This window comes from Flavivirga jejuensis, from assembly GCF_030540765.1.
GTDB lineage: Bacteria > Bacteroidota > Bacteroidia > Flavobacteriales > Flavobacteriaceae > Flavivirga > Flavivirga jejuensis.
Map to the genome: position 1 here is coordinate 57,672 of NZ_JAUOEL010000001.1, position 115,343 is coordinate 173,014.

109 protein-coding genes and 2 tRNA genes (2 of these 111 cut by a window edge) are annotated in these 115,343 nt (G+C 31.9%); 62 read left to right on the forward strand and 49 right to left on the reverse strand.

Going from position 1 to position 115,343, the window contains the following annotated elements:
- On the forward strand, positions 1 to 1,186 hold the final stretch of the coding sequence (locus tag Q4Q40_RS00255; RefSeq protein ID WP_303299663.1) for a DEAD/DEAH box helicase family protein. The gene continues 1,451 nt to the left of window position 1, outside the view; 1,186 of the gene's 2,637 nt are visible here — the last part of the coding sequence; its start codon lies beyond the left edge, outside the window; its stop codon occupies positions 1,184 to 1,186.
- On the opposite strand, the gene Q4Q40_RS00260 is transcribed toward Q4Q40_RS00255, so the two are convergent.
- From Q4Q40_RS00260 to hemA, 9 genes are all read right to left on the reverse strand, one after another.
- On the reverse strand, positions 1,187 to 1,960 hold the full coding sequence (locus Q4Q40_RS00260) for a hypothetical protein (RefSeq protein ID WP_303299664.1): 774 nt from the start codon (positions 1,958 to 1,960) through the stop codon (positions 1,187 to 1,189).
- 1 nt (position 1,961) lies between these two features.
- The gene (gene hemF / locus Q4Q40_RS00265) at positions 1,962 to 2,864 is read right to left on the reverse strand and encodes an oxygen-dependent coproporphyrinogen oxidase (protein ID WP_303299665.1); all 903 of its coding nucleotides are present in this window, start codon (positions 2,862 to 2,864) and stop codon (positions 1,962 to 1,964) included.
- Between the two features lie 2 nt (positions 2,865 to 2,866).
- The gene (locus Q4Q40_RS00270; protein ID WP_303299666.1) at positions 2,867 to 3,214 is read right to left on the reverse strand and encodes a 5-carboxymethyl-2-hydroxymuconate Delta-isomerase; all 348 of its coding nucleotides are present in this window, start codon (positions 3,212 to 3,214) and stop codon (positions 2,867 to 2,869) included.
- Between the two features lies 1 nt (position 3,215).
- A complete protein-coding gene (locus Q4Q40_RS00275) occupies positions 3,216 to 3,758 on the reverse strand; it encodes a GNAT family N-acetyltransferase (protein ID WP_303299667.1) in 543 nt (180 codons plus the stop codon).
- Complete coding sequence (locus tag Q4Q40_RS00280) at positions 3,751 to 4,506, reverse strand: EI24 domain-containing protein (protein WP_303299668.1); 756 nt, start codon at positions 4,504 to 4,506, stop codon at positions 3,751 to 3,753. Before Q4Q40_RS00280 ends, Q4Q40_RS00275 begins: the two co-directional genes overlap by 8 nt.
- Positions 4,507 to 4,619: 113 nt before the next feature.
- Positions 4,620 to 5,648, reverse strand: coding sequence for a uroporphyrinogen decarboxylase (hemE, locus tag Q4Q40_RS00285; RefSeq protein WP_303299669.1), 1,029 nt, complete (start codon positions 5,646 to 5,648; stop codon positions 4,620 to 4,622).
- A gap of 18 nt (positions 5,649 to 5,666) precedes the next feature.
- Positions 5,667 to 6,371, reverse strand: a complete 705-nt coding sequence (locus tag Q4Q40_RS00290; RefSeq protein WP_303299670.1) for a cyclase family protein — start codon at positions 6,369 to 6,371, stop codon at positions 5,667 to 5,669.
- Between the two features lie 14 nt (positions 6,372 to 6,385).
- On the reverse strand, positions 6,386 to 7,963 hold the full coding sequence (hemC, locus tag Q4Q40_RS00295) for a hydroxymethylbilane synthase (protein WP_303299671.1): 1,578 nt from the start codon (positions 7,961 to 7,963) through the stop codon (positions 6,386 to 6,388).
- Positions 7,956 to 9,215: a glutamyl-tRNA reductase gene (gene hemA / locus Q4Q40_RS00300; RefSeq protein ID WP_303299672.1), complete on the reverse strand. Its 1,260-nt coding sequence runs from the start codon at positions 9,213 to 9,215 to the stop codon at positions 7,956 to 7,958. Before hemA ends, hemC begins: the two co-directional genes overlap by 8 nt.
- A 189-nt stretch (positions 9,216 to 9,404) precedes the next feature.
- Here hemA and Q4Q40_RS00305 point away from each other — a divergent pair, with 189 nt between their 5' ends.
- The 8 genes from Q4Q40_RS00305 to Q4Q40_RS00340 all read left to right on the forward strand — a co-directional run bounded on the left by Q4Q40_RS00305 (position 9,405) and on the right by Q4Q40_RS00340 (position 18,614).
- The gene (locus tag Q4Q40_RS00305) at positions 9,405 to 10,304 is read left to right on the forward strand and encodes a helix-turn-helix transcriptional regulator (RefSeq protein ID WP_303299673.1); all 900 of its coding nucleotides are present in this window, start codon (positions 9,405 to 9,407) and stop codon (positions 10,302 to 10,304) included.
- Positions 10,305 to 10,635: 331 nt separating this feature from the next.
- Entirely contained in the window at positions 10,636 to 12,525 is a 1,890-nt protein-coding gene (locus Q4Q40_RS00310) for a hypothetical protein (RefSeq protein ID WP_303299674.1), read from the forward strand.
- Positions 12,526 to 12,865: 340 nt separating this feature from the next.
- Entirely contained in the window at positions 12,866 to 13,900 is a 1,035-nt protein-coding gene (gene hemH / locus Q4Q40_RS00315; RefSeq protein ID WP_303299675.1) for a ferrochelatase, read from the forward strand.
- 3 nt (positions 13,901 to 13,903) lie between these two features.
- Entirely contained in the window at positions 13,904 to 14,452 is a 549-nt protein-coding gene (locus Q4Q40_RS00320; protein WP_303299676.1) for a CopD family protein, read from the forward strand.
- Positions 14,453 to 14,597: 145 nt separating this feature from the next.
- Positions 14,598 to 16,055 carry a sensor histidine kinase gene (locus Q4Q40_RS00325; RefSeq protein WP_303299677.1) on the forward strand — a complete coding sequence of 486 codons (1,458 nt, stop codon included), beginning with the start codon at positions 14,598 to 14,600 and terminating at the stop codon, positions 16,053 to 16,055.
- A gap of 21 nt (positions 16,056 to 16,076) precedes the next feature.
- Positions 16,077 to 16,517 (forward strand): protein-disulfide reductase DsbD domain-containing protein, encoded by a 441-nt coding sequence (locus tag Q4Q40_RS00330; protein WP_303299678.1) that lies wholly within the window; start codon positions 16,077 to 16,079, stop codon positions 16,515 to 16,517.
- Positions 16,518 to 16,656: 139 nt separating this feature from the next.
- On the forward strand, positions 16,657 to 17,439 hold the full coding sequence (locus Q4Q40_RS00335; protein WP_303299679.1) for an enoyl-CoA hydratase/isomerase family protein: 783 nt from the start codon (positions 16,657 to 16,659) through the stop codon (positions 17,437 to 17,439).
- A 101-nt stretch (positions 17,440 to 17,540) separates the two neighbouring features.
- Positions 17,541 to 18,614, forward strand: a complete 1,074-nt coding sequence (locus Q4Q40_RS00340) for a PA0069 family radical SAM protein (RefSeq protein ID WP_303299680.1) — start codon at positions 17,541 to 17,543, stop codon at positions 18,612 to 18,614.
- Positions 18,615 to 18,883: 269 nt separating this feature from the next.
- On the opposite strand, the gene Q4Q40_RS00345 is transcribed toward Q4Q40_RS00340, so the two are convergent.
- On the reverse strand, positions 18,884 to 19,480 hold the full coding sequence (locus Q4Q40_RS00345) for a hypothetical protein (protein WP_303299681.1): 597 nt from the start codon (positions 19,478 to 19,480) through the stop codon (positions 18,884 to 18,886).
- A 204-nt stretch (positions 19,481 to 19,684) separates the two neighbouring features.
- On the opposite strand from Q4Q40_RS00345, the gene Q4Q40_RS00350 reads away from it, so the two are divergent.
- A complete protein-coding gene (locus Q4Q40_RS00350) occupies positions 19,685 to 20,557 on the forward strand; it encodes an AraC family transcriptional regulator (RefSeq protein ID WP_303299682.1) in 873 nt (290 codons plus the stop codon).
- Between the two features lies 1 nt (position 20,558).
- On the opposite strand, the gene Q4Q40_RS00355 is transcribed toward Q4Q40_RS00350, so the two are convergent.
- The 6 genes from Q4Q40_RS00355 to Q4Q40_RS00380 all read right to left on the reverse strand — a co-directional run bounded on the left by Q4Q40_RS00355 (position 20,559) and on the right by Q4Q40_RS00380 (position 25,164).
- Positions 20,559 to 21,212, reverse strand: coding sequence for an HD domain-containing protein (locus Q4Q40_RS00355; RefSeq protein WP_303300704.1), 654 nt, complete (start codon positions 21,210 to 21,212; stop codon positions 20,559 to 20,561).
- A gap of 263 nt (positions 21,213 to 21,475) precedes the next feature.
- The gene (locus Q4Q40_RS00360; protein WP_303299683.1) at positions 21,476 to 22,396 is read right to left on the reverse strand and encodes an AraC family transcriptional regulator; all 921 of its coding nucleotides are present in this window, start codon (positions 22,394 to 22,396) and stop codon (positions 21,476 to 21,478) included.
- Positions 22,397 to 22,419: 23 nt separating this feature from the next.
- On the reverse strand, positions 22,420 to 23,412 hold the full coding sequence (locus tag Q4Q40_RS00365) for an acyl-ACP desaturase (protein WP_303299684.1): 993 nt from the start codon (positions 23,410 to 23,412) through the stop codon (positions 22,420 to 22,422).
- Complete coding sequence (locus Q4Q40_RS00370; protein ID WP_303299685.1) at positions 23,413 to 24,159, reverse strand: lysophospholipid acyltransferase family protein; 747 nt, start codon at positions 24,157 to 24,159, stop codon at positions 23,413 to 23,415. It lies immediately after the preceding gene.
- Between the two features lie 25 nt (positions 24,160 to 24,184).
- Positions 24,185 to 24,586 (reverse strand): hypothetical protein, encoded by a 402-nt coding sequence (locus Q4Q40_RS00375; protein ID WP_303299686.1) that lies wholly within the window; start codon positions 24,584 to 24,586, stop codon positions 24,185 to 24,187.
- Between the two features lie 167 nt (positions 24,587 to 24,753).
- Entirely contained in the window at positions 24,754 to 25,164 is a 411-nt protein-coding gene (locus Q4Q40_RS00380; protein WP_303299687.1) for a BrxA/BrxB family bacilliredoxin, read from the reverse strand.
- Between the two features lie 119 nt (positions 25,165 to 25,283).
- On the opposite strand from Q4Q40_RS00380, the gene Q4Q40_RS00385 reads away from it, so the two are divergent.
- The 3 genes from Q4Q40_RS00385 to Q4Q40_RS00395 all read left to right on the forward strand — a co-directional run bounded on the left by Q4Q40_RS00385 (position 25,284) and on the right by Q4Q40_RS00395 (position 27,776).
- Positions 25,284 to 26,063, forward strand: a complete 780-nt coding sequence (locus Q4Q40_RS00385) for a TerB family tellurite resistance protein (protein ID WP_303299688.1) — start codon at positions 25,284 to 25,286, stop codon at positions 26,061 to 26,063.
- Between the two features lie 210 nt (positions 26,064 to 26,273).
- Entirely contained in the window at positions 26,274 to 26,489 is a 216-nt protein-coding gene (locus tag Q4Q40_RS00390) for a hypothetical protein (protein ID WP_303299689.1), read from the forward strand.
- A 48-nt stretch (positions 26,490 to 26,537) separates the two neighbouring features.
- On the forward strand, positions 26,538 to 27,776 hold the full coding sequence (locus Q4Q40_RS00395; RefSeq protein ID WP_303299690.1) for an MFS transporter: 1,239 nt from the start codon (positions 26,538 to 26,540) through the stop codon (positions 27,774 to 27,776).
- A 17-nt stretch (positions 27,777 to 27,793) separates the two neighbouring features.
- Here the strand turns inward: Q4Q40_RS00395 and Q4Q40_RS00400 are convergent, their stop codons facing one another.
- Both Q4Q40_RS00400 and Q4Q40_RS00405 read right to left on the reverse strand, forming a co-directional pair.
- Positions 27,794 to 28,561 (reverse strand): HEAT repeat domain-containing protein, encoded by a 768-nt coding sequence (locus Q4Q40_RS00400; protein WP_303299691.1) that lies wholly within the window; start codon positions 28,559 to 28,561, stop codon positions 27,794 to 27,796.
- Between the two features lie 181 nt (positions 28,562 to 28,742).
- Positions 28,743 to 29,759, reverse strand: coding sequence for a S66 peptidase family protein (locus tag Q4Q40_RS00405; protein WP_303299692.1), 1,017 nt, complete (start codon positions 29,757 to 29,759; stop codon positions 28,743 to 28,745).
- A gap of 174 nt (positions 29,760 to 29,933) precedes the next feature.
- On the opposite strand from Q4Q40_RS00405, the gene metG reads away from it, so the two are divergent.
- Together metG and Q4Q40_RS00415 are read left to right on the forward strand one after the other, a co-directional pair.
- Positions 29,934 to 32,009: a methionine--tRNA ligase gene (gene metG / locus Q4Q40_RS00410; protein WP_303299693.1), complete on the forward strand. Its 2,076-nt coding sequence runs from the start codon at positions 29,934 to 29,936 to the stop codon at positions 32,007 to 32,009.
- 29 nt (positions 32,010 to 32,038) lie between these two features.
- Positions 32,039 to 32,557 carry a ferritin gene (locus tag Q4Q40_RS00415; RefSeq protein ID WP_303299694.1) on the forward strand — a complete coding sequence of 173 codons (519 nt, stop codon included), beginning with the start codon at positions 32,039 to 32,041 and terminating at the stop codon, positions 32,555 to 32,557.
- Between the two features lie 662 nt (positions 32,558 to 33,219).
- Here Q4Q40_RS00415 and Q4Q40_RS00420 read toward each other — a convergent pair.
- A complete protein-coding gene (locus Q4Q40_RS00420) occupies positions 33,220 to 33,555 on the reverse strand; it encodes a T9SS type A sorting domain-containing protein (RefSeq protein WP_303299695.1) in 336 nt (111 codons plus the stop codon).
- 272 nt (positions 33,556 to 33,827) lie between these two features.
- On the opposite strand from Q4Q40_RS00420, the gene Q4Q40_RS00425 reads away from it, so the two are divergent.
- The 3 genes from Q4Q40_RS00425 to Q4Q40_RS00435 all read left to right on the forward strand — a co-directional run bounded on the left by Q4Q40_RS00425 (position 33,828) and on the right by Q4Q40_RS00435 (position 37,214).
- Complete coding sequence (locus Q4Q40_RS00425; RefSeq protein ID WP_303299696.1) at positions 33,828 to 34,298, forward strand: lipocalin family protein; 471 nt, start codon at positions 33,828 to 33,830, stop codon at positions 34,296 to 34,298.
- Between the two features lie 4 nt (positions 34,299 to 34,302).
- Positions 34,303 to 35,007 carry a YiaD family glycine zipper/OmpA-like lipoprotein gene (locus Q4Q40_RS00430; protein ID WP_303299697.1) on the forward strand — a complete coding sequence of 235 codons (705 nt, stop codon included), beginning with the start codon at positions 34,303 to 34,305 and terminating at the stop codon, positions 35,005 to 35,007.
- Positions 35,008 to 35,087: 80 nt separating this feature from the next.
- Positions 35,088 to 37,214, forward strand: a complete 2,127-nt coding sequence (locus tag Q4Q40_RS00435; protein WP_303299698.1) for a Tex family protein — start codon at positions 35,088 to 35,090, stop codon at positions 37,212 to 37,214.
- A gap of 190 nt (positions 37,215 to 37,404) precedes the next feature.
- Here Q4Q40_RS00435 and Q4Q40_RS00440 read toward each other — a convergent pair whose 3' ends face one another.
- The 3 genes from Q4Q40_RS00440 to Q4Q40_RS00450 form a co-directional block, all read right to left on the reverse strand.
- Positions 37,405 to 37,944, reverse strand: a complete 540-nt coding sequence (locus Q4Q40_RS00440; RefSeq protein WP_303299699.1) for a dihydrofolate reductase family protein — start codon at positions 37,942 to 37,944, stop codon at positions 37,405 to 37,407.
- A gap of 66 nt (positions 37,945 to 38,010) precedes the next feature.
- Positions 38,011 to 38,766, reverse strand: coding sequence for a helix-turn-helix domain-containing protein (locus tag Q4Q40_RS00445; RefSeq protein ID WP_303299700.1), 756 nt, complete (start codon positions 38,764 to 38,766; stop codon positions 38,011 to 38,013).
- Between the two features lie 535 nt (positions 38,767 to 39,301).
- Complete coding sequence (locus tag Q4Q40_RS00450; protein ID WP_303299701.1) at positions 39,302 to 40,075, reverse strand: HAD-IIA family hydrolase; 774 nt, start codon at positions 40,073 to 40,075, stop codon at positions 39,302 to 39,304.
- A 287-nt stretch (positions 40,076 to 40,362) separates the two neighbouring features.
- Here Q4Q40_RS00450 and Q4Q40_RS00455 point away from each other — a divergent pair, with 287 nt between their 5' ends.
- Positions 40,363 to 40,821, forward strand: coding sequence for a VOC family protein (locus Q4Q40_RS00455; protein WP_303299702.1), 459 nt, complete (start codon positions 40,363 to 40,365; stop codon positions 40,819 to 40,821).
- Here Q4Q40_RS00455 and Q4Q40_RS00460 read toward each other — a convergent pair.
- The 10 genes from Q4Q40_RS00460 to Q4Q40_RS00510 all read right to left on the reverse strand — a co-directional run bounded on the left by Q4Q40_RS00460 (position 40,808) and on the right by Q4Q40_RS00510 (position 52,393).
- Complete coding sequence (locus tag Q4Q40_RS00460; protein ID WP_303299703.1) at positions 40,808 to 41,134, reverse strand: winged helix-turn-helix transcriptional regulator; 327 nt, start codon at positions 41,132 to 41,134, stop codon at positions 40,808 to 40,810. The genes Q4Q40_RS00455 and Q4Q40_RS00460 overlap by 14 nt on opposite strands.
- A gap of 250 nt (positions 41,135 to 41,384) precedes the next feature.
- On the reverse strand, positions 41,385 to 42,053 hold the full coding sequence (locus Q4Q40_RS00465; RefSeq protein WP_303299704.1) for a class I SAM-dependent methyltransferase: 669 nt from the start codon (positions 42,051 to 42,053) through the stop codon (positions 41,385 to 41,387).
- Positions 42,054 to 42,416: 363 nt separating this feature from the next.
- Complete coding sequence (locus Q4Q40_RS00470; RefSeq protein WP_303299705.1) at positions 42,417 to 43,208, reverse strand: DJ-1/PfpI family protein; 792 nt, start codon at positions 43,206 to 43,208, stop codon at positions 42,417 to 42,419.
- Between the two features lie 12 nt (positions 43,209 to 43,220).
- Positions 43,221 to 43,955, reverse strand: a complete 735-nt coding sequence (locus Q4Q40_RS00475) for an SDR family oxidoreductase (protein ID WP_303299706.1) — start codon at positions 43,953 to 43,955, stop codon at positions 43,221 to 43,223.
- A gap of 65 nt (positions 43,956 to 44,020) precedes the next feature.
- The gene (locus Q4Q40_RS00480) at positions 44,021 to 44,587 is read right to left on the reverse strand and encodes a Crp/Fnr family transcriptional regulator (protein ID WP_303299707.1); all 567 of its coding nucleotides are present in this window, start codon (positions 44,585 to 44,587) and stop codon (positions 44,021 to 44,023) included.
- A 322-nt stretch (positions 44,588 to 44,909) separates the two neighbouring features.
- The gene (locus Q4Q40_RS00485; protein WP_303299708.1) at positions 44,910 to 45,584 is read right to left on the reverse strand and encodes an SDR family NAD(P)-dependent oxidoreductase; all 675 of its coding nucleotides are present in this window, start codon (positions 45,582 to 45,584) and stop codon (positions 44,910 to 44,912) included.
- A gap of 400 nt (positions 45,585 to 45,984) precedes the next feature.
- Positions 45,985 to 46,467, reverse strand: coding sequence for a DUF6896 domain-containing protein (locus tag Q4Q40_RS00490; RefSeq protein WP_303299709.1), 483 nt, complete (start codon positions 46,465 to 46,467; stop codon positions 45,985 to 45,987).
- A 541-nt stretch (positions 46,468 to 47,008) separates the two neighbouring features.
- Entirely contained in the window at positions 47,009 to 47,452 is a 444-nt protein-coding gene (locus tag Q4Q40_RS00500; protein ID WP_303299710.1) for an SRPBCC family protein, read from the reverse strand.
- A 283-nt stretch (positions 47,453 to 47,735) separates the two neighbouring features.
- Positions 47,736 to 49,760 (reverse strand): carbohydrate-binding protein, encoded by a 2,025-nt coding sequence (locus Q4Q40_RS00505; protein ID WP_303299711.1) that lies wholly within the window; start codon positions 49,758 to 49,760, stop codon positions 47,736 to 47,738.
- Positions 49,761 to 49,960: 200 nt separating this feature from the next.
- On the reverse strand, positions 49,961 to 52,393 hold the full coding sequence (locus Q4Q40_RS00510; protein WP_303299712.1) for a carbohydrate-binding protein: 2,433 nt from the start codon (positions 52,391 to 52,393) through the stop codon (positions 49,961 to 49,963).
- A 611-nt stretch (positions 52,394 to 53,004) separates the two neighbouring features.
- Here Q4Q40_RS00510 and Q4Q40_RS00515 point away from each other — a divergent pair.
- From Q4Q40_RS00515 to Q4Q40_RS00550, 8 genes are all read left to right on the forward strand, one after another.
- Positions 53,005 to 53,853, forward strand: a complete 849-nt coding sequence (locus Q4Q40_RS00515) for a helix-turn-helix domain-containing protein (protein WP_303299713.1) — start codon at positions 53,005 to 53,007, stop codon at positions 53,851 to 53,853.
- 92 nt (positions 53,854 to 53,945) lie between these two features.
- Entirely contained in the window at positions 53,946 to 54,113 is a 168-nt protein-coding gene (locus Q4Q40_RS00520) for a hypothetical protein (protein ID WP_303299714.1), read from the forward strand.
- A gap of 132 nt (positions 54,114 to 54,245) precedes the next feature.
- Positions 54,246 to 54,797 (forward strand): carboxymuconolactone decarboxylase family protein, encoded by a 552-nt coding sequence (locus tag Q4Q40_RS00525; protein WP_303299715.1) that lies wholly within the window; start codon positions 54,246 to 54,248, stop codon positions 54,795 to 54,797.
- A gap of 94 nt (positions 54,798 to 54,891) precedes the next feature.
- Positions 54,892 to 55,278 carry a cupredoxin domain-containing protein gene (locus Q4Q40_RS00530; RefSeq protein WP_303299716.1) on the forward strand — a complete coding sequence of 129 codons (387 nt, stop codon included), beginning with the start codon at positions 54,892 to 54,894 and terminating at the stop codon, positions 55,276 to 55,278.
- A 304-nt stretch (positions 55,279 to 55,582) separates the two neighbouring features.
- On the forward strand, positions 55,583 to 56,176 hold the full coding sequence (locus Q4Q40_RS00535) for a TetR/AcrR family transcriptional regulator (RefSeq protein WP_303299717.1): 594 nt from the start codon (positions 55,583 to 55,585) through the stop codon (positions 56,174 to 56,176).
- 168 nt (positions 56,177 to 56,344) lie between these two features.
- Positions 56,345 to 58,723 (forward strand): efflux RND transporter permease subunit, encoded by a 2,379-nt coding sequence (locus Q4Q40_RS00540; protein ID WP_303299718.1) that lies wholly within the window; start codon positions 56,345 to 56,347, stop codon positions 58,721 to 58,723.
- Positions 58,724 to 58,830: 107 nt separating this feature from the next.
- Positions 58,831 to 59,601, forward strand: coding sequence for an outer membrane lipoprotein-sorting protein (locus Q4Q40_RS00545; protein ID WP_303299719.1), 771 nt, complete (start codon positions 58,831 to 58,833; stop codon positions 59,599 to 59,601).
- A 112-nt stretch (positions 59,602 to 59,713) separates the two neighbouring features.
- The gene (locus Q4Q40_RS00550; RefSeq protein WP_303299720.1) at positions 59,714 to 60,925 is read left to right on the forward strand and encodes a hypothetical protein; all 1,212 of its coding nucleotides are present in this window, start codon (positions 59,714 to 59,716) and stop codon (positions 60,923 to 60,925) included.
- A 376-nt stretch (positions 60,926 to 61,301) separates the two neighbouring features.
- Here the strand turns inward: Q4Q40_RS00550 and Q4Q40_RS00555 are convergent, their stop codons facing one another.
- Both Q4Q40_RS00555 and Q4Q40_RS00560 read right to left on the reverse strand, forming a co-directional pair.
- Complete coding sequence (locus tag Q4Q40_RS00555) at positions 61,302 to 61,568, reverse strand: sigma factor (RefSeq protein WP_303299721.1); 267 nt, start codon at positions 61,566 to 61,568, stop codon at positions 61,302 to 61,304.
- A gap of 1 nt (position 61,569) precedes the next feature.
- Complete coding sequence (locus tag Q4Q40_RS00560) at positions 61,570 to 61,905, reverse strand: hypothetical protein (RefSeq protein ID WP_303299722.1); 336 nt, start codon at positions 61,903 to 61,905, stop codon at positions 61,570 to 61,572.
- A 472-nt stretch (positions 61,906 to 62,377) separates the two neighbouring features.
- Here Q4Q40_RS00560 and Q4Q40_RS00565 point away from each other — a divergent pair, with 472 nt between their 5' ends.
- The 13 genes from Q4Q40_RS00565 to Q4Q40_RS00625 all read left to right on the forward strand — a co-directional run bounded on the left by Q4Q40_RS00565 (position 62,378) and on the right by Q4Q40_RS00625 (position 74,601).
- Entirely contained in the window at positions 62,378 to 62,692 is a 315-nt protein-coding gene (locus tag Q4Q40_RS00565; protein WP_303299723.1) for a hypothetical protein, read from the forward strand.
- Between the two features lie 349 nt (positions 62,693 to 63,041).
- On the forward strand, positions 63,042 to 63,620 hold the full coding sequence (locus tag Q4Q40_RS00570; protein ID WP_303299724.1) for a hypothetical protein: 579 nt from the start codon (positions 63,042 to 63,044) through the stop codon (positions 63,618 to 63,620).
- 402 nt (positions 63,621 to 64,022) lie between these two features.
- Positions 64,023 to 64,985: a hypothetical protein gene (locus Q4Q40_RS00575; RefSeq protein ID WP_303299725.1), complete on the forward strand. Its 963-nt coding sequence runs from the start codon at positions 64,023 to 64,025 to the stop codon at positions 64,983 to 64,985.
- 340 nt (positions 64,986 to 65,325) lie between these two features.
- Positions 65,326 to 66,351 (forward strand): hypothetical protein, encoded by a 1,026-nt coding sequence (locus tag Q4Q40_RS00580; protein ID WP_303299726.1) that lies wholly within the window; start codon positions 65,326 to 65,328, stop codon positions 66,349 to 66,351.
- A 901-nt stretch (positions 66,352 to 67,252) separates the two neighbouring features.
- Complete coding sequence (gene ltrA, locus Q4Q40_RS00585) at positions 67,253 to 68,623, forward strand: group II intron reverse transcriptase/maturase (protein ID WP_303299727.1); 1,371 nt, start codon at positions 67,253 to 67,255, stop codon at positions 68,621 to 68,623.
- A gap of 187 nt (positions 68,624 to 68,810) precedes the next feature.
- The gene (locus tag Q4Q40_RS00590) at positions 68,811 to 69,065 is read left to right on the forward strand and encodes a type II toxin-antitoxin system ParD family antitoxin (RefSeq protein WP_303299728.1); all 255 of its coding nucleotides are present in this window, start codon (positions 68,811 to 68,813) and stop codon (positions 69,063 to 69,065) included.
- Positions 69,052 to 69,351 (forward strand): type II toxin-antitoxin system RelE/ParE family toxin, encoded by a 300-nt coding sequence (locus tag Q4Q40_RS00595; RefSeq protein ID WP_303299729.1) that lies wholly within the window; start codon positions 69,052 to 69,054, stop codon positions 69,349 to 69,351. Before Q4Q40_RS00590 ends, Q4Q40_RS00595 begins: the two co-directional genes overlap by 14 nt.
- A 614-nt stretch (positions 69,352 to 69,965) precedes the next feature.
- Positions 69,966 to 70,301, forward strand: coding sequence for a winged helix-turn-helix transcriptional regulator (locus tag Q4Q40_RS00600; protein WP_303299730.1), 336 nt, complete (start codon positions 69,966 to 69,968; stop codon positions 70,299 to 70,301).
- Positions 70,294 to 71,199, forward strand: a complete 906-nt coding sequence (gene nudC / locus Q4Q40_RS00605) for an NAD(+) diphosphatase (protein WP_303299731.1) — start codon at positions 70,294 to 70,296, stop codon at positions 71,197 to 71,199. Before Q4Q40_RS00600 ends, nudC begins: the two co-directional genes overlap by 8 nt.
- 18 nt (positions 71,200 to 71,217) lie before the next feature.
- A complete protein-coding gene (locus Q4Q40_RS00610; protein ID WP_303299732.1) occupies positions 71,218 to 71,511 on the forward strand; it encodes a DUF1330 domain-containing protein in 294 nt (97 codons plus the stop codon).
- 679 nt (positions 71,512 to 72,190) lie between these two features.
- On the forward strand, positions 72,191 to 72,781 hold the full coding sequence (locus Q4Q40_RS00615) for an outer membrane beta-barrel protein (RefSeq protein WP_303299733.1): 591 nt from the start codon (positions 72,191 to 72,193) through the stop codon (positions 72,779 to 72,781).
- A 220-nt stretch (positions 72,782 to 73,001) separates the two neighbouring features.
- Positions 73,002 to 73,967, forward strand: a complete 966-nt coding sequence (locus Q4Q40_RS00620) for an ankyrin repeat domain-containing protein (protein WP_303299734.1) — start codon at positions 73,002 to 73,004, stop codon at positions 73,965 to 73,967.
- 4 nt (positions 73,968 to 73,971) lie between these two features.
- Positions 73,972 to 74,601, forward strand: a complete 630-nt coding sequence (locus Q4Q40_RS00625) for an ankyrin repeat domain-containing protein (protein WP_303299735.1) — start codon at positions 73,972 to 73,974, stop codon at positions 74,599 to 74,601.
- A 476-nt stretch (positions 74,602 to 75,077) separates the two neighbouring features.
- Here the strand turns inward: Q4Q40_RS00625 and Q4Q40_RS00630 are convergent, their stop codons facing one another.
- A complete protein-coding gene (locus Q4Q40_RS00630; protein WP_303299736.1) occupies positions 75,078 to 75,458 on the reverse strand; it encodes a Fur family transcriptional regulator in 381 nt (126 codons plus the stop codon).
- An 84-nt stretch (positions 75,459 to 75,542) separates the two neighbouring features.
- On the opposite strand from Q4Q40_RS00630, the gene Q4Q40_RS00635 reads away from it, so the two are divergent.
- From Q4Q40_RS00635 to Q4Q40_RS00655, 5 genes are all read left to right on the forward strand, one after another.
- Positions 75,543 to 76,244 carry an ABC transporter ATP-binding protein gene (locus Q4Q40_RS00635; RefSeq protein ID WP_303299737.1) on the forward strand — a complete coding sequence of 234 codons (702 nt, stop codon included), beginning with the start codon at positions 75,543 to 75,545 and terminating at the stop codon, positions 76,242 to 76,244.
- Between the two features lie 10 nt (positions 76,245 to 76,254).
- Complete coding sequence (locus Q4Q40_RS00640; protein ID WP_303299738.1) at positions 76,255 to 77,664, forward strand: ABC transporter permease; 1,410 nt, start codon at positions 76,255 to 76,257, stop codon at positions 77,662 to 77,664.
- Positions 77,661 to 78,974 carry a hypothetical protein gene (locus Q4Q40_RS00645; RefSeq protein ID WP_303299739.1) on the forward strand — a complete coding sequence of 438 codons (1,314 nt, stop codon included), beginning with the start codon at positions 77,661 to 77,663 and terminating at the stop codon, positions 78,972 to 78,974. Before Q4Q40_RS00640 ends, Q4Q40_RS00645 begins: the two co-directional genes overlap by 4 nt.
- A gap of 212 nt (positions 78,975 to 79,186) precedes the next feature.
- Entirely contained in the window at positions 79,187 to 79,879 is a 693-nt protein-coding gene (locus tag Q4Q40_RS00650) for a hypothetical protein (RefSeq protein WP_303299740.1), read from the forward strand.
- A 144-nt stretch (positions 79,880 to 80,023) separates the two neighbouring features.
- Positions 80,024 to 80,404: a hypothetical protein gene (locus Q4Q40_RS00655; protein ID WP_303299741.1), complete on the forward strand. Its 381-nt coding sequence runs from the start codon at positions 80,024 to 80,026 to the stop codon at positions 80,402 to 80,404.
- A 273-nt stretch (positions 80,405 to 80,677) separates the two neighbouring features.
- Here Q4Q40_RS00655 and Q4Q40_RS00660 read toward each other — a convergent pair whose 3' ends face one another.
- Positions 80,678 to 81,109: a tellurite resistance TerB family protein gene (locus Q4Q40_RS00660; RefSeq protein WP_303299742.1), complete on the reverse strand. Its 432-nt coding sequence runs from the start codon at positions 81,107 to 81,109 to the stop codon at positions 80,678 to 80,680.
- A 557-nt stretch (positions 81,110 to 81,666) separates the two neighbouring features.
- Here Q4Q40_RS00660 and mfd point away from each other — a divergent pair.
- The 3 genes from mfd to Q4Q40_RS00675 all read left to right on the forward strand — a co-directional run bounded on the left by mfd (position 81,667) and on the right by Q4Q40_RS00675 (position 86,974).
- On the forward strand, positions 81,667 to 85,005 hold the full coding sequence (gene mfd / locus Q4Q40_RS00665; RefSeq protein WP_425555838.1) for a transcription-repair coupling factor: 3,339 nt from the start codon (positions 81,667 to 81,669) through the stop codon (positions 85,003 to 85,005).
- Positions 85,006 to 85,043: 38 nt separating this feature from the next.
- Entirely contained in the window at positions 85,044 to 86,366 is a 1,323-nt protein-coding gene (locus Q4Q40_RS00670; protein ID WP_303299744.1) for a TlpA family protein disulfide reductase, read from the forward strand.
- 104 nt (positions 86,367 to 86,470) lie between these two features.
- A complete protein-coding gene (locus Q4Q40_RS00675; protein WP_303299745.1) occupies positions 86,471 to 86,974 on the forward strand; it encodes a hypothetical protein in 504 nt (167 codons plus the stop codon).
- A 96-nt stretch (positions 86,975 to 87,070) separates the two neighbouring features.
- Here the strand turns inward: Q4Q40_RS00675 and Q4Q40_RS00680 are convergent, their stop codons facing one another.
- The 6 genes from Q4Q40_RS00680 to Q4Q40_RS00705 all read right to left on the reverse strand — a co-directional run bounded on the left by Q4Q40_RS00680 (position 87,071) and on the right by Q4Q40_RS00705 (position 94,972).
- Positions 87,071 to 87,430, reverse strand: a complete 360-nt coding sequence (locus Q4Q40_RS00680; RefSeq protein ID WP_303299746.1) for a YraN family protein — start codon at positions 87,428 to 87,430, stop codon at positions 87,071 to 87,073.
- 793 nt (positions 87,431 to 88,223) lie between these two features.
- Entirely contained in the window at positions 88,224 to 89,384 is a 1,161-nt protein-coding gene (locus Q4Q40_RS00685) for a metal ABC transporter permease (protein ID WP_303299747.1), read from the reverse strand.
- Positions 89,377 to 90,504 carry a metal ABC transporter permease gene (locus Q4Q40_RS00690; RefSeq protein ID WP_303299748.1) on the reverse strand — a complete coding sequence of 376 codons (1,128 nt, stop codon included), beginning with the start codon at positions 90,502 to 90,504 and terminating at the stop codon, positions 89,377 to 89,379. Before Q4Q40_RS00690 ends, Q4Q40_RS00685 begins: the two co-directional genes overlap by 8 nt.
- Before the next feature lie 230 nt (positions 90,505 to 90,734).
- The gene (locus Q4Q40_RS00695; RefSeq protein WP_303299749.1) at positions 90,735 to 91,472 is read right to left on the reverse strand and encodes a metal ABC transporter ATP-binding protein; all 738 of its coding nucleotides are present in this window, start codon (positions 91,470 to 91,472) and stop codon (positions 90,735 to 90,737) included.
- 333 nt (positions 91,473 to 91,805) lie between these two features.
- Complete coding sequence (locus tag Q4Q40_RS00700) at positions 91,806 to 92,717, reverse strand: metal ABC transporter solute-binding protein, Zn/Mn family (protein WP_303299750.1); 912 nt, start codon at positions 92,715 to 92,717, stop codon at positions 91,806 to 91,808.
- A 38-nt stretch (positions 92,718 to 92,755) separates the two neighbouring features.
- Positions 92,756 to 94,972 carry a TonB-dependent receptor gene (locus Q4Q40_RS00705; RefSeq protein ID WP_303299751.1) on the reverse strand — a complete coding sequence of 739 codons (2,217 nt, stop codon included), beginning with the start codon at positions 94,970 to 94,972 and terminating at the stop codon, positions 92,756 to 92,758.
- Between the two features lie 100 nt (positions 94,973 to 95,072).
- Between Q4Q40_RS00705 and Q4Q40_RS00710 the strand changes: the two genes are divergently transcribed.
- Positions 95,073 to 95,729, forward strand: coding sequence for a metal-dependent transcriptional regulator (locus Q4Q40_RS00710; protein WP_303299752.1), 657 nt, complete (start codon positions 95,073 to 95,075; stop codon positions 95,727 to 95,729).
- A gap of 36 nt (positions 95,730 to 95,765) precedes the next feature.
- Here the strand turns inward: Q4Q40_RS00710 and Q4Q40_RS00715 are convergent, their stop codons facing one another.
- The 4 genes from Q4Q40_RS00715 to Q4Q40_RS00730 all read right to left on the reverse strand — a co-directional run bounded on the left by Q4Q40_RS00715 (position 95,766) and on the right by Q4Q40_RS00730 (position 99,070).
- The gene (locus tag Q4Q40_RS00715; RefSeq protein ID WP_303299753.1) at positions 95,766 to 95,903 is read right to left on the reverse strand and encodes a FeoB-associated Cys-rich membrane protein; all 138 of its coding nucleotides are present in this window, start codon (positions 95,901 to 95,903) and stop codon (positions 95,766 to 95,768) included.
- Positions 95,904 to 95,994: 91 nt separating this feature from the next.
- Positions 95,995 to 98,094, reverse strand: a complete 2,100-nt coding sequence (gene feoB, locus Q4Q40_RS00720; protein ID WP_303299754.1) for a ferrous iron transport protein B — start codon at positions 98,092 to 98,094, stop codon at positions 95,995 to 95,997.
- Entirely contained in the window at positions 98,087 to 98,323 is a 237-nt protein-coding gene (locus Q4Q40_RS00725; RefSeq protein ID WP_303299755.1) for a FeoA family protein, read from the reverse strand. Before Q4Q40_RS00725 ends, feoB begins: the two co-directional genes overlap by 8 nt.
- Positions 98,324 to 98,395: 72 nt before the next feature.
- Positions 98,396 to 99,070, reverse strand: coding sequence for an SCO family protein (locus tag Q4Q40_RS00730; RefSeq protein WP_303299756.1), 675 nt, complete (start codon positions 99,068 to 99,070; stop codon positions 98,396 to 98,398).
- A 464-nt stretch (positions 99,071 to 99,534) separates the two neighbouring features.
- Here Q4Q40_RS00730 and rseP point away from each other — a divergent pair, with 464 nt between their 5' ends.
- From rseP to Q4Q40_RS00785, 11 genes are all read left to right on the forward strand, one after another.
- Complete coding sequence (gene rseP / locus Q4Q40_RS00735; protein WP_303299757.1) at positions 99,535 to 100,881, forward strand: RIP metalloprotease RseP; 1,347 nt, start codon at positions 99,535 to 99,537, stop codon at positions 100,879 to 100,881.
- Between the two features lie 72 nt (positions 100,882 to 100,953).
- Positions 100,954 to 101,027: transfer RNA gene (locus Q4Q40_RS00740), tRNA-Asn, on the forward strand.
- A gap of 184 nt (positions 101,028 to 101,211) precedes the next feature.
- Complete coding sequence (locus tag Q4Q40_RS00745; RefSeq protein ID WP_303299758.1) at positions 101,212 to 102,405, forward strand: site-specific integrase; 1,194 nt, start codon at positions 101,212 to 101,214, stop codon at positions 102,403 to 102,405.
- A gap of 107 nt (positions 102,406 to 102,512) precedes the next feature.
- Positions 102,513 to 102,719, forward strand: a complete 207-nt coding sequence (locus tag Q4Q40_RS00750) for a DNA binding protein (RefSeq protein ID WP_303299759.1) — start codon at positions 102,513 to 102,515, stop codon at positions 102,717 to 102,719.
- A 342-nt stretch (positions 102,720 to 103,061) separates the two neighbouring features.
- Entirely contained in the window at positions 103,062 to 103,871 is an 810-nt protein-coding gene (locus Q4Q40_RS00755; RefSeq protein ID WP_303299760.1) for a membrane lipoprotein lipid attachment site-containing protein, read from the forward strand.
- Positions 103,872 to 103,983: 112 nt separating this feature from the next.
- On the forward strand, positions 103,984 to 104,250 hold the full coding sequence (locus tag Q4Q40_RS00760; RefSeq protein ID WP_303299761.1) for a hypothetical protein: 267 nt from the start codon (positions 103,984 to 103,986) through the stop codon (positions 104,248 to 104,250).
- Positions 104,251 to 105,194: 944 nt separating this feature from the next.
- Positions 105,195 to 105,488 carry a hypothetical protein gene (locus Q4Q40_RS00765; protein ID WP_303299762.1) on the forward strand — a complete coding sequence of 98 codons (294 nt, stop codon included), beginning with the start codon at positions 105,195 to 105,197 and terminating at the stop codon, positions 105,486 to 105,488.
- 561 nt (positions 105,489 to 106,049) lie between these two features.
- Positions 106,050 to 106,391: a hypothetical protein gene (locus Q4Q40_RS00770; protein WP_303299763.1), complete on the forward strand. Its 342-nt coding sequence runs from the start codon at positions 106,050 to 106,052 to the stop codon at positions 106,389 to 106,391.
- Between the two features lie 115 nt (positions 106,392 to 106,506).
- Positions 106,507 to 106,761 (forward strand): hypothetical protein, encoded by a 255-nt coding sequence (locus Q4Q40_RS00775; protein WP_303299764.1) that lies wholly within the window; start codon positions 106,507 to 106,509, stop codon positions 106,759 to 106,761.
- A 389-nt stretch (positions 106,762 to 107,150) separates the two neighbouring features.
- The gene (locus tag Q4Q40_RS00780; protein ID WP_303299765.1) at positions 107,151 to 107,330 is read left to right on the forward strand and encodes a JAB domain-containing protein; all 180 of its coding nucleotides are present in this window, start codon (positions 107,151 to 107,153) and stop codon (positions 107,328 to 107,330) included.
- Between the two features lie 143 nt (positions 107,331 to 107,473).
- A tRNA-Asn gene (locus Q4Q40_RS00785) sits at positions 107,474 to 107,543 on the forward strand.
- A gap of 224 nt (positions 107,544 to 107,767) precedes the next feature.
- Here Q4Q40_RS00785 and Q4Q40_RS00790 read toward each other — a convergent pair.
- The 3 genes from Q4Q40_RS00790 to Q4Q40_RS00800 form a co-directional block, all read right to left on the reverse strand.
- Complete coding sequence (locus Q4Q40_RS00790) at positions 107,768 to 108,706, reverse strand: pyridoxal-phosphate dependent enzyme (protein ID WP_303299766.1); 939 nt, start codon at positions 108,704 to 108,706, stop codon at positions 107,768 to 107,770.
- Between the two features lie 420 nt (positions 108,707 to 109,126).
- Positions 109,127 to 109,507 (reverse strand): VOC family protein, encoded by a 381-nt coding sequence (locus Q4Q40_RS00795; protein ID WP_303299767.1) that lies wholly within the window; start codon positions 109,505 to 109,507, stop codon positions 109,127 to 109,129.
- Between the two features lie 126 nt (positions 109,508 to 109,633).
- Positions 109,634 to 110,098, reverse strand: a complete 465-nt coding sequence (locus tag Q4Q40_RS00800) for a hypothetical protein (RefSeq protein ID WP_303299768.1) — start codon at positions 110,096 to 110,098, stop codon at positions 109,634 to 109,636.
- Positions 110,099 to 111,248: 1,150 nt separating this feature from the next.
- Here Q4Q40_RS00800 and Q4Q40_RS00805 point away from each other — a divergent pair.
- Together Q4Q40_RS00805 and Q4Q40_RS00810 are read left to right on the forward strand one after the other, a co-directional pair.
- The gene (locus tag Q4Q40_RS00805) at positions 111,249 to 112,730 is read left to right on the forward strand and encodes a T9SS type A sorting domain-containing protein (RefSeq protein WP_303299769.1); all 1,482 of its coding nucleotides are present in this window, start codon (positions 111,249 to 111,251) and stop codon (positions 112,728 to 112,730) included.
- Between the two features lie 170 nt (positions 112,731 to 112,900).
- Positions 112,901 to 115,343, forward strand: partial view of a TonB-dependent receptor gene (locus tag Q4Q40_RS00810; RefSeq protein ID WP_303299770.1) — the 5' portion only. 413 nt of this gene lie beyond the right edge of the window; the window shows 2,443 of its 2,856 coding nt (coding positions 1-2,443); the start codon lies at positions 112,901 to 112,903; its stop codon lies beyond the right edge, outside the window.

Genomic DNA, 115,343 nt, shown 5'->3' on the forward strand with positions numbered 1-115,343 from the left:
TATTACCAAGCTTTTTGAAAATGGAGCTATTAAAATTTTAGTTGGCACAAAATCTTTGCTTGGAGAAGGTTGGGATGCACCATCAATAAACAGTTTGGTTTTAGCATCATTTGTTGGTTCGTTTGTGTCTTCTAACCAAATGCGAGGAAGAGCTATTAGAAAAGATGCTAATAAATTAAACAAAACTGGAAATATTTGGCACCTAGCATGTATAGATAATACAGTTTTAAATGGAGGTAAAGATGTTGATACTTTAAGACGAAGGTTTGAAGCTTTTGTAGGGGTTTCAAATAATAATGAACCCTATATTGAAAACAGTTTTGAACGGTTACAATTCCCGGAACACATTTTAGATGAAACTATAGAAACTTTAAACCTGCAAACGTTAAAGGAGGCGATTAATAGAAATGATACTATAAAAAAATGGGATCAAGCCATTGTAAAAGGGTCACGTTTATTAAAAGAAACTAAGATTTTTCACTTGGGTGAACTCACTTATAAAAAACAGAAGCAGATTTATTATTTTGACGTCATACGGTTTTTTGTAGCAGAGTTATCTTTTGCAATTATGCTATTTTATTTAGAGTTCGTTTTTAAAAGCATACATATTGTTTTAAATCGGGGTGTCGTGTATTTTTTATATACTTTTTTTGCTGCCTTTTTAATATCGTTTGGCTATAAATTATACAAAGCCATAACGCTCTATATAAGGTATGGGTATCTCGATAAAAAAATAAAAAAAATGGGAATAGTGATACTTAATACTTTGTTTGAATTAGGTTTTATGACAACCAATAAAAACTCAGTAACTATTGTATCTAAACGTATTGATAATGGTGATATTATTTGTGATTTAATAGGAGGTGATTTATTTGAAAACGCGTTATTCTCAACCGCTTTAAGGGAGCTTTTAGAACCTATAAAATCCCCAAGGTACTTAATTGTAAAAACAAGTCTTTTTAGAAGACGGTTAAATATCGAGAATTTTTATCCTGTTCCAGAAATTTTTGGAGATAAAAAGAAAAACGTATTAGTGTTTCAAAAACATTGGCGTATTAATTTAGGAATGAATAAGTTGTTTTATACCAGACAAATTGAAGGAAGAAAGTTGTTGTTAAAAGCTAGACTGTTTCATGTTTATAATGCTTTTAATAAAATTTCTAAACAAGTCACCGTATGGAAATAACTATTCTAAGTTTCTAATAAATTTATCGGCATTAATATGGACATCGTCTTCTCCTTGTTGATCGAAAGGATTCTCTAAATGCGATTGAATATTATCTAAAGCCACCAAAATAACGCTAAATAAGATAGGGACAGCATATTGTAATCCATAATTATAGCTCGTTACATTTTCTGCAAAATGAGGACCATAAACAATAGGTAAAATAACAATAAAAATGTCACTATAGGTGCGTAATGTTCTTGGTGTTCTATATTGGTAAATGTGTTTTATGCGCTCAAAGGAAATCATCATTTTACTTAAAAACTGATTAGAACGGGAGGCTTCGCCAGAAGGTAAACCGTGAGCACGCAAGCTTTTTATAAATATAGAGAGGTTATTGAAATTTTGATATACCTCTTTTTCTGTTTCTTCCAATGACTCAATAGGGTTTGTAAATACTTGTGTACAAGAATCTAACAGGTTTTTAAGATGTGTTTTAACTTCTGATTTAAGTTGTTGAGGTGGGTTTTCTAACCAATGAGAAACGGCAAAATATAATGCGCGACCATGTGCTTTTATAGAACCATATTCATCTAATGCTATTTCACGACGTTTATAAGCACCTCCAATAGAAAAGACAATAGGAAATATTATCGCTGTACTTATAAGTGTAAGCGGAAAATCTGCTTTAATATGGAAATGCAAGCAAAAAGCTGTTGATGTTATGGATAAAAAGGTAATAACAAACGTTTTCCAGTTTATAATTAAGAATGTACGCTTAAATAATTTCCACATATTAAATCCAGTTCTTTGGGGTTTTTAAAACTTCTATTAATTTTTCTTCTTCACTTCCTGCTTCAGGTTGATGGTCGTAAACCCACTGTACATGTGGAGGTAAGCTCATTAAAATACTTTCTATACGTCCGTTAGTTTTTAGCCCAAAAAGAGTGCCTTTATCATGCACTAAATTAAATTCTACATAGCGTCCACGACGAATTTCTTGCCAATTACGTTGTGCATCTGTGTACGCTAATACTTTTCGTTTTTCAACAATAGGGACATAAGCCTCTAAGAAACTATCTCCAACTTCGGTTACAAAGTGATACCAGTTTTCCATGCTCATAGTTTCTGTTGCTTTGCAATAATCGAAAAATAAACCACCAATACCTCTGCCCTCATTGCGGTGGGCATTATAAAAATACTCATCGCAACGTGCTTTGTATTTTGGGTAAAATTCAGGGTTGTGTTTATCGCAAGCTGTTTTACAGGTTTGATGAAAATGTCTGGCATCTGCTTCAAACAAATAATAAGGCGTTAAATCTTGTCCGCCACCAAACCAACTATCAATAATGCCGCCTTGTTTATCATACATTTCAAAATAACGCCAATTGGCATGAACAGTAGGTACCATTGGGTTTTTAGGGTGCAAAACTAAACTCAATCCGCAGGCGAAAAAATCGACATCACCTACTTTAAAATAAGTTTGCATTGATTTTGGAAGTTTGCCGTGTACACCAGAAATATTCACGCCTCCTTTTTCGAAAACATGTCCATTTTCAATAACTCGGGTGCGTCCGCCGCCGCCTTCAGGACGTTTCCATATATCTTCTTGAAACGTTACTTTACCATCAACGGCTTCAAGTTTTGATGTAATGCGGTCTTGTAAATCTTGGATGTATTGGTAGAATTTGTCTTTCATTTTTAAACCATATCTTTATTGCTATATGTCGCTTTTTCAAAATCTCTAATATTAATGGCAATGAAAGGGACAGTAGGGAACAATCGTTTTAATTGTATAATAATTTGTTTAGTGAGGTTTGCTTTTTGCTCGGTCGTTCTGCCTTCCATAACATTAGCGAAAACATGAATAAAATTATCTTCTTTTCCGCCTACGAGAAAGTCTTTATCAAACGGATTTAACCGTACTTTAATATCCGTTTCGTCAAACAATCCTGTTTTAACAGCTGTTGAATGAACCGTTTGTAAAATAATTTTTGAGTCTTGAATCTCTAAAATGTTTTTATTACAATCAATTACAAAATGGGGCATATTAGGTTTCTATTTCGTTATACAATTCATATAATTCCATGTTTAATGGCCTTTCTCCAGATGGAGTAAACTCATTATTCAAAGTTCTTTTCCATATAAAATTACAGTTTTCGGCAACTTTTACACTGGCTATATTATCTTTATGAACAATGATTTGAAGTGTTTCTAAATTTAAGTCTGTAAAGGCATATTCTGATACTATGCTAATCGTTTTAGTTGTGATGCCCTTTCCTTCAAAAGGGTACCCAATACAATAAGCAAATTCACCTTGCTTTTTATCCCAGTTGAGTTCTTTTATATAAACTAAACCAACTAGTTCTCCAGATTCGTTTGCTTTGATAGTAAATAGGAACTCTTCTTTTAAGCTAAATTGTTTTACTTTTTTTTCTACAAAGAATTTTGATAAATCGGGTGTTAAGTTTTGTTCTAATGTTTTAGGAAAATAGCGTTTTAATCGCTCTTCGTTTGCAACAATAAAATTGCATAAACTCCAGGCATCTTGTAGTTGAATAGGGGTTATATTATAGCCTTTAAAACTAAGCATTTGGTAAGTTGCTTTTTGTTTGTAGCGCTTCTACTGTTTTTATTGTAGCTGCTGTTACAGATAGGGGTAGTACAAATATAACTCCAATAACAGGTACTAATAAAAACAGGATAAATACAATTCCATTACCAATGGCTAAACCACGATGTTTTCTAACAAAAGAAGTGCTTTCCTGGTATTTAAAATGACGCTCTAGTGTATAATCCATATTACCAAAGCCAGCATAATAGGCTTGAACTAGAAAGAGTAATATGGTTGAAAATATATTAACAACAGGTATAAACTTTAAAAGTAGTATTGGAATCGTTAATAATAATTCCATGAGGAGGTTTCTTCCATTAATTCTTATACCGCGCCAAAGTTGTTGTATAAATGATGTATTTCTATGGGTGTGTTGGGTGTTTCCTGTTAAATGAGCTTCTATTTTTTCGGACACGGGACTCATAAATGGCGCCGATAATGCCATAATAATATGTTTAAAGAGAACTAAACCGATAACAATAATAAAGAGCCCTCCAATAAAAGTACTAATTGTTGTAAAGGTTTCTTTTCCCCAATCCCAAAACCAGATTTTTGAAATGAATGCCCCAACATTATCAGACAAACCATACGCTGAGGTGAAAATAGCAATAGCCGTTATAAAACTAATTATCATAGGAATTATAAAGTATTTCCAGAGTTTTAGTTTAGAGATTAAACCAAAAGCTCCAAAATATGCTTTAATTCCTGATATTATATTTTTAATCATAATCGTCTTCCTGACCCTCTCTGAAAGAGAAGGAATTAATTACGTTAAATTATTAAAATTTATCAAAACTATTAAATTTAAAGCGATCTACTACTTATATAGCTGCTTCTCCTCTAAGAAGGACTATATTCTTTTACTGCATCTATAAATGCTTTGGCATGGTCTAACGGAATGTTAGGTAAAATACCATGACCTAGATTTACGATGTATTTGTCTTTCCCAAACTCATTAATCATCTGGTGTACCATTTTCTTTATTTCTGAAGGTGGCGACAACAGGCGAGATGGATCAAAATTACCTTGAAGGGTTATATTTCCACCTGTTAAATAGCGTGCATTTCTTCCTGAACAAGTCCAATCTATACCTAAAGCAGACGCATTACTTTTTGCCATGTCGCCAAGTGCAAACCAGCAGCCTTTGCCAAAAGCAATTACTGGAGCATCCTCTTTTAGGGCTTCAATAATTTGGTTAATATATTGCCATGAAAACTCTTGATAATCGACAGGAGATAACATACCTCCCCAAGAATCGAATATTTGAACAGCATTAACACCCGCTTTTACTTTTTCTTTTAAATAGGCAATTGTGGTATCGGTTATTTTTTGAAGTAATTGGTGTGCAGCAATTGGGTTTGTAAAGCAAAATTCTTTGGCTTTGTCGAAGGTTTTACTCCCTTGTCCTTGTACACAATAACATAAAATAGTCCACGGCGAACCTGCAAATCCAATTAAAGGAATGTCATCATTAAGTAATTCTTTCGTTGCTTTTATGGCTTGATATACATAGTCTAATTCTGCCGTTACGTCTGGAACAATAACATTATCGACGTCTTTTTGAGTACGCACAGGGTTTGGTAAATACGGACCAAAATTAGGTTTCATCTGTACCTCAATATTCATAGCTTGAGGAATAACCAAGATATCACTGAATAAAATAGCAGCATCCATTCCGTAACGACGAATAGGTTGTACTGTAATTTCACTAGCTAATTCTGGAGTTCTGCAACGTGTAAAGAAATCATATTTTTCACGAATGGCTATAAATTCTGGTAAATAACGTCCTGCTTGACGCATCATCCAAACTGGTGGACGATTAACCGTTTCTCCTTTTAATGCTCTTAAAAATAAATCGTTTTTAATCATATTTTTTGCTCTTTCGACTTAATCTATTTTGTTTTCAAATACGGCAACGGCTCTTACGGGAGATCCAGTGCCGCCTCTAATTTTTAATGGTAAACCAATAAAACGAAAACGACCTCTATCTATTAATAAATGAAGGTTTATCATGTTTTCGTAATGTGTAAAACCAAGTTTACCACAAATTTTATGAACTTCTTTATTTGAAACTCCTGGCACTCCAGGAGACATGGTTTCCACTCCAAAAGCGGCTATTTGTTTATTTCCTAACCATGCTGTAGCTTTTGCTGTAATTCCTGGCCCATGATTCCAATTTTCGGTACCAAAATTTTTTCTATAGTGATTGGTATATAATAAAACGGTATCTCCTTTTTTTATTGTAAGATGATGTTTTTCACATGCTTCTTTAATATCGTGGGTATCTATAAGTTCTTTTAATCCTTTGTGTGAAAAATCTAAACAAATACCCTCAGTATAAAACATAGAAAGCGGCATGGTGTCTATAGATTGATCTTTATATTCTTTTGCCATATGATTTATGGCATCAACATGAGTTCCAGTATGCTCTCCTAATTCTAATTTATGAACACTAGGTGTTTTTATTTCTGAGTTAGGAAAACCTTCCCATTCTTCATGAGTATTATGAATACTCATTTTTACTTGAGGGAGTGTTTTGTAAACTGGCATTCCAGGAAAAATATCTTGACTTAAATCAATTATTTCACTCATTATTCAAAAAACATTTAAACGTAATGCTTGTTTATTAATTCTATCACACTCTCAACAGTTGGTACTTTGGCTACCCTAACATCTTTAAAATATTTATTTGCTTCTTTTGCTGTGGTATCACCAATGCAAAAAGCAATAACATCTGTGTTATTTTTTTGAACAAAACTCTGTACGGTAGATGGGCTATAAAACATAGCACTTTCAACAGAATCATCTACTTTTATGCCATCAAATTTTGTTTGGTAAGCTTCTACTTCGTTTACTTTTATATTGTTTTCGGTTAAAATAGTAGGTAAATCATCCAGCCTTAAATCGCTACAAAAGTAAGTGACTTCAGTGCCTTCTATATATTCAACTAAATATTCTGCCAGCTTTTTTGCACTTTTTTCGAAATGTGTTACTTTACCAATCTTATTTTCTACTAAGCGTTTGGTACGTCTGCCAACACAATAAATGTTTTTAAATTGTAATTCTGCAGATGAATAATTAGTAATTAAAGATTCGACAGCATTTTTACTGGTGATCACTACATTTTGAATTTCGTTTTTTAAGAATCTTGGATGTATTCTATTCAAACTTATTTTTATAAAATCGGAGCTCTCTGAAACAACTTTTTCATGAAAGAGAAGCCGTTGATCTTCTGTAAACGATTTTGTAGAATATACGTTTGTTTTTTTATTAGATTGTTTAATGCTATCCATTAAACGCTTACCGCCACGCTCTATAATAAAATCGGCACAAAACGAAGCAACATCATTATGTTCGCCTAGTTTTTTAACTCGAGTAACATCAATTCTTTTGGTGCCATCTGTACTTAGTAGTACGCCTTTAAAATTGACTTCTTCGTTTTTAATATAAGCAAGTGCGCCAATAGGAGCCGTACAACCGCCTTCTAGTTTATTTAAAAATGTGCGTTCAATGGTGGTACAAATTTCGGTTTCTTCATGATTTAATTCAGCACAAGCAGTTTTAACAAAATCATCTTCCTCTAAGGCTGTTATCATAATAGCACCTTGTGCTGGTGCAGGGATCATCCAATCTAAATTAATTGCTTCCTCGGGTCTTATGCCAATACGACCTATTCCAGCGGCTGCAAAAATAGCACCATTCCAATGGTCGTTGTCTTCTAATTTTTGTAAACGCGAATTCACATTGCCTCGTAGATCAACAATTTTATGTGTTGGAAATCTGTTTAGCCATTGAGCTCGTCTGCGTAAGCTTCCTGTAGCTATAACGGCATCTCTGGAACCTAAGAACTCTTCATTGTCTTTAAAGACCAAAGTGTCATTAACATTACCACGTTTTAAAACGGCTGCTTGTATAATGCCTTTAGGCAATACGGTTGGTACATCTTTTAGAGAATGCACTGCAATGTCAATGTCATGATTTAACATGGCAATATCCAAAGTTCTAGTAAAAATACCAGTAATTCCTAATTCGTACAGAGGTTTATCTAATACTAAGTCGCCAGTAGATTTTACAGGGACTAGTTGTGTTTTATAACCAGATTTTTCGAGTTGTTGTTGTACTATTTTGGCTTGCCATAGTGCTAATTCACTATCGCGTGTGCCAATTCTAATAATTTTAGACATGTGTTTTTGGTTCTAACTGAAACACTTTTTTTATAAGTTCCAGACTCTCATCAGTAGAGATATTGTCATCTTTTAAATGATGCGCAAAGTGGTTGGTTATTTTTTGAATAATGTTGCCGCTAATTAATTCTGCCTGGGCTTCATTAAAATTAGCATTTTTCTTGCGTTGTGTTTCTAATTCGGCAGTGGCAAAATTAGTAAGTTTGTGCTTTAACGCTTTAATGGTTGGTGCAAATTTTCTGGTTTCTAACCATTGGTTAAATTCTATTTTTACATCTTCTATAATAGATTCTGCTAAAGGAATTTCCTTTTTTCTTTCTTCTAAGGTTTTATCTGTAATTTCAGATAAATGATCTAAATGCACTAAGGTTACATTATCTAACGCTTCAACATTCGCATCAACGTTTTTTGGGATTGATAGATCTAAAATTAAAAGTGGTTTTTTAGATTGGATAATATGTTTATCTATAGTAGGGCGTTGTGCACCTGTAGCAACAATTAAAACATCGGAGCTATTTATCTCTTCTTGTAAATTGGCATAATCTTTAACGACCAGATTAAACTTTCCAGCAATGACCTCTGCCTTGTCTTTTGTTCTGTTAATTAAAGTAATTTGTTCGTTTTTGGTATGCTTTACAAGATTTTCACAAGTATTTCTACCAATTTTACCAGTTCCGAAGAGTAGAATGTTTTTGTTCGAAACGTCTTCAACCGAATTAAATATATATTGAACAGATGCAAATGACACCGACGTTGCTCCAGACGAAATATTAGTTTCTGTTTTTATACGTTTGCTAGCCTGAATGACAGCGTTTACTAACCGTTCTGAAAAATGATTGAGTAATCCGTGTTTTTTTGAAGCACGAGCACTATGCTTTAATTGACTAATAATTTCAAAGTCTCCAAGAATCTGACTATCTAAACCAGAACCTACGCGAAACATATGTGCAATCGCATCCTTGTTTTTATAGATGTATGCGACTTTTTGAAACTCTTCAACTGTACCTCTTGTATTGTCACAAAGCAATTGAATTAATTGAAAAGGATGTTGCGCGAAACCATAAATTTCAGTTCGATTACAAGTAGAGGTTACTACTAAACTTTCAATATTATTTTCTTTTGCTTGGTTAAGTAAAGCTAGTTTGCCTGCGTCGTCTAAACTAAAGTGTCCTCTTGTGTCTGCATCGGCTTTTTTATAACTTAAACCTATGGCGTAAAAGTAGTTACTCCTTGATATATTGTACTTTTGCATGCTGATACCTGATATTTCAAAGCAAAAATATATGGATGTTCATTAAAAAAATAACGCTCGAAGAACTTTTAATATCGTTTGTGGTTTTTTAGCGTTGTTTTTTCATAATATATGATAAATGTCATATTTTTGCAGTGAGTTAGGCGGTTTTCGACTAATTTATTTAGAACGAATCTAAATAAAATCATTATGAATGAGGAAATAAACAATAATAAAAATGTCGCTCAAAGTTCTTTCGATGAAACAAAAATCGAAGATGATGCTTTGGTACTTACATTCAAGAATGAATCAAATAGAGTGCAATCTCTTGCGAAGGAAATAGACAGTGATTATATTCAATTTCATTTTTGTATTAAAGGAGCGAGTAAATTTATTTTTAATGAAGGGAGGTACGAATTAAATATTCTGGAGGAGAATTCATTATTACTGTATAATCCCCAACATGATTTACCAATAAATTTACAGATAGATCCTAATTCTTGGATAGTTTCGATTTTAATATCTATTAAAGAATTTCATGGGTTATTTTCTCAAGAAGCAGGATATATTACTTTTTTAAGTGATGATAATAAGGATAAAAAATATTATAAAGATGGCGCTATTTCGCCGTCAATGGCTATCGTTTTAAATCAATTAATAAATTACAATCTCAATCAATCTATAAAAAATCTTTATTTTAAAGGAAAAGCATACGAACTTTTAAGCTTATATTTTAATAGAAGTGAGGATGCCGATGTTGAGCAATGTCCGTTTTTGGTAGATGAAACGAATGTTATTAAAATTAGAAAAGCCAAAGAGATTGTTATTGCTCGTATGGCAGAACCACCTAGTTTACAAGAACTAGCTGACGAAATAGGATTGAATCTTAAAAAGCTAAAAGAAGGTTTTAAGCAAATTTATGGCGATTCGGTATTTAGTTTTTTATTTGATTATAAAATGGAAGTTGCTAGGAAATTATTAGAATCTGGCGATAATAATGTGAATGAAGTAGGACATAAAGTGGGTTATAGTACATCTAGCCACTTTATAGCAGCTTTTAAAAAGAAATATGGTACGACACCTAAAAAATATGTAATGTCGTTGAGTTAGATTTTTTGAAAGAATGATTGTTTAAAATTGATTATTCGGGTCTGTTAAAATGGAAGAGTTAATCCAGAATTAGAAGCATTTTCCTAAAGTTCACCATAAAATTTAGTGTGATTTAATACAACCTGCGATCTTTTTCAAGATTGTGGTAATAACAAAAATACCTTAGGTTGTACCGTTATATGAATATAAAAAATAAGGTATAACAATTTTTACTATTAAGAGTGTTTTCTGTTTATTATTATGATTAATAAATCATTAAATTTTATATTTAAACAGTATTATTTGTAGGATTTTACTTATATTTCATAAAAATTTAAACACTTTGATTTTTATGAAAACTAAAATATTATTTATTGCCTATTTACTAACTCATGTTGCCGTTAATTCTCAAAACACTGAGAGTTCTTGGGTATTAAAGTTTAATGAAAAACCTAATTGGTTATCTGTAGATCAAAGAACAAATTGTGTATACTATTATGATAATTTAACTTTAAAAGCATTTGATTATTCTTTAAATAAGGAGCTTTGGAGTTTGTCTATGCCCAACTATAAAGGAGCTTCATTTTTTTATAAAGAAGCCAGTTCTCTATTAAAAATAAATGATACTAAAACTTTTTCGGTAGTTAGTAATAAAAGTATTGTGATAAATAGATTTACAGGAGATGTAGTTTTTAAAGCTTCAGAAATAAAAGATTTTCATAAAAGTAAAATTTTTTATACTAAAGATGAAAACTTTGCTCTAATAATGAATAAAGAAGTTATAAAAAAGGATAAGAAGAAAAACATAAAAAGAAAAGTAAATTGGTATTTAACTTTGGTAAGAATCAATGGTTCGGAGTCTCTGTGGACCATTAAATTACCAGAAAAAAAACTTGGTCTTTTAGGAGATAGCTTTACATTTGGCGCGGTTTGTACAAAAAACACTTTGCTGTTTACCTATGATAGTAATTTATTGGCTTATAATATTAATGATGGTAGTTTAAAGTGGGAAAGAAACTTTAAAACTGATAAGATTAAATTAGTAGAAGTCTCTGCAAATAATCAAGGGTTTATATCTGTTTACGATTTGGAGAATGGAGGTTATGCTATGAATTATTCTAGTATAGAAACAGGGAAGGATGTGTGGAAAGAACCTTTTAATTTGGGTAAATTTTATGATATCGAATTTGCGCCGAATCAAATTATAGTAAAATGCGAGAATGGATTTAATTATTTAGGAGCAGATGGTTCTAAGTTTTGGTCTAAAAATGTTTCTATTAAAGGAAAGATAGAAAAAGTTTATGTTCAAGGAGACAATCATTTAATCATTAATAATGTTAATGGAAAATATTTTGCTAACTGGATTAATGAAGATGGGGCACATGTATTTAATAATCCTGTTTTCGTAGGAAGCAAGGAAATTATTGAAGGTCTTAAAATGGACGATTATTTATTGATAATAACTTCAAAATCTATATTGACATATGATTTTGAAAAACAGGAGGTCATTTCTCTCCTTCCTATTAAAGATAAAATAACTTATAGTATTGATAAAAAGAATAAAGACTTAGTTTATAAGTATGGAAAAAAGGATACTCCTGTAGTTTTAAAATATAAAGCAACGAAACCTCAGGTGCTTATAAAAAAAGTGCCTTTCACCAAAAAAAATGACACAATAACAAGAATAGAGAGTTTTAATGGCAATTATTCATTTATATCTAAGCATGAAGTTGTAAAAACGGATAATACAGGTCAAGAAATTAGTAGATTATATTTCAAACCGCCATCAAAAGCTTTGAAGACAATAGCATCAATTGGAGCTATTGTTTTGGGAACTGTTTTTGCTAAAGAAGCAGGGAAAATTAATCGTGAATTGTACAAAGCAGGTCTTAAGGATATACATGATTTTAATAATGAGTTTACCACAGCTTATTACTTTAGCGAGTTTGGGGCTGCGGAGTTAGGAATGGGCGTTGTAGCGGGAGCTACTGTTAATGATATGATAAATAAATTTGAGAAAGAAACTAAATATAATCCATATAGTGAAATTGATAAGTTATGGATGCACCGTGATAAATTAGATGAAGGAGTTTGGGGGCTTAGAATAGTTGATTTAGAAAACGTAGAAGAATTATACCAACTTAAAATAGGAAAGGATAAAAATTTTAACTACACAGTTGATGTCGATTCTCAAATAATAATAAGCTCTACCGATAAAGAGATACGCTTTTTTAAATATTAATTTATAAACGTGAATTCGACGTAAATTAAAAAAAGAAGATAATTTAAATTTTTTATAATCAGTGCTTTATTATATAGGCAGAGCGAAACATGAGTGATGAGACATCTCATAAAGATGAGATTCCTTCTCAAAAGCTACGCTTCATACTTTAAACAAAATATATTTTGTTTTCGATAGCCTTAGGAATGACACAATTTTATTAGTTGTATACGCAAATTTCTCATTATCAATATTTAATATATCGAACTGACGTTTGTAAAAAGTTTGTTTTTGCAATTATTATGCTCAAATTATTTGTTGCTAAATACCATGATTACAAATTGTATCGTATTTTTGTAATATGCAAAAAGGAATTTTACTAGTAAATCTTGGCTCCCCAGAGAGTCCAGATCCAAAAGATGTAAAAAAGTATTTAGGTGAATTTTTAATGGACGAACGTGTTATAGACGTACCGCTTTGGGCAAGAAATCTACTTGTAAAGGGCATTATTTTAAATACAAGACCAAAAGCATCAGCAGCAGCTTATAAAAAAATATGGTGGAAAGAGGGATCGCCTTTAATTGTATTGTCTGAAAGACTTCAAAATAAAATACAAAAACAAGTAGAAGAACCTGTTGCTTTAGCGATGCGTTATGGCAGTATGACTATAAAAAAAGGACTTCAGGAATTGGTAGATAAAGGTGTTGATGAGGTTTTGTTGTTCCCTTTATACCCTCAGTTTGCTATGGCAACAACAGAGACCATTACGGTATTAGCAGAAGAAATACGTCAACAGTATTTTCCGAATTTAAAAATAGAATCTGTTCCTGCATTTTATAATAAACCAGATTATATTGAGGTGCTTTCAAACGCAATTAAAAATCATTTAGAAGGCAAAAATTGTGACCATTTATTGTTTTCATACCATGGTGTACCAGAACGTCATATTAGAAAAAGTGACATTACAAAATCGCATTGTAAAATAGATGGTAGCTGTTGTGTTACGCCATCGAAAGCTCATGAGTTTTGTTACAGGCATCAATGTTATGAGGTAACTAGACTTGTTGTTGAAAAATTAGGGCTTAAAGAAGGTTCGTATTCAACATCTTTTCAGTCGCGTTTAGGTTTCGATCCTTGGTTACTGCCTTATACAGACAGAACTATTGAGCGTTTGGGTAAAGAAGGTATTAAAAACATGGCGATTGTAACGCCTGCGTTTGTAAGCGATTGTTTAGAAACTCTCGAAGAAATAGCCATGGAAGGACAAGAAATTTTTCATGAAATGGGAGGTAAAGATTTTACAACCGTTCCTTGCTTAAATGATGATGACGAATTTGTTAATCTACTGTCTAAATGGATTTCAGAATGGACAAAAACACCTATTGAAATTAATTAACCTATGGAACATTACCATTATATAAAATCGTTTCACCTTATTTTTGTTATCACTTGGTTTGCTGGATTGTTCTACATTCCTCGATTATTTGTATATCAAATAGAAGCGTTTCATAAGCCATCACCAGACAAAGAAATTTTAGGTAAGCAACTTAAGCTTATGGCTAAACGCTTATGGTTTATCATTACATGGCCGTCTTCTATATTGGCTTTACTGTTTGGTTTATGTCTGTTTTACTTAAACCCTACACTAATCTATCATGACTGGATGCAAGTAAAAATAGGTTTTATAGCTCTGCTTTTTATGTATCAGTTTAGAACGAATTATTATTACAATCAATTGCAAAATGATATTGTAACAGTATCGTCAAGCTTTATGCGTATTTGGAACGAAGGCGCCACTTTTATCCTTTTTGCGGTGATTTTTTTAGTTATTTTAAAAAGTGCCATTGATTGGGTTTGGGGTATTATTGGTCTTTTTGTTTTAGGAATTCTTATCATGCTAGGTTTTAAAATTTATAAAAAAATTAGAGCTAAAAATCCAGACGCATAGTATTTAAATCTTCAATTTTTGAAATATCAAATTCGAGTATTACGGTTTTGGAATTTGTGATTTGATTTTTTTGAATTTAGTAAAATGATATTTGGTTCGATTATTGTTATATTTATTGAACTTTTAAAAGGCACCATACTTATTAATGAAATTAAAGAAACTTTCCTTACGTATCCGTATTTTTTTAGCAATGATATTGCTGGTTTTGTTAGCATCAATCCTTATTTCGGCAGTAGCAATCTATCAATATAGTGAAGAGCGACAAGAATATCATGAAGGGCGTTTAAAGCGTAAAGAAGAAAATATACAAACACATCTTAAACGTGTTTTAAACGGCAGACAAAACAGCTGGGAAGTTAAAACGGAGAATATCCCATTAATTTTTAAAGAAGAAATATATAGTGTAGCAGATATTCATAAACTTCAAATTAATTTATATGATTTAGAGGGCGTTTTATTAATTTCATCTAAGGCTACATTACAAAATAACGCGGCTCCTAAATGTCTTAAAGCCGAAGTTTTAAACCCTATTTCAAATACGGCACCACACAGGTTTGTAGATAAACATAAAGAAAATGGAGAAACATTTCAATCATCATATACTTACCTTACAGATCAAAGGTCTAAACCCGTAGCCATATTAAATTTACCTTATTTAGAAAAAGACGATTTTCTTGCAAAAGAGCTACAAGAATTTTTAAAACGTATAGCCTATGCTTACATGTTTATTTTACTTATGGCTATTGGTATTGCGTTTTTACTATCTAAATATATTACAAAGTCTTTAAAAACAATTAGTGATAAAATTAATACCACAAGGTTAGAAAAACGTAATGAGAAGATAGAGGTAAATGATACAAGCGAAGAGATCTCCACTTTGGTGAATTCGTATAATAGTATGATTGACGAACTTGAAGAAAGTGCCGTACAATTAGCCAGAAGTGAGCGAGAACAGGCTTGGAGGGAAATGGCAAAACAAGTAGCACATGAAATTAAGAACCCACTAACACCGATGCGTTTAACGGTACAAAATTTTCAGCGGAAGTTTGATTCAAATGATGAAAATATTCATTCAAAATTAAATGAATACAGTAAAACATTAATTCAACAAATAGATACTATGAGTTCTATTGCATCTGCTTTTTCAAACTTTGCAAAGATGCCAGCGCAACAAAGTGAAACGCTTAATGTTGTGAAAATTGTAAAATTAGCATTAGATATTTTCAACGAAGATTACATTTTTTTTACTGCCGAATCCGAAAAAATTGTTGCAAAATTTGACAGGACTCAGCTAATACGAGTACTTACTAATTTAGTTAAAAATGGTATTCAAGCCATGCCAGAAAATCAGACACCAAGAATCGTTATTAATGTAGGAACAAAGGATAATAACGTAATTGTTACGGTTGCAGATAACGGTATGGGTATTTTGGAAGAGAATAAAGACAAGGTATTCGAACCTAAATTTACAACTAAAACAAGTGGTATGGGGCTTGGTTTAGCGATGGTAAAAAACATAGTAGAAACCTACGATGGCACGATAACATTTAAATCGGAAAAATATAGAGGAACCACATTTACAGTGACTTTTCCTAAAGAATAACGTATTATAAAAACTATAAAAATGAAAAAAATACTTGTATTAGTCTTTTTAATAACCTCTATGGGGTATTCGCAAATTTTAGCACCTGTAAAATGGTCAACAACTGTGAAAAAGGTTTCCAACATAGAATACGATTTAATTATAAATGCGACTATAAAACCAAAATATCACTTGTACTCGTTGAAAGTGCCAGAAGGAGGACCATTACCAACAGTTTTTATTTTTGAAGAGAATGAAAACTATGAGTTAGTTGGTAACATGACAGAAGATAAAGGACATACTACTTTTGATCCTGTTTTTGAGTTAAATGTTAAATATTTTGAAACATCTGCGGTTTTTAAACAGCGTATAAAACTGAAAACGAAAAAGGCATTGAAGGTTATAGGTGAAATTGAATTCATGACTTGTAATGATACGAGTTGCGTTACTGGCTATGATGATTTTGAAATTGCTATTCAATAAAAAGTATTAAAACTAGATATCGTTAAATACTGGGAGTGTTTAGTTTACAATTTTGAAAGTGTCTTGCAGACTTCTCAAAATTTAGTTTTCTTGCCATGCAATAAGCGTGGACTAATAAAAATAAATTTAAAACAATACTATGGGTTACACTAACATCATATCGGAAGAAGATAACAGTATCACTACTATAACTATTAATCGTCCAAATAAGCTAAATGCTCTTAATAAAGAAACGATTAATGAATTGCATGGAGCTTTTAAAGAAGCCGATTTAGATAAAAACACAAAAGTTATTATTGTTACAGGTAGTGGCGAAAAAGCTTTTGTAGCAGGTGCCGATATTAGTGAGTTTGCAAATTATTCGATTGAAGAAGGTAAAATACTTGCAGCTAATGGACAAGAGTTACTATTCAATTTTATTGAAAATCTATCGACACCAGTAATAGCTGCAATAAATGGTTTTGCGCTTGGTGGTGGATTAGAATTAGCCATGGCGTGTCATTTTAGAGTGGCGAGCGATAACGCCAAAATGGGATTGCCAGAAGTGTCGCTTGGTGTTATTCCAGGTTATGGAGGTACGCAGCGTTTACCACAATTAATAGGAAAAGGACGTGCTATGGAGCTTATCATGACTGCAGGAATGGTTGATGCCAATAGGGCTCTAAGCTACGGATTAGTAAATCATATAACCACCTTAGATGAGTTACTTCCTTTTTGTGAGAAAATTGCTGGTAAAATAACACGTAATTCATCAGTTGCCATTAGCGCAGCTATTAGAGCCATAAATGCAAACTTTAAAGATGGCGTTGATGGTTTTAATACAGAAATTCAAGAATTTGGTAATTGCTTTGGTAGTGACGATTTTGCTGAAGGAACTTCTGCCTTTCTTGAAAAACGAAAAGCAGATTTTCCTGGAGAATAAAATTTGTTAATAACACATTTTTACTTTAACATTTTTGGATATAATTTATAAGTAATTTTAAAGAGCTACTCAAAGAGCATTCAACCTTTAATTTTACTATAATGAACCCAAAATTAGCCATAAAAGGACGTGGTGCACAGCTTAATGTACACAATCGTTTTTTCGAATTAAGTCACGAAATGCGTGATGACTTTCTCGAATTTTGCCATAAAGAAGGCGAAATAAGCGATAAAAACAAAACCTTATATCTAAAGGTTTTTCCAAAAACCATAGTCAATAAAGTTGAGAGCCCAGATATTGGTATGTTATATTCTATGAATTCGTATCAAGGTTGTGAGCACGGTTGTATTTATTGTTATGCCCGCAATAGTCATGAGTATTGGGGTTATAGTGCGGGTTTAGATTTTGAACGCCGTATTATGGTGAAAAAAGATGCTTCCAAATTATTAGAAGTACAACTAAAAAAGAAAAGTTGGAAAACGCATCCTATCGTTATGTCTGGAAATACAGATTGTTACCAACCAGCAGAAAAACAATTTGAAATTACCAGACAATGTTTAGAGGTCTTTTTAAAGTACAAACATCCAGTAGCTATCATTACAAAAAACGCATTAATTCTTAGGGATTTAGATCTTTTAAAATCGTTAGCGAAAGATAATTTAATAAATGTAAACATGTCGATCACCTCATTATCTGAAAACACGAGACGAATTTTAGAACCTAGAACAACGACGATTAAAAAACGTTTAGAAACTATTAAAGTTTTAAGTGAAAACGGGATTCCTGTAAATGTGATGTTAGCACCTATTATTCCATCTATAAATAGTCATGAAATATTACCTTTAGCAAAAGCAGCATCAGAGCATGGCGCCTTGTCGATTGCTCATACTATAGTAAGGCTAAATGGGGCTATTGGCGAAATTTTTAAGGATTGGATTTATAAAACCATGCCAGATCGTGCCGAAAAGGTATTACATCAAATAGAAAGTTGCCATGGAGGTCGTTTAAATGATTCCAGATACGGAACCAGAATGCGAGGCGAAGGAAAAATTGCTGAGCAAATTAATAACCTTGTAAAACTAGCCAGGCGAAAATATTTTAATAATAAAATGATGCCGAAACTTAATCTGAGTTTGCATGAAGAGTATAAAGACGGTCAATTAAAATTGTTTTGACTATTTATTCGTTATCAAAACTATTTATTTCATAACCAATGGTTTTATCTAGTAGGGTTGGGTGTTGGTAAGAACTCAATAAAAAGACGTATAAATCGAAGATTCATGAACTCCTTTTTCTAAAATAAGAGCTAGTGCACTAAATAAATTATATGGGTTATTTTAAGTGATAATTGGTATTAATCGAAAAGTGGGCCATAACAGCCCACTTTTACTAATTTAAACTAAACTAATTTAAACTAAACTAAACTAAACTAAATTTTTACCAATTAATTATTAATAAATCTTGTGTACTTGTTGTTATTTGAATTGAGTTCTATTTTATAGTTACCCTTTTCAAGTTTATATAACTTTTCTATAGATTGAACTCCTTCAATTTTATCTGAGCGTAGTAAATGATAACCTCCATCTTGTTTTCCGTAAATACGTATTTTTAAAGGCTCATAGTTTAATGCTAATTTTGTTATGTAAACTAAATCATCTTTAGTTCTAACAAAAGGTTTAAAAACAATAACTTCTTTGTCTTTTTCGAAAGACACTTTGTTTGATGATACACTAAAAGGAATCGTTCTTATTTTTAAAGCTTTATCTATCTCAAAAAAATAGTTACCGTTTGGTAATTCGGTTAAGTCAAACCCGTTTTCGTAAGTACCTGCTAATTGAATAAGTTCTTTATATATAGTGATACCATTATCGCTTTTAATAGATAAAAGGTCTCCTTTTTTTACATCCTCAATTGTTAATGCAGTTCCTTTAAGCTCTCCTTCGATTTTGAAAGAAGAGATTTCACTAGCGTTGCCCATTACTACAGTAAACATTGTTACTAATAATAAGCTCTTTTCGATTTTTTTAATTAAATTTTTCATTGTTTTGGATTTTACATCGTTTAACACGACAAAGTTACGTTGGAATAAGAAGGTGCAAAACATCAAATTTGATCAGTTTGTATGCTATTTTATCTGTTAAATGAATGTTAAATGAATGTAAAGTTAAAATAGCATATAATTGTGATAATTAAATATAGGTTTTGAGAATAATATGTAGTAATTTTACCGATCAATTCTATTGATATGATTAATAAAAAACCTACTTTAGAGAAACTTAGCCCTAGTTTTGGAAGCTCTATACTTGTTAAGCAACATCATGATAAAGCTGATAGGCTTAATGCTTTTTGGCATTTTCATCCAGAGTTAGAACTTATATATGTAAATAAAGGGCAAGGGAGAACACATATTGGGAATCATCTATCCTATTTTAATAACAGCCAACTTATATTAATAGGGTCTAATTTGCCGCATAATGGATTTGCAGATAGGCTTACGGCTAATGGTACCGAAACCACAGTACAATTTAAATCTACCTTTTTAGGAGAGGATTTTGTAAACATTCCAGAAATGGCCAATGTATCTGCTTTATTTGATAGGGCAAAAAAAGGCATTAGGTTTAATATGGATACAAAAAAGGAAATAGGTGCAAAAATTAATAAACTTACAGAATTTGAAGGTTTAGAACGTGTTTTAAAGTTTTTAGAGATTTTAAACTACTTAGGAAATACAAATGATTACACCTTATTAAATGTTGATGGGATTGCTTTAGAAACAAACCCACAAGACGGTGACAAAATTAACATTGTATATAAATATGTAAATGGCAATTTTAAAGAGCATATTGCTTTAGATGATATTGCAAATAAAGTTAGTATGACAGTGCCAGCATTTTGTAGATACTTTAAAAAAACAACAGGAAAAACGTTTACAAAACTGGTAAACGAATACCGCGTTTTACATGCCTCAAAGCTGTTAAACGAAAGTAAAATGAGTATTGCTGATATTTGTTTTGAATGCGGATTCAATAATTTTTCACATTTTAACAAACAGTTTAATGAAATAACAGGGAAAAGTGCCTCTCAATATAGAAAGGAAATAAAGCTAATTATACAATAAATTATGCATTTCCATCCCATTCGTTGTAAAACTGTTTAAGATATAGCTCCATAAAGGTGTGTCTATTTAAGGCAATTTGCCTTCCAGTTTTAGTATTCATTTTATCTTTTAAGAGAAGTAATTTTTCGTAAAAATGATTGATGGTTGGAGCTGTTGATGCTTTATATTCAGCTTTACTCATATTAAGATTTGGAGCTATTTCGGGGTTGTGAAGCGCCCTGTTTTTAAAACCTCCATAATTAAAACAACGTGCTATTCCTATGGCGCCTATAGCATCCAGTCTATCGGCGTCTTGTATCACATCTAATTCTGGAGATTTAAATTGTTGAGTTTCATTGCCGCCTTTAAAAGAGATATTTTCGATAATATTTATAACATGCTCAATCACTGTGGAATCTACATTTAGCTTAAATAAAAATTCGCGTGCTATTTTTGGACCAACAGTTTCATCACCATTATGAAATTTACTATCCGCTATATCATGCAATAGAGCACCAAGAGCCACAATAAAAGTGTCTACATTTTCACTTTTAGAAATTAACAAAGCGTTTTTATAAACGCGTTCTATATGAAACCAATCGTGCCCCCCTTCTGCATTGATTAATTGCTCTTTTACAAAGGTGATGGTCTTTTGTATTATTTTTTCTGAAGTCATCATTAGAAGTGATTTAAACTTTTTTAATCTAAAAAATATAAAACCCAGTTTTGGCTCTAAGTACAAAACTTGTGCTCAATTTGATTGGGTGTGAAACTGACAAAACACCTTAATGAGTTTACCTCGAGAGTTTGTCAGTTTCAATTTTTTAATTGACCATAAAATAGCTATTTTTCGCTTCAACCAAAAAAGTTTCAACCACTTCTTAGTTAAAAATAAAAATTCCTTTCGATTTGGAAAGGAATTAATTTATAAATCAGTTTTTATGCAATAGGTATATGTAAATCAACAATACATTTATTCTCATGGTGTTCACGAAAATCATTGTGATATATTTCAAAAGGATTCTTTTCGGCTTTTTTATATCCTTGATCATTCATCCAAACGAAAAGACTACTCCATGATTTTTCAAAATCATTGGGTGATATTTCAAAACGACCAACGATACATTTGCTTTTTTTGATGGTTATGGCATCTATTTCTCCTTCTGGAGTAAAAGGTTTATTTGTTAGTACACAAATGCTCATACGTACTTTATCTGGCGTTGTTATTTTAAAACTATCATGAAAAACTCTCGCCATTTTGGTTTCAGGGTTTTTCATTAAATCTTTCGAATTTGCCCATTTTATTAATCTGTCAAATACACTTTCGACGTCATTTTCTCCAAAATGTGTTATGCTGGCAAATTTTAATTCTGATATTTCTTTAATTTCAATGTTTGCATTTATTTTAATCCAATTTAAATGATTATTAATGTTGCAAATGTATTTTTCAAAAATCAGATTCTCTTGACTATTCTTGCTTTCAGAGTTACTTATCTTGCTAAATTTACTTGGATTTTCTTTTCTAAATTCAGAAGGACTTAGGCCATAAAAATTTTTAAATGCTCGAGTAAAAGAAGCGTTACTGCTAAAACCATATTGCAGGGAAAGCTCTGTAATGCTTATATTTTTTTTATGTATTAATACAGAAGCTGCCTTTTCAATACGTTTTCTAATTATATAAGAATTAAGCGTTTCTCCAATTATGGCTTTAAAAATTCTATGAAAATGAAATGGTGAATAAAGCGCAAGTCTGGAAAGTAACCCTAATGATAATTCAGAATCAAGATTATTATCTATATGTTTTAAAACCAGATTTATTCGACTTATATAATCTTTTTCTGTGTCATTTTTAGAAATCATTATTCTTACGAAATGATTTTCAGCTACTTTGTAATTGCAGGCTCAACCCATTTAAATTGAAATGAATTTTCTGGTACTTTAATACGATCTGCCAAGCGATACATTCTGGCAGGAAGCTTCATAAGGTAATCTCTGGCTTTTTCCGCTTCGTCTGTAAGGTTTGTTATTTTATCAATTTCCCAGCGCTTAATCAATTTCTCTAAAATTTCTACATAATCATTCGATGTGTAAACACCTATGCGTTGTGCGGTATTAGAAAATTCATCAAAAGCAGTACTGATTTTATTTCCAGATTCTCTTAAAAAAACAGCAGGCATGGTTATTTTTTGTTTCATCATATAGTGAAACGCCATCATCATTTGGCTGGGGTCTACTTTAAAGATACGCTCAACAAACTCAGAATAAGCATGATGGTGTCTCATTTCGTCTCCAGCAATAATTTTACACATTTTAGCAAGTTGCTTATTGCCTTTTTCTTTTGCAATTTTTGCCACTCGATTGTGAGAAACATAAGTTGCTAACTCTTGAAAACTGGTGTAAACAAAGTTTTTATAAGGGTCTCTATCGGTTCCAATATCAAAACCATCAGCAATAAGATGTTGTGTGGTTTTTTCAATTTCACGCATGTTCACACGTCCAGAAAGGTATAGGTATTTGTTAAGTACATCTCCATGGCGGTTTTCTTCACCCGTCCAATGACGTACCCACTTACCCCAGGAATTTTCTCTATCTACTTGATCAACACCTTCAACATCCATTAACCAAGATTCATATGTAGGGAGCGCTTCTTCGGTGATCATGTCGCCAACTAAAACCACCCAAAAATCATAAGGTAGTTCTTTTGAAAGTTCTCTTATTTCTCGCACTTCCTCAAAAAAGGAATCTCCTTCAGAGTTTGGTAAAAAATCGGTTGGTTGCCAAATTTTATCAATAGGAATTAAGTACTTCTCAATTAAAGATTCAACGTCCTTTTCCAAAAACTTCATTACTTCTAATCTAACATTCTTTAATGACATCTATAATTTTTTATGGGATATATGTTCTTTGATAGTAGTCTCTACACTACTTATAAGTTCTTGTTTGTTTACAAAGGTACTAACTTTTATAGGCTTATGTACCGTAAAAGTCATATGAGTCCCTAAACCCATAGGGAATTTTCCATAACGAACTGTTTTCCAAGAGTTATTTATAGAAATAGGGACAACCAAAGCCGATGGTGCTTTTTTAAATAGAATTTCTAAACCTTTTGTTTGAAATGGTTTCGGAAGACCATCTTTACTTCTTGTGCCTTCAGGGAAAATAACTGCAGCACGGTTATTTTTTTCAATGTATTCACCAAATTTCATGATAGCAGGTAAAGACTGCCGTGGATTTTTTCTATCTATTAAAGCAGATCCTCCATGGCGCAAATTGTAAGATACGCTAGGAATGCCTTTACCTAATTCTATTTTACTAATAAATTTAGGGTGGTATTTTCTTAAGAAAACAGACAAGGGAGAGATCTCATACATGCTTTGATGGTTGCAAACCACGATAAGAGGTTGGTTTGTTTCAATATTATGCGGGTTGTTAAATGTAAATCGAGTGCCTAAAACATGAAGGCATCGCATTAAACAAAGGTTCATTAAATCAACAGCTTTTTTATGCCCTTTATAACCAAAAGCGTTAAAAGACAGCCACTGAATGGGGTGGAATATCAACAATGTTATAAAAAAACAAAGTAAATAAATAGGGGTTAATAGGTACGACAACAATTTTTGCATGCGCAAAAATAAGTAAAAAGTAAGCTTAATACATAAGTACGCAGTCGTTATTTTCGCAATTTATACTTGTTGGCTGCAAAGTGAGTGCACAATCTGAAGGGATATCCCATTTTGTATTAAAAACGGCTTCTTTTTGGTTGTACTCTTTAACAATTGCTTGTAATTGTTCAACATTAATAGAGGTTGTGTATGTTAAATAAGTCCAAGGACCACCACAGGGTTTACTTCCTAAAGCTATGAATTTGCATTCGGAGGTTTCATTACATACAGAGGTACTGGCTAAAGTCTCAATTTCTGCTTTTAATAAGCTGAGTTCTGATAATTCACTTTCATAGGTAGGCGTGTCATTATCGCTAGAAGTACAACCGGGAGCAACTAGTAAAATAAAACAGGTAAAAACCAATATGGGTTTTAAATACAGTTTCATAAAGTCTTTTTTATAAGATGAGAAATTGGTAAATAGGTTGCGTAATGTGTATAAAAAAAACCACGACAGACGTGGTTTTTTAATTGTTATTATGGGTAAAGAAGAGGTTTGTTAAGCTTTTAGATTGTATAACAGACCACTATGTTATTACTCACGTAATTAATATTTTAACAATGCTCGTTGTAAGCATCTATTAAGTTTTCTGAAATAAGTTCTGCTGGACGTCCTTCAATATGATGACGCTCTAACATGTGTACTAATTCACCATCTTTAAATAATGCCATACATGGAGAACTTGGTGGAAACGGAATCATGTGACCACGAGCCGTATCTACTGCTTCTTTATCAACACCTGCAAAAACAGTAACTATGTTTGTAGGACGCTTTTCATTTTGTAAACTCATTCTTGCTCCTGGACGGGCATTGGCTGCTGCACAACCACAAACTGAATTTACAACCATTAAAGTTGTTCCTTCTTTTGCTAAAGCAGCATCAACAGCTTCGGAAGTATGTAATTCTTCAAAACCAACATTTGTTAAATCTTCGCGCATTGGTTTTACTAATTCTGCTGGATACATATTTTTAAATTTTTATAATTTACTATTTTTAGACTGCAAAGATACCAATTGTGTAACAAATTATGAATGCAATCTACTAACAAATAGTATATTTGACGATAAACAAAATTTATACTTACATGAGTTTTTCAAAATGGATAGGTGGTGCTTTAGGTTGGTCTTTTGGTGGGCCAATAGGAGCAATTATTGGAGTGGCATTGGGTAGCTTTGTTGACTCTTTATCAAATGGTAAAGGCAGTCCGTTTTTAGAAGAAGGGGAGCCACAACAAAGAAGAAGAGCTACTTACGGCACGCAATCTGGACAACGTCCACAAACACAATCTGGCGATTTCGAATTGAGTTTACTTATACTAGCCTCTATAGTTATAAAAGCAGATGGTGTACAAGATCAAAGAGAATTGGATTTTGTACGTCAGCAATTTGTAAGTATGTATGGTAAAGAACGTGCTAATCATGCATTCAGGTTATTTAAAAACATTAGCAGTCAAAGTAATATTTCTACCAGACAAGTCTGCTTGCAGATTAAACAAATGATGGATCATCCATCGCGTTTACAGCTCATGCATTTTTTATTTGGTATTGCTAAGGCCGATGGTACTGTAACGGAAGATGAGGAACGCCAAATTTACACTATGGCGGGATATCTAGGGATTAGTTCTCGCGATTATGAAAGTATTAAAGCGATGTTTTATAACAGTAGCGATAATGCCTATAAAATTCTGGAAATAGATAAAAGTGCTACGGTTGATGAAATAAAAAAAGCATATCGAAAAATGGCTAAAAAGTACCACCCAGATAAAGTGATTCATTTAGGGAAAGAGCATCAAGTTGGTGCTGAAGAGAAATTTAGACAGGTGCAAATGGCTTATGAGCATTTGCAGAAGGAACGGAAGTTTTAATTGATATATGCATAAAAATTAAGGCTGCTTCAAAAAAATAAAAATTTAAATGTTATAAACCAGTTTGATACCCAATTAAAATTGAATGATGATGATGTGCTGGAAGCTATAGGTGTTTGTAAATAGTATTTTAATGAATCAAAATCAGGTTAAAATAAAGCTATTAGAAGAAATTTCGAAAACCGAAAAGCCAATCTTAGACTAAAAGAATTGACAAAACCGATAACTCCAGATGTTTCTATTGGTAGAGTAAGCAGAATGGATGCCATAAATAATAAAAGTGTTAATGAAGCATCTTTGCGTCAGGCAGAAATTAAACTTGGTAACTTTAAGCGTGCTCTTGATAGGTTTGGAACCGAAGATTTTGGTGTTTGTTTAAAATGTAAACAAGCTATACCAGTAGGTAGAATATTAATTCGTCCATAAAGTTTATTATGTGTTAATTGTGCGAGTTAGAATAATAAACTAAAAACTATGCAAAACAATAGTCATTCAAAACCAGCATTGATTTATGCTATAGCGTATTGTTTTGAAAGAGCATCATATTATGGGATAAGGACAGTTATTGTGCTTTATATGGTTGGCGAAACATTAAAAATGTCTAATCATGAGGCTATGGGAACCTTTGGATGGTTTTCTTTGTTTATTGTTTTTTCCAAAATTTTAGGAGGACTTTTGGGGGATTTATTAGTGGGCAATAAAAAAGTCATGCTTATTGGTGGCACTTTACAAACTTTAGGCTGTTTTATATTATGTATTCAATCTCTGACTTCTTTATATATTGGTTTTGGGTTAATAATTTTAGGTTCTGGATTATTCACATCTAACGCGATTGCGGAGTTTGGTAAGCAGTATTTGATAAATAAACCAAAATTATTAGATGCAGGTTTTACATTGTTGCATTTAGGAATTACCATAGGCTCATTTATTGGGATTATAATTTTAGGTTATGTAGCTGAGTCAAATTTTAATTATGGATTTATAGTAGCTGGGATGTTAATAATGTTGGCTACCGTTCTTGCGGTATTTACAAATAAGAATCAAGGTGTTTTATCATCTAATTATAAAAACATAAGCATAAATAAAAAGTTGCTATATATTATTGCGGTAATAATTACTTCTGGTATTTTTTGGATAGTCTATCAGAGCACATACTTTGAGGTCTATACAATTCAAGAAAAAGTTTTTGATGGTATTGATCTGATTCCAGAAATTTATTTAAAAACGGAACTTAGTTCTTATTTTGGAATAATTGTTATCTCCATTTTAGCTTTAGTTTGGACTTACATTTATACAAATTCATTTTTTAAGATTTTTTTAGGATTAATAGCTTCTGCATTATCTTTTATAATTTTATTGTTTATTCCAGAAACCCCAAATTCTTTAAGTTTAATCATTTTTATGCTGTCAGCTTTTCTGCTTTCTGCAGGGGAAATGCTTATCTCTCCCATTTTGTATTCTGTAATAGCTAAATTAAGTAACCCTAAGTATTTAGCCATTATTTTATCTTTAATAACAATTCCTTATATGCTATTCAATAATATTTCTGGAATAATAACAGCGTATAGTAATGAAATAAGTTATAATACTATCTTTTTAATATCTGCTTTTATTCTTCTGGTATTTGGAGTTATAGCTTATGTTTTATCTTTAATATATAAAAAAGATGATAGAATTCACTTATCTAAAGAAGCAGAAGAATTTTTGTCTTAAATAGCTTTTGAATAAGTTTAGTTTTTTGCCTTATAATGAGCATCAATATAATCAATAGCCTCTTGTTGTGTTAAAATTGCAAACTTTTTATAACGATCGTGTACATCAACAATTTCATCTAAAGCCTTTTTAATAAGAGGTTTGTTTTTCCAAGAATTAAGATGTGTTACAACGGTTTTTAAACACCCGTTTTTATATGCAATTTGTCCAATTACATGAATTAAAGTATCGGAAACACGACGCGTTTCATCAAATTCTAGCTCCTTTAATAACGGTAAAATGTCTTGAGGATGTGTGCGACCACGTAATTCAATACCATGACAAATTTCTCGTCTAATCTCTTTATCGGAATGTTTTAAATAAGTCTTTGCCCAAGCTAAAACAGGAATTGGGTTTTTCTCCCCCATTTTTTTCACAGAACCTATTACAGCATTTCTAACAGAATGATGTTTATCAAACAAGCCAGTATCAAAAAACGTTTGAACTTTATCAAAATGAAATTTACCAATTTCGCCAGCCGCATTGACTGTTGTTTGACGCACTTTTTCAAAGTCGGATTTTAATAAATCTTTTAAAGTTAAAAGAATCGTCTTTTGTAATTCTGGTTTAGAATAAAAGAACTTACCAATAGCTAAATACCCTGTTTTACGAATATAGGTGTCTTCATCAGAAAAGTATTTTATAATATTTTCTGTATTATTTGAGGTTAGATCATGAATGATTTCTCGATTGATTTTTTCAACGAGTTGATTTCGCTCTTCTTTTGATAAATCGTAGAATCCCATTTTAATTAACTTCTAGTTTATAACCCACACCATGTATATTTACTATGTTTAAGATGGAACATATCAAAATGAATTCAAAACTTATTATCGATAGAACCAGATGGGGTATTAAATACGAATCGAAAGGTCTGTTTGTCAGCTTAAAAATAATATTATTTCTGATGCCTCTAGAAGATGGTTGTTAATCTTCAAAAACAATCGTAGACTTCTCACTACCTACAGACAACTTAACGGTTCTCCCTAAAATCATAGCCCGATTGTCTTTTTCGTGTCCTGCAGGCATGTTAAAGGCAATAGGAAAACCATAATCGGATAAAACGTCTAAAACAAGTTGTTCGATAGAAGCTCCCCAAAGTGTGGTGTTTTTTCTAAGTTTGGTCATACCTCCAACAACGACACCTTTACAATTCTCAAAATAACCAGCACGTTTTAGGCTTTGTAACATACGGTCTATATGGTATTTGTATTCACCAATTTCTTCAATAAACAGTATTTTTCCAGAAGTATCAATACTTGTTTTAGAACCTAACATGGTATGCAACATGGTTAAGTTGCCGCCAACTATAGGCGCAGATGCATTTCCAGTTTTGTTGTATGTAGAACCTTTTAAAGTATAAGATAAAGATTTTCCAAAAATAGCATCTTTAAATGTTGAAAGTGTTTCTTTAATAGGGCTTAAATCATCTTGTAAACTACTACACATCATAGCATGGATAGATTGAGTTCCTTCATTATGAATTTGATTATGAAGTGCTGTAATATCGGAATAACCAATAAGCCATTTGGGGTTTTCTTTAAACTTGGTATAATCTAATTTATCTAGTATTCTAACGGTTCCGTAGCCACCGCGAGCACACCAAATGGCACTAATTTTGGGATCGTCCAAAGCATTTTGAAAATCTTCACAACGTTCATCATCAGTTCCAGCAAAATGATTGGCTTGACTATAAACATGTTTACCAACAATAGGATGCAACCCCCAACTTTTTAAAAGAGCTTTGGCTTGATTCACTTCTTTAGTTCTGTTTTTTAAAACGCCCGAAGGTGCAACGATAGCAACCGTATCGCCTACTTTTAAATATGGTGGCTGTATCAATGTATTTGTTTTAATTGATGCTGTGTTTTGCGCTGAAATATTTTTTTCTCCAAAGAAAAAAAGGACACAACATAATGCAGTAAGTAATGATATTTTTGACATAATGTAAATGTACATTTTTTTTCTAAATCGTTTTCAAAATGTGTATTTTTGTAGCTTATTAAAAACGAAACGTCATTCTGATTTTTTTAAAAACGTGAGAATCTGCAAAATTTTAACTGAAACAAGCAGTTTGTTACGTCGCTTCTTTCCTCACAATGACAAATAAACAAACGAATGAATACACCAAAAAGATATACCATTACAACGGCACTTCCTTATACAAATGGCCCTATTCATATTGGACATTTGGCAGGGGTTTATGTTCCAGCAGATATTTATGCACGTTATTTACGATTAACAGGAAACGATGTTATATTAATTGGTGGTAGTGATGAGCACGGCGTACCAATTACAATTAAAGCAAAAAAAGAGGGCGTAACACCACAGGATGTTGTAGATAAATACCATGCGATTATTAAAAAATCGTTTGAAGATTTTGGAATTACGTTTGATAATTATTCCCGTACGTCTGCGAAAATTCATCATAAAACAGCTTCAGAGTTTTTCACGACTTTAAATGATAAAAATGAGTTTATCGAGGAAGTAACAGAACAATTGTATGATGCTGAAGCAAATCAGTTTTTAGCAGATCGTTTTGTAGTGGGAACCTGCCCAAAATGTGGAAATGAAGAAAGTTATGGAGACCAATGTGAAAACTGTGGAACCAGCCATAATGCTACCGATTTAATAAATCCGAAATCTGCATTAACAGGAAATGTACCTAGTTTAAAACAAACAAAACACTGGTTTTTACCTTTAGATAAGCATGAAGCCTTTTTAAAAGAATGGATTCTTGAAGGACATAAAAAAGATTGGAAACCTAATGTTTATGGGCAGTGTAAATCTTGGATTGATGATGGCTTACGTCCGCGTGCAGTAACCAGAGATTTAGATTGGGGAATCCCAGTGCCTGCGGAAGGTGGCGAAGGGAAAGTGCTTTATGTTTGGTTTGATGCTCCAATAGGTTATATCTCATCTACTGTAGAATGGGCAGAACGCGAAGGAAAAGATTGGAAACCTTATTGGAAAGATAAAGACACCAAATTGGTTCATTTTATAGGAAAAGATAATATTGTATTCCACTGTATTATTTTCCCAGCCATGTTAAAAGCGGAAGGATCTTATATTTTACCAGAAAATGTACCTGCTAATGAGTTTTTAAATTTAGAAGGTAATAAACTATCAACCTCGAAAAATTGGGCGGTTTGGTTACCAGAATATTTGGAAGCGTTTCCTGGACAGCAAGATGTATTGCGTTATGCATTAACAGCCAATGCACCAGAGACCAAGGATAACGATTTTACGTGGAAAGATTTTCAAGCCAGAAACAATAATGAATTGGTAGCCATTTTTGGAAATTTTATTAATCGTGTTGTGGTACTAACTAATAAGTATTATGGTGGCGTGATTCCTACTGCAAATGCATTATCTCAAGTAGATGAAGAAACATTGGCAGCAGTAAAAGCTTATCCCGATGTGATTTCTAGTTCTATTGAGCGGTATCGTTTTAGAGAAGCGCAGCAAGAACTTATGAATTTAGCGCGACTTGGGAATAAATATTTAGCAGACGAAGAACCTTGGAAAGTGATTAAAGTAGATGAAGAACGTACACAAACCATCATGTATGTGGCGCTGCAAATAGCATCTGCTTTAGCGACGTTAAGCGAACCATTTTTACCATTTACATCGACTAAGTTGAAAAATATACTGAATATTACGTTGAGCGAAGTCGAAACGTCATGGAATGAGGTAAAAACAAAAGAAATATTGCTACCATCTGGTCACCAAATAGGAAAAGCAGAACTACTATTTTCTAAAATAGAAGATGAGACAATACAGGCACAATTAAATAAATTAGAGGCTAGCAAAGAAGCAAATGAAATTGCTAATGCTGTTGTAGAACCACAAAAAGATACCATCACATTTGATGATTTTACCAAATTAGACATGAGGGTTGGTACTATTATAGAAGCCGAAAAAATGCCAAAGGCTAAAAAACTACTGGTTTTAAAAGTAGATACAGGTATTGATGTACGAACCATTGTTTCTGGTATTGCTGAAAGTTTTACAGCAGAAGAAGTGGTTGGAAAGCGTGTTACTGTTTTAGTGAATCTAGCACCAAGAGCTTTACGTGGTGTTGAGAGTGAGGGTATGATTTTAATGACCGAAACTCCAGAGGGGAAATTGGTTTTTGTGAATCCAGATACTTCCACTGCGCTTGGTACAGGTAATGGGTTACAGATAAGCTAAAGAATTTATTAACTTTATAAAAAAATATTATGTTATTAAAAAAAATAGAAAACGCACTTAATAATCAGATTAAAATAGAAGCAGAATCTTCTCAAATATATCTGGCTATGGCGTGTTGGGCAGAAGTAAAAGGGCTTGAAGGTGTGGCTGGCTTTATGTACGATCAATCTCAGGAAGAACGAGACCACATGCTTAAACTTGTTAAGTTTGTTAATGAGCGTGGTGGACATGCGCAAATATCTGCATTAAAAGCTCCAAATGTGACTTTCGAATCTTTTAAAGAAATGTTTGAAATGCTTTTAAAGCACGAGGTTTTTGTATCTGAAAGTATCAATGAATTAGTGCATACTTCGTTACAGGAAAAAGATTATGCGACACATAACTTTTTACAATGGTACGTATCAGAACAAATTGAAGAAGAAGCTATGGCACGTACAATTTTAGATAAAATAAACCTAATTGGAGATGATAAAGGGGGCCTTTATTTATTTGATAGAGATATCCAGCAAATATCAGTCGTTTCTGCTTCTTCAGAAACGCCAGAATAATTTTAATCTAAAGAATTCTTCGACGTTCTGTGTCGGGCTGGCAAAGCTACAGTGTATCCACAAATATTAATATTATAGATATGCTTAAAAAATAATACTATATAAAAAGGTAGACACGAATTTCACGAATTTTCCTGCCTACCGGAAGATTTCAAACCTGTATAAGTATTATGACAGACTGAAAGTCTGATTCGTGCTAATGTTAGGTATAGCGATTTCAACGACATTGAGATTCTATTCGTGTAAATTTGTGCAATTCGTGTCTTAATTATCGTTTTATGCTTAGGGTTTAGTTTGCTGTATTAGTTTATATAGCTTAGAGTTTGTAGGGAAAATAACTTAAAAAAGATGTGGGTACACCGTAGCTGCCCGCAAAGGCTGGGATAGTTAGTTTCAAAAAAAACCTACTAATCTTATTTAGATTTAATAAAAATAACTACTTTTGCTCAGAGTTTAAATCTTTGATTTTTATTTTGGGCAAAAAGAAGCAAAAAAAGGCAATTAAAAAATTAAGAGACTTAGGTCTTGTTACTACAGATAAAGTAAAAAGTAGTTGCTGCAAAAAGTTTAAAAAAGGGGAGGCAAAGCGATGTAAAAAGTGTCCTTGTTTCGATTTGCTTAAAAAAGTAGCTTAAATACTTATAAGCATAATGGTTAATGTGCTATTTAACAATCAACCTTTTAGTTTCTAGTTTACCACTTTCATTTGTAACCTGTATAAGATAGATACCACTTTTTAACTCAGATACACCAATTTTTATAATACTCTTGTTAAAAACGTAATCGGCTACAGATTTACCTAAAACATCGATAATTTCAATACGTTTAATTTTTTGAGTGCCTAAAACAAACAACTCATCCTCTACGGGATTTGGGTAAAATGTAAATATGCTAACCTTTGTATTTCCATTTTCTACACTGCCATTTTCTTTTTTTTCTTGAGAAAAAGACATATTATAAACTAGGAAAACTAAAATTAAACAGGAGGTGTTTTTCATGTTAAGGGTATTTGTTTTTGGTATAAGTGGTTTACTGTTAACGAAATATGGAAAGGTTAATTATATGTATAATTGACTAAACCCGAATTTTTGACACTTTAGTAAAAAACTTTTAGCTTAAAAACTCATTACTATTAGTGACCCATTTAATTAATTGGTGTCTTATACTTAAACGATTGATTGAAAATATCTTCGGAAAAATCATATAAAAAAACATCTAAAAACAAGTTCTAAATCGTAAATACCTTATGATATTTACTAAATTTAAATTTATGAAAAATACACTTCTTTTTTTTATTGCAATTAGTTTTATGTCCTGCGGAACATCAAAAATCGTAAGGAATTCAAAAAAAGTAATTAAAGGCGATTGGTTACTACACTCTATAGCTTATAGTGAAAAAGGAACCTATAATGTTAATTTGCTTAATGATGCCTCAAAAGAGTGCTTTGAGGGAAGTACATGGCAGTTTGTTCCTAATAACAATACAGGGATTTATAACATTAACAAGTCTAGCTGCTCAAGTGGCGCTCGCAATTTTGTATTTACTATTCAAGAAATTGATACACAAACTGGACTTTACGATTTTCTACTTAAGCCGACCAATGAGAAATATAAATCTGAAACCAATCAAGGCTTTCGATTAAATTTAACGGCATTGTCTGACGTAGCGATGGAATGGGAACAAACCGTACGAGTTGATGGTAAACCTTTTACAATTACAATGAATTTTAATAAACAATAAAATAATGAAGACACTTTTAAATAAAATCGGATTAATATTTTTAACACTTGTTTTAACTGCGAGTTTAACTAATTGTAAAGCCATACAAAATGCTAACAATAAACAAAAAGGTGCTGTAATAGGTGCTACTGGTGGTGCCATATTAGGTGCTATTATTGGAAATAACATAGGTAAAGGCGGAAATGGTGAATTAGGTGCAGTAATAGGAGGTGTTGTTGGTGGTGGCGCAGGTGTGCTTATTGGTAACAAAATGGATAAACAGGCACAAAAAATAGAAGAAGAGATTCCTGGAGCTCAAGTAGAGCGTGTAGATGACGGTATCGTTGTTACTTTTGATGAGAATAGTGGTGTTTATTTTGATACGAATAAGTACAATGTAAATAGTGCATCTCAACAAACACTAAGTAAACTTATAAGTGTTTTTAAAGAATATCCAGATACTAATATATTGGTCGTTGGGCATACAGATAGCGCTGGATCGGAAGATTATAACATGACGCTTTCAAAAAACAGAGCTAATGCTGTTACTAATTATTTAACAGGAAAAGGATTAAGCAGCGGGCGGTTTACAACGAATTGGTTTGGTGAAACTCAGCCAATGCATGATAACACAACTTCTGAAGGACGTGCAAAAAACAGACGTGTAAATATTGCTATTGTTCCTAATGAAAAAATGATAGATGAGGCAAAAGAGCAAGCAGGAAATTAAAAAGATTAAATAAATTTGTATAAATCTCGTTTTCAATGTTATTTTGAAAACGAGATTTTTTTTACTAAAAAACAACTTTGATGATCGACCTACTACAATTTATTACCTCTCAAACAAGCTTACCAGAAACCAGTATTAAAAATACGGTTCAACTTCTTAATGAAGACTGTACCATACCATTTATTTCACGTTACCGAAAGGAACACACAGGAAATTTGGATGAGGTTCAAATTGGGGAGATTGTAAAATATAAAGAAGAATTTGAAGCTTTAGAAAAACGAAAAATGGCCATTTTAAAAGCACTAGAAGAGCAAGGTGTTTTAACTCCAGAATTAAAGCAGAAAATAACAACTACTTCAGATTTAATAACACTTGAGGATATATACTTACCTTTCAAGAAAAGCCGAAAAACGAAAGCTGAAACAGCTCGTAAAAATGGATTGGAGCCTTTAGCTAAGATTATTATGAGTCAGAATGCAAATGATGTCGAATCGATTGCTTTTAAATATATAAAAGGAGCTATAGATTCGGTTGAAGATGCTTTGGAGGGCGCACGACATATTATTGCCGAATGGGTAAACGAGCGTACCGATATTAGAAACAATATTCGTTATCAGTTAGAACGTTTTGCAATGATTTCCACGAAAGTGATAAAAACAAAGGTAGATGATGAAGCGGCTCAAAAATTTAGAGATTATTTTGATTGGTCTGAGAGCTTAAGTAGAATCCCCTCACATAGGTTACTAGCTATTTTAAGAGCAGAAAAAGAAGGTTTTATTCGCGTTAAAATAGAAATTGATAACGATAAGGCTTTAGATAAAATTGAAAGTAGAATTATTCGCAGCAATAATGAGTGTGCAGACCAAATAGAGCTAGCGATTAAAGATGCATATAAACGTTTGTTGTTACCATCCTTAAGTAACGAAGCACTACAAATAGCTAAGGATAAAGCAGATGAGTCTGCTATTAATGTGTTTACAAAAAATTTGAAGCAGTTATTGTTAGGATCTCCGTTAGGTGAAAAACGCATCTTGGCTATCGATCCTGGATTTAGATCAGGTTGTAAAGTGGTGTGTTTAGATGCCCAAGGACAATTAAAGTATAATGAAACCATATATCCGCATCCGCCAAAAAGTGATTCTACAGGCGCTATGAAAAAAATAAGCTCATTGGCAGATGCTTATAAAATTGAGGCCATTGCTATTGGAAACGGAACTGCATCACGAGAAACGGAAGCGTTAATTAGAAAGATCCATTTTAAAAACGAGATTCAAGTTTTTGTGGTAAGTGAGGCAGGTGCTAGTATTTATTCAGCATCAAAGATAGCACGTGAAGAGTTTCCAGATTACGATGTTACGGTAAGAGGTTCGGTGTCTATTGGACGTCGTTTACAAGATCCTTTAGCAGAATTGGTTAAGATTGATGCAAAATCTATTGGAGTTGGACAATATCAACATGATGTAGACCAGGCAAAACTTCAAAAATCGTTAGGTGGTGTTGTGGAACATTGTGTGAATTCGGTTGGTGTGAACATTAATACGGCAAGTAAAAGTTTATTAAGTTACGTGTCTGGGATTGGTCCTAAATTGGCGGAAAATATTTTTAATTTTCGTAATGAAAATGGGGTGTTCACATCAAGAAACGCTATTAAAAAAGTACCACGTTTAGGAGGTAAGGCTTTTGAGCAGAGTGCCGCTTTTTTAAGAATTAAAGAAGCTAAAAACCCGTTAGACGATTCTGCTGTGCATCCAGAAAGTTATACTGTGGTTACTAAAATGGCTAAAGATTTAGGTAAAAGTATACAGGATGTTATTGGCAATGCAGAACTTCTTAAAAAAATAGATTTAAAAAAGTATTGTACAGAATCCGTTGGGTTACCAACACTTCAAGATATTGTTAAAGAACTCGAAAAACCAGGCCTAGATATTAGAGAGCAAGCAAAAGTATTTACGTTTAATCAGAATATAAAAACTATTTCAGATCTAAGAGAGGGACAGTTACTACCTGGTATTGTAAATAATATTACCAATTTTGGCTGTTTTGTAGATGTTGGAATTAAAGAAAGCGGATTGATTCATGTATCAAACCTATCAGACTCTTTTGTGAAAGATGTTAACGAGCATGTAAGCTTGCATCAACAGATTATAGTAAAAGTGTTAGAGGTTGATATTCCGCGAAAGCGTATTCAGTTAAAATTGCATAAATAATTTTAATACCCATATCGTATAAAGGATATTTTAATGCCCTTTATACGATATGAACTTTTTATATAAAGTACTTTGAAGTTTAAATCTGTTAAACTATTACTTCACTTGTAAAATGCTATTCCATTAAATATTAAAGCTTTTATTGAAATTAATTATGATTGCTAGTTAGTATTTGCACCTTCTGGTTGTATTATCTTTTTCGTGAATAATGATTTTGTACAACCTCATTTAAAAAAACGTTAGATGCTACATGTTCAAATTTTAATTCTTTTGGTAATTCGGAAAACAATGGACTTCCTCCACCTAACAAAATAGGTATCGTTGTAATTATTAATTCATCAATCAAGTCTTCTTTTAGGAACTCTTGAATCGTTTTCCCGCCATCAATATAAAGTTGATTGTATCCTTTTTGATGTATTGTTTTTAAAACTTCGCTTAAAGATCCTTTTACTAACGCTGCTTTCTCTTTGTAATCATCTGGAATGGATTCAATAGTGTTACTTATTACAAAAACAGGTATGGTATAAGGCCAATCACAATCGAAATTACAAACCGTTTCAAAAGTTATTCTTCCCATTACAATGGCATCAACTTGTGACATGAATTTTTTATACCCCATATCAATTTGGTCTGGGTTTGGAGTAGCTTGTAGCCAATCTAATCCTCCTTTTTTATCGGCTATGTAACCGTCTAAGCTTCTTCCAATAAATACGATATTTCTTTTATCCATAACATGTAAGTTTAAAAATTAAGATGCAAAGGTCTCTTATATGCAGGAGTTAAAATTGTACAGAATTTACCTTTGCCCATATTTTGAAAATTCTTTTGGAGTATAGCCACAAAAATTCTTAAATGTTTTAATAAAATGGGATTGATCATAAAATCCAGAATCTAAGCCAATTTCAACTAGCCTGTTCGATTTATTGTTTTGGAGTAATTTAATTGCGGCATTTACTTTTTTAAGTTTTAAATAATCACGCGGCGTTAGTAAATAAAGCCTTTTAAATTTTTGAATAAAACTTTTTTGAGAAATAGAAATGGATCGATTAAAATCTTTTAAAGTACCTTTTTCTAATAAGTTTGATGAGATGTATTGCTCAAATTTGATTAAGTCAGAATCTATTTGTAGGTTATCAAAAAGCCCTAATAAATGATGTTCTATAGTTTTAAAATCTGGATTTTCACTATCAAAAAGAGATTCATACAGTATTTCTGAAACCCGATCCATTGCTCGAGTTCCGAATTTATCAATCAACATTCCATAAGAAAAAGGCTTTAGAATAAATCCAACACTTCTGTAAGTTCCCGATACTTTAGTTTGAAATGGTTCTGTTTTTAATCCCGATATTATTTGATGCCCATTTTTGTTAATGGTGTTCTCTATATTTTGTCCTTTAACCTGGAAGTTATCACCGTAGTTGAAAATAAGTTCTGTAAATAATGCAGCATGATGGCTTGACTTCAAATTTAAACTTGAAGCTTTTCCTATCCAGATTGAATCTACAAATTGATTAAGAGGATAATTAGGGTGATATGTTTTCTCAGCAATCAATTTCTGTGTCGCTGGATGCCTTTTTTTGAATCTTTTCCTTTAGCCATAATATTATTAATTGAATTTTAAAATTCGATTTTACTAATATAGGGCTAAATAAAGTACAATATTTGGTATAAGAGTCGTGTGGTTTTATGTACGAGAACTTTTTTTGTCCCGTAACGTTTTTTAGCGTGAAGGAAAATAGACGTACCGAAGTTGTGTTGACCTTTGATTAATCGCTAACTACAACATTGTTTTAGGAAAGCTGTTAACGTCCAGCTTTTATTTTTTCAATTTCTTCAAATAGATACTTTGGGCTTAAAACAGGCTAATAAAGAGAATCCCTTTCTGCTATTGCTTATAATTAAAGACCTACTTGAAATTTACTTCTATAACAGTGTAAAGTAATGTAGAAACCGCATGCCTTTAGGGGCTAAATTAAACTAGTATAAGAAGCTCTATTTTAAATTACGACAGTTCGTTCAAAGTAAAATAAAGCTTCTTAAAAAGGAATTATAGAATTCCATTTAGTCTAAATAATTGAAAAATTTATCTAGTTTAACTCAGGTAAGTCCATAAGACTATAAATACTTGGGATGACCTTATCGGGATGATAAGCGAAATTATTAAGATCTTCTTTTTTAGTACCTCCTGAAAGAACAAGTATAGATTTATAACCCATTTCTACTCCACCAATGATATCTGTTTCCATAGTGTCTCCAATCATAAATGTATTTTCTGTTCTCACTCCCAATTCTTTCCTTGCTTCTCTAAACATAATAGGGCTTGGTTTTCCCATAGAGAATGCTTTTTTTCCAGTAGCTGTTTCTAGCATGGCTACTATAGCACCGCAACCTGGTCTTATACCATCTACAACAGGGCAATTAGGGTCTAAATTTGTAGCGATTAATTTTGCTCCCTTCATAATCATTTTTGTAGCTGCTTCTATCATATTCATATTGAAAGAAGTGCCTTCTCCAACAATTACGTAATCTGGATCTGAATCACTGTTTGCTATATTGTTGTCGTGCAAAGCATTCATAAGTCCAGAATCTCCAATGACATATGCGCTACCATTTGGTTTTTGTTTGGCAAGAAACCTTGCAGTGGCAGTGGCACATGTAAATACATTAGATTCGGTTACATCAATTCCCATTTTGCTCAATTTTAATTTTACATCTCTTCTTGAACGTTGTGAATTATTTGTGATGAATAGAAAAGGTATTTTTTTTTCTTGCAGTTTTTTGATAAATAAATCTGCTCCTTTAATTAACTCTTTTCCTTTATAGATGACACCATCCATATCTATTAAAAATCCTATATCCATTATATCCTTTTATGTTTATTTATTACACAAAGTTAGTATTAATCGAAAGGCTTAAAAACATCAAAACTTGCAAAATTATATGGTATATTAACTTTTGTTTGTGGCTTGTGCCCTGTTTTGTTTTCAAATAAGCATAGTTTCGCATCAATAGTGATTCTTGTTTTTTTACATTGTTTATTGGTTTCAACCGTAGTTAAAAGGACGTGTTTTAGTGTTTTTAGCTTCTAACAATTTTGTAAGTCTTTTTCATTCCTAAATTAATCTTATAGTTTTGTCGAAAACAAAATATGAACTTATCTGATAATATAATTGCTTTTCATCATTATGCTATAAAAGCACAGAATTTTCAAACCACTATCAATTTTTATGAGAAATTAGGTTTTAGTCTTGTCCATGATTGGTCTCTTCCGGAATATAATTTAAAAAAAGGAGCAATACTTTATAGTTTGAAAACAAATACTTACATAGAGGTTTTTGATAAAAATGCAGAAATACCTACTCAAGGAAGAAAAAGAGGTGAAGACGAAGAGTTTATTGAAAATTCAATTTTACATATTTGTTTTGTAGTTAAGGATGCAGAGAAGGCAAGAATTTCTGCTATAGAAGCAGGTGCAAAAGATTTAAGCGGAGGAGTTTTAAATATAGACTTACTTAATATTCGAAAAAAGGTGAATGTTACAAATAGTATTGTGTTTAGTCCAAATGGGGAAGTAATAGAATTTTTAGAACATGTTAGTTTTGATTAAGTGTTTTGAATAGGACTAAAATGGTTATAAATTTGTCTCCTTTTTCAGTTAAAAAATAAGTAGATTCTAATTTGCTTTTTTTGTTTCCAATTATTTCATCTTTTTTCAATTCATTTAACTGTTTAGCTAAAATTCTGTCTGTTATATTTGGTAATATAACTTTAAAATCAGAATACTTTAGGTGATTTTCAGATAATGCAAAAATTATAGAGAGTTTCCATCTTCCTGTTATTTGAGATAGGACTTTATGAGCACTACAGAAGTTCTCTAATGTCTTATTATTTATAAAATTCGTTGAGTTTTCTTTGCGCATTTTTTAGCTTCTAGGTAAGGTTGTGCCTGTTGCACAAGACCAATATAAAGATAAAGAGATTATTTAAACATAAATATCTTAATAAGACTTTATATAAGGTTTTTAACAAACCTTTAAATTTGAAAACAAACAAAACAAGAATTTCTAAAAAATAAAGCTCCTTAAAAAGAAGCTTTTGAGTTAATTTTTACGTTTTTTAGTGTCTTGTGTAACGATTACCATTGTTAGCAGTTCTTGTTTTTCTATTCAATTATTTTTTTCTTGTCATCCATCCCATATAAATTGATGATTGAAAAAAACGATGTGGTTTTTCAAATCCTGCTTTTTCGCATAGCTCTGATAGCCTTTCTTCTGAAACGGGAAAAAGTTTATTTTCTATTCTGTTCAAACGATTGTCAATTTGTACTTTGTCTAAACCTTCGGGTAAAAGATGTTTAAGTACTTGTAAATTTTGTTGCATTTGGTTTTTCGTACCCGTTATGTCAAGCATTACAAATGTTGCTCCCGAAACTAACCTTTCGGAAATATCTTTAAGTAATTTTAATTTACTTCCGTTATCGTCAAGAAAGTGTAAAACCAATAATAGTGTGGCTGCATCATATTTATTTTCAGTATCAAGGTCTGTTATTAAGCCTTCTATTAATCTAATGTTGTCAAATTCTTGAAGATTTTCAGTCGCCTGTTTAATCATATCGGGTGAAGGGTCAATGCCTGTTATATTCCATTTTTTAGGTGCTTTGATAAATCCTTCTATTTCATTTCCCGTTCCACAACCAACTACCAGCAGGTTAGTTGATGTAACTCCACTAAATAATTTTGGTAAACAGTTTATAAAGTACTGATAATTTGGTATCCAAGTTTCCACGAACTTATTATATCCTGTTGCTCTTTCGTTTTCAAATATTTCTATTTTATCCATTTAATTTTGTAGCGATGTGTCCTTTCCATACCAGCTTGTTGCTAACGATACATACGTGTATGGAAAGTGTTTGTTTGTGTGCGAGGATTTTCCGAAGGAAAATCAGAAGTTAGCAAAGCAAACAAGCGTTTTCCATTTGATTGAGCACTAAAATAAGTATTTTCTATAAATATTGTGGCTGTTGCACAAGTCAAAAAATATTGCAAAACACTTGTTTTTTGCATTTAAACAAACATAACAGACTGGTTTTTAGCTGTATTTTATTGATTATTATTGAAAAAACCATAGGTTTATTCAAAATCATGAGTTGTGCAACAGTCACCATTGTTGCCAGTAGTGTTTTCTATTCCCGTTATTCTGTTTCTAATTCTTTTTCAAATATTCAGTTAGTGCTTCTAAATACAGTTTGTTAAATGCAGTTCCAGAAAAAGGATTCTGACTGGTTACTAAATTTCTGTCTTTTACAGCATAGTTTGCCTTTGGTAACTTACTCCTATATTTTAACCCCATTTTTTTTAATCTTTTGGCTATTTTTCTGTTTTTGGGCTTCCCTTTCATAATGAAACGCTCAATAACAAACTCCTCAAATGGAGAAACTGAATTAACTTTAAAACCAATGTATGGATTTTCTTCTTTTGGTATTGTTAATATAAGACTTGGTGCGTGACAAATAAGACCTGTTGGTTTATTTTCCTTTGCAAAGTACTTTAATAGAATAGATATGTTAATATCATCTTTCAAATCTATCATTAAGCCTTGTCCCCCTGGAATTATTAAACCTATATAATCAGATTTGTTTTTAATAACCTTTTCAAGTGTTTTTGGACTATTAAATAAACTATCCGTTTCAGTAAATGTTAAAGCTTCATTTTTCACTTCCAAGTTATTTTTCCAATACTTGTCATTTATACTTTCTTCATCTATTGTTGCAACAATTCCATTTGGTGTGGCAAAATCTACAGTATAGCCAGCTTCTGTTACAGATTTATAAGCAAGATAAAACTCATTCAAAAAAACACCTGTTTGCCGTAGTTTTTCTCCGTTGTTTAGTTGTAAGGTATCTGATGCACTCATTACGAATAGTATTTTGTTGTTTTGTGCAGAAACTGCGTTGGCTAGAAGCACTAATACTATTATTAAAGTCCTAATTTTCATTTTATGATGTTTTTAAATTGTAACGCCTCTCATTATTCTATCGGCAATTTTTGGACTAATTCTGTTTATGATTCTCAATAGTTTTACTTTGTGAATATTTACTTCATATCTATTGTTTTCATAAGCTTTTATAAATTCATCTACTAATCTTTGAGGTGAAATTTTTCCTTTACCTCTTCCTTTCGTCATTTCAGTATCTACTAAAGGAGGTATTATTTCAAATACTTTTATTTTATCTAATTGGTATCGTAATGATTTTGAGAAAATGTGAATTGCTGCTTTTGTTCCGCAGTAGACAGCTGATTTGGCTTTGGGAACAATGGCTAAACCTGAAGAAACATTAACAATGGCTGAATTAGAATTATTTTGTAGTACAGGAATCAATGAACTAATAAGTTTTATAGGTGAAGTTAAATTCGTACTTATTTCATTTTCAATTTTTTGTAAGGCATAAGTTTCGTCCAACAAAGTTTGGTTATATTGTATACCAGCGTTGTTTATCAAGACATTTAGGTCTTTGTGTTCTTGTTTTATAAAATCTACAAGTCGGTCTAATTCCGATTGTGAAGAAATATCACATTTAAAAGAAGTAATTCGCTTGTCAAATCTTACAAGTTCTTCTAGTTTAATTTCGTTTCTGCCAATAGCTATTATTAGATTGTCCAGTTGGCAAAACCGCTCTGCCAATTCTCTGCCAATTCCTGAAGTAGCACCTGTAATAAGAATTTTGTTATTGTTCAATTTCATACTCGTGATATTTAAAGCAAAATTCACGAGAATAAAACCTAGAAGCATTTACATATGTAAAGACTTTACTTTTTAGCTCTTATTCGGCTTAATTGAGTTGGTGTAATACCTAAATATGAAGCAATGTGGTATTGGTTAATTAGGTTTTCTAAATTTGGATGTTCTTTTTTGAAAATTTCGTAGCGTTCTGTTGCTTCAAGCGTTACGAGTTCTATTTCTCGTTTTTCTTTTATTGCAAACTTGTATTCGGCAAATATTCTAGAAAGCCTTTCAATTTTTGGGTAATCATTATAAAGCGAAGTGATTTTGTCAAAATTTGCAACTAGAATTTTACAATCCGTTAAACATTGAATATTTATTAAATTTTTCTGTTTTGTTGTTATTGAGGAATAAGCTGCAATAAAGTTTGAAGGTGTAAAGAAAGTTTTATTGTATTCAGCTCCCGACTTATTGCGAAAGAATGCACGCATTACACCTTCTGATATAAATGCTAATTTTACTGAAAATTCTCCTTCTTTAGCAAAGTATTCGTCTTTTTTTAATTCCATTTCCGAAAATAAGGACGTAAATATCTCCATTTCATTTTCTGTAAAATGGATAAATTTATTCAAATATATTTTCAGTTCATTCATTTTTTGTTAATGTTTTTTTTATTACTGGCAACGTGTTTGCATATGGTTTGTTGCGTGTTTAAGCACCTAATTTAGCAAATAAAAACCGAATAGAAAATCCATGAGGATTTTCGTAAGTAGGCGAGAACTAGCAATGAATTATACATGTTGTGGCTGTTGCACAACTACTTTTTTTGACCGAATTAGGTTATTTCTGAGAACTTTAAAAATAATAAATATTGATAATCAGCATCTTAGTAATTATTTAAAAATTAAAAACACATGATTTCCTAAAAATTTTGAGTTGTGCAACAGTCACCGGTGTTGGCAAATCGTTTTTTTTCTACCATAAAAGTTCAGTTCCGTTTTCAGAATTCCAAAACGTTCCGCTGTCAAATTCATTTGTTATAAACTCAAAAATATTTTCGGCTGATTGTTTAGGTGTTAATCTACCGTTTTTAAGATTACTTTCTATTATAGTTGTTTTTACCCAACCTGGATGAATAGAAGCAACTCTAATTTTATTTTTTAGTCTATTCGTTAGAATTTTTGTGTACATATTTAAAGCACTTTTTGACATTCGATAAGCAACAGAGTCAGTCAACTCACAAACATTTAAAGAGCCCATTTTAGAGGAAACATTTAGAATAATTCCGTTTTCGTTAATCAATTCAATCAAAGGTTCTGTGAAAAATACAGTTCCAGTTACATTAACGTCAAAAGTCAGATTAAAAGATTCTTTTTCGGGAATGTAAGTGTCTAAATCTGGTCCAATTCCGGCGTTGTTAATTAAAAAGTCAATGTGTTTAAAATTCCTAAAAATCTCTTTATGCATATTCTCGATACTTTCAGTGCTTGAGAGGTCTAATTTTAAAGGATAAAAGTTCTTATGCTCAATTTTTTCAAATTTTCCACTTCTACTTGTTCCGATAACAAAGAAATTTTCATTCAACATTTTTTCAGTCAGAGCTTTTCCAATTCCTTTACTTGCTCCTGTGATTAATGCAATTTTGTTCATTTTGTGGGTTCTGTCAAATGTTTGCCAACGTGTTTGTGTATGATTTCGTTGCGTGTTTCAGCACCTAATTTAGCAAATAAAAACCGAATAGAAAATCCGCGAGGATTTTCGTAAGTAGGCGAGAACTAGCAATGAATTATACACGTTGTGGCTGTTGCACAACTACTTTTTTTGACTTACTTTTTTTTCAATGATTTTTTAATGATATAGAAAATAAAAATAATCGATGGTATTAATATTATCATTCCTCCAATAAAAAGAAATCGTATTAAGCAACCATCACTAGAACAAGGCTTACTCCCTCGAATAAGTAATGGTATAGAATAATAAATTCCAATTGAGCTGATAATTAAAAGAATCCAAGTTAAAAGTTTATTCATTAATAATTACTGGTGTTATTTTATTTGTTTTCAGATTCATTATTACGTTCTTTATTCAGAATTAGTGATTTGTATCCGAATTCTCCAATATCAACTATATATTTTTCCTTCTCTAAGATGTTTAAGCAATCTGTTAAAATTTCACGCGTTTTAATTTTCTCATAGATATGATTCAGGTCATTAGTAATTTCGATGAACCAATATAAGCTTGAATCCACAAAAATTCCGTAATTCTTTCCGCGATTTATTGTTACATCTAAAATTTGGTTAGTAAACTCATTCTCAAATTTGCAATGACTTCCGTGAAAATGGTAATTCCAATTATTAGGTAAAGAGCCTTTCCATAAGTTATTTTGCCGCGTTATTAATTTTCCAAAAGGATGGTCTTTGGATAAGTCAAGGTCGAATTCAGTTCCGAGAATATTTATTAATTCATTCGCTTTTGAATCAAACTTAATGATTACTTCTAAAATTAATTTCTCTATTGGCTTCAGTTTCTTCAAAATTAACCACAACGGTCTTGTGTATGAAACGTAACGTGTAAAAAGACACTAACATTTCGGATTAACACATAGCCGAATCTTTATATTTTGTTTTTAATTTTTCTCTTTCTAAAAGCCAAATTTAAAAATTTGGCGGACTTCCTAAATATACACAAACCTTTCGGTTAAGCACTTATTAGCTATGTTTTATACACCGTGTGTGCCCAGCATGGGCATCTTTTAATAACCGAAAGGTAATTAATTAATCTAGAGCGGAAACGTAAAAAACCTAATTCGCTTAGGGATAGAAGAAGGGCAAGCTTATGCTTGGAGTAGAACTAGAATGGGAGGCTGGTCAGTCGCCCAAAGTCCAATTCTAAGAACTACCATCACTATTTCTAGACTAAAGCGAAAAGGGTATAAATCTTTGACAGATTACATTAATAATAAGCAAACTTCAATTTGGTGAACTGCCCAGTACGAGACCCGTACGCTGGGTGGTGTGTGAGGCGCAGTGGCGACTTTAAGTCGTCACCCGTCTACACGATTGTGCGGTCGGCTTTTACTTTTTGTTTTCTTTCCAAGATTTTTCCATTAAGTCAAATCCGTAGTTCCAACCTTTTTCAGTTTCCGAAATAGTTCCTTCAGAAAGTTGTTTTAATTCTTCGTCAATACCTACACCTACTTGAATAAATGTTAATTGACAGCCACCTTTTGTGTCAGCTTGAATTTCAACTGTAATGGTATCCATAACAGGTGAGAAGTCAGGCATCCCACAAGTATACTTGAGTTTATGAGGTCGTTCAACTTCTAAATATTTTCCTGTCATAACAAACTTGTTTCCATCTTCTTCTCTTGTTATTGTGTACTGTCCACCCACACGAGGATCAATATCAAACTTAGTATCAGGTGTCCACCAAACTATCATATCTTTTGGTTTTGTAAATGCTCTATAAACCTTTTCTGGTTCAACGTCAAAATGTCTTTCTATTTTTAGTTCTCTCATTTTATTTTCTTGATATTGCTCTTGGACACTCGATTTATCTGCTTTGTAATTACAAGCTGAAAAGGTCAAAAAGACCAAACCTAAAAATCCAATTATTCGTTTTCGCTTGTTTTCTTCGCTGCCGCACAACAAATATATATAGTTAATATTAACTATATACCTATTATATCCACGCGAAAATAATAATTCCTTTATATTTTTTTGTAGGAATTTATTGTAATATGTTGTTCAAAACCCGTAGGCTCTGTATCTGTCCCTTTAAATTCTTTAAATGGGTTTTTAATTATTTTTTTATCAATTTTATTACACCATTATAAGAAGTAGAATTTATATAAGCAAAATAAATTCCCTTTGGTAAACTACTTAAATCTAAAATTTCATTATCGTTTAAAACAACTTGAGTAAAAATTTTGCGTCCATTAATATCATAAATACTAAGTGTTGAATTGGTTGCTTTTACAATGGTTGTTGTTGAACTAACTAGATTAGGGTAAATCATAGGTTTATTAGATAAATCTGAATTTAAATCAGAAACTGTTAAAAAAGATGATGAAAATTTAAACGAATTAACATCAAACAAATAGCCACCTCCTCCAGTGAATACAAAGTATATATCTTTTATGCCACTAGTTATATTTATATTTTCTTTAAATGTTTGCCAAGAAGTAAAGGATCCTGTATTAGAAATTGCTACTGTACCTAGTAAAGTTCCTGTGTTACTACCTTCTCTTATTTCTATATTTCCACCAGAATTTTTACTAGCAGCCAATATTTCTATAGAATTTGCACCTACACTAAAATCAATGTTGTCATATTTTACCCAATCTCCTGAATTTATATAACCTACAGAATTAGATCCCACTGCTTGTATGCCTGACTGACTGCAATAATGAGCTGCTTGAATAGTTAAAAAAGGATCATAACTACCACAAATGTTTGGAGCTTCATTACAATCAAAAATACTATTACTTACTCCATTATCTGTTACTGGACCACAACTAACAATAGTATTTCCACTTGCTGTGGCTTCAAGAATTATAGCATATTCTGTTTCGTTTACAATAGTAGAGTTACTACCTGATATTACAATAGCACGCTCTTCATCACTATCCAGTGGACCTTCTGTACGGTGAAAAACAATATTATGATTATTCCCGTCAATATTTGCTATATTATGTGGACCTATTGCATCAGGTGATGGCATAATAGTCAGTTCTATATTTTGACCTGAACGATTTAAAGGAACGTCCATTATAGGAGCAAAAGAGAAATCGCCTTTTGATTTAATAACTTTCCCGCCATTATTAACATTATAGTTAGTTAAACCATTCCCTATTGATGTACAGTTTGTCACCGTAGCACTTGATGCTAAATAAGTACGAATACCTCCTCGCATATGCTTTACTGTACAATTTTCTACAGTTATACTTCCAGTACCGCCATACGAACGGATTCCATCTTCAGAAAGCGGATACATAACATCCAAAGGAATTGGAATAGGAGACTCAAGAGGCCATGCAAAAGGAGTACCAGGTGCCGCAATTTGATAATTACTACGGAAAGGTAAGTCGTAGCTATTGGTTTCATTATAAAGGTCTGCACTTAGCCTCATTCTCCCTTCAATATAACAGTTTTTAACGGTGGTTTCTCCACCTCCATTTTGTATAAAGATCGCATGACCAAAAGCATTATGATGAACTATTATACCGTCTAAGGTATTTCTTAATCCGCCTCCTATGTTTAAGGCACAACGTTTATCTATGCTGAAGGTATGGTCACTTCCAATTCCATAGATGCTTCCATATCCATATCTAGAACCTCTAACAACCAACTTAAGTCCAACCACTAGGTTATCATTCCCACGAACTGACACCAGTGCCGCTCCTCTTAATCCATAAGAAAGATCGGGATCATTATTATAAGCGCTGTAATCTGTGATATCATCTGTATGACCACTTTTATAGTAGTCTTCAATAATTCCATTTTTCAATTCATTATTATCTCCAGAAATAATAAAATAAGTTGTTCTAATTGATCCTACCAAAGCATTAATGCGTGCACCTGTCAAATCAATTATGTTATTAGAACCAGAGCAAGTAATAACCCTTAATTCACTGGGTAAATCTTCTAAATAGTATTCACCTGCTTCTAAAACAATCTCTTGATTACTATTTTGTACAGCTGTACGAAATGCAGATAAAGAGTTAACAGATACCAGAGTTTGTGAATTTCCTGAATAAAATGAAGTCATAAAAACAGCCATCATTATAAAAAATCCTATTTGATTTTTAAAATTAGATTTATACATGAATTTTTCTTTTTTAAGTTGAGAGCTATACATTTAATTACTTTTTTGTATAGCCGCTTAATGTCCATTGGCGGTTGAACAACCAGAAGACATGACAAAGATTCCCATTGGTGTAATTGTCAAAATCATATACAATAAAAAAGTTTAGTTAGGTGTAATTCTTTATTATGATGAATTACACCTGCGCTTTTTTTTAGATTTTAATTCTTTATAAACTTCAATGTTTTTGATGATTCTACTCCTATCAGTTTAAGGAAATACAATCCTTGTGACAAACGACTAGTGTTAATCTCCTTTTTTTCTTTACCATTAATTTTTTCATGAATCACCATAGATCCGTTAAAATTAAAAACCATTAATTCTTTATAGTTTGAGTTTAAATGATGAACAGTTAATAGATTGTTTATAGGGTTAGGAGATATCATAATATTATTTTCTAAAGATGATTGAGGTTCTATAGATGTCTTTGTACTTGCAGCCTTAGCATTAGAGTTGTTACTAAACTCAAACCAATCTATGTTAAATAAGTAGCTAGTACCTCCAGTAAATACTAGATAAACATCATGAGTTCCTGTTACGCTACTTAAACTAGTACTACTTGTTTCCCATGTATTCCAGTTACCAGTGGTAGATATAGCAACAGTACCAATTAATGTACCTGTAGTACTTCCCAATCTCACTTCAATATTTCCACTGTTATTTCTACTAGAAGCCCTTACACTAATATTAGAGGCACATGTTAAGTCAACATTACTATACATAGTCCAATCTCCATTATGTATATGTCCTATATTGGCACCTTCATCTACAATACCCGACATGCTATTAAAGTTTTCTGCTTGAATAGTAGAGGATGATGCACAGTTATCATCAGAAACGATTTCAAACCAGTTAATATTCCACCCTCCTGAAGCAGCATAAAGTTGAATGGTTTGAGTACCAGCAGACAATGATACAGATGTAGATAGTGTTGTCCAATTTTGCCAATTTCCAGTGGAAGCAATATTTGTAGTTGCTTTTGTTGTTCCATTTTCTTTAAATTGAACTGATCCGCCACCATTTTTACTTGCAACTCTATAATTAATAGTATAGTTTCCAGAATAAGGGACTACTACTTCATATTCCATCCAATCTCCAGTGTGAATGTATCCTATGTTCAGACCTCCACCTATATCTGCACATGTTTCTGCTTGCACACCACTCATATCATTGTAACCTTCTGCTTGAATAAGTCCAATATCATAATTATAATTAAAGCAGTTTGATGTATGCGTTACACTGTTACTACCATTGTCTGTTACGGGTCCACAGCTTGTTATTGTGTTACCAGAAGTTCCAGACTCAAGAACAATAGCATATTCGGTTTCGTTTACAATAGTTGAATTATTACCTGATATTACAATAGCTCGATTCTCTTTGTTATCAATAGGACCCTCTGTACGGTGAAAAACAATATTATGATTATTCCCGTCAATATTTGCTATATTATGTGGACCTATTGCATCAGGTGATGGCATAATAGTTAGTTCTATATCTTGACCTGAACGATTTAAAGGAACGTCCATTATAGGAGCAAAAGAGAAATCGCCTTTTGATTTAATAACTTTTCCGCCATTATTAACATTATAGTTAGTTAAGCCATTGCCTATTGATGTACAGTTTGTCACCGTAGCACTTGATGCTAAATAAGTACGAATACCTCCTCGCATATGCTTTACTGTGCAATTTTCTACAGTTACGGCTCCTGTACCCCCATATGAACGAATACCATCTTCGGAAAGTGGGTACATAACATCCGTAGGAATTGGAATAGGAGATTCGAAAGGCATTGCAAAAGGAGTGCCCGGTGCAGCAATTTGATAATTACTGCGGTAAGGGTAATCGTAAGTATTGGTGTCATTATATAGGTCTGCACTAGGTCTCATTCTTCCTTCAACATAACAGTTTTTAATTAGGTTGTTATCTGCTCCATTTTGTATGAAAATACCATGCCCAAATGCATTTTGATACATTGTTATACGATCTAAAGTGTTTCCATTTCCACCACCCTCAAGACCATTGATCACTAAACCACAACGTTTACTATGGAAAAAAGTTTTGTCTGAGCCAATTCCATAAATACTTCCATAACCGTAGGGGTAAGAACCTCTAATAATTAATTCGAAATCTATTATTTGGTTGTAATTTCCAGAAATACGCATAACTGCAGCACCTCTTAATCCATATGCAAGCGCAGGATCATTATTATAAGCACTATAATCTGTAACCTCTGTTAAACCACTGGCATAATAATCTTCAATAGCTCCATTTTTAACTATGTTATTGTTACCAGATACATGAAAGTAACTTTCTCTAATTGAGCCAACTAAAGTGTTAATTCGTGCCCCTTTCATATCAATTATGTTATTAGAACCAGAGCAAGTAATTACCCTTAATTCACTGGGTAAATCTTCTAAATAGTAATCACCCGCTTGTAAAACAATTTGTTGATTACTATTTTGTACAGCTGAACGGAACTCCGATAAGGAATTAACGAATACTTGTGTTTGTGCATTACCTATATAAAATGAAGATATAATAATGGTAATCATCATAAAAGACCATTTTTGATTTTTAAAATTAAATTTATACATAACTTATTATTTATTATTTTGATTCATACTTTTTTAATTTTTTCATGAAAATCTTATAATAAATATCCGATTTAATAAGAATATTTTGTATAAAAATTAGGTCAATAACTATAACTTATGATTCATTTTTTTGTATTTAAAGGATTATAATAACCAGATAACTTTACTTACATAGTAATTTATGTATTTAATGATAGTTTGATCTAACAGTAATCTTATTGTTCTGAGTATTAAAAACTTAAATCCAAATGATACATTGAGGCACCAGATAACAATTTTAACTAGCGGAAGAAATGTCGTAATTGGGGTGTTATTCAGAATCCTACCTGATCGGCAGACAGGAAGGTACGACTGAAGAATCTTTAGAAATTAATTATAAAGATTCTTCGCTTTGCTATGAATGTTAAACGATTAAAAATAAGGTGTTTGTAAAACACGTCAATGGTAGTACTTCGACCTACTTCAGATTCGTTCAGCACAGGTCACACAGTATTAACTAAAGCTGAAAATCTATTTAAACTTGCAGGTATTAATGCCTTTCAACTTTAAGTTTTTAATTATTCCTTTGAACTTGATTGTAATGTTATGACTTTAATTGAGACCTAGTAATCATGACACATTCATTTTCCGAATTTTCTACAAATGCTATTTTAAAAGTAGGTGATGAATCACTACTTACACCTTATAAAACCTCTAAACAATTAGGAGTGTATGCATTTATTTGGACTAGTAATTCTAAGGCAGAACTTATAGTAGATAGTATGCCTTTAACACTAAAACCCCACAGTATTTTAGCGTTAACAGAAGTTCAATACCTTCAATTTATAGAAGGTGAGAAATTAAATGTATATTTCTTTAATAGAGAATTTTATTGTATTAAAGACCACGATCAAGAAGTGGGTTGCGCAGGTTTATTATTTTTTGGAAATGACCATATTCCTCTTATTCATTTAAATGAAAAAGAACAGAAGAAGTTTAATATTCTACATGAGGTCTTTGTTGATGAGTTAGAGACTAAAGACACTATTCAAGCAGAAATGCTGCGCATGCTTATGGCTCGATTCATTATTAAAAGCACACGTATACTTAAAGCTAAAGATACTATAGAAACAACACCAGTCTCTAAAGATTCGAAAACAGAATTACTTAGAAACTTTAATGTATTAGTAGAATCTTATTTTAGAAAAGAGCACAGTGTGAGTTTTTATGCAGAAAAGCTCTTTAAATCTCCAAAAACATTATCCAATACGTTTGCCAAATTAAATACGAGTCCGCTAAGAATAATTCACGAACGTCTTATTCTTGAATCAAAACGACTATTAGTCTACACCGATAAAACAGCTAAAGAAATTGCTTTCGAAATTGGCTTTGAAGACGCTTCACATTTAAGCCGACTGTTTAAAAAACACACTTCTTTTTCACCTTCAGAATTTAAAAAACAGCTTAAATCTGCTTCTTAGGAAAAATTGACAAGTTTTAGGGAAATCCATTCATTTTATAACACCTTGTTGTAATGCATCTTTGTAGTGTATAATTAAAACATCAAAACGTTATGAAATTAAAGCATATATCCATTTTCAATTTAATTGAAATATTTAGACATAATAGAAAAAAGACTCTTAATACTATTAGCCCTAAAACGCATTGCGAACAGAATCATATCTATGATTTTTATTGTGATGCCGAAAGACCTTATATAGACACTAATATAATGTCTTAAAAAAGATAAGGGAAAAATAGACAACTACAAAGGAAGAACTTACATGGTGTAACTTTTTATATGGTTGCAACTTTGTACCAGAATTACAAACAACAAAATTTAAAAAACAATAATAATTAAAAAATTAAGATAATGAGCACATTTAATGTACCAAAAAGAGAAGAAGTAAGCGAAAACAATCAAGCTATTTTCGATAATTTAAACAAAGCATTAGGTTTTGTACCAAATATTTATGCAACCTATGCGCATAGTGATACAGCATTAGAAAATTATTTAAATTTTTCGAATGCAAAAACATCCTTATCGACAAAAGAAAAAGAGGTTGTTAATTTAGCCGTAAGTGAAGTAAACCAATGTGTTTATTGCTTATCTGCACACACAGCTATTGGAAAAATGAATGGTTTTACAGACGAACAAATTTTAGAATTAAGAGCTGGTTATGCACCGTTTGATACTAAACTAAACGCTTTAGCACAGTTAGCTAAAAACATAACAGAAAATAGAGGAAAAACAGATGACGCTGTTTTAGAAAACTTCTTCAATGCAGGATATACAAAAGGAAACTTAATTGACACTATTTCTTTAATTGGAGATAAAACAATTTCTAATTACGTACACAAAACAACACAAGTCCCAGTAGATTTTCCAGTAGCACAACCATTAGAAGGAGTGCTATATAGCTAAAATAATGTTAGGTCGAGCGCAGTTGAGACCTTTTAATCAATAACTATTTAATAACCTCTCGACTGCGTTCGAGGGGACATAAAAACAAAAAACAATGAAAAAAGTAATTTCAATTTTAGTAATCGCATTAGCATTCACATTAAATACCAATGCACAAGACAAAATGATGAAAAAGGCTGTAAAGACTATCTCTTTAGAGCAAACAAAAGGTGAGTTTACTCAAAAAGGCTTAACTATAAGCGAAGGAGAATATGTTTTTGAAGTAGCAAACAACCACGCAGCCAAAGAAGTAGGTTTAGTATTAGTAGCTAAAGGTAAAGACGCTAGTAAACCAGAAAACCATATTAAAACAGCATATGTAACAGAAGTCGTTAAAGACGGTGAAGTTGGAAAAACAAATGTTACTAAGTTAACAAAAGGAGAATATGTTTATTTCTGTCCGTTAAACCCAACACCACAATATACACTTGTAGTTAAGTAGTGTGTGGTCTCTTATACCAATTAAAAACTAAAATAACACAAATAATTCGTTTATTTCTCTACTACTTCTTCGTTATAAAATAGAACAATAGGCTAGTGCTATTCTTATATTTTACGCCTTGAATTAGCGAAAACTAATTCGAATTCTGATTGTATCATTTTAAATTCTAATTGGTATTAGGTTAATTAATAGAGGGAAAGAGCTGTCCAAAATGGGCAGCTTTTTTACGTTTATATAAATTTTAACATTTAAAATTTGGATTTACTAGACGAGTGGTCATATTTTTGTACCGAATTATTAATTTATGCTTAAAACTGTTAAACATGATGCCAAAGCAGATTTCCTTTTAGAAAAGGGAATAGAGATCCTGTGGAGTAAAGGGTATAATGGTACAAGTGTGAATGATATTGTTAAGGCTGCCAACGTACCAAAAGGATCTTTTTATTTTTATTTCGACTCTAAAGAAGATTTTGCAGTTAAGGCCATAGATAAGTACTTTAATGCGCATTTTGCAGAATCAAAAGTACTTTTAGAAGGTACATCTATAAACCCAAAGCAACGTCTTATAAATTTTTATGAATTTAGAGCAAGTCTTTTAAAAGGAGAAATGGAGTGTAAAATGGGTTGTATGGCTTGTAACCTTGCTAGTGAAATGGCAGATCATAATGAAAAGATAAGAACAGCTATTTTGGTAAAAGAACAAAAAGTATTAGAATTAATTACAAGTACAATTAAAGAAGCCCAAGAAGTAGGAGACATTAAAAATACGATGAAAGCAGAAATTATAGCTTCTTTTATAGAAGATGCAGGAAAAGGATCTATGATTAGTATGAAAGAAATGAAAAGCCCAGAACCGATAGACAATTTTATACTTATGGTTAAAGAAATACTGATATAATTTTTTTTTGATATTTTAATAGACGACTGGTCATCTATTAAAAAAATAAAACTTTTGTCCCCTTTATTAATTTATAAAACGTCTTAAATACAAACTATTAATTATTAACCACGATCAGTTAGATATAACAAACATATAGTCGACTGGTCAATTACTAAAATCACTAAAATGAATGCATTTAAAAGGGCAGGAAATGCCACCAATGTTTTTGCCAGAAGTTGGGCCAATTTCGTAATTAAGTATAAATGGCCCGTGTTATTGGCAACACTAATATTAGCCATAGGATTAGGTTCTCAAGGGAATATGGAATTTGATGGAGACTATCATGTTTTCTTCAGTAAATCGAATCCAGAATTAGAAGCATTTGATGCTTTACAGGATAAGTACACAAAAGATGATAATGTAATTATTGTTTTGTCTCCATCTAATGGTAATATTTTCACTAAAGAAAACCTTACTGCCATAGAAGAGTTAACCGCAGAATCTTGGAATACCCCCTATTCTTCCAGAGTAGATGCAGTAACTAATTTTCAACATACAAGCGCCGTTGGAGACGATCTATATGTGGATGATCTATCTTATAACTCGTCTTTAAAAACAGATGCAGAGATTTTAGAGATTAAAGAAAAAGCTTTAAAAGAACCATTGCTTGTTAACAGAATTCTTAATGAAAAAGGGAGTGTTACCGCTATAAATATAACAGTTAGGCTTCCAGGAATAGATTTAAATGAGATCCCTGGAGAAGTGACACCCTTTGTTCGAAATATGATTTCTGATTTTAAGGAAAAGTATCCAAATTTTGAAGTGTATACCTCTGGTTTAATTCCAATGAATACTGCCTTCTTTGAATCTTCAATGAATGATATGGGATTAACTATGATTATGCTAATCATCGTTATTATAACCACATTTATTTTAACCAGAAATATTTGGAGCACATTAGCTACTTTAATTGTCGTACTGCTTTCTATAATGAGTGCTATAGGTTTTGTTGGTTTAATGGGTATTAAATTAACACCACCATCATCTGTATTTCCAACCATGATTCTTACGTTAGCCGTGGCAGATAGTATTCATATACTTGTTACCATGCTTCAAAAAATGCGTAAAGATGGGCTCAATAAAGTTGATGCACTAAAAGAAGCTATGCGACTAAATTTTATGCCCGTATTTATTACAAGTTTAACAACAGTTATAGGGTTTTTAACAATGAATTTTGGTGATGTTCCACCGTTTTGGGATCTAGGAAATATCACAGCTTTTGGTATGGGAATGGCCTTCCTTTACTCGACTACGGCATTACCAGCATTAATGGCTATTTTACCAGTTAAATCTAAAGTTAAAAAAGAAGAAACCAAAGTGCGTAAAGACTGGTACGCCAGTCTGGGGAATTATGTAATAAAGCAACCCGTAAGATTAACAATCATCTCTGTTTTAGTTATTGGAGGCTTAACATTTCTCGCTACAAAAAACACCTTTAATGATGAGTTTGTAAATTATTTTGATGAAACGGTTGCATTTAGAACAGATACCGATTATATAAGAGATAACCTTACAGGTATTTATAATATTGAATACTCCATAGGAAGTGGAGAAAGTGGCGGCATCAATAATCCCGAATATCTTAAAGGTTTAAATGCTTTTGAAGATTGGCTTAACGAACAACCAGAAGTGATACATGTAAACGCTTTTAGTGAAGTCGCACGGCGTGTAAATAGATCGATGCATGGTGATAATGAAAGTTATTATCGCGTTCCAGATAATAGAGATGAAGCCGCCCAGTATTTATTACTTTACGAACTGTCTCTACCCTTCGGTTTAGATTTAAACAATCAAATTAATGTAGATAAATCTGAAACACGTGTTACAGTAACCGTTGATAATATTACAAGTGCCGATATGATCGCTTTTTCAAAAAAAGGAGAAGATTGGTTGCGACATAATACGCCAGAAGCCATGCATGCCATTGGAGTAAGTCCAACATTGATGTTTTCTAAATTAGGATTCAGGCAAGCAGAAAGTATGCTTACAGGAAACATTATAGCACTTATCTTAATTTCTTTAGTGTTGATGTTAGCCTTAAAAAATTTCAAATTAGGCTTATTAAGTATCATCCCTAATGTAACACCAGTTTTAGTTGGTTTCGGTATTTGGGCACTATATAAAGCACAAATAAACACAGGAATGGTAATTGTTTTCGGGATGACATTAGGTATCATAGTAGACGATACCGTCCATTTTATGAGTAAGTTTTTAAGAGCCAGACGCGAGTTAGGTTACGATGCCAAACAAGCCGTGGTATATGCTTTTGAAACTGTTGGTAAAGCCCTTGTAACAACAACCATTGTTTTATTGGCAGGTTTCGCAGTACTCTCTACATCATCATTTGCATTAAATAGTTATATGGCAAGAATTACTGTGATCATCATTTTAGCAGCATTAATAATAGATTTCATCTTACTACCATCCTTGCTAATCCTTACAAGTAAAAAAGAAGTAGTCACAGTTAAAAATATAGAAGCAACACAAGTCGCTTTCGATAAATAAATTAATTAATAATGAAGTGATTTAAACTTTTTTCAATTGACCATAAAATAGCTATTTCTCGCTTCAATCGAAAAAGTTTAAACCACTTCAATAACAAACATAGAAAAATGAAAAAAATAGTTTTTATACTAACCGTATTAATCACCTTAGGAATACAAGCACAAACGCCAGAAGAACTCGGATTACAAATTGCTAAGGCAGCAGAACAAGCAGATTTAGGCTTTAATAGTTCTACAGTAAATTTAAAAATGACCCTTAAAAATAAAAATGGTCAGACCAGTGAGCGTTCGCTTACTACAAAAACATTAGAGCTTACAGAAGATGGCGACAAATCACTCATTGTTTTTAATAGTCCTAAAGATGTAAAAGGAACTTCCACATTAACATTTACGCATAAGGTAGGTTCAGACGATCAATGGTTGTTTTTACCATCCATTAAGCGCGTAAAAAGAATTTCATCTAATAACAAATCAGGGCCTTTTGTAGGTAGTGAATTTGCTTATGAAGACCTATCATCGCAAGAGGTTGAAAAATACACCTATAAATTTATTGAGGCAAAAGGAAGTCTTGTAGTTGTTGAGCAAGATCCTGTAGATCCAAAATCTGGATATACCAGACGTTTAGTGACCTATAATAAAGATAAAGGATACCGTTTTGAAAAGGTTGAGTTTTACGACAGAAAAAATGCCTTATTAAAAACATTGCTTTATAGTAATTATAAAACATACAAAAACAAATTTTGGAGAGCGGGTACATTTACTATGAAAAATCACCAAAGTAATAAAGAAACCATATTAGAGTTTAGCGACTATAATTTTGATGTAGATCTTTCAGAAGAAGATTTTACGCAAGCGGCATTACAAAGAATCGGAGGTTAGACTAACTCGAGTAAAGCAATACCATAGGCTAACGTTCCTAAACGTTCTTTGTTAGTAGGTTATCAAAATTAGGAATAATAGTCTTTTGGTGTTGCTTTTTTAATTAAGCAGAATGAATAAAAAAATAATATTTAATGGCATTATTTTAATTCTTTTTTTGAGTTTTAATAGTTTGAATGCTCAAGATGAAGAAAAGAAAAGTAATCAAGATTTCGAATTAGAAATAGAAGCAGAATACAGATATTTTTATGATGACGCAGCATTTAATAACCAAAAACAACATTTTCCCTCTATAGCCTTTACGCCAGAATATTCAATAAATTGGAATAAAGGATATGAGACGCTTAATGTTACTGGTTTTTTTAGATTAGATGTGGACGACGAACGGACACATTGGGATATAAGAGAATTGTATTATCAAAAAGCTAAAAATAAATGGGAATTAAACATAGGACTTAAAAAAGTATATTGGGGTGTAGCAGAAAGCAACCATTTGGTAGACATTATAAATCAAACCGATGCTGTAGAGTCTTTTGATGGTGAAGATAAATTAGGCCAACCCATGGTTCAGTTTACCTATACAACCAATAAAATAGGTAGTTTTGATTTCTTTTATTTACCATATCATAGAAAGCGAACATTTTCGGGAGAAAAAGGGCGTTTAAGATTCCCTCTCGTTATTGATAAAGATGATTTAACATATGAAAGTGCTGCTGAAGAATGGCGACAAGATGTAGCTTTTAGGTGGAAACACTATTTTGGAGCTTTTGATGTGGGACTGACTCATTTTTATGGAAACGGAAGAGAACCCTTATTTACTTTCGATCAATTAGGTAATATTAATGCATTTTATCCAGTAATAAATCAAACAGGTTTAGATTTACAGATCACTCATAATGCATTTCTTTGGAAACTGGAATCTATTTACAGATCGGCTAAAGCACAAGATTTCTTTGCTATGGTAGCAGGTTTAGAATTTACCTTTAGTAATATTGATGGTAATGGTTTAGATATTGGGTTACTGGGAGAGTATCTTTATGATGAACGTGATGAGTTGGCCTTAAATGCTTTACAAAATGATGTGTTTTTTGGAAGTAGAATAGCTTTTAACGATACGCAAGACACATCCATTTTAATTGGCGGGATTTCAGATTTAGAATCCAGTAGTAAAATATTTAGTATCGAAGCTACCAGACGTTTTGGAAGTAGTTGGACGGCAGAAGTAGAAGCTAGAATTTTTAGTAATATTGATGTCAACGAATTTATATTATCTAATTTTAGAGAAGATAGTTTTTTAAGATTTAGTATTTCTAAGTATTTTTAATAAAAAGGGATCAAAAAGTATCATTCGGATGTCATTGCGAAGCCTGCCTGTCGGGAAGCTACGGTGTATCCACAAATATTAATACTATAGATATGCTTAAAAAATAATACTATATAAAAAGGGAGACACTAATTTCACGAATTTTCCTGCCTACCGGCAGCTTTCAAGTTATGACAGACTGAAAGTCTGATTTGTGTTAATGTTAGGCATAGAGGTCTCAACTACATTGAGATTCTATTCGTGTAAATTTGTGCAATTCGTGTCTTAAACATGGTGGTCTCATTTTGTTCAAAAGGTTAGTGTCATTCAGAACATTCCGACAATTGTCGGAGTTGAAGAATCTCTCTTTATATCATAAAACCCAAAGCCCAACCGTTCATTTGAATGTTTGGGTTTTATTTTTTAGATAATTAAGACATGTATTCTTCACAGCCTTATAAAAATAACTTGTAGTATGGTTTTCATTTTCAAAAACAATTCCATCTTCCCATACATTAACAAATACTTCTTCAACGAGATCTTTTGAGCATTCCAAATCATTAAGATATTTATATGCTAACTCACAAAGTTGCGGATACAAGCCCTCAAAAAGGGTCTTATAATCTTCTAACGTTAATTCATTTCTATCTTCTTTGGTGGTCATATTACTCACAGTTTATATGTACCAGATCTTCTGTACTAATACATAATTGAATGCTTTTAATAATCAGATCTGTAGAGATTAATTCCCGATTGCTAAAATAGGCTTGAGGAAATAATTTAAAAAAGGCATCAAATTCTTTACCTATTAAGGGAGTACGCTCTGTCTTATAAGCAAAATCAGCACAGATAAGAGCAATAATCTTTAATCCCATTTTACAATGCTCTTTAACGGCGCTGGTTAAGTGTGATTCTTCGATTAACGAAGTTATTAAGGCTATATTAATATAACGAGGGAGTAAATAATCGTACGGTAATTCTTTGGTTTCTGTTTCTGTCATAAATAAAATTTTAAGGTTAGGAAAACTTAATTTTGAGGCTCCCGATTTTACATCGGGAACACTCAAAATTGTAAATGGAACTTACTAGTTCTGAATTTTCAAGTATTTCAGTATCTAGTAAGATCTGGATATTAATTCAAGCTGACTAAAACAAGATAAATACCCCATAAAACCTTTTGTGCGTGGAAACAAAAAAGGCGTGGAACTCAACTTAATGCACTAGAGGTACTGGTTACCGAGGAACAATAAGCGAGCCCACGCCCAAGGACGCGAGCATCTTACTTATCATCTCGTTCCTATAAAATTACCAGTTTTCTAGCACAAGATTCAAAGCAATTGCTTCAATATTTTAAAAGAAGAATTGCAAAAATATGTATTTCAGGAGCTAATATAGAAAAAAAAGCAATCATTCGCTAACACGAACAGTTAGTTTTTTATTATTCACTTGATTTGAGTGAATTGTATATACTAAATGAGTAAGCAAAAGGGTAAAAAAAGTAAAGATGAATTAAATAAAGCAAATACTTTAGTAAATAGATATTTGTGCAATTTCATTACTAATAAATTTTTGCAAACATTTCATGACCAAGATGGGAACGTGATTTCGCAAAATAAATACGCAAGTTCGTGTGGATTGTCTTCTTCTACTCTCAGTAAGCTAAAGAGTTCTAAAGGTTATGATATACCAATGGCTACTATCTATAATATCTGTAGATATGAAAGATATTCTTTGAGAGATCTTTTTGAAGAATTTGAAAAAAAATATGGTGTAGACATACCCCTATAGAGGTTAATTTGTAGATGCTTTAAACCTTCTAAACAACATACAAAACAAAAATTCCCGCTCTGGCATAGTATGTTCGCTACTGCTAACTTTTCTAGCTAATGGCGTTAAGAATAAGAAAAAAGAGAAGCCCGATATTTTTTTATAAAACTTGCGTAATTGATTTAAAATTAATTGTTCAAACTAGTTTTTGTAGTCTTGGCTAGACAACAATTTTTTATATAAAAATCTTAAATTGTACGATAATTCCTTATGTGTTTTAAATAAACACACTATTTTAGCCACTCACATAATGGGAATATAGCTACCATGGTAACTATATTCAATTGTTGTAGTACATTTGAGAAAAACTATGAACATAATTGAAAAAGAGGCAAAAAGATTTAATGATAGAATATTTTATAGAGGCAATTGTAGTATTTCCGAATTGAATTCTCGCTTGTCCGACAAAATATATGATTTTAATCGTGATAGTGACAAATTAGATTTTTTACGAATTGTTCGCGAGAATACCGTTAAGGAGAAAATTGACCACGCTAAAACTTGTACTGGATGTAACTTTGATGATAGAAGAGAAACTGGATTATTTGTAATTGACCAGCAAATTGACGAAATAAAAGAATATTACGAATACGAACCAAAATCTAAAGAATCATTTACTATAGAAGAAGAAACTTCACTACACGTAAAATTGAATGAAATTGCGGATAAGCTGACCGAATTAGGTTATGGACAAGAAATTATTTTTAATGAATTAGATGAATTAAAAGCTCATTTCAATTTAGGTAAGAAGAATTGGTTTCAGTTAGTAAAAGGTAAATTGGTTGACTTAACAGTAAATAAATTTTTGAAAGAAACCATAATTAAAGATATATATGATGGACTTTCAGACGGTTTTGAAACGACGACACAGTTTTTAGATAAAATGTGATTTTTATGAATACAAAATTTTCAATAGTTTATAAAGGCTCAAACTTTGACTTCGAATTAGACAAAGATGGACTTGTTTGGATAGTTCAAGATGATGAATTAAAATCCCCGCTCAGGCATAGTATGTCCGCTACCGCTAGCTTTTCTAGCTAGTGACGTTAAGAGTAAGAAAAAAGAGAATACCCGATACTTTTTTATAAAACTTGAGTGATTGCTTTAAAATTAATTGTTTAAACTAGTTCTTGTAGTCTTGACTAGGTTACAATAATTTTTATAAAAATCTTAAACTGTACGATAACTCCTTGTGTATTTTTAAATAAACACACTATTTTAGCCACTCACATAATGGGAATATAGTTACCATGGTAACTATATCTAATTGTTGTGCTTAATTATGACAAAAATGTTCTGGAAAGATATAATAAACGATTCTGACTTATGGACTGGTTTGAGGTTTAAAATCGGCAAAGGTATTTCTGGAAAATATCAAATTGAATCTGGAAACAATTGTCGTTTTAAATTAATTAGTGAAGAGAATCCCATACTTTGGGGAACTTTTGGTTCGGATTATTACGGAGTATGGATTTTGAACAATAAAACTGATTGGGATTTAAAAGAAATGCCAGTTAATCCCATTAGTTCTTCAATTATAGAAAAATCTAAAAATGCTGATTATTATAAATTTTGGTCTCGCTATTTCGTAGAAGATTTATGTAACAAGAATAAATCTATTTTATCTAGTGGAATCTGGACTATTACTATTGGTTCTTCATTTAAAAATAGATTGGATAACACCTCTGAATTCATTAACGATATCGAAAATACTTTTGATAAAGAAAATCCAAGATGGATAGAATGGGATATTGGCAGATGTGGAAGTATTGTCGCGCTAAAAGATGAACCGATTGAAAAAAATGGTAGAGTTAAATGGTTTAGGAAACTGGTACGTGAAGATTCCTGTCCACCAGTATTAGTTTGGTTTCTCAGCTGTATTGACGGATATATAATTCTTGACGGTCATTCTCGATTAAAAGCGTTCCAACTTGAATCTGTTCCTATCAAGTTTTTAGTATTGAACTCTATTGTTGAAGAAGAAATAAAAAGAGACCCAAAAGTTCAAGCAAATGTGTTGCTTGGTTTACAGAAAAGAGAAAATAACAAGAGAAAGCGGAAAATGGATATAGAAGAAGTTAATAAGCTTCTAATTTCTGTGTTTGATACTAGACCTTATTATCGTCCAATAACCAATGCAAAAGCAAAAAGCGGTTATGAATCAAAATGGACTTCAGAAGTACGAGAATTCGGAGTTAAACAAAAACTTAACTCTGAAGATATTGAAGATATGATTGAAAGAATAGAAAATTAACTAAGCACAATACCGTATAAAATTAATTGCTAGTGCAAGTATACTTACGAAAATCCCGCTCGGGCACAGTATGTTCGCTACCGCTAACTTTTCTAGCTAGTGGCGTTAAGAGTAAGAAAAAAGAGAATACCCGATACTTTTTTATAAAACTTGAGTGATTGCTTTAAAATTAATTGTTCAAACTAGTTCTTGTAGTCTTGGCTAGGTTACAATAATTTTTATAAAAATCTTAAACTGTACGATAACTCCTGGTGTGTTTTTAAATAAACACACTATTTTAGCCACTCACATAATGGGAATATAGTTACCATGGTAACTATATCTAATGGTTAGGCAACATATGAAAAAAACATTCGGAATATTATTTACAATTTGCCTTTTGTTGTTTAATTGTTCTAAATCGGCGGACAATTCTGACCGTAAAAATGACCTGTCAAATTATGATTTTAATGGAAAAATAAAATCTGTAAAATCTGAACTTTTCAATCTAATTATAGAGAAAGACACTTTTAAGATCGGAGAAAAAATAAATTCGCTTGCATTTGACCGGAATTCTCTTCTCGAATTTAATGAACTCGGAAACTTGGCTTCAATGAAAGAGTTTCTTTCCAATGGTAAAGTAATTAACGAAGAAATCTACACTTACGATAAAAATAACCTATTAATTAAAAGAAAGGAAATTGATAATTACGGTAAAGGTTCATTTTTAGACTTCGAATTTAATTATGACACTAAAGACAGTTTGACTCGCATTTTAATATCTAGCGATGGATTTAAAAGAGTTCTAAAAATTGAGAGAGATAGCAATAATCGTCCAATAAAAAGAGAAACAATTCAAAATGATACAGTCCAATTGACTTACATTGTAAAATATGACCAAAACGACAATTTGATTTCTGAAAGTCAATTTAGATATAAAAACGTACCAGTAAAATTAATCGAAAGAAGTTTTAATAATCGAAATCTGAAAGAAACAGAAAAGGTTATCGAGTATAGAACTTGGGACACAATCAGAATAGAAAACAAATACTTTTACGATAAGAACAATAAACTAAGCGTTGAGAAATTCAATATAGAAAACGATTCGACCTTTGACGAAACAAAAAATAAATATTACAAAAAGGGAGAACTAAAGGAGTCAATTACAGAAATTGGAGATAATGAATTCACTCTTATTGAAATAAATCTATACAATGAAAATGGGGATTTGTTTAAAAAAACGGTCAAAACAAGTGACGGAAAAACAAACGATGTTTGGATGTCTGATTTTAAATACGATTTAGAAAATAATTGGATTGAAAAAATTGAATTTAAAAACGATAAACCGTTAAGAATAGTAAAACGGACAATTGAATATTATAAATAAAATACGTTGCCTAACACCGGTGGCTGTTGCACAACTACTTTTTTTGACTAAATTAGGTTGTTTCTGAGAACTTTAAAAATGATAAATACTGATAATCAATAACTTAGTAATTGTTTGAAAATTAAAAACACATGATTTTCTAAAAATTTTGAGTTGTGCAACAGTCACACCGTATATAATTTATTGCTAGTTCAAGCCCAATGTCATTAAGTTAAGGAATTTTATCCTATTTCGTCACATTGAGCGCAGTCGAAATGCTTTTAAAAACTAAGGTTTATAAGGTCTTAGACTGCGCTCAGACTGACATTTTAGTCTTAACTTAATGACATTGAGTTCAAGCCTACTTACGAAAGTCCTCGCGGACTTTCTATCTGTGATTTATTTGCTACTTTAGTGCTTAAACACGTAACGAAATCATACACAAACACGTTAGTGTGCCACGAAGTGACACACATCCAGTAGGTGAAAATCCTACCAGAGCAATTCACTGTTCACTCTGAAGAAACATGGACAGTAAGTTTCGTGAGGTACTCGCTGAAGCTCCATGTTATCAAATAATCAAGCCGTAATGCGCAAGCGTGAACCCGTAGTAGCTTCGATATGTGTATCAGTAGATTTGGGGAGAGTTTTGACGGTCTCGAACCCTGCCATATTACAATAATTAACAGTAGATTAAATTGTAATAAACTACCGGAGTCATAGGGATGGCGTGATTATAGATGGATGTTTGTTAAACGTGGGAGGTCTCCAATAACAGCAATTGGCAATTGTAAATGATTGTATATAAGTATTACGAAGTTACAATTAGTTATTAGAGAAATCGGATGAGCTCATAGTACCTATAATGTTAGAGACAACAAAACTCTACCTAGGAAAGGAGCTCTACTTTAGAAAAGCTTATATGAAAAACAGAACGACGAGTATTGATGACCATCTATTAGCAAGTCCTTCACAATGTGAAGAAAGGATTCGTGTTTTTCAAAGGAAGCTATACATTAGAGCTAAGCAAGACAAAAGCTTCAAGGCGTTTAGTCTTTACGGAAAATTGTGTGAAGATATAACGTTAATAGAAGCTTACAGAAGAGTCAAAAGCAACTATTCCAAGGGGGTAGGCGTAGATGGGCAGAGTTTTGAAGATATCGAAAAGCAAGGCTTAAAACCCTTTTTAGAAGCTATTCAACAGGATTTAGTCCAAGGCATTTACAAGAGTAAAGCAGTCAAGCAAGTACTCATCCCTAAAGAAAAGAAAGGAGACTTTAGGAAACTAGGTATACCAACAATTCGAGATCGTGTTGTACAGATGGCTGTCAAGCTGTTAATCGAACCACTATGGGAATCAGAATTTTGTAAAACTTCTTACGGATTTCGCCCCAAAAGAGGCGCAAAACAAGCGATAAAACAAGTAAAACAAAACATTTATGATGGACACCAATTTGTCTATGATGCGGATTTATCAAAATACTTTGATACGATTCCTCACAATAAATTATTTGTCTTACTAAAGAAAAGGTTGGTAGATAAAGGAATCCTAAGTTTGATACATCAATGGCTTACAGCTCCAGTGCGGCTGCCCAATGGAAAGCTCTTAGCAAGTACAGCGGGAAGTCCGCAAGGTGGAGTTATATCACCATTACTATCAAATATTTATCTCCATGCGTTTGATGAAATTGTAAATGATCCAAAGGGAAAGTTTGCAAGAGCAAACATTCGTATGGTACGTTATGCAGATGATTTTCTGTTAATGGGTAAGTGGTATTTTAGTAAAGATATCCTTCATTACATTGACAGAATAATGGATAACATGGGATTAACCCTAAATAAAGAAAAGACCAAACTATTGCACAGTTGCAGAAGTAGTCTGTTCTTTTTAGGTTTTGAGTTCAGGAATATCAAATCCAAATTTGGATGGAATACAAAGAACTATACTAATGTACGTCCCAGTATGAAATCACGCTCCAAGTTGTTCACCCAGTTGCGAGAACTCTTGTCAAAGCGCAGACATTGGAGAATCGAATGGATAGTATGGAAAGTCAACGAGTTATTAATAGGTTGGCTTAATTATTTTTCGATAAGTAAAGTGACTCATATTTGGGAAACCATAAAAATAATCAAGAAGCATTTGGACTATAAATTATTTAAATGGATGAAAAGTAAAGGCAGAAAGGCACATCGGAAGCTACGCCAGCGACCCTATGCAAATTTAGTTCACTTTTATGGTTTACTAGACATAGAAAAGTATGCACGTCTTAAAACCCATGCGAAAGCTCAATGAAGAATTCTATCGGTAAGCCGTGTGAGGGAAAACTTCAAGCACGGTTTGATGAAGGGGGCGCTGGCAGTCTCGTAAATTTTACTAATTTAGTAAGAAATTTAACAGAGCTGTCAGGCTCTACTCTACGCTACAACCAAGGATTTGTGATGAATACCATAAATTGGTATATTTGTAAAAAACAATAATTATGGCAAAGAATACATCAATATTATTGGGGGACTATTTTAATGAATTTATAAGTGAACAAATAACCTCAGGACGATTTTCCTCTGCAAGCGAAGTTGTTAGAACTGCGTTAAGATTGTTTGAACAAGAAGAGAATAAGAAAAAAGAACTAGTAAGAGAATTAAAAAAAGGTGAAAACTCAGGATTTGTTGAGAACTTTAATAAGAAGGATTTTTTAAGTTCAATGCATAAAAAATATTCGAGTGGCGAAATATAAAATAAGTCGTGAAGCGGAAAAAGACCTTGAAAAAATATGGGCATATACTTTTGAAACTTGGTCTATTGAACAAGCAGATAGATATATAAATCAGATTTTTGAAGAAATTGAATATATCTCAGTAAAGCCAGAAGAAGGAAAAGACTTTGGATATGTTAGAAAAGGGTATTTAAGAACTAAAGTTAGACTTCATTATTTATTCTACAAAATAGACAAGAAAACTCAAATGGTGGAAATAATACGTATTCTTCATCAAAGAATGGATATTGAGAATAGATTAAAATAGGCAGTAGCTAACAATAGTGGCTGTTGCACAAGTCAAAAAATATTGCAAAACACTTGTTTCTTGCATTTAAACAAACATAACAGACTGGTTTTTAGCTATATTTTATTGATTATTATTGAAAAAACCATAGGTTTATTCAAAATCATGAGTTGTGCAACAGTCACACCGTATAAAATTAATTGCTAGTGCAAGTATACTTACGAAAATCCCGCTCGGGCACAGTATGTCCGCTACCGCTAGCTTTTCTAGCTAGTGGCGTTAAGAGTAAGAAAAAAGAGAATACCCGATACTTTTTTATAAAACTTGAGTGATTGCTTTAAAATTAATTGTTCAAATTAGTTCTTGTAGTCTTGGCTAGGTTACAATAATTTTTATAAAAATCTTAAACTGTACGATAACTCCTTGTGTGTTTTTAAATAAACACACTATTTTAGTCACTCACATAATGGGAATATAGTTACCATGGTAACTATATCTAATTGTTGTAAGACATTTCACAGAACCATCCTAACTTCAGTTTATTAAAAGTGTATTATAAAAAATACGGAATTTTATTTTTTGTTTGCTACATTTTATGTAGCTTTGCTATACAAAATGTAGCAAAAATTTAAATTATGTCATTACCTAAACCAGGAAAACCAGTAAGAGGCTCAAAATCAGGAAACCATTTAATGGCTTTATTCGACTTATTAGGTAGAAGTTGGTCAATGGGAATTATCTGGAGATTACAAGAAGGTTCTTGCACTTTCCGTGTCCTTCAAGATAGATGCGAATCTATATCACCTACAACATTAAATAAAAGACTAAAAGAACTAACTCAATCTTTTTTAATAGAAAGAACTGTTGATGGATATACACTTACTGATAAAGGAAGAGAAATTTTCTTATTACTCAAGCCTTTAGAGTCTTGGGCAAAAGATTGGGCAAAAAAATTTGAATCCAATGAATAAGGTACAGTTTTACAGCAATAAAGATTTCAATAGAGCGGTTGAATTACGAGAAATTGATACTAAACCATTAGAAATTTCTTTTATCCCAATTTTTAAAGACCATTTTTTTATCATTAATTCTATAAATATTAATAAAGTAGTAATGAATGTTCCATTAGAGTTGACTTCTCTATCTGAAAAAAAATATTTTTTAGGAATAATAAACAATAAAGAAGTTTGGTGCGTAGACTTATCTGAGATAGCATACTCTATTATATCTAATTTCTTAACTGATTCAAATTTATGGTGTTTACGCGATTGTTTTCATATGATTAATGAAAAAGAAGCATCGCTACTTGCATATGCTAAAGGCATAGTGAATTGGAATAGCACGCATCAATTTTGCAATAATTGTGGTTCAAAAACAATTACAGAAGAAAAAGGTCACAGAAGGAAGTGTTCAAATAATCTATGTAACTCACTTCATTTCCCAAGAATTAATCCTGCTGTAATTGTATTAATTGAATACAAACAAGAAAACTCACCTTCTTTATGTTTACTAAATATGCATCAAAAGGAATATGGTTATATGTGCTCTCTTTTCTCTGGTTTTTCAGAAATTGGAGAAAGTCTTGAAGACACTGTTATAAGAGAAATGAAAGAAGAAGTAAACGTAACCGTGAATAACATTAAATATATCGCTTCTCAACCGTGGACATTCCCATCCTCTATGATGTTAGGATTTTCAGCAGAAACAAAGAATAAAAAATTTAAAATAGACAATAAAGAAATAAAAGAAGCACAATGGTTTTCTGCGAACCAGATTACTGAAATGGTACAGGACAATAAGCTTGTAATTTCAAAAAAAGATTCTATCTCTAATTATTTGATAGAAAAATGGGTAAAAGAAAATAGTTAAACAATAAAAAACAAAATTATGAACAAAGTAAATTTGACAATCGTAGCAACAATAAATCCAAACGGAAAGGAAGAACTTTCTCATTATCTTGAAAAAGTAGGGATTCTTTATAAAAAAGTAGATGCAAAACCAGTTAATAAATTTAAAATTACAAAACCTTTAATTGGAGATTACAAACCAAGTTTAGTTTCAATTATGGAATTTCCAAATATAGAATCATTGAATAATGTATTTAAGAGTAACGATTATAAACAATTAATTCCTTATCGTGAAAAGGCTTTTTCAAAATTAGAAGCATATATTAGTGAATAAAAAAAACCTGTTGGTCCTCGTTTACGCTAGCGCTCGACCAATGTTATTAAGTTAAGACTAAAATGTCAGTCTGAGATCTGTGTTAAAAATTTTAACTAGCGGATGAAATGACGTAATTGGGGTGTCATTCAGGAGGCACGACTGAAGAATCTTTAGAGATTAATTATAAAGATTCTTCGCTGTGCTCTGAATGGACAAACGATTGAAAATTAATCATTTATGAAATCCGTCTATGGTAGCACTTAGGCTGCGCTCAGTACAGACTTCGTCGAAGACCTTATAAACCTTAGTTTTTAATAGCATTTCGACTACGTTCAATGTGACAAAACAGAAGAATTTCCTTAACTTAATGACATTGAGCGCTCGACTGTGTCGGGTGCCGAGAATGAGTAAGAAATAAGAGAGGCATTTAAACTAAATAATAAAGACCAAAGGTTATCTTTCCAAGCAAAAACTCTAGTTAATCTGAATAAAAAATATTTTTGAGATCCCAGTGTTCTTTTCGTTTTTTTAACATCCCAATAACCTCATATTACACCACATTTTCAAAAGACTTCAGCACTTATTATTGGTTTTTTTTGTGTATAATTCTATCTTTATCTAAGAATCGCATAGAAAAGAATATATAAGTACTATGTTACGCTTAGCCAATTGTTGTAGGTAATTTAAGAACAGAACTATGAAACAAAAATTATTATTGACATTTTTATTGATTTTTACAATCAAATCATTTTCACAAGATTCAAGATTTAGTATTGAAGCAAATTTCCCAATTCCAATAGGAGATAATTTTCTTGGAGAAAATTATAAGGGAACTGTTGATTTTGGTGCTAAATATAGATTTCTTCAAAATGATATCTTGAATTTAGGGATTTCAATAAATTTTGGTTTCGTCCAAAATACAAAATCTGGGGCGACTGACTTAAATCAACTTTTTGATGTTAAAATTTTTCCAATTCAGCCTCGGATATTTGCCGAATTTAATATTCCGAATTTAGAAAGTTTACATCCTCAAATTGGATTAGGATATTCAATCTTAATTTACAACGCAAAAGCTGATGGAATTAATACTTCGAATTTACCTGCGGATGTTGATGACAATGAAAGCGGGTTTAACTTTAATGTAGGCTTGTCTTACGATTTGAGCAACAAATTCTTTTTACAAGTTCAATATGACTTCATGAAAATTGGAGTTGAGAATGGTGTTCCAGACATAAGTTACAATACGAATATTAATATCATAAAATTTGGAATTGGATATCGAATATAAAAAAACTACCTCCAACAAAGGTGTCTAGACTACAATTTTTTATATAAGAATCTTAAACTGTACGATAACTCCTTGTGTGTTTTTAAATAAACACGCTATTTTAGCCACTCACATAATGGAAATATGGTTCCCATGGTAACTATATCTAATTGTTGTGTGTAATGAAAATAATAAAGATGCTTTTTAAGCATTTGAAATCAAAAAATCATTTGAGTAAATTATGATAAATTTAGAGGATGTGTTACCACCAGATGAACTAAAATCGTTTAATTATAATGTTTTTAGGGGGTCATTTGAACAAGTGAAAGAAGTAATTGAAACTCAAAATATTGATGTCAATAGTGTCTTTGACAAAGAAGGTAACGAGACTATTCTAGCCAACTGTTTAAGTGGCTTTGAACATGGTGAGGACAATATGCAATTGACTAAATACCTGCTTGACAATGGCGCAAATCCCAACATTCAGGATAAATATGGAAATTCAGCCTTTCACTATGCCATTTACTCTAAAAATCTAGAATTGATTGAACTCATGATGAATTATAATATTGAGGTCAATCAAAAAGCAGAAGGAGGCTATACAACATTTTTTGCTTTTTTAAAATATACGTATGCCGAATTAGCTTTTAAAGGAATCCCACTTAAGAAAAGGTGTCTCGTCATATTGGAAAAAATGTTGGCGTTGGGAGCTGATATTGATATAAAATCTTCTTACGGATCAAATGCACGAACTTTTTATTCTCCTGAATTAGCAAGTGTTTTGGCATTGTATGAAAAATTTGAAGAGTTATCCATTCCCAAACAAAAAGCTTCAAACCTACGCCCACCTTCTAATTTAAAATACCCTAAAGTTTGCAAAGAAATTTGGAAGAAATATGTTCCAAGTAATGGTAAATCAGATACTGTTGTTGGTGAACTACTGAGAGCCATTGAAAAATTAAGAGACGAAGCACAAAGAAATGGTAATGGCAATTATCACAATATGCACAAATCTTTGGCTCTCTATATAAGGGATACATTAATTTCTTATAAAATGTTTGATGAAAAAGAAATCAAAAAAGATATCAAGCCACTAACCTATAAAACACAGCCCTATTTAGATGATGATATTTACGATCGCTTCTGTGATCGAATAGCTGAGGTTTATATCAAATTCCCAGATCCTATTTATAGAAATAAAAACTAATCTCATGGCAAAAAAAACACTTCCACAAAAATTACATGACGAATTCCGAAAACTTAATCTTGATGGCGATATTAAAGGGATTGATAAACTGCTGAAAGAAAACAAAGTAGACCTAAATGCTACGCTATACAGAATAAAAAAAAACGAAGAAGAAAAAGGTGGTTTCTACCTCTTCCTAGAAATTCTAGAAGGCGAAAAAATTATGGAAAAGATTGATTATTTTGTCAAAAATGGAGCAAATTTAGATGTAAAATATGATGGTGTAAATGCTTTACACAAACTATACGAAACCGATAATCATTTACCAGTTATGGAAAAACTATTAGGTCTTGGAATAAGAACCGATGAATTTAACAGGTTTGGTCAGACTCTCTTAACTAGTTTTGTAAGACGCTATACAAATATTTATATCCATAATTATGATGCTCAAGATTCCCAAAATTGGTATGGCAATAAACCAGAAGAAGCTTATCTTTTAAGCTTAAAATTCATAAAGCTTTTGCTTAAACACGGAGCTGATCCCAAAATAAAGGATGCTAATGATACTTCAGCTGAAGATTGGTTATTACACCGTAAAGAAACTGGAGAATGGAATCATCATCATGAAGCTTTGAGTAAAATACTTTTGAATTGAGCAGTAGTAAAAAAGAATGAGTTAATTTTTATAAATACCAACTGCGAAAGAATAATTTTAGATATAATAATATTTCCAATCAATAACGAATACATATAACACCTTGTAAAAAGCATTAAAACGACTTTTTACATTAAACGTCAGACTGCGCAAAAAACCGCTCTGCTGATCCTCGTGTAGGCTAGTGCTCGACTGTGTCGGGTGCCGAGAATGAGTAAGAAATAAGAGAGACCTTTAAATTAAATAAGAAAGACAAAGGCCACCTTTCCCATGGAATTGAGCAAATAATCTTTCTTGCCTTGCATAAATAAAGATTAGCATTTTATCAATATATTAGTCTTGCGCAACAGGTACAAGCTATAGAAAAGATAGGGCGAGATTTAGACTCAATTTAAAGGTTTTGGTTTAGTATCAATCCGAAACGTATCGCTTATCACCAGACCTACGTTTTTTATACGTGATGTTATCAGCAATACTCACATAGAACAAACTTCACATTGTCCTATTAAGAGAATGTCTGTAGAATCTACTTTATGGTTTTTTATAGAAGGAATTTTAATTTCTAAAGGCAAACACTCAACTTTATCGCATTTTGTACATTGAAAATGTGGATGTTTGTCCGAATGATGATTAGCAGAACACCCTTCACATTTAGCATACCACTTTAAACCATCTTTTCCATTAAAAGAATGGATAGTACCATCTTGTTCAAGTCTATCTAAAATACGATACACCGTAGTTTTATTCATCTTATCCTTTACAAGTTCAATTAGATGTACTACCGATTTGGCTTCGTTTTTTTCTTCAAAAATTTGAAGTACAGTAGATAGAGCTTTTGTTTTTCTAACAATTCCCATAATTACAAATTTAATGCAATTGAGTTGCAGGTACAAATTTATTTTCTAATTTTGCAACTCAATTGCATTAACAAAGATAGTTTTATGATACAATTACAAAACGTTAGCAAATCATTTAAAGGTAATCTTGCCATTCAAAACCTAAATTTAGAGGTTCAGAAAGGAGAAATTTTAGGACTTTTGGGTGCTAATGGTGCAGGAAAATCTACCACTATAAATATGTTGTTAGGTTTTCTTAATCCAGACTCGGGAGCAGTACATATTAATGATATAGATACGAGTCATAATTCAGAAGAGACTAGAAAGCTTATTGGTTATATTCCTGAAAATGTTAATCTATATCCTTATTTGTCAGGTTTAGAAAATTTAGATTATTTCTGCAAGTTAGCGGGATTAAAATATTCTAAAGATGAACTAGAAAACTATCTGGAAATTTGCGGATTGGAAAATAAAGTACATGTAAAAAAGGTGAGTGGTTATTCTAAAGGAATGCGACAGAAAGTAGGCATTGCTATTGCTTATGCAAAAAAAGCAAAAGTCTATTTATTGGATGAGCCTGCGAGTGGTTTAGACCCTTTGGCCAGTAATGAACTTTCTATTCTTTTAAAAAAATTAGCTTCCGAAGGTGCTACTATTTTGATGGCTTCCCACGATATTTTTCGTGTTCGAGAGGTTTGTAATCGTATCGGTATTTTAAAAAATGGAATTTTAGTAAAAGAATTGTATAGCAAAGATGTAAGTGCTAATGAGTTAGAAGCTCTATATCTGCAATTTATGCAAAATTAAAACGAATATTATGTTGCAAATCATCAAAAACGAATGGCGCTTTTTAATTCGCAGTCGTATATTTTTAGGCATAAGTATTGCTTTCATTTCAATCTTATTACTCTCTGTTTTTTTAGGAAATTATCAAACACGAAAGCAAGAGCAAACACACAAAAGTGCTAAAGATCACGTACGGCAGCAATGGGTAAGTATTGATGAAATGAATCCGCATAGTGCTGCACATTACGGAACCTATGTATTTAAACCTGCTAACTTATTAAATAGTCTCGATGAAGGAGTTAATAGCGTTACAGGAAATGTGCTTCGGGTAGAAGGACATGTTCAGAATGAAATTATGCATTCCGAAGCATCTCAAATGCAAGCTATTTCTAGATTTGGAAAACTAAAGCCTTCACTTTTATTACAATATATTGTTCCATTACTATTGATTTTTTTAGCGTTTAACTCTGTTAGTAACGAAAAACAAAGTGGAAGACTCAAATTACTCGTATTACAAGGCGCAAAACCTTTACAAATTATTTTGTCTAAAACATTATCTGTTTGGCTTTATGGTATGATGCTACTAATCTTTGTCCTTTTAGTCTATAGTATTTTGAATTTTCAAAGTTTAACTATAGATATTTTAACCAGGACAGGATTGTTCTTTTTGTCCTACACTTTATACTACTTTATTATTAGCGCTATTACGGTTTACTTTTCTGCACGTTGGCAAAATGCGACGCTTGCGTTAACATCAATGTTAGGCATTTGGATAATTTGGACGATATTTTTACCGAATATTTTAATGAGTTCTGCCGAAAAATGGCACCCGCTTCCTAGTCGAAATCAATTTCAATCAGCTATGAAAGAAGACCGTTCAAAAGGACTTGACGGACATAATCCTTCTGATAAACGAGCTATAGCACTTAAAGAAAAAGTTTTAAAAGAATATGGTGTGGATAGCTTGTCTCAATTACCTATAAATTTTGACGGTATGCGGATGCAGGCCGATGAAGAATATGGAAATAGCGTTTGGGATAAGCATTTTGGTAATAATCGTAAGATACTTCGTAAACAAAAACAAAGCTTTCAATTAGGAGGTATTGTAAACCCCTTTATTTCCTTACAAAATTCAAGTATGGGTTTTATGGCGAGTGATAATTTACACCATCAGGAATTTTTGTTACAAGTGGAAAATTACAGAAGGGTTTTTATTAAAACGCTAAACGACAAGCAAACTTTTGGTGGTTCTAAAACCGGTAATTGGAGGTGGAAAGCAGATAATACATTTTTTAAATCTGTTCCAGACTTCGTTTATAAACCAACTCAAGTTTCTATTATCTTATCAAATTATTTGTTGGATTTAGCTTTGCTTATTATATGGTCAATTATTATTACTGTTGTCATCTATTTCGGAACTAAAAAAATACAAATCGTATGAGAGGTTTATCCATATTTATTTACGAGTGGAAACATTTCGTTAGTAGTCCCTTTAAAATTATAGCACTATTACTCTTTTTAGTAGCCAGTATTTATGGTTTGCACAATGGTGCAGATTTGTATATGCAACAAAGCAATGAGATTGAAAGGCTCAATCAAAAAGCAAAAGAAGAAAAAGAAACAATACTATCCTATTTCGACAAAAGCGAAAAAGGGCCTAAAAACAGACCTTGGGTAGATATTACAACACCTTTCTGGTCTATTTGGTATGCACCCACTTATCATTTCAAAAAACCTTCGCCAACGATTGTTTACAATATAGGTCAGACAGAACAATATGGTTTTTATAAAAAAATTGGGTTGTATTCAAGCCCGTATGATGCAGATATGGCAAAGGAAATCGCTAACCCAGAACGCATACAGTCTGGTACTTTAGATTTTTCATTTGTTGTGTTATTTCTTCTACCTCTATTACTTTTAGTGTTACTTTATAATATAAAAGGTTCAGAAGCAGAGCAAGGCTTTTTACCACTCATTTATGTACAAACGGGTTCAAAAAACTGGTGGATACTATCAAGAACTCTATTTTATACGATACTACTTTTATTTTCATTGCTTGGGATAATGCTTTATGGTGCTACTCTTACTAAGGTTTTTGAGGCAGATAATGCCTTTTGGACTATTTTTTTATATCTAACTATATATCTTGTGTTTTGGGTCGTTCTTTATTTTTTAATTCTGAAATATGGGAAAAATATCATTTCAAACACTTTACAAATGATAGGTATTTGGTTGCTTTTTGCGTTTGTTATTCCTGCCGTTGTACACCAATGGATAAGTATTGAAAAACCAGCTAATTTAATGATTGACCTAATCGATATCAAAAGAGATAAGACAGATGAAATCTACGAGCAATCAAACACCGATACAGATAATCAAATTTTCAATTTATATCCAAGTATAAAGCAAACCAAAACTGCACAAGATACAATAGCTATAAAGGAGGCGAGAAATGATTCAAGAATAGCATTAATTAATGTCGCTATGAAAAATGCGATTTCTAAGCTAGAAGAAAATAATATAGCTAAAAACGAACTTATTTCAAAAACCTATTGGTTTAACCCTTTGACTTACTTTCAAAATAAATTAAATCATTCATCAAAAACTCATTATGACGATTATCAAACTTATAGAGACGATATTCAAAATTTGGTTGATAAGCGCATTGAAATAATGGTTTTGGACATTTGGAATAATGTTAAAGTCGATAAAACAAAATATTTAGAATACAATAAAATACTTAACAAGTAACACAAACAAATTAGAAGCTTTTAGTGCTTTGCTATATTTTTTGAGTTGTGCAACCACTAGAACGTATAAGATAAATTGATTGGTACGAGCCTGCATACGAAAATCCTCTTGGATTTTCTATTCGGTTTGTATTTGCTAATTTAGTTGCTGAAACACACAACAAAATCATATAAGAAACACATTAGCCACCATATTAAACAGAGACACCGACAATGAAAAAGTGGATATTTATTTTGTTAACCTTCACAGGGTTAGTACTGGTTTTAATAATATTCAAAACTTCAAACATGGGGTTTTTTAACAATCTATTTGGAAAAGAAAAAGTAGAGAAAAAAGAATTGACGATTAAGAAAGAAAGCATTTATTCCCATGACAATTTGAAGTCAGAAAATTTTGAAAGGTATGTTTTAGTAAAAGGAGAAAACTTGAAATCAGTTGAATCTAAACTAAAGGATTATGGAGAATTATCAGCAAAAGGAAATACTTATACCTATCAATTTTCAAAAGCACAATTAGGAGGTTGGACAATAATAAAAATGCCATCTGACTTTCAAGACTATTATGGATTTCATAATATTGTTTATTGGTTTTTAGGATTTCCACCAGAAGACAATAACTATGCAGATTTATCAATCGGACTTTCAATAAGTGACAGTTTATCATATGCAATCTATAATAACTACAAATTGAAAGATATGCTTAGACTTGAAGATGGCCTTTTTGGAGCGTTCGATAATGACGAAAAATTTATCCTCTCGATTCCTTTTGACGAGTTTAGAAAATCAGACAATAAATATATCAAGACCTTTAATAGTCTTCTAAATGACAACGGAATAGACTTCGAGCTAATTAAAAATGAGAGACTTGATTTTGAGGGATTTGGAATATTATTTAATGAAAAATAAGAAATATAGTGGCTAACAAAAAATATACTTAATGAGGGAGAGATGAGAAATTTAAACTTTTTTACATTTGCTCAAAATCGCAACAGTTTGATAATTTGAAGCTTTGAAATCCCTCACTACATATATTCAAAATATTGGGAGTAATTGACCAAACTGAATGGAAAAATAAGATTTAAAGAAAAAGTATTCGAATATTCTCTTATTGGATATATAGTTCTACTGTTATGTTGGAATTTATATGCACTGACAGTTGGAAATATGCAAGCCCTAATTTCAATTTCTATTCAAGGAGTTCTATTATTTTTAATTTTTTCAAGAAATAAAAATGCCAAAACTGGAATTAAAATTTGGGCGATAATATTAATGTTGAGCCACGGAATTTCGTTTCTAGCAAAACTTTTAAAAATCTTTTTAGGAGACGAAATTAATATAATGGAGTTATTGAAAAAAGCAATTTTTCTTATAATCGGAATTTTGATTTATGTATTTAACGAGAGATATGTAGAAGTTTCAAAGACTGAATAAAAATGTATTACAACAATGATGCCTGTTGCACAATCAGGCAACTAAAGATAAAGAAATTTCTTGCTCTGTTGTATGCAAGGTAAATGGTAAAGACTTTTTTGAATAAAGACCAAAAGCTATTTTTCCAAACAAAACAGCTAGTTAATCTGAATAAAAAGAACTTTACATTTTTGAGATCCCAGCTCTTTAAAGTTTGCAACAACCACACAGAACAAAAAAAGCGTTCAAAAGAGAACGCTTACAATATTATATAAAGATTAAATTAGAAATAATTTATCTATTCATATGCTTTATTTCATCAATAAAAATATCCAGATCAACATTGTTACTTACTAAAGTAAGCGCTTTGTCAACTATATATTTTACATTTTCAGAATGAAACCCAAGTCCCACGCCTATTTTCTTTAGTAACGTGTGTTCAGGATCGCCTTTAATAGTATCTACATGTACCATTCTTACTAGGTCATACAAACGCTCCAAGCGTCTATCGTAAGATACAGGAGGATTAATTGGTTGTGATTTATAATCTTTTAAAATTGATTTATAATCACCTTCACTAATATCTAAATTTTGTGCTAATCTATCTAAAAATGCTTGCTCCTCTGCGGTAATAATACCATCATCCATGGCAACACGTACAATAGCTGCGAAATGACTCTCATTACGCTTTTTAAACCCACTATCAAATAAATCTGAAAACGACATATCTTATTCTTTTTGTTTTAAAGTCGTGCAAACCTACATATTTTTTATATAAAAAGAAATGAAAATAACATAAAGTAGTCTCTACCAACTCATTCAAATTAATAAATAAAACGAGTAAATTTTGTTTTAAGGCTATTACTTAACCTTTTGAAATTGCAAGAAGTAACAATATATTGGTGTGCCTAAGCAAAATATAACAGACTATTTAAGAGAATGTGACTTTAATCTAAAAATTCTCCGACCCTTGGGTCGGGGTTTCCAACTTAACCTCTCCTTTGGAGAGGTCAGAACTGCCTTTTTTTGCAGTTCTGGGTGAGGCAAAATAAAAAAAATCGATTTTTGCCTCTATAAAGGCAAAATGAAACTGGCGAAATACCCCTATGGCTTGCCTCGGGGATAGTCAGTTTCAAGAATTTTTTATTGTTCTGGAGGCAAGCAAACTTAATGTATAATTATAGTCCGTGAAACTCTTAAATTTCATTTATATTTGATACAAAAAAAGACTGTAAAACTATATCTTTGTAGTCTTAACAATACGAAATAAGGTGAGTAAGATCATGCTTGAACAAACCTACGCACAGACTTTGCAAACGCAAGATCTGCAAACTACTATTGCCCAGCCCCAGACAAAAATACATTTAAAAGGACTTGTGGGCTCTTCTTTTTCATTTGTAATTTCTAGTGCTTTTAAACAAGCCAATAAACCATTTTTGATTGTTTTTAACGATAAAGAAGAAGCGGCATTTTATCTAAACGATCTAGAACAATTCTGCGGAGATAAAGATGTGCTATTCTATCCAGGAAGTTACCGCAGGCCATACCAAATAGAAGAAACCGATAACGCCAATGTATTATTGCGTGCCGAGGTTTTAAACCGAATAAACTCACGGAAAAAACCAGCGATAATAGTCACTTACCCAGATGCACTTTTCGAAAAAGTAGTCACTAGAAAAGAGCTAGAACGTCATACTTTAAAAGTATCGGTTAAAGATAGTTTATCCATAGATTTTGTGAACGAAGTCTTATTCGAATATCAATTTAAGCGGGTCGATTTTGTTACAGAACCAGGAGAGTTTTCTGTGCGTGGTGGTATTGTGGATGTGTTTTCGTTTTCGCATGACGAACCCTATAGAATTGAGTTTTTTGGCGATGAGGTAGATAGCATAAGAACTTTCGATGTAGAAACACAACTATCTTTAGAACAGATTAACAAAATCAATGTTATTCCCAATGTTGCTAATAAACTTTTAGAAGAAAAACGGCAAAGTTTCTTAAAATATATAGCTCAAAAAACAGTGGTTTGTTTAAAGAATGCAGATTTGTTTTTTGCAAGGATCGACGATTTTTATGAGAAAGCAGAAGCAGCATTTAAAACCCTTTCAACAGATATTAAACATGCCAAACCAATTGAATTATTTAACAATTCAACTTTATTAAAAAAGCAATTGCTAGATTTTTCAATTATTGAGTTTGGGAGTGCATCAGTCATGTCGAACGAGGGTGAGCCATCACATGAGATGGAATTCAATACTGCTCCCCAACCATCATTCAACAAACAATTCAATCTATTAATTGAAGATTTAAACACCAATCACAACAAAGGTTTTACCAATTATATAGCATGTGTTAGTGAGCAACAAGCAAAACGGTTTAAAGATATTTTTGACGATGTTGAAGAAGAGGTCTCTTATCAAACCGTGGTGCTTTCTTTACACCAAGGATTTATCGACCATGATAATAAAATTACCTGTTATACAGACCACCAAATTTTTGAACGTTATCATAAATTTCATCTTAAAAATGGCTACGCTAAAAAGCAAGCCATTACTTTAAAAGAACTTACCAATTTAGATATTGGTGATTACGTAACTCATATCGACCATGGTATTGGTCGTTTTGGGGGCTTGCAAAAAATAGATGTAGAAGGTAAAAAACAAGAGGCTATAAAATTAGTTTATGGAGAGCGCGATGTGTTGTATTTAAGTATACACTCGTTGCATAAAATTACCAAGTTTAATGGTAAAGACGGAAAACCACCAAAAATATATAAGCTAGGTAGTAATGCCTGGAAAACCTTAAAACAAAAAACCAAAGCTCGTGTAAAACACATTGCTTTTAACTTGATAAAACTTTACGCTAAGCGTAAAACAGAAAAAGGCTATCAGTACAATCCAGATAGTTATATGCAGCATGAGTTGGAAGCTTCTTTTATTTATGAGGATACACCAGACCAGAGCACAGCAACGGCAGATATTAAAGTAGATATGGAAAGCGAACGTCCAATGGATAGGCTCGTTTGCGGTGATGTTGGTTTCGGAAAGACGGAGGTTGCCATTCGCGCAGCATTTAAAGCGGTAGATAATGGTAAACAAGTCGCTGTTTTGGTACCAACAACTATTTTAGCATACCAACATTCCAGAACATTTAAAGAACGATTAAAAGATTTTCCTGTTACGGTAGATTATGTAAATCGATTTAGAACTGCTAAAGAAAAACGAGAGACTCTTGAAGATCTGGAAAAAGGAAATGTAGATATTATTATAGGTACGCACCAACTCGTAAATAAGAATGTAAAATTTAAAGACTTAGGGTTGTTGATCGTTGATGAAGAGCAAAAGTTTGGCGTAGCAGTAAAGGAAAAATTAAAAACCTTAAAAGACAATGTTGATGTATTAACGCTTACCGCAACACCAATACCCAGAACACTTCAGTTTAGCTTAATGGCAGCACGAGATTTATCGGTAATTACAACACCTCCGCCAAATCGTTATCCCATAGAAAGCCATGTTATTCGTTTTAGTGAGGATGCTATTCGTGATGCAGTTAGCTATGAAATTGAGCGTGGCGGACAGATATTTTTCATTCATAATCGTATTGAAAATATTAAAGAAGTAGCAGGCATGATCCAGCGTTTAGTGCCAGACGCTAAAATTGGCATTGGACATGGGCAAATGGATGGAAAAAAATTAGAACAACTAATGTTAGCTTTTATGGATGGTGCGTTTGATGTTTTAGTAAGTACAACTATTGTTGAAAGCGGACTCGATGTGCCAAATGCAAACACTATTTTTATTAATAATGCCAATAACTTTGGATTAAGTGATCTGCACCAAATGCGAGGCCGTGTAGGACGAAGCAATAAAAAAGCATTCTGTTACTTTATCACTCCAGAATATTCTGCCATGACCGATGATGCTCGAAAACGTATTACGGCACTAGAACAATTTACAGAATTGGGAAGTGGTTTTAATATAGCCATGAAAGATTTGGAGATTCGTGGAGCAGGCGATCTATTAGGAGGGGAACAAAGTGGATTTATAAATGAAATAGGATTCGATACCTACCAAAAAATATTAAATGAGGCTATTGACGAACTTAAAGAAAATGAGTTTAAAGATCTATATGACGAAGCCGATGAAGATAAAGTTTATGTAAAAGAGGTTACTATCGATACCGATTTTGAACTGCTTTTTCCAGATGATTATGTTAATAATATTGCTGAACGATTAAATCTATACACACAACTTAATAATTTAAAGACAGAAACAGAATTACATACTTTTGAGGCCGATTTATTGGATCGTTTTGGAGCGTTGCCAGAACAAGTGACCGATTTATTAAATAGTGTCCAAATTAAGTGGATAGCCACTAAAATAGGGTTTGAGAAAGTTATAATGAAGCAAGGAAGATTTATTGGTTATTTTGTTAACGATCAGCAAAGCAGTTTCTATCAAAGTAGTAACTTTACAAAAGTGTTACAGTTTGTTCAATCACATTCTAACGATTGTAAAATGAAAGAAAAACAAACCCGAAACGGATTGCGTTTAATGCTTTCTTTTGATGATATAAAATCTGTAAAACAAGCATTACAAGTGCTAAAGCCTATCGTGGCTTAATAATTGTTTTAATTAAAATAAATAAATAAAGTATAATTTTGAACCGCTTATTCTTTTTAACCGTTTTGTTACCGAGTATTCTTATTGCTCAACATGCTATTAATGGCAAATTTTCACCAGCGAAAGATTATAATATTGCCTTGCTATATAAAGTAACTCCCACGGTATCGGAGTATATTACAAATGTTGAAGTAGAAGAAGATGGCAGTTTTCAATTTAAATTAGATTCTACTGTTACTAAAGGCATGTACAGGATCGTGTATGCAGTGCCACAAGAAGATTATAATTTTGATATTATTTATAATGGAAAAGAAGATATAGATCTTACTTTTAATTCTGAAACAGGAGTTACTTTTATAAACTCAATAGAAAATAAATTATTGGCATCCTATACAGATAGTATGTCTATGGTTACTCAAAGTATTGGGAACTATTTCAGGCAAAAGAGTGAAGATACACTAGCCTTAAATAGTATTTTTAAAACCCAGGCAGAAACACAGTCTAATTTTGAAGCTGCTGCAAAAAATACGATCGCACTTTCTTTTATTAAAGCCAATAAACCATACATTCCTAAAAAAATTAAAGACGTTAGCGCTTATGTTGATAGTTTAAAGGTTCATTATTTCGATTTTGTGGATTTTAATAGTAAAACACTTCAAAGTTCTAATTTTTTAGAAGAGCGGATGTTAAATTATGTGTTTGGGATGTCTTCAAATAAGGAAGATGATATTGAGAATTATAAAACCAATATTGATGTATTTTGCAGTGCTATGAAAAATGCTCCAATAAAAGTTAAAAGAATTTTATTGGTTAGTTTATGGCAGCAAATAGCTGACTTAAACTTTGATAGTGTTGCTAATTATATTGCTGAGACCTATTTAATGGATATTGCTGTATCTTTAAATGACCAAGAGCTTTTACATGGATTAATTTTATTTAAAGACCTTTCTATAGGCAGTGAGGCTCCCGATTTTTCTTTTGAAACAGGAAAAGAAACAAAGACAGGTGTTAAAAAATTAAGTGAGTTAGATACAGCAGAGCATTACATCATTGTATTTTGGAGTAGCACATGTTCACATTGTTTAGATGAGGTTCCACAATTGAGAAGTTATATACAATCTAAAGAAAAAGGTGCCATACAAGTTGTTGCTGTTGCTTTAGAGGATAACACACTTAAGTGGAAAGATTTAATACAAAGTTATCCAGAATTTATACATGTATATGGAGCAGGAAAATGGGATAATGAGATTGGTAATGATTATGGCATTACTGCAACACCAACCTATTTTATACTGGATAAGAACAAGCGTATCATTTCAAAACCAGGAGATATTGAAGCTTTAAAGTTGTTTTTTAAATAAAGGAATATGTAATTATCTGTTGGATATTTTAAATTTTTAATAAATAATAAAGGTGTTTTCATTTTTATTTTTAGTTTTGCGGCTAACCCAAATTAAAATTTAAAATGAAAAAATTAATTAAATTAAGCTGTTTGTTTTTATTTGTTTCATTAATGACGACCTCATGTTCTAATGATGATGATGGAGCGGCAGAAGAAAACTTTTCTGATACTATAGAGTACAAGGAAGATGTTGTAGATATAACTAGCTCTGAAATAGAAGACTACGAAGGTGAAGAAGGTTATTATAACTATGATTTTACATTGTCTGGTGAATCGGATAGTGATGTATCTTATGTTTTTTATGTAGAATTGTTCTCAAAAGGTACCGAATCATTTAAAACAGGTACTTTTAAATATATTTCTGAAACTTCATCTGAATCGGCAGATTTTTACTACACCTATGCAGATCTAGAGGTCGATGATGAGAATCTAAGCGTTAAAGCAGGTGATATTACTGTGAGTGGAAGCGGTAGTAACTATTCTATATCGGGAGTGCTAACTTTAACAAACGATGAGGTTTTAAATATCAGTTATAGTGGTGAATTTACTGTTGTTGACGGAGAGTAAAAAAGGCATACTAAAGAATCATAATTTTAGGAAAATTTATTGATTATTTACATAAACCCTTTATTTAATAAAGGGTTTTGTGTTTTTAATATGTTTCTAAAAATGATAAAAGGCATCTTCCAAATGCTCAATATTAAAACCTTTTCCTTCTTTTACAATAGCTATAATATCAAAACGGACTTCGACGTCTAAATCATTTGTGTTTACATATTCGTCAACTGCGTTTACTAAACGTTGAATTTGTTTTGGTTTCACAAAATCTTGTGGGTTTCCAAAATCGGTTGTCGAGCGTGTTTTTACTTCAATAATGGCTAGTGTATCTTTTTGTTGGGCAATAATATCCACTTCAGCTTTACCAGATCGGTAGTTGCGTTCCACGATATCGTAACCGTTTTTTAAAAGAAAATCGACCGCTAATTGTTCTCCTTTTTTTCCTAGTTCGTTGTGTTGTGCCATATTAACTTCCTGATATAGGCAGGAATCTTATGTTAGGATTACAATTTAATTAATCAAATTAACTTCCAACCCAAAAAACGAATTATTATTTTCAACTATAGTATTATAATGTGGAATGGAATAATTCCAGATGTGATGCATGCGAATTTTTTTTTAATGTAAAGAGAGTGAGATTCTTCGACTCTGATAATCGTTTGTCATCCAGAGCACAGCGAATAATCTTTATAACTAATCTCTAAAGATTCTTCAGTCGTACCTCCTTCTGAATGACACGAACCCTTTGCAAACATAGGATGACACCTCAATTACGTCATTTTATCCGCTTGCTAAAATTTTTGCAGATGCCTACCATTGATGTGTTTTGTAAACGACTAACCTTCAGGTGCTTGTCATTCAGAGCGCAGCGAAGAATCTTTAGAGATTAATGATAAAGATTCTTCAGTCGTACCTCCTTCTGAATGACACGAACCCTTTGCAAACATAGGATGATACTCCTATTACGTCATTTCATCCGCTAGTTAAAATTTTTAACACAGATCTACCATTGACGTTATTTTTTAAGGCGTTGTTTTTCATAACATTAAAAATATTCGATCATGTGGATTCCTGCCTTCGCAGGAATGACAAAAAAACTACTAACCTGACCATACTCAATAACGTCATTTCCTCCACTTGATATTTTTTTTATCTCAGGTCTCTGAATGACACTAACCTTTTTGCAAACATAGGATGATACCCCAATTACGTCATTTCACCCGCTAGTTAAAATTTTTAACACAGATCTCTGAATGAACTAACCCCTAAACAAAAAGAAATCATCTTTCATATGTTCAATTTTTGAATCTTCGTTGGTAATAATATAATCGATAGCTTGAGAAGTGAAGTCTTTTCCTTTTTTTGTTAACGACACAATATTGTTGTCAATAAGTATCATGTTATTTTTAAGCGCTAATTCTAACACCGTTTTACTACGCACTTTTTGCCAATTAATATGTTCGTTAAGATGATTTACATGGCGTTCTTCTTCTTCATTATGATTTCTTAAATGCAATAAAAAAGTAAGTAACGATACTTCTGTACGCTGTTGTCTTTCTCTGTAAAGCACCGCAATAACCCCTTTGCTGGGAGCAAATAGATAAACCATTAAAAAGATGACACCTAACATGGTAGTAATAGAACCAGCAATAGAAGCGTCTAAAAAATGTGCTAACCAATAACCAGAAATGGCACTGAATACACCAAAACAAATAGCATAAACGAGCATACGTTTTAAGTTGGTGGTAAGTAAATAAGCGGTAGCAGCAGGAGCGATCATTAAAGCGACTACTAAAATAGCTCCAACAGCATCAAAAGCGCCAACGGTTGTAACCGAAGAAACCGTCATAAGTCCATAATGAATAACTGCAGGAGAAAACCCTAAAGAAGCTGCTAAACCAGCATCAAAAGTACTGACTTTAACTTCTTTGAAAAACGCAAGTAATAATCCAATAGTGATCAATAAAATACTACCAATAATCCATAATGATTTTGGACCAACATCCACTCCTGCAATTAATAACCTATCAAAAGGAGCAAAGGCTAATTCGCCTAGCAAGACAGCATCTACATCTAAATGGATGTCGTTAGCATTTTTAGCAATAAGAATCACACCTATACTAAATAATATAGGAAATACTAACCCAATGGCAGTATCTTCTTTTACCAAACCTGTTTTTTGAATATATTCGACCAAGATCACTGTGATAATTCCAGTTAATGCGGCTAAAAGAATTAATAAAGGTGAGTTTAGATCCTGGGTAATGAAAAAACCAATAACAATACCAGGAAGTATAGAATGACTAATCGCATCACTGATCATTGCCATTTTGCGAAGTACTAAAAAAGTGCCTGGAATAGCACAAGCAATAGCTACTAGACTTGCAATAAGTTGTATTTCTATCTGGGCGCTACTCATTATTTTCAGATTGTTGGTTATATAAATTAGAAGCCGTTTTAAAGCCTTCTTTTGTTAAACTCCAATCACTTCCATGAAGGGTTACGTAGTGTTTGTCAACCAATTTTTGAAGGGTTCCTTTTGTAAATCCTTGAAAATTATTTAAGATTTTTATGGTGTGTGGATGTGAAATATCATCATGAGTTTCTGCAATGTGGTACATGAAGGCTAACGTTTTATGAAGCTGTAGATCCCGACGGTTTTTAATAAATCGAATTTGTTTAAAAAGGAGGCCTCTACTTGGTGAAAAGATAAAAGAAATTAATACAAATACACCAGCAATAATAACTATTACAGGTCCTGTTGATAGATTATTTTGACTGGCACTAATGGCTGTTCCAAAAACACCTGAAAAGGCTCCAAAGATGGCAGCCAAAAACACCATAATCCCTAAGCTATTGGTCCATTGTCGTGCGGCGGCGGCAGGCGCTAATAACATAGCACTCATAAGTACAACACCAACCGTTTGTAAACCTAGTACAATGGCTAGAACAATAAAAGTGGTAATTAGAATATCAATAAATTTAGTATTGAAACCCAGTGTTTTTGTATAGTCGGCATCAAAAAGAAGTATTTTAAATTCTTTCCAAAAGAGTAATAAAACAATAAGGCAAGCACCTGTTACAATGACCATAAGCCAAACATCGCTTTCTACTAAGGTGGCAGCCTGACCAAATAAATATTTGTCTAAACCAGCTTGATTGGCATTGGGTTGCTTTTGAATAAAGGTAAGTAGGAGCATCCCAAAACCGAAAAACAGAGATAGAATAAGTCCTAAGGCTGTATCCGATTTTAAGTGGGTTCTTTTAATGATCCCACGAATCCAGAAAGTGCCAACAAGACCACTAATTAAAGCACCTAATAGTAAAACGTTACTGTTTTTTGCTCCAGTAATTAAAAAAGCTATGGCAATTCCTGGTAAAGCAGCATGAGAAATAGCGTCACCCAAAAGGCTTTGTTTTCGTAATACAGCAAAGCTACCCAACATGCCAGTTACTGCACCTAGAATAGCAGTACCTAATGTTATGGTTCTTAAGGTGTAGTCTGTAAAAACGAGTTGTATGTATTCTGTAATATCCATAATTCTTGCGAAGGCAAGAATCCTTCCCTTTTTCGCATATTTTATTTTTTATTATTCTGAACTTGTTTCAGGTTTTATTCCTTTGGAGTAAGCCCTGCATACTGCCACTGTAAACTGTTTACTTTTTTATTCGTTTCGAGTAAGCCCTGCACACTGCTGCTGTAAACTGTTTACTTTTTTATTCGTTTCGAGTAAGCACTGCACACTGCTGCTGCACACTGCCTACTTTTTCATTCCTGTATACTCACTTTATAGTTAATACCGTAGGTTTTAGTTAAATTATCATCATTAAAGATGTCTTTAACGGGGCCAGTGGCAATTTTTTTGACATTTAAAAAAGTCACCCAATCGAAATATTCTGGAACCGTTTGCAGATCGTGGTGCACGACGATAACTGTTTTATTTGCTTTTCTTAATTCTTTTAAAATATTGATGATGGCAATTTCGGTAGTGGCATCAACCCCTTGAAAAGGCTCATCCATAAAATAGATAGAAGCATCTTGTACCAAAGCTCTCGCCAAGAAAATACGTTGTTGTTGTCCGCCAGAAAGTTGGCTTATTTGTCTGTTTTTAAAAGAGAGCATGCCTACTTTTTCTAATGCCTCAAGAGCCATCTTTTTTTCCTTTTGTCCAGGACGTTTTATCCAACCCAAGCTGCCGTATGTTCCCATCATTACAACATCTAAAGCTGTTGTTGGGAAATCCCAATCTACACTTCCTTTTTGTGGTACATAGGCAACTAATGCCCGTTGTTTTTCATAAGATTTACCATAAATACTAACACTCCCAGCAATAGGTTTTAAAATACCAAGAATTGATTTTATAAGTGTTGATTTTCCTGCGCCATTTGGTCCAACAATAGCCATAAGAACTCCTTCAGGTATTTCTAAATCGATATCCCAAAGCACAGGTTTGTAGTTATATGCTACGGTTAAATCATCTACTTTTACTGCGATGTTGTTTTTCATTTTTCTTATTTTACCCTTCCGAATTCAGCTTTTTTAAGCTGAATCCATCTTTCCTAAAACAGGTAAGGAACTTCTGCTTATATTATTTTTGTATACCAGTGAACTTTACGTTTGAGTAAGTACTGCAAACTGCTACTGGATACTGTTAACTTATTTAAGCATAAATTATATTAGTTATTTACCTTTCCGACTTTCAATTTCTTAGGAAATTGAAAACCACCTTTCCTAAAATAGGAAAGGAGCTCCTTATTATTAAAATTTCATGTTCCAATTAAAAAGGTTCTTATGTTTTTTATCCTTGGAATGATGTTTTTTATACAGCACACTGCTAACTTATTTAAGTGCATTAACAATAGTTTTTACATTATATTGAAACATGCCAATGTATGTCCCTTCAGCAGTACCCGCATTTCCAAGCGCATCTGAATATAAAGAACCGCCAATAGTAACATGGTGTCCTTTAGAATTTACGGCAGCTTGTAAAGCCTCGATAGTACGTTTTGGTACTGAACTTTCTATAAAGATAGCTTTTACATTTTTTTCTATAATGAAAGCTGATAACTTTTGAACATCTTGAACGCCAGCTTCGGTAGCGGTAGATAAGCCTTGTAAACCAACCACTTCAAAATTAAATGATTTTCCGAAATAATTAAAAGCATCGTGAGCTGTTACCAAAATACGTTTTTCTTCTGGAAGCGTTTCAATAGTTGCTATTAATTTGGCTTTTAACGCTTCTAGTTGTTTTATATAATTAGCACCGTTAGCTTCGAATGTTGCTTTTTGTTCTGGAACTGCTTCTGAAAGTTTATTAACTATAAAATGTGTGGCTAACATCCAATATTCCACATTAAACCAAATATGTGGATCGTAATTAGAAGCAAAATACTCAGAACCAATCAATGTCTTTTCATCTAAAGCATCAGAAATTGCAATAGTTTTGGTCTTTTGACTGTGCATTTTCTCGAATACTTCTACTAACTTACCTTCTAAATGCAGTCCGTTGTAAAAAATAATATCGGCATTAGCTAATTTGGAAACATCGCCTTCACTTGCTTTATATAAGTGTGGGTCTACACCACTACCCATAAGTCCTTGTAGGTTAATATGTTCTCCTCCAATATTTTTTACTAAGTCGGTAATCATAGATGTGGTAGTTACCACATTAAATTTATCATTAGCTTTTTTTTCGTTTTTACAACTTAAAAAAAGGAAACTGATAACGATTATGTAGAGATATTTTTTCATGTATTTAATTTGTTGTGAAATTACTAAAAAGCACTTAATTATTTAAAAGAATATCTCATGCCAAAAAAAGCACGAATACCTTGGTTTGGTCCGTAAACATATGATGGGTCAAAAGGTAAATCTGTAGGGTCGTTTTCATCTAAGGTTTTATCGAATGGATCATTGGCTCTTGAAATAATAAAAGGATTACCTCTATTTGGTGTCCAGTTTAATAAATTTTTCACACCTCCGTAAATTTCAAAATTAGTTAATCCATCATAAGTTAATTGTATGTTTTGTATACTCCATACTGGTGAATTTTCTTTTCGTGGATCAAATTCTCCTAAAGTTGGTAAACGCATAGGGCCGTATATGTTTCCAGTATAATCCAACGTTAAATTGTATTTATAATTTTTATAAGAAGCAGCCCATGTTCCTGTAAAGCGTTCGGTTAAAATCTGACGTTGTTTTATACCATTTTCGGTTTGCGATACATCTTGAAATGTACCACCAACTAAAACCTTGACACCACTGGTTACAATAGCATCTAAATTTACACTTACCCCTTTAGTAATAGCTTTGCCTTCTAAATTATCGTATATAATTTGGTTGGGGTTTGTATCGTAATCTGGTGTAATTAGGTTTGTAAAATGAGTATACCAAGCAGAGGCATCTAGCCCTATAATAGCTCCCGATTTAGTATAAAACTTTTTAAGATAATTGACATTAACATTATAGGAACGTTCTGGTTTTAATTCTTCTGTAATGATAACATCTCTTGCTCCTGTAAGGGCTGCGTGTTCTTCGGTAAATATATTAACGACTCTAAAACCTGTTCCTGCATTTACCCGAAAAACGTCATCACTTGTAGGTTTGAATTTATATGCAATTCTTGGGGTAAATATATTACCATGCCTTTTATCGTAATCATAGCGTGCTCCCAGTAGTAGTGTGTTTTTGTTACTAAGTTTAATTTCATCTTGTGCAAAAAGAGAAGGGATTACAACTTCGTCGGCACCTACGGTAGCTGGTGTACTATCGTTGTAGTAATTGTATCTGGCGGCTATCCCAAAGAGTAAATCATGATTTTTAAGTGGTTTGTCCCATGTAAATTGCCCGAAACCAATACGCTGCTGCGCTAGATAAGGCACATTGCCGTATACCGAATTTTGATCATGATCTGTGTAAGAGAATTGAAATAAAATCTTTTCTGTTACGGGTAGTTGATATTTTCCTAAAAGTTCAAAACGAGACGTGTAGATACTTTCGCCATAAACTTCATCTCCTCCTCTAAAAAAAGAATTCCATTGCATTTCCCCACCCCATCTATCTTCATAAAAATAGCGTCCAGCTAAAGAAAATAGTCTATTAGAATCACGTTTAAAATCCCATTTCTGAAAAACAGAAATTCTATTTTGGAGGGTTAAATCGGTAAAATTGTCTCCGTTATTGTCTATTGGGTTGTTATAGTTGAAATAATTAGTCCCAAAAAGCACGTTAGCTTTTTTTCCTACTTTGGTTTTAAACCCTAAGTCTAGATTAACTTCTCCCCAGCCTGTTGCGTAGCTATCTGCAAAAAACCGAGGGGCATTTTCTGGGAGTTTTGTTATTATATTAATTAAACCACCTACGGCTTCACTTCCATAAAGTGAAGATGCAGGCCCTTTTACTATTTCTATTTGCTCGATTAAGGAATTCGGTATTCCAGAAAGCCCATAAACAGTAGACAACCCACTTACAATAGGCATACCATCAATAAGCACAAGGGTATAGGGGCCTTCTAAACCATTAATATGAATGTCTCCTGTATTACAAACATTACAATTAATCTGTGGGCGAACGCCGTTTACATTTTGTAAGGCTTCAAAAATATTGGGTGTTGGGTTCTTTTTTAAAAATGTGGGGGAGTAAACTTCAACTGGTACAGGACTTTCCAGACGGGATACTGCTTTTAAAGTTCCTGTAACCACAACTTCATCAAGTAATTCTGATTCTGGTAAATCAAAATCGACAACCACATCATTTGAGTCTATATTAATTGTTTTTCTTTGAGTTTGATATCCAGTGAATGAAGCAATAACAGTATAGGTTCCATCTTTTACTCCGTTTATTTTAAATGAACCGTCATCTTTGGATACGGCTCCCTTTTTTGAGTTTTTCAAATAAATATTAACATAAGGTAAAGAGTTTCCATTTGTTAACGTTTTTCCAGTTATATTTTGAGCGTTTATTGTAAAAGATAATGCACTTAAGAAGAGTATTGTTAGATGTCTCATTGTTTAATTTTTATGCAAATATAAAATAATTTTTAGATTTATCTAAAAATTATTTTATATTATTAATTATCCTATCTTTGTTTTTGTCTAAATAATAGTTATGATAACCCTTACAGAAGAAAATTATATTAAAGCTATTTATCATTTGGGAAAGTATGGTGTTAATAATGTGAGCACGAATGCTATTGCCAAAGAGATGGAAACAAAAGCTTCATCTGTGACCGATATGGTTAAGAAACTCTCTGAAAAGAGCTATGTTGATTATAAAAAATATCAAGGAGTCACTTTAACTCAAAAAGGAAAAGAGATTGCTATAAATATTGTTAGAAAACATAGACTTTGGGAAGTGTTTTTGGTTGAGAAATTAAATTTTTCGTGGGACGAGGTTCATGAAGTGGCGGAACAATTAGAACATATAAAGTCTAAAAAATTAATTAGTCAGTTGGATGCATTTTTAGAGTTCCCTACCCACGATCCGCACGGTGATCCTATTCCAGATAAAATGGGTCATATTAAAAAGATTGATAAAATTTTACTTTCTGAAGCGGAAATAGGGAATGATTGTATCTGCGTTGGTGTTCAGGATTCTTCGTCAGAATTTTTAAAATATTTAGATAAAAACAATATAGCTTTAGGAACGGAATTGAAAGTTTGTCACCGAGAAGCTTTTGATAACTCTATCACCATAAAGATAAAAACGAAGGAACTAATAATATCTAATATGATTGCCAATAACCTTTTTGTAAAGATTTCTTAAAGTAAATTTTAAGGCAGGGCAAATAAGACCATAAAATTAATGACAACCACAACCGTCATCGCCACCACAAGCTTTTTTTGCTTTTGATTTTTTCCAGAAGAATTTTTTAACTAAAAAGCTAATAGCGAAAGCCATTGCTGTAAAGACTAATATGTTTTGAATAATGGTGTTCATGTTTTGTTTAGTCGATAATCTTTTTACTTCCTTAAGTATAATATTCCTGATTTACAGAAATGAATTCAGCACAAGTTCACAGGAATAACAATCATTTCAAAAACTGAAAAGCAATTAATGCTACAATATAAGCAAAAACGGTCATGATTACTAATTGTAAAACGGGCCATTTCCAAGAATTAGTTTCGCGTTTTACAATAGCTAAAGTGCTCATACACTGCATAGCAAAAGCGTAAAATAACAGCAACGAAATACCCGAAGCAAATGTAAATAATGGGCCGCCTAAAATATGGTTGACTTCACCAGCCATTCGGTTTTTTATAGTTTCTTCTTCATCGCTTCCAACGCTATAAATAGTTGCTAATGTACCAACAAATACTTCGCGAGCAGCAAAAGAACTTATTAGGGCAATACCAATTTTCCAATCGTAACCAAGTGGACGTATAGCGGGTTCAATAGCACGTCCCGTAATACCAATAAAGGAGTGTTCTAATTTATGTGATGCTATTTTTTGCTGTAACTCTTCTTTGCTTAAGTGTTGAGTTCTATATTCTGATTTAACTATAGCCTCTGCATTATCAAACTTATCTCCAGGCCCATAAGAAGCCAAAAACCAAAGAACAATGGATATGGCAAGAATGATTTTACCTGCACCAAAGATAAAGGACTTTGTTTTTTCAATAACGGTTAAAGCTACATTTTTAAACATAGGTAGCTTGTAATTAGGCATTTCAACTACAAAAAATGTTTTGCTTTTTATTTTTAGAATCTTATTTAGAATATATGCTGAAACAACAGCAGTTCCAAAACCAATTAAATATAAAAGCATGAGTGTTAAAGCTTGATAACCTAAACCAAGAAAACGTCCTTCTGGAATAACAAGCGATATAATAATTAAATAGACAGGAAGCCTTGCGGAGCATGTTGTAAATGGTGTTACTAAAATAGTAATTAAACGTTCTTTCCAACTTTCAATATTTCTTGTGGCCATAATGGCTGGTATGGCACAGGCTGTGCCAGAAATTAATGGGACAACACTTTTGCCGCTTAAACCAAAACGACGCATGACACGATCCATTAAAAACACAACACGACTCATATAACCGCTTTCCTCAAGTACAGCTATAAATAAGAATAAGAAAGCAATTTGTGGAATAAAAATAACGATACCACCAAGACCAGGAATAATACCTTCTGCTAATAAATTGGTAAAAGCACCACCTGGTAGCATGTTTTTAGCCCATTCGCTTAATGAGGCAAAAACAGTGTCGATAAAATCCATTGGTACGCTAGACCAGTCGTAAATTGCCTGAAAAATAGTGAGCAGAACGACAAAAAAAATAGCATACCCCCAAACTTTATGAGTTAAAATACGATCTAGTTTTGATCGCAAATCTTTGGCTTGAGACACATCAATTGTTTGTCCTTTTTTAAGAACATTATTTATAAATTGATAGCGTTTAATAGTTTCCTTTTGCTGTAAGCGTTTTAAGTCTCCTTTGCTTTTAGTTTTAAAATTAGCGACGGCTTCAATTTGGTTTCTATCTGTTTTTCCGAAGTTAACATCTTGTGTGATGACTAACCAAAGTTTATATAAAAGTTGATTAGGGAACGCTTTGCGTAAGCTATCAAAATAGTCTTGGTCTATCTCTGAAGCACTTAAGCAAGGCACTACAGACATGTCTTTAAAATTAGAAATGAGGTTTTTTAAATGATCAATACCCTCATTCTTTCTTGTACTTATTAAAGCAATTTTTGTTTGAAGATGCTCTTCTAAGTAGGCAATATCTAGTGAGATGCCTTTGTAAAGCATTCTATCTGACATATTAATAACAAGCAGGGTTGGGATTTCTAAATCTTTAATTTGTGTAAATAGTAGCAGGTTTCGTTTTAGGTTTTCAACATCACTCACAACGACTGCTATGTCTGGGAAATCCTTGTCATTTTTATTTAAAAGGAGTTCTATAACTACGTTTTCATCAAGAGAAGAAGCGTTTAAACTATAAGTTCCAGGCAAATCAATAATATGAGCCTTAACCCCTCGTGGTAGTTTACAGATGCCTTCCTTTTTTTCAACCGTTATCCCTGGATAATTGCCAACTTTTTGGTTTAATCCTGTTAGTGCATTAAAAACGGATGTTTTTCCTGTATTCGGATTGCCAATTAAGGCAACATTTATCTGTTTACTCATCCGCTATTTTTTCGATTAAAACATGTGAAGCAGTTTCCTTTCTAATAGCTAAATGTGTTCCATTAATATTTAAATACATAGGATCCTGAAAAGGAGCAAGCTGCACGAGTTGAACAGAATTGCCTGGTAAGCATCCCATTTCCAGGAGTTTTAATGGGATATGAATAGATGAAACATCGGTAATAATGCCCTTTTCACCACGTTTGAGATGTGCTAAAGTGTCTTGCAAGCTTATTTAGATTGATTTTAAAGAGTCAAAAATAGTGTAAAAAAGTAGTCTAAAAAAATGGTTGGTAAAAAACTATTTTTGATATTCTTCTTTTAGGATTATAATATCGTCAAGTAAACGGTCAATTTCCTTTTCATCTGTACCGTCATAAAAGCCTCTTATTTGGCGCTTTTTATCAATAAGCATAAAGTTTTCGGTATGTACCATATCGAAAGGATCTCCATCCCCATTATCTTTAACAGCCAAATAGCTTTTTCTGGCAAGTTGATATATCTGTTTTTTGTCGCCTGTAACTAAATTCCATTTGCTAGCATTCACTCCTTTTTGTTTAGCATACCGTTTTAGTTGAGCAACAGTGTCTATTTGAGGTGTTACCGAGTGAGAAAGTAACATAACGTCGTTATCATTAATAATTTCTTGTTGTATTTGCACCATATGGTCAGTCATAATAGGGCAAATGGTTTGACAGGTCGTAAAAAAGAAATCGGCTACGTATATTTTATCTTTATAATCGTTTTGTGTAATTGTTTTTCCGTTTTGATTAATAAGCGAAAAATCGGCTATTTTATGATACTTTTTTTTGTATTGAATGGTGCTATCTACTAATTCGGTACTTACCATAGTAGGTTGGTAAACAGGAAGCGGTTGGTAAACATTTAAAGTATTATAAATAATTGAAACTATAATAATAGAAATAATAGCAAAGGCAATGGCAAATCCTCTGTAATTCTTGAAAAATGATAACATTTTTAGCAAATTAAATTTATACAAAAATACAATGAAACATCGATGGCTAAAAATATAATTAAAAAAAGAAATGATTTTATAAATGTTACATCAAACCTTTTAAAACAAAGGAATAGAATATAAAATTTAAATATATAGAATTTATCTAAGTGCATGACAAAAAAAAGTAAAATCAGCACAAATACCTGTTTAATAATTATTTACGCCACGTATCCTCGAGCGCAGTCGAGAGGTTTTTAAATTAAAATTATCAATAAAAATAAGGCCTCGACTTTGGCTTGTCTTGAGTGGAGCCGAAAGGCTCGACCAGGCATATAAAAAGTATTTGGTAATTTTTGTCATGTACTAAAAGAGTTTATTTATGCTTAAATTCTTGTTAAAAAGGCGTGCATCTTGTAATTGCCTTTTTAAAGTTGGTTTAAAAGCTTACTTTTGTGCGGTTATAAAAATACGATCAAAGTCATATGGAGTTTATTATTAAAATATCTCAATTTTTACTAAGTCTTTCATTGCTAATCATTTTGCATGAATTAGGGCATTTTATACCTGCAAAGGCTTTTAAAACACGAGTAGAAAAATTTTATTTATTTTTTGATGTGAAATTTTCATTGTTCAAGAAAAAAATAGGTGATACTGTTTATGGCATAGGTTGGCTACCACTAGGAGGCTATGTGAAGATTGCAGGAATGATTGATGAAAGTATGGATACTGAGCAAATGGCTCAAGAACCACAACCTTGGGAATTTCGATCTAAGCCAGCATGGCAACGTTTAATTATTATGCTAGGTGGTGTTACAGTAAATTTTTTACTAGCGATTCTTATCTATGTTGGGATGAGTTATTTTTATGGGGATAAATATTTGCCAAATGAAAATATTAAAGATGGTCTTTTAATTGAAAGTACGGTAGCAAACGAAGCAGGATTGCATACAGGGGATAAAATTATTGCTGTAGATGGCGATAAAATTGAAAAATTTTCTGAGATTTCTGAAAAAGTACTGTTTGGTAAAGAAATCGTTGTTGAAAGAAATGGGATGCAATCAACAATAACGATGCCTGAAGATTTTTTAGCTCAGTTAATCGATTCTAAAGAAAAAGGCTTAATAAGTTTAAGAGAGCCTTTTGTTATTGTTCAAGTACCAGATACCTCTTATAATAAAAATAGTGGTCTTAAGAAAGGGGATATTATTATAGGGTTAAACGATTATAAAACAAAGTATATCGATCAGGTTAAATCTGGATTAGAAAAACTTAAAGGACAAGAGGTTAGTGCCAAGATCTTAAGAGATAATGCAGAAATTACTTTACCATTAAAAATAGATGAAGAGGGTAAGTTAGGATTGGCTTATGCATCAGGATCTACCCCTGAAACTTTAGCTGCTTTAGGATATTATGAATTTGAAACTATAGAATATGGTTTTTTTGAATCTTTCCCTATAGGGTTAAAGAAAACAGGAGATAAGATATCGTCTTATATGACACAGTTTAAAGCTATTTTTACGCCTAGTACAGGAGCTTATAAAGGTGTTGGAGGATTTAAAGCTATTTATGATATATTTCCAAGCTTTTGGAGCTGGCAAGTATTTTGGAATATTACAGCTTTTCTATCAATTATGTTAGGTGTCTTAAACTTATTACCGATACCAGCTTTAGATGGTGGTCATGTGATGTTTTTACTATATGAAATGGTGTCTGGAAGAAAACCTGGCGACAAGTTTATGGAGTATGCTCAAATGGTAGGATTCTTTATTTTAATAGCTTTAGTTTTGTTTGCAAATGGGAATGATATTTATAAAGCTATTTTTGGATAAATATTTTGAAATTTTATTTGTAGTAACTAAAAAAAAATATATATTTGCGCTCGCTAAGACAAAAACATATACTCCTTCTTAGCTCAGTTGGTTAGAGCATCTGACTGTTAATCAGAGGGTCCTTGGTTCGAGCCCAAGAGAAGGAGCAAAAACCACTTAAGAAATTAAGTGGTTTTTTTATGAAATACACTTTTCTGACATTATTTATGCTTGTTGTATTGGTACATTTTACTTCAAATACAGATTAATCAATTTTTTTATAAAAAAGGGCATACAATTAGGTGTACCATTATTTCTTCAAGGTGTACTATTAATAATCTATTAAAAATCATGAAATTAAATATACTATATTTATTATATAAGTCTAAAACAAATTCTAAGGGGAAGTGTCCAATTAGATGCAGAATAACTTACAATAAAGTTAGGAAAGAATTCTCAACGGGACTCTTTATTAATCCTGACCACTGGAATAGTAAACAACAAAAAGTAAAACCGCTAGAAGCAGATAGTGATTATATCAACAATCAACTAAGCCTTATTAAACCTAAAATTAATAAGGCTTTTTTATTACTACAAGTTAAAGAAGAAAGCTTTGCTGTAGATGATATTTATAGCCTTTATAAAGGTGAAAAAACACAAAAAGAACATAACACCGTAGAGTATTATGAAAAACACTTAAATAAGCTTAAAACACTTGTAAATATTGATATTAAACAAGTAACATGGAATAAATTTTACTACATCAAAAAAGATATAAAATCATTTATAAAATGGAAGTTTAAAATTAACGATATACCATTAAAAAAGCTAGAACCTAACTTTATAACAGAATTGGAGTATTACTATAAAACACAACAGAAGTTAAAGCAGATCACCATTAATAAAAAGATTCAACGCTTTAGAAAAATAATTAAAGTTGCTATAGCAGAAAACTGTTTAGATAAAGACCCATTTATACTATATAAAACTAAAACGGTGAGAACAGAAGTTGTGTTTTTGTCTCCAGAAGAGCTGAAAATATTAGAGAAATATATATTTATACAACCTAAACTACAATTTATTAAGGATTTGTTTGTGTTTTGTTGTTATACAGGGCTTCCATATAGAGAATTGATGAATTTAAAGCAATCTAATATTATTAAAGGATTTGATGGCAACTTGTGGATTAAAATGCAGCGAGAAAAAACATCTAAAGAACTGTCTATTCCATTATTACCAAAAGCGTTAGAGATTATAGAGTTACAAAGAAGTGATAAAGCATATGTTTTTCCTAGAATTAGCAATCAACGATATAATTCTTATTTAAAGGAAATTGCAGGTTTAGTTAATATAAATAAGAGGCTAACAACTCATATGGCTAGGAAAACCTTTGCAAGTACGGTATTGTTATATAATGATGTACCAATGGAGATAGTTAGTGAGCTGTTAGGACATTCTAGCATGAAGATAACACAGGATAGCTACGGTAAAGTTGTACAGAAAAAGGTTAGTTTAGAGATGAGTAGGTTAAATGGAAGAGGTTAGCTTGTTTTTATTATTAAAAATACGTGTTTTTTAAGTTTAGCACAATCAAAATCCTTTTTTCATTTAATTAATATAAATATTTTTGAAATCATTTTAAATTTATAATCATGAAATGGATTGATACTATAATATATAAAACATTAATTACACATAATTCTGTAAAAGTTAATTTTATTAATGGAGAACTTAAGATTGGTTTTTTTGAACCTGATGAAAATTTTGATAGCCTTAAATCAGAAGGAAAATTGAGGTTTGTAGAAAACTTAAAGGGAGTTACAATAATTAAAGCTAATGATATTAGTGAAATCAAGTAGTACAGAAGAAGCCAACGAAAATTAATTGATTAGTTTTTTTATGTAAGAATTGTTAAAATACTTACATTTACCATGTGATAGGTTATATCACATAACATAGGACATAAGAATTAAGTGTTTGCTTAAAAGTCTCCTTAATCAGGAATCCGCCAGATTTCAATAATTAACTATAGGAGCAGTAATAAGCAGATGCACACTCGATACGGGTGTGTCATCTCATTGCTGTTGGTATAGTTAAAGTTTCTGGCGGAACTTCTGATTAGCTGACATAAGGCATGAGAGGCACACCTTATTCTTTTTATAAACTTATAGTTGCCTCTACTAAATTAAAATCATTAAAAAATGAAAAAAATCATTTCATTATTAGTCTTAACTCTGATATTAACAGCTTGCAGTAGTTCTGACGAAACAAACAATCCAGATAATCCATCTACAGGAACTACGAAGTTTATAAAACAAATGGTTTCAAAAAAGTATCAACAGGAACATGGAGGGTATTTCCCAGATCAGTTTGTATATAATAATGATAGGTTGGTTAAAGCCTTAATTTATGGATGTTCTGGCATGTTGTATCAATTTAAATACGGTACTAATAATAAAATAGAAACATATTACCGTAAATCTGGATTTAATCCAGAAGATTTATTAATCGACATACCAAAAGAAGATTTTAATGTAGTTGGTTCTATAAAGTATGACAACCAAGATCGAGTAATTGAGCAAGAAGAAAGTAATGTTTCAATGGGTGTAAGGACTGTTTTAAAAATCAATATCGAATATGACCAAAATAACAGGATTTCTAAATTATTGGTTATAGAGTATGAAGGAGGACCCACAATATCACTTATAGTAGAAGAATTCGATGAAAATAACAACCCAATTAAAACGAATATTGGATCATATAATTATGATGATAAAGCAAACCCTCTTTATCCGCTATTTCAAAAATTTGGATTGTTTCATATAGAAACATGCAATTCTCTTGATGTGAAAGGGCTTTTCATGTCTTTAAATAACGTAAAAGAAGCTTATAATGAAGATAGTACTCAAATTTTTTCTGCAATCTATGAATATGATCAAGACGAATACCCCACAAAAGCTACGTACACAACTAAATATAGTTCAGATGTAGATATTTTTTCCTATAATTAAAAGTAGACGGAACTTATCTAAGCTCTCAAATTATGGTGCTGGTAATCTGCAACGTTATGGAGTAGCTTTTAACAATGAAACTGGTGTTTTTGATGGTTTTGATGGATATAAAGTGCGTTTTGGAAGGATAGCCATTTTACAGTTATTAGAAAATATAATTATTTGTGAAAAAGATGAAAACATGTGGTTAACATTGGTTGGGAAGGGAAAATCTATAATAACAGGGCTAGGAGGTTTTAATAAAAATGATATGATATCTCCAAAGCCAGGCAATAGTATGGACATCATATTGTCAATCTCCTTTAAAGAAGATGATTTGCCAGAAAGGATGGAAAAAGCATTCAGACACTTAGTTAAACTATACGGAGGTGAAATATAAAAACAAGGTTTCATATTATAATACCATAATCTTGCTTTAAACACGGAATTTATTTTAAAGCTTTATTTTTTATTTTAAATGAAGTATATGAAATCTTATGCTAGTATATTAACTCATAATGCAACATTCTGTTTAAAATGATAAAGTAGTTTAAAACAGTTGAAATGACTTTATATAATACTTAAATAACTTAGCTGTGTCTAAACTACCCTAGAAATGATATTTAGTCTTATAATTATCTATTTATCAACATTATATGTTTATTTCTTTTTTGTAAATAGATCAAAAAATAAGTAAAAAAAGCAACATTTTCATTATCTTTATGTACTGTTTTTGGTGGGACTTTTAAGTCGAAAATTTTGTTAAAAAGAGATTAAAATCTCGATATATAAAACCCTAATTAAGTGTTCCGCCAAAGTCAATAATTAGGATTTTTCTTTGCTTAAAACTTATCTGAAAAGTCTGTAAACAAACTTTATAAAGAGTTTTTAAATAATTTTAGAGTGTTGATACTCGTGAGTTTCGCCACTGTTATCTTTAAACAGGGCAGCCATTCTAAATAAAGCTGTAAAATTTGTTAGATAGACTTTTCTTTTTGGCTAAATACGTTGGGGGAAAGTTAAAGAAGCCTTACAAATACAGAGGGCAAGGTTGTACAAGGTGATACCTGTGGGGGTTAATAGACACTTTAATAAGTGACCAAAATTCACCAAATGCTAGTACTGGCACCTATTGTGTAGCTAGCTGTTTATGATGGAGCTTACACTGCAAGTGATAATCTAAATCTAAACATACTCCTGTCAACAAGGACTTTTTGTTGAATTTTTTACTGGGGGGAGTATGTTTAATCCAAAACATACCTGCAAGAGATAATACAAACCAACCAAAATATAAAACACAAAGTATAAGAGATAGAATATAATAGAAAATAAAGAGGAACAAGCATGAAAAATGGAAGGAGAAGAAAAAAAACTGAAATATTACAGCAAAGGAGACTGCTCTTTAATAAGGTCTGTAGTGAATTAGATCTTAAGGATTTTTTGGTGTCTGAAATAAAGAAATATGGAGGAGAACCTGAATCTGGTAATAATATTACAATTTTAGCAAGACAACATGCATATCTGATCAGACGTGAATTTAAAGGGAAAACTATAGATGAGAGGATTTGTAACCGCAGAAGAGCTTTGATATACTCTAAAGTTGAATTAAAAAGAACTATTAAAGATTTAGTAAAGTAATCTTATTCGATTTTAATAAAGTTAAGCTACTTATAACTATTTCTTATACTACTAAGAAGCAATTTATTTTTGTAGAGCTGTAAAAATTCGTGATACAAATCGAGCATTTACTCTCAGCTCATTTTACTGCTCTCAGTATACATTATCATTGCTTATGTAAAAACACAAATCTGAGTAGAATACACCAATCTGGTGTAAATAAACCAACAAGAAGTAACATAAAATTATCTTAGCTTAATTTTTGTTCCAAAACTTCTTAAAATATGCTTTCACTCTGGTAAAACAATAAACTATTTTTACGATTATATTATAAATTTTCCCATCTTCTGGAAAGTTACACCATATAATGGTTTGACACACGAGATAAGTTTAATAATGTGAACTTAAATTTCCAGAAGAAAAAATAAAACACTAAAAAAAATTTTTGGAAAATTTTTGGGGATTAGGTTTTATTAAAAAGTTTTTTGTCTGCAAAACTGATTAATAATTCCACACCAATCCCTGGGGTTGCATGGGCTGGGGTCATTCCCCCGCCCTTTTGTTAACCTAAAATTTTAAAAAATGATTTCAGTAGCAGACTACGCAAAAAGAACAACAAAACAAGGAGAAGATTTTTACGTGCTTATTTTACAAGGTGGTGTAGAGGTAGTAAAAAGCCAGAATACAGGCAAAATGTATTTTACAGCTAAGAAATGCTCAGTTCCAACGACTTTTGACGAAACTACATGTCAAAGTGTAATAGGATGCCAATTTCCAGGTACTATCAAGAAAGTTGCATGTGAACCTTATGAGTACCAACTCGAAGATGGTAAAAGAATTACATTAGAGCATACTTGGCAATATGTAGATAATACTGAGGAGATGGTTAAAGAGCATGTGGTTGAAGAAGCAGAGGTAATATAGTTTAGGTTATAACAGAGATTCTAAGTCTATTAGAGTTTCTGTTTTCCTTTTATATACAAAACCAATTGTTTTAGCTCCAATTAAAAATTAACAAATCAATATTTATCTATTTAACATGGCTAAAAAAGACAAACAACTAGATAAGCTTATGTATTGCAGCTCATCAAAACTAATGATTGTAACAGAAAAAAATAAGTTAAAAGAACTGTATTGTCCCTTTTATGTTAGAGCTAAATACAGTATTATGGGATTAAGAAAAGGTCAAAAAATAGGTGTAGAAGCTGTTAAAATAGATACTAACCATAAGATGGTATATGTTATAATGAACAGGACATTTTATTATCATCATTTTGAGATTGTCTTAAATTAATTAATCTTCCCTTCCTTCTGGAAACTAAACTTATTTCTTAGTAAACCAACTTAAAACATAATAACTCGTATAAGGTAAACCTGTAATTATATATAAGCTCATTTAAGATAACATAAAATAATTCATTCGTTTAAAACATATAATAATGCCTAGAATTGTAACTGAAATTAAAATATAACTTAACGGTATTAAAGCATGAACGTATTAAGGTTAAGGGAAGCAATTTGCTTATGAAATATTATTAAATAATTAGGATAATGATACAATTGAACTTTACGAAGAATTTAAAATGTTACTTCTTAATAAAGACAACGAAATATTAGGGATACATCTTTTTATCTAAAGGAAGTATATCAGGTACTTTAGTTGATTTAAAACTATTATTTGCTGTGGTGTTAAAATCTGCATCTTCAAGTATTATTCTGGCTCATAATCATCCGAGTAGTGATTTAAATCCAAGTGAGGCAGATAAAAGAATATTCAGTAAGATTAAAAAAGCTGCAATAACCGTATTAGATAATCTAATTGTTACAAAAAAAAGTATTATAGTTTTTCTGATGAAAACCTAACTTTAGAGTATTGATTTGGAAAAACTTTTTTTGAATTAAAAACTAGATATACTAATAGATAATATAAAAATATAAGAGGATTTGTTTTCGGATATTGATAAATTGTTGGAAGGTGTACCTCTCATATATTGAAAACAAAGTAATTTGTAAATCAGTTGGTTAGAGCATCTGACTGTTAATCAGAGGGTCCTTGGTTCGAGCCCAAGAGAAGGAGCAAAAAACCACTTAAGAAATTAAGTGGTTTTTTTATGAAATACACTTTTCTGACATTATTTATGGTTGTTGTATTGGTACATTTTATGATGATGAATTTTAAACCTGAGTTCGACGTAAGTTAATGAGGTTATTTTTTAAAATTATTGGAAATACATATTTAGTTTTTTCGGGCTTAGGGTAATTCTTGAGGTGTTTTAAAATTGTTAGCGGTTGGTTTTTTACTAATGTTGGTATTTATCTTTATATTCTAAAAATTTATCCATTCCCATATTTACTCCTCCACAAACAATTACTAAGATGTTTTCATTAGGTTTAATGGTGTTTTTTTTTGATTTTGCATATGAAATTGCAGCACCACAAGCAGGCTCAACAAGTGTATGATATTCATTGAAAAAATCTTTGCACGCATTAAAAGCAGTTTTGTCATTCATTACGTAAGTTTCAATTTCGAACTTTGAAGCATAGTCAAGTGTTTTTGCTACAACTTTTTTTGCTGCAAGACTTGTGGCAATTGTTTTTATAGTTTCCAATTCAATAATTTGTCTGGCTTCATGACTTTTTGCAAATGAAGCAGCTCCCTCCGTTTCTGCTGTAACAACTTTAACTTTTAACCAATCATTTCGTAATAAGCCCTCAAAAATTCCGCATAACAAACCTCCTCCACCAACTGCAACAACAATTTTGTCAGGTTCGTTCATTTGCAAAGCACATTCATCTATAATACTTGCATGTCCTTTCCATAAGAGAGGATGGTCAAATGGGGGTACATAAGGTACGTTTAATATTTTTGAATTTTGAATAGCATAATCATTTGATTCGTTCCAGTTTTTTCCATAAATTTCTATTTCAGAATCCAATAACTTGATTTTGGAAATCATATATTCAGATGTTGTTTCTGGAACAACTATTTTTAATGTAATTCCCATTTGTTTTGCTACATAAGCTAGTGAATAACCGGCGTTTCCTCCAGAGGATGCAATAACTTTTCTATGTCCTTGACTGTGTAATTCTTTTAGAATGGTATCCATTCCTCTAATTTTAAAAGAACCAGAAGGTTGAAAACATTCCATTTTATAATTCACATTTAAGCCAAACTGTTTACTTAATTCGTGAGATTTAAAAACAGGTGTTTTAATATAATTTTTTTTTTGTTCCATCATTAAAATTATTTGATCGTTTTTTATTAGTTTTTTGATACTAATGGTTTTACCTTGTACTTGCCGCTAACTAAAAAGAGTCATTTTATATGTGGTCTCACATTTTTTGTTTTCTGCATTTGCATTTAGCTTAAAACCTTTGTTATAGTTGTTTTACGCGATTTAGATTTAAGTTTAGATGTTTTTTGTAAAGGGGTAGTCATTTTGTCTAGCGTAGCCATGTTTTATTGCCAAATTATAAGTGTACTATCTCCACATCCAATATCTAATACCCGCTCATCCCCATTGAGGTTTATAGATGATATTATTTCTTTCCCTCATTCTTTTTGATTAGCAGAATTAGTTTCATATTCCTCTGCGTTCCAATTATAATTTTTGTTCATGTTTTTTTGGGGGCGTTTTTTTGTTTTATCGATTGTTTTTTTAGTATTCTACTAGTTCTATTTCAACTCCATTTGGGTCATAGAAGTAGATTCTTTCTCCAGGTTCATAATTTTCATCGATATGAATATTTACATTTAACTCCTTAAGCTTTTCTCTAAAAGGAATTAAACTTTCAACTTCAAATGCAAAATGATTTATTCCATTTATACCGTAGTTGGGTTGGTAGTTTCCTTGTTCTTCTGCTTCAAAAAATGACAGATATATTTCTCCAATTCCTAAGTGACAACATCTTACTTGACCAATTTCGGCAAATGCTGTTCCTTCCCATGTTTTTTTGAATCCAAATAATTGGTGGTAAAAATCATAACTTTTCTCAAGGTTTGATACAGTCATGTTGATATGTTCTATTCGTTTAATCATGATATTTCTTTTCTGTTGTACATTCGTTTGATAATTTATTCAATTAGCTGAAAGTCCTTTTTTTTAATTCTTTTCCGTTTATTATTTATAGATATTTGATGTTCTGCTATATGTATTTTAAACGCTTTATCTATGAAAACGAAATGTGTTTTCATCAATTTTTTGAATTTCAAGTTTTTTTAAATTTCCATTGACCCATGTTCTTCTTGCTTTTGCTGAAAAAAGTATTTCTTTGGTATAAAATTGAAATGGTGTTTCTTTTAATGCCTCAGTACTTTGTAAAAAATCATTACAGGCAATCTTTATATTTTTGTGATCATTTCTGTACATAAAATCTTTTGTGATAATCATCCAAAATATTGTCAGCGTTTCATGGTAACCAGATGAAATCGTGTTTTGCGTTCCAATAGCAAGATTATAGTTCTTAATTCTTGTTTTTATTAATTTTATAGCATCGTGAAAGTTGTAATTTAAATTATGCCACAAAGCAACTACTATATGTGCTTCATGTGTCCATTGAGTTTTAGGTAAAGTCTTATCAATAAATTTTTCAACTAAATTTTCAATTTCTTTTTTTGATAATTCTTCCACTGTAAGAAAATGTGTTATTAAACTCCATTTGAATTTCAAATAGGAGTTGTTTAATTTTGGGGTATGGTAAGAACTAAATTATGGTTTATTAATGTAACTTTCTAATACTTTTCCTTCGAATTTTTTATTAAATTTTGAACAATGTCAATGTTTAGAGTCTGTTCAAAACCGATTATATACATCTTAATTATTTTATTGTTTTCGGCGGTAAAATGAGTATCCCATTGTAAAATAGCTTGTTCCCCTTTATCTTCTAAGGTGTTAATACCTAATGATTGTTATATTTGGCTCTTCGGCTAAAGAGACAAGACCTTTGTTTTTGACCACGATAACTCATCAGTAATAAGGTTGCTGGTGCCATTAATAATTATTTTTTTAAAGTTAACTTGACACAAAAGTAAATAGAGTGAGAGACAACCCTATGTCAACTAGGTTGGACTAATTCAATCAAACGGAATTAAATCAGGTTCTAAAAATTCCCTTTTAGCTTGATCTGAATTGTAAATATCAAATCCGTAATGAGAATCCATTAATTCCTTGAAATTATATTTCAGTCTAGGAAATTCCAATATATAATCTTTCCACGCGAATCCTTTAGATTTGTTTTAAATAAAAACACACATAAGAATGATTATGATTATGTTGAAAAGAGGGGGGCGGGGGAGACTGATAACTCATAAAATTGTTATTAAGTTTGAGGGAATAAAAAAGAACGGAGTGAACTTGCACGCCTGTTAGTAAACAAGAACTATCTCACGTATTAGCCTCCGTTCTTTTAAATCGGTTACAAAGGACCAAATATTGAAAGCAAAGGTCTTTAAACAACAAAGACTCGTGACAAAGAAAATAATTAAATTATAATCCGTTTCATGACTATGATAACGCGTAGATATTTTTTCACTTTTGAAAGTATCATTAGTTCTTACTGACTTGCATTTTTGGTTTTGCAAAAAGTTTTTCAACTAGAGGAATTTTACGATTTTATATTAACATTTCAGTGTATTTGTTGAAAGAATCTCTAAAAAAGGAGTTTTATATAACATTATACAAAACTAGTAGTATCTATATGGTATACGAATTATGTCTGGAAAGTGTACGTTAATTTAATTTTATGACATAATTAATTAACCGTTCTAAAGATAATCTCATTATGAAACAAAAACTACTATTTACGTTAATTTTAATTACTTCAATAAAAGTAATTAATGCTCAGGCAATTCTATTCGAAGAAGATTTTGAAAGTTATGCATTAGAGACTGGAATCGTTGGACAAGATATACAATTTGTTACAATTGGAGGCTACCCAGCTGGTATTCCATTTACTATTGATGCATCAGATGTTAGTTTCAGTGATAGTTCTAGCGATTATATAAGAATTGATGTTAGTTCTGAAGAATTACAATTTCAAGACCTAGAAGGCGTAGGTAGCGTTACTTTTGATCCTATAGATATTTCTTCTCAAACGGGAGATGTTACCATTAATATAGGTAAAGTAGATTTTAATATTGATGGCTCCTGTGATTGTTCTTGGGGAACTGAAGACTTTATTGATATCTCTTATTCATTAGACGACGGCGCTACATTTATACAAATCCCGAATCATATGGGGAATGGAGATGCCGATCATACCTTTATTCCAGGAGCAGTACTAAATACAGATTATGATTTTGAGCTTTCAGAAGTCATTAACCCAGGAGCAGCTGGAACATTAATGATTAGATTAAGTGGCTTTAACGATAGTGGAGATGAAGAATTTGAATTTGATGATATTGATATTATAAGAAATGCAGTAAGTGTTTATAGCGAAGATTTTGCTGGTTATGATGGTATAAATGGCGCAGGCTTCGCAGGTGATGACATTGGCGTTAACGGATCGGGAATATTCGCAGCTATAAATTCTGGTGATTATCCTACCGTACCCTGGACATTGACTCTTGGTGATGATGAACAATTAGAAAATTCTGGAGATTTTATCAGAGTAGTAGACGAGGGGGGTAATAAAGTATTAGAATTCAACGATCTTGGCGATAATGACCCTGTAAATTTTGATACAGATGCTATTGATATTACTGGGCAATCTACTATTACTTTTGGTTTGGATATTAATTTTAGAGAAACCACTTATGAAGTTGAAGACTTTCTTGACGTATTCTATTCTTTAGATGGTGGTACTACATTTACTTTAGCTCAAGATGATGGTAATGGTCATACCTATAGTGAATCTACAATAGCTGGTTTTGGTAGTAATGAAGACCAAGAATTTGTTCAAACATTATCAGGATTAACAAGTACTAATTTTATTTTAAGAATTGTGGCAAGCAACGACAGCGGAAACGAAGATTATCAATTAGATAACATACAAGTTGTATCTGGCACAACACTTAGTACAAATGAAAATACATTAACTGGTGTTTCAATTTATCCCAATCCAGTAAAAGATGGCTTATTAAATATAAAACCTCAGAATAAAGGGAATACAGATATAACATTATATGATATATCTGGGAGAGAAGTTTATAAAACAGTATTACCATTAAGTCATGTTATTGATATCTCAAACATCCAATCTGGATTATATACTTTAACAGTAGTTCAAGATAACAAAACCTTAATAAAGAAAATAGTAAAGTAAAAACTTGCTAATTATATAAGTAGGGATACATATAAATATGTTTCTAAAGTAAGTTAGATAATTAAAATATGAATCAATTATGAAGGCAGGATTATCATCATAAAACCATGAAATTAAACCACATAGATTTATATTTACGCTGAATATTTTAATATTATAAAACCTAATACATGATGTTTAATAATACGTTAAAAACACTAGTTTTTATTTTTTTCGCCTTGTTATTTACTTTAAAAACAAGTGCTCAACAAAGAGGAAATGGTAACCTATCGGGGGTTGTTGTTGACGAATCTGGTATTCCACTTCCAGGAGCAGAAATTTATACTAAGATAAATAGTGGGTTTGTAGGAGCAACAAGCGATTTTGACGGAAAATTTATTGTCACTAATATTCCAGTAGGAAACCAAAATTTAGTTATAAAATATTTGGGATATAAAGAAAAAAGCATATCCATTACTGTAATCGAAAAAGCAACAACAGATATTGGTAAAATACCATTACAACCTGATGTTGAAAGTTTAGACGATGTTATTGTAAATGCAAGATCAAAAGGACAAGTAAGATCATTAAATATTCAAAAAAACTCTGATAATATTGTAAACGTTATTTCATTGGAACAGGCCAGTAAGTTTCCCGATTCTAATATTGGTGACGCATTAAAAAGAGTTTCAGGTATTTCGATACAAACAGACCAAGGTGAAGCCAGAAGTGTTAGTGTTCGTGGATTAGGTTCTGAGTCGACAACAGTATTGGTAAATGGCGATAGAATTTCAGCGACTTCTTTCAATTCCCGATCTGTTGAAGTTGATTTAATCCCAGCCGATGTTATTCAAAATATTGAAGTTACTAAGAGTGCTTCTGCAGATTTAGATGGGGAGGCAACAGGCGGAGTTGTTAATTTAATAACCAGAGCAGCATATAGTAAAGATCTTAAATTTAGTTTGAGATCAAATTACAGTATCACGCCCACTTGGGATAAAATAAACTACAATACAGCTATTGGTCTCTCAAAAAAGTTCCTTAATGAACGTTTAGGAGTCGCTTTTAATGGGTCGTCAGATAGTAGATCATTCCAATCTAATAATATAGAAATAGATTGGGATTTTGCAGATACTGGAGAAATTGATAATCCTAATGATGATACAAGATTTTTAAATGAATTAGAAGTAAGACGCTATTGGGTAAGAAGAGATAGAAAAAACTTAAATTTAGGCTTAGACTATGAGTTTTCTAAAAACTCATTAATTGGTTTAAAAACGTCTCTGTCTTTTAGAGATGATTTTGAAAACAGATACCGAACAAGGTATACTAGTATTGATTTTCCTCAAGAATTTACTCCAGATGGTATAGCCATCTCAGAAGGACTTGTTCGAACAGATACAAGAGGTGGAACCAGTGAAGGCAAACCTAATAATTATCGCTTAGATCGAAAAAATGTTTTTAATAACAAACTTTATGGAGAACATGTTATTGGATCTGTTGAAGCAGATTGGAGTTTGTCTTATTCTAAAGCCAAAAAAAGAAGAACAAGGCGGTCTATAGATTATCGTGTTGTAGAAGGAGAATCTACATTATTCATCGATGCACGAAACCCTAATCGCCCAAGGGTTACTTCAGATATTGAAAACTTTAATGACGATGCTGTTTTAGGAAGTATCTCTGAGACATTTCAGAACCTTGATGATGATGCTTTCAAAGGTAGTGTAACACTTAAAATCCCATTTAAAAATGGGTATTTAAAAACTGGTGCTAGATACCGAAGAAACGGACATTCAGAAGATAACAGAAATTTTGATATTGAACCAATAACAGGAAATATAAATGCGTTTAATGACATAGAGAAAGAAAACTATCATACGAATAGTAGTGAGTTAAGTAGCTATGAAACATTTGATTCTCCAAGTAGAGAGTTTGTAGGAAGCTTAGATATTAATAACCCATTATTGTTTACAACAACAGAAGATTTTGAGTATAATTTTAATAACAGTTACGATGTTGTAGAAAAACGTTCTGCTGCATATATTCAGGGCAAATATGAATTTTCTGAAAATTTCTCTGTGAGAGGTGGTTTTCGTTGGGAACTTACTCAAGGAGATTACAACGCTTATGTCTATAATGAAGTAGAAGATATTATTACCCCAAACAATGTTAATATAGAGTATGATAATCTGTTACCAAGTATAGATTTTAAGTATAAAATAAAATCCAATTTAATTGCGCGTTTAGCTTATGCAAAAACACTAAATAGACCTACTTACACAAGACTTTTACCAAGAGTCGGGTTTACTGGTGGAGATGCAGACGATATTACCGATAATACAGTTTTAAGATTAGGAAACCCCGATTTAAAACCTCGTATTTCCGATAATTTCGATTTTAGTTTAGAGCTTTATTTGAGAAAAGCTGGGCTTGTATCAGTAGGTATTTTTCATAAAGAACTTAACAATTTTATTGGGTCAGTTAGTTCATTTGAAACACTCATAGATGGAAGAGTGCTTGATATTAGACAATTCCAAAACCTTGGCACAGGCAAAATAACAGGTGTAGAATTGGTTTTTCAAAGAGGCTTGGATTTCCTGCCTTGGCATTTTAGAAATTTAAACTTTTATGGTA

Coding starts and splice junctions, on each gene's coding strand:
- Q4Q40_RS00260 (WP_303299664.1), bottom strand. CDS start 1,960: ATGTGGAAATTATTTAAGCGTACATTCTTAATTATAAACTGGAAAACG.
- hemF (WP_303299665.1), bottom strand. CDS start 2,864: ATGAAAGACAAATTCTACCAATACATCCAAGATTTACAAGACCGCATT.
- Q4Q40_RS00270 (WP_303299666.1), bottom strand. CDS start 3,214: ATGCCCCATTTTGTAATTGATTGTAATAAAAACATTTTAGAGATTCAA.
- Q4Q40_RS00275 (WP_303299667.1), bottom strand. CDS start 3,758: ATGCTTAGTTTTAAAGGCTATAATATAACCCCTATTCAACTACAAGAT.
- Q4Q40_RS00280 (WP_303299668.1), bottom strand. CDS start 4,506: ATGATTAAAAATATAATATCAGGAATTAAAGCATATTTTGGAGCTTTT.
- hemE (WP_303299669.1), bottom strand. CDS start 5,648: ATGATTAAAAACGATTTATTTTTAAGAGCATTAAAAGGAGAAACGGTT.
- Q4Q40_RS00290 (WP_303299670.1), bottom strand. CDS start 6,371: ATGAGTGAAATAATTGATTTAAGTCAAGATATTTTTCCTGGAATGCCA.
- hemC (WP_303299671.1), bottom strand. CDS start 7,963: ATGTCTAAAATTATTAGAATTGGCACACGCGATAGTGAATTAGCACTA.
- hemA (WP_303299672.1), bottom strand. CDS start 9,215: ATGCAAAAGTACAATATATCAAGGAGTAACTACTTTTACGCCATAGGT.
- Q4Q40_RS00305 (WP_303299673.1), top strand. CDS start 9,405: ATGAATGAGGAAATAAACAATAATAAAAATGTCGCTCAAAGTTCTTTC.
- Q4Q40_RS00310 (WP_303299674.1), top strand. CDS start 10,636: ATGAAAACTAAAATATTATTTATTGCCTATTTACTAACTCATGTTGCC.
- hemH (WP_303299675.1), top strand. CDS start 12,866: ATGCAAAAAGGAATTTTACTAGTAAATCTTGGCTCCCCAGAGAGTCCA.
- Q4Q40_RS00320 (WP_303299676.1), top strand. CDS start 13,904: ATGGAACATTACCATTATATAAAATCGTTTCACCTTATTTTTGTTATC.
- Q4Q40_RS00325 (WP_303299677.1), top strand. CDS start 14,598: ATGAAATTAAAGAAACTTTCCTTACGTATCCGTATTTTTTTAGCAATG.
- Q4Q40_RS00330 (WP_303299678.1), top strand. CDS start 16,077: ATGAAAAAAATACTTGTATTAGTCTTTTTAATAACCTCTATGGGGTAT.
- Q4Q40_RS00335 (WP_303299679.1), top strand. CDS start 16,657: ATGGGTTACACTAACATCATATCGGAAGAAGATAACAGTATCACTACT.
- Q4Q40_RS00340 (WP_303299680.1), top strand. CDS start 17,541: ATGAACCCAAAATTAGCCATAAAAGGACGTGGTGCACAGCTTAATGTA.
- Q4Q40_RS00345 (WP_303299681.1), bottom strand. CDS start 19,480: ATGAAAAATTTAATTAAAAAAATCGAAAAGAGCTTATTATTAGTAACA.
- Q4Q40_RS00350 (WP_303299682.1), top strand. CDS start 19,685: ATGATTAATAAAAAACCTACTTTAGAGAAACTTAGCCCTAGTTTTGGA.
- Q4Q40_RS00355 (WP_303300704.1), bottom strand. CDS start 21,212: ATGACTTCAGAAAAAATAATACAAAAGACCATCACCTTTGTAAAAGAG.
- Q4Q40_RS00360 (WP_303299683.1), bottom strand. CDS start 22,396: ATGATTTCTAAAAATGACACAGAAAAAGATTATATAAGTCGAATAAAT.
- Q4Q40_RS00365 (WP_303299684.1), bottom strand. CDS start 23,412: ATGTCATTAAAGAATGTTAGATTAGAAGTAATGAAGTTTTTGGAAAAG.
- Q4Q40_RS00370 (WP_303299685.1), bottom strand. CDS start 24,159: ATGCAAAAATTGTTGTCGTACCTATTAACCCCTATTTATTTACTTTGT.
- Q4Q40_RS00375 (WP_303299686.1), bottom strand. CDS start 24,586: ATGAAACTGTATTTAAAACCCATATTGGTTTTTACCTGTTTTATTTTA.
- Q4Q40_RS00380 (WP_303299687.1), bottom strand. CDS start 25,164: ATGTATCCAGCAGAATTAGTAAAACCAATGCGCGAAGATTTAACAAAT.
- Q4Q40_RS00385 (WP_303299688.1), top strand. CDS start 25,284: ATGAGTTTTTCAAAATGGATAGGTGGTGCTTTAGGTTGGTCTTTTGGT.
- Q4Q40_RS00395 (WP_303299690.1), top strand. CDS start 26,538: ATGCAAAACAATAGTCATTCAAAACCAGCATTGATTTATGCTATAGCG.
- Q4Q40_RS00400 (WP_303299691.1), bottom strand. CDS start 28,561: ATGGGATTCTACGATTTATCAAAAGAAGAGCGAAATCAACTCGTTGAA.
- Q4Q40_RS00405 (WP_303299692.1), bottom strand. CDS start 29,759: ATGTCAAAAATATCATTACTTACTGCATTATGTTGTGTCCTTTTTTTC.
- metG (WP_303299693.1), top strand. CDS start 29,934: ATGAATACACCAAAAAGATATACCATTACAACGGCACTTCCTTATACA.
- Q4Q40_RS00415 (WP_303299694.1), top strand. CDS start 32,039: ATGTTATTAAAAAAAATAGAAAACGCACTTAATAATCAGATTAAAATA.
- Q4Q40_RS00420 (WP_303299695.1), bottom strand. CDS start 33,555: ATGAAAAACACCTCCTGTTTAATTTTAGTTTTCCTAGTTTATAATATG.
- Q4Q40_RS00425 (WP_303299696.1), top strand. CDS start 33,828: ATGAAAAATACACTTCTTTTTTTTATTGCAATTAGTTTTATGTCCTGC.
- Q4Q40_RS00430 (WP_303299697.1), top strand. CDS start 34,303: ATGAAGACACTTTTAAATAAAATCGGATTAATATTTTTAACACTTGTT.
- Q4Q40_RS00435 (WP_303299698.1), top strand. CDS start 35,088: ATGATCGACCTACTACAATTTATTACCTCTCAAACAAGCTTACCAGAA.
- Q4Q40_RS00440 (WP_303299699.1), bottom strand. CDS start 37,944: ATGGATAAAAGAAATATCGTATTTATTGGAAGAAGCTTAGACGGTTAC.
- Q4Q40_RS00450 (WP_303299701.1), bottom strand. CDS start 40,075: ATGGATATAGGATTTTTAATAGATATGGATGGTGTCATCTATAAAGGA.
- Q4Q40_RS00455 (WP_303299702.1), top strand. CDS start 40,363: ATGAACTTATCTGATAATATAATTGCTTTTCATCATTATGCTATAAAA.
- Q4Q40_RS00460 (WP_303299703.1), bottom strand. CDS start 41,134: ATGCGCAAAGAAAACTCAACGAATTTTATAAATAATAAGACATTAGAG.
- Q4Q40_RS00465 (WP_303299704.1), bottom strand. CDS start 42,053: ATGGATAAAATAGAAATATTTGAAAACGAAAGAGCAACAGGATATAAT.
- Q4Q40_RS00470 (WP_303299705.1), bottom strand. CDS start 43,208: ATGAAAATTAGGACTTTAATAATAGTATTAGTGCTTCTAGCCAACGCA.
- Q4Q40_RS00475 (WP_303299706.1), bottom strand. CDS start 43,955: ATGAAATTGAACAATAACAAAATTCTTATTACAGGTGCTACTTCAGGA.
- Q4Q40_RS00480 (WP_303299707.1), bottom strand. CDS start 44,587: ATGAATGAACTGAAAATATATTTGAATAAATTTATCCATTTTACAGAA.
- Q4Q40_RS00485 (WP_303299708.1), bottom strand. CDS start 45,584: ATGAACAAAATTGCATTAATCACAGGAGCAAGTAAAGGAATTGGAAAA.
- Q4Q40_RS00500 (WP_303299710.1), bottom strand. CDS start 47,452: ATGAGAGAACTAAAAATAGAAAGACATTTTGACGTTGAACCAGAAAAG.
- Q4Q40_RS00505 (WP_303299711.1), bottom strand. CDS start 49,760: ATGTATAAATCTAATTTTAAAAATCAAATAGGATTTTTTATAATGATG.
- Q4Q40_RS00510 (WP_303299712.1), bottom strand. CDS start 52,393: ATGTATAAATTTAATTTTAAAAATCAAAAATGGTCTTTTATGATGATT.
- Q4Q40_RS00515 (WP_303299713.1), top strand. CDS start 53,005: ATGACACATTCATTTTCCGAATTTTCTACAAATGCTATTTTAAAAGTA.
- Q4Q40_RS00520 (WP_303299714.1), top strand. CDS start 53,946: ATGAAATTAAAGCATATATCCATTTTCAATTTAATTGAAATATTTAGA.
- Q4Q40_RS00525 (WP_303299715.1), top strand. CDS start 54,246: ATGAGCACATTTAATGTACCAAAAAGAGAAGAAGTAAGCGAAAACAAT.
- Q4Q40_RS00530 (WP_303299716.1), top strand. CDS start 54,892: ATGAAAAAAGTAATTTCAATTTTAGTAATCGCATTAGCATTCACATTA.
- Q4Q40_RS00535 (WP_303299717.1), top strand. CDS start 55,583: ATGCTTAAAACTGTTAAACATGATGCCAAAGCAGATTTCCTTTTAGAA.
- Q4Q40_RS00540 (WP_303299718.1), top strand. CDS start 56,345: ATGAATGCATTTAAAAGGGCAGGAAATGCCACCAATGTTTTTGCCAGA.
- Q4Q40_RS00545 (WP_303299719.1), top strand. CDS start 58,831: ATGAAAAAAATAGTTTTTATACTAACCGTATTAATCACCTTAGGAATA.
- Q4Q40_RS00550 (WP_303299720.1), top strand. CDS start 59,714: ATGAATAAAAAAATAATATTTAATGGCATTATTTTAATTCTTTTTTTG.
- Q4Q40_RS00555 (WP_303299721.1), bottom strand. CDS start 61,568: ATGACCACCAAAGAAGATAGAAATGAATTAACGTTAGAAGATTATAAG.
- Q4Q40_RS00560 (WP_303299722.1), bottom strand. CDS start 61,905: ATGACAGAAACAGAAACCAAAGAATTACCGTACGATTATTTACTCCCT.
- Q4Q40_RS00565 (WP_303299723.1), top strand. CDS start 62,378: ATGAGTAAGCAAAAGGGTAAAAAAAGTAAAGATGAATTAAATAAAGCA.
- Q4Q40_RS00570 (WP_303299724.1), top strand. CDS start 63,042: ATGAACATAATTGAAAAAGAGGCAAAAAGATTTAATGATAGAATATTT.
- Q4Q40_RS00575 (WP_303299725.1), top strand. CDS start 64,023: ATGTTCTGGAAAGATATAATAAACGATTCTGACTTATGGACTGGTTTG.
- Q4Q40_RS00580 (WP_303299726.1), top strand. CDS start 65,326: ATGAAAAAAACATTCGGAATATTATTTACAATTTGCCTTTTGTTGTTT.
- ltrA (WP_303299727.1), top strand. CDS start 67,253: ATGAAAAACAGAACGACGAGTATTGATGACCATCTATTAGCAAGTCCT.
- Q4Q40_RS00590 (WP_303299728.1), top strand. CDS start 68,811: ATGGCAAAGAATACATCAATATTATTGGGGGACTATTTTAATGAATTT.
- Q4Q40_RS00600 (WP_303299730.1), top strand. CDS start 69,966: ATGTCATTACCTAAACCAGGAAAACCAGTAAGAGGCTCAAAATCAGGA.
- nudC (WP_303299731.1), top strand. CDS start 70,294: ATGAATAAGGTACAGTTTTACAGCAATAAAGATTTCAATAGAGCGGTT.
- Q4Q40_RS00610 (WP_303299732.1), top strand. CDS start 71,218: ATGAACAAAGTAAATTTGACAATCGTAGCAACAATAAATCCAAACGGA.
- Q4Q40_RS00615 (WP_303299733.1), top strand. CDS start 72,191: ATGAAACAAAAATTATTATTGACATTTTTATTGATTTTTACAATCAAA.
- Q4Q40_RS00620 (WP_303299734.1), top strand. CDS start 73,002: ATGATAAATTTAGAGGATGTGTTACCACCAGATGAACTAAAATCGTTT.
- Q4Q40_RS00625 (WP_303299735.1), top strand. CDS start 73,972: ATGGCAAAAAAAACACTTCCACAAAAATTACATGACGAATTCCGAAAA.
- Q4Q40_RS00630 (WP_303299736.1), bottom strand. CDS start 75,458: ATGGGAATTGTTAGAAAAACAAAAGCTCTATCTACTGTACTTCAAATT.
- Q4Q40_RS00635 (WP_303299737.1), top strand. CDS start 75,543: ATGATACAATTACAAAACGTTAGCAAATCATTTAAAGGTAATCTTGCC.
- Q4Q40_RS00640 (WP_303299738.1), top strand. CDS start 76,255: ATGTTGCAAATCATCAAAAACGAATGGCGCTTTTTAATTCGCAGTCGT.
- Q4Q40_RS00645 (WP_303299739.1), top strand. CDS start 77,661: ATGAGAGGTTTATCCATATTTATTTACGAGTGGAAACATTTCGTTAGT.
- Q4Q40_RS00650 (WP_303299740.1), top strand. CDS start 79,187: ATGAAAAAGTGGATATTTATTTTGTTAACCTTCACAGGGTTAGTACTG.
- Q4Q40_RS00660 (WP_303299742.1), bottom strand. CDS start 81,109: ATGTCGTTTTCAGATTTATTTGATAGTGGGTTTAAAAAGCGTAATGAG.
- mfd (WP_425555838.1), top strand. CDS start 81,667: ATGCTTGAACAAACCTACGCACAGACTTTGCAAACGCAAGATCTGCAA.
- Q4Q40_RS00675 (WP_303299745.1), top strand. CDS start 86,471: ATGAAAAAATTAATTAAATTAAGCTGTTTGTTTTTATTTGTTTCATTA.
- Q4Q40_RS00680 (WP_303299746.1), bottom strand. CDS start 87,430: ATGGCACAACACAACGAACTAGGAAAAAAAGGAGAACAATTAGCGGTC.
- Q4Q40_RS00685 (WP_303299747.1), bottom strand. CDS start 89,384: ATGAGTAGCGCCCAGATAGAAATACAACTTATTGCAAGTCTAGTAGCT.
- Q4Q40_RS00690 (WP_303299748.1), bottom strand. CDS start 90,504: ATGGATATTACAGAATACATACAACTCGTTTTTACAGACTACACCTTA.
- Q4Q40_RS00695 (WP_303299749.1), bottom strand. CDS start 91,472: ATGAAAAACAACATCGCAGTAAAAGTAGATGATTTAACCGTAGCATAT.
- Q4Q40_RS00700 (WP_303299750.1), bottom strand. CDS start 92,717: ATGAAAAAATATCTCTACATAATCGTTATCAGTTTCCTTTTTTTAAGT.
- Q4Q40_RS00705 (WP_303299751.1), bottom strand. CDS start 94,972: ATGAGACATCTAACAATACTCTTCTTAAGTGCATTATCTTTTACAATA.
- Q4Q40_RS00710 (WP_303299752.1), top strand. CDS start 95,073: ATGATAACCCTTACAGAAGAAAATTATATTAAAGCTATTTATCATTTG.
- Q4Q40_RS00715 (WP_303299753.1), bottom strand. CDS start 95,903: ATGAACACCATTATTCAAAACATATTAGTCTTTACAGCAATGGCTTTC.
- feoB (WP_303299754.1), bottom strand. CDS start 98,094: ATGAGTAAACAGATAAATGTTGCCTTAATTGGCAATCCGAATACAGGA.
- Q4Q40_RS00730 (WP_303299756.1), bottom strand. CDS start 99,070: ATGTTATCATTTTTCAAGAATTACAGAGGATTTGCCATTGCCTTTGCT.
- rseP (WP_303299757.1), top strand. CDS start 99,535: ATGGAGTTTATTATTAAAATATCTCAATTTTTACTAAGTCTTTCATTG.
- Q4Q40_RS00745 (WP_303299758.1), top strand. CDS start 101,212: ATGAAATTAAATATACTATATTTATTATATAAGTCTAAAACAAATTCT.
- Q4Q40_RS00750 (WP_303299759.1), top strand. CDS start 102,513: ATGAAATGGATTGATACTATAATATATAAAACATTAATTACACATAAT.
- Q4Q40_RS00755 (WP_303299760.1), top strand. CDS start 103,062: ATGAAAAAAATCATTTCATTATTAGTCTTAACTCTGATATTAACAGCT.
- Q4Q40_RS00765 (WP_303299762.1), top strand. CDS start 105,195: ATGAAAAATGGAAGGAGAAGAAAAAAAACTGAAATATTACAGCAAAGG.
- Q4Q40_RS00770 (WP_303299763.1), top strand. CDS start 106,050: ATGATTTCAGTAGCAGACTACGCAAAAAGAACAACAAAACAAGGAGAA.
- Q4Q40_RS00775 (WP_303299764.1), top strand. CDS start 106,507: ATGGCTAAAAAAGACAAACAACTAGATAAGCTTATGTATTGCAGCTCA.
- Q4Q40_RS00790 (WP_303299766.1), bottom strand. CDS start 108,706: ATGATGGAACAAAAAAAAAATTATATTAAAACACCTGTTTTTAAATCT.
- Q4Q40_RS00795 (WP_303299767.1), bottom strand. CDS start 109,507: ATGATTAAACGAATAGAACATATCAACATGACTGTATCAAACCTTGAG.
- Q4Q40_RS00805 (WP_303299769.1), top strand. CDS start 111,249: ATGAAACAAAAACTACTATTTACGTTAATTTTAATTACTTCAATAAAA.